Source organism: Streptomyces sp. NPDC088553 (assembly GCF_044752965.1).
Lineage (GTDB): Bacteria > Actinomycetota > Actinomycetes > Streptomycetales > Streptomycetaceae > Streptomyces.
In genome coordinates, this window is sequence record NZ_JBIVMG010000006.1 from 111,682 (window position 1) to 223,906 (window position 112,225).

A 112,225-nucleotide genomic window follows, 5' to 3' on the forward strand; every position below is an offset into this window, starting at 1 on the left:
GCCCGATCCCGCCGACCGGCGCTCCCGGATCCTGCACCTGACCCGGGTGGGCGAGGACATGCTCGCCGTCCTCGACCGACGGCTGACCGACATGCTCGCCCGCACCCTCGCGGAGTGGTCCGACGACGACGTCGAACTGCTCACCACCCTGCTCGCCCGCCTCCGCGATTCCTTCGGGGACTGCCGGGCCCACCACGCTTGAGAACGAAGGAACTTGATGGCTACGACCACCACACCAGAGACCGGTGTGAGCGGCGGGAGCGCCAAGCAGGGGGACATCGCCTCCGGCGGCGCCCCGATGACGCACAAGCAGATCATGGAGGCGCTGTCCGGGCTGCTGCTCGGCATGTTCGTCGCCATCCTGTCCTCGACGATCGTCTCCAACGCCCTCCCCCAGATCATCACCGACCTCGGCGGCGGCCAGTCCGCCTACACCTGGGTGGTCACCGCCGCACTCCTCTCGATGACCGCGACCACCCCGCTCTGGGGCAAGCTCGCGGACCTCTTCTCCAAGAAGCTGCTCGTCCAGATAGCCCTGATCATCTATGTGGCGGGCTCGGTCGTCGCCGGTCTCTCGCAGAGCACCGGCATGCTCATCGCCTGCCGTGTCGTGCAGGGCATCGGCGTCGGTGGTCTGACCGCCCTCTCCCAGATCATCCTGGCCGCGATGATCGCCCCGCGTGAGCGCGGCCGGTACAGCGGCTACCTCGGCGCGACCTTCGCCGTCGCCACCGTCGGCGGCCCGCTGCTCGGCGGTGTCATCACCGACACCGACTGGCTCGGCTGGCGCTGGTGCTTCTACGTGGGCGTGCCCTTCGCGATCATCGCGCTGATCGTCCTGCAGAAGACCCTCAAGCTCCCCGTCGTGAAGCGCAAGGTCAAGGTCGACTGGGCCGGCGCCTTCTTCATCAGCGCCGCGGTCTCCCTGCTCCTCATCTGGGTCACCTTCGCGGGCGACAAGTACGACTGGATGTCCTGGCAGACGGCCGTGATGGTGCTCGGCGCGATCGCGCTCGGCGGGATCTTCCTGCTCGTCGAGTCGAAGGCGAGCGAGCCGATCATCCCGCTCCGCCTCTTCCGCAACCGCACGATCACCCTCGCCTCGCTCGCCTCGCTCTTCGTGGGTGTCGCGATGTTCGCCGGCACGGTCTTCTTCAGCCAGTACTTCCAGCTGGCGCGGAACGAGTCGCCGACGATGTCCGGCGTCCTCACCATCCCGATGATCGCGGGTCTGTTCGTCTCCTCCACCGTCTCGGGTCTGATCATCACCAAGACCGGCAGGTGGAAGGCGTGGCTAGTCAGCGGCGGCGCTCTCGCCGCGGGCGGTCTCGGCCTGCTCGGCACGATCCGCTACGACACGACGTACTGGCACATCGCGCTGTTCATGGCGGTCCTCGGCCTCGGCCTCGGCATGATGATGCAGAACCTGGTGCTCTGCACCCAGAACCAGGTGGCCCCCGCCGACCTCGGCGCCGCCTCCTCCGTCGTCACCTTCTTCCGCTCCCTGGGCGGTGCGATCGGTGTCTCGGCGCTCGGCGCGGTCATGGCCCACCGGGTCACGGACTACGTCAAGGAGGGCCTGGCCGAGCTCGGCCCGAAGGCCGCGGCGGCCATGGGCCAGGGCGGCACGGGCGGCGGCATCCCCGACATGGACAAGCTGCCGGCCCCGATCCGCACGGTCATGGAGAGCGCCTACGGACACGGCGTCGGTGACGTCTTCCTCTACTCGGCGCCGTTCGCGCTGCTGGCCTTCGTGGTGACGCTCTTCATCAAGGAAGTCGCCCTGAAGAGCAGCTCGGTGAAGGGTGACGAGAAGCCGGTGGCCGCGGAGGCCGCCGCGGAGGCCTAGAAAGACTCCCGGCCGCGCTTCGAGCGGAGGCACGGCCGGGTCCAGTACGGAGCGGCGGGCAGGGGACGGCCCGCCGCTCCGTCATTTCCCGGTTTCCGGGACCTGCTTCCCACCGGCCTCGGGCCCACCGGCCCGCTTTCCACCGGCCTCGGTCCGACCGGCCTCGGTTTCACGGGAAACCATCGTCTCGATGCCGGCCACGAGGACGTCCAGCGCGTAGGCGAAGTCCCGGTCCCAGATCTGGGTGACGCTGCCGTGCGAGGCCCGCTCGTCGAGGATCTCCGCCATGGGTTCGAGGGCATCCACGAAGCTCGGGTCGCCACGGAAGGCCTTGATCGACTCCACGTAGAAGTCGTCCTGCGACATCCCGGCCTCCGCCGCGCGCCGCCCGAACTGGGACTCGATCGTCCCGTAGCCGTAGACGAACTGGAAGACCGCCGACGTCGCACTGGGCTGACGGTCCATCGGCAGACCCGTGTCGCCGATCGCCTCATGGATCTTGGCGCCGACAGCGATCGCGTGCGGGCCGATGTTCAGGTACTGCCCGGCGCTCGGCGACATCCACGGGTGGCGGACCAGCATCCGGCGGTACTCCAGGGCGAGCACCCTGATCCGGTCCCGCCAGCCGTCGGCGGCCTCCACGGCCGCGAGGTCGAACTCGCCGTACACGCTGTCCATCGCGAACTCGATGATGTCGTCCTTGGTGTCCACGTACCAGTACAGGGACATCGCGGTGACGTTCAGCTCGGCCGCCAGCTTGCGCATCGACAGCTTGGCCAGGCCCTCCTCGTCGAGCATCCGGATCGCGGCGGCGACGATCCGGTCCCGGTCGAGACCGGCCGGACCGCCGCCGCTCCGCGGGGTCCGGGTCTCCAGCCAGACGCTGGAACGCGCCGGGTTCTTGGCCCGGTCGGCTGCCTTGACCATCGCGTTCCTCCGTCTGTCAGTTCTCCGTGACCATGCTAGGCAGCGATCGGCTCGTCGGGCGTCAGGGCCTTCTCCGTCCGCTCGGCCCGCCGGAGCAGGGCCGCCGCCACCAGACCGCCGGCGAAGACGGCGATCGCGCCGACCAGCTGGCTGGTCTGGAGGCCGGAGGCGAAGGCGTCCGCGATCTCCCGTCGCTCGGCCTCGCCGCCGGCGGCCGCGAGGGCGGCCGGGAGGGAGGTCGCGGTGACGGCGACGAGCGCGGCGAAGCGCGCGTTGAGGACGGCGCCGAGGACGGCGACACCGAGGCCGTTGCCGAACTCGGCGAGGGTGCCGTTGATCCCGGCGCCCACGCCCGCCTTCTCCGGCGGGATCGAGCTCATGATCGCGTTGGCCATGGCCGGGGAGGAGACGGCGATGCCGCCGCCCATCAGGACCAGGCCGAGGAGCATGCCCGCGTAGCTGCCGTCGGTGCCGCCGCCGAGCAGCGAGATCGACGTCAGACCGCCGGCGACCAGGGTCATGCCGAGGACGACGGTGGGCGGGGTGCCCAGCTTCATGACGATCCTCGGGCCGATGCCGGTCAGGTTGAGACCGACGATCGTCAGCGCGAGCGGCGCCATCCGCAGACCGGCCTCAAGGGGTTCGTAGCCGAGCACGAACTGCAGGTGCTGGGTGAGCAGGAAGAGCGAGCCGCCCATGCCGAAGACGACCAGGATCGAGCCGCCGATGGCACCGATGAACTTCTGGTTCCGGAAGAAGTGCATGTCGAGCATCGGGTACGGGGTGTGCAGCTCCCACAGAGCGAACGCGCCGAGACCGAGCAGCCCGATCGCGGCCGGGACCAGCACCTGGGCGGAGACCCAGCCGTGCTCGGGGCCGCTGATGATCGCGTACACGACGGCGGTCATGCCGATGGTGGAGAGCAGCGCGCCGAGCAGGTCGGGGCGCTCACCCTGTGGGTTCTTGGACTCCGGTACGAGCTTGAGGACGGCGACCAGGGCCACGACCGCGACCGGGATGTTGATCAGGAAGATCATTCCCCACCAGAAGTGGTTCAGGATCACGCCGCCGATCAGCGGCCCGCCGGCGAAGCCGAGGGAGGCGACGGTGGACCAGAGCGCGATGGCCTTCACCCGCTCCGAGTCGTCGAAGATCTGCATGACGACGGCGAGGGTGGTGGTCATGAGGAGCGCGCCGCCGACGCCCATGCCCGCGCGGGCGGCGATCAGCTGCGTGGTGGAGTCGGCGAGTCCGGCGGCGAGCGAGCCGATGCCGAAGAGCGCGAGTCCGATCGCGAGCAGCTTCTTGCGTCCGTAGCGGTCGGCGGCGTTGCCCGCGCTGAGCAGCAGGCCGGACTGGACGAGCGAGTACGCGTTGATCATCCACTGGATGTCGGTGGTGGTCGCGTGGAGTTCGGAGGTCAGCGACGGGATGGCGACGCTGAGGACGGTGTTGTCGAGCAGCACGGTGAGCTGGGCGAGGCAGATGACGCCGAGGATCAGCCAGCGCTGAGGGTGACCGCCGGTGGCGGTCGGTTCGGTCGCGGCGGTCGTCGCCGTCATGGGCAGGGCTCCTTGTACGGTGTACGGGACTGGGTCTCGTACACCGTACAAGGACTCTCTTACGCTGTACAGCGCTTATTCATTTCCGGGCGGTCAGGTCGTAGAAGGTGGCATTGCCGACCGTGACCTTCTCGAAGGTCTCCGCCACCCAGGCGGAGATCTCCGAGTTGCCGCCGGGGGCACCGCCGACGCCCATGCGGCCCCCGCCGCCCTCGCCGGCGCCGCCGCTCTCGCCGCCGCCGATGAAGTAGTGGATCTTCCCGTCGGCGACGTACTGCTGGAACTGCGCCAGCGTCGGGGAGGGGTCGCTGCCGTTGAAGCCGCCGATCGCCATGACCGGCTTCTCGGTGGCGAGCTGGTAGCTGGCCGCGTTCTGGGCGCCGACCGTGGCCGCGACCCAGGTGTAGGCGTCGGCGTCCTTGAGGAGCGCGCTCTTCGCCTCCGTACCGACGCTGGCGCCGTTGAGCAGACCGCCCATGCCGCCGCCACCGCCGCCGAAGCCCTCGCCTCGGGTCATCCCCTGCGGCGGGGTGCCACCGGGCAGCCTGCCCTGGCCGTTCGGCAACTGACCGCCGGCCTGGCCGCCCTGACCACCCGGCAGCTGACCGCCCTGACCTCCGGGACCACCGGGAAGCTGACCGCCCTGACGGCCCTGACCACCCGGCAGCTGTCCGCCCAGTCCGCCGCCGGGGAACCCCCCGCCCTCGAACATCCGCATGCCGCCACCGCCGCCGGGTCCCCGGCCGCCCATCGCGCCGCCCACCGGGCCCGCCGTGACGATCGAGCCCTGGTGGCCGGCGTCCACCGTCGCCAGGGTGTACGCGAAGGGACCCGCGAGTCCCACGACCAGGCCGAGGCCCGCGACCCCGAGGCCGAGCCGCCGGTCCACCCGGCCCGCGAACAGCAGCCCGAGCGCGGCCACCGTGCCAGCGACCAGGACCGTCCAGCGCAGCCACGGCAGCCAGTCCGGCGTCCGCCCGAGCAGGGTCCAGCCCCACCAGGCGGTCACCGCCACCGTCACCGCGAGGGCCGCCGAGGCGAGCAGCCGGGTGCGCTCCTCCCAGAGGACGGCCGCGCCCATGCCGACGAGCGCCGCGAGGTACGGGGCCAGGGCCACCGTGTAGTACTCGTGGAAGATGCCTGCCATGAAGCTGAACACGGCCAGCGTGATCAGCAGCGAACCGCCCCACACCAGGAACGCCGAGCGCGCCGTGTCCGTCCTGGGCGCCCGCCAGGTGACGACGAGCCCCGCGACCAGCAGGACCAGCGCGGCCGGCAGCAGCCAGGAGATCTGGCCGCCGACGGAGTCGTTGAACATCCGGAGGACGCCGGTCTCACCCCATCGGCCGCCCCCCATGCCACCGCCTCCCCCGCCGCCGCCGACACTCCCGGTCTCGTCGCCGTTGATGCGGCCGAGGCCGTTGTAGCCGAAGGTCAGCTCCAGGAAGCTGTTGTTCTGGGAGCCTCCGACGTACGGGCGGGAGGACGCCGGCCACAGCTCGACCAGGGCCACCCACCAGCCCGCCGACGCCAGCATCGCGAGCCCGGCGAGGGCGAGACGGCCGATCCGGCGCCCGATCCCGCCCGGCGCGCACACCCCGTAGACGAGGGCGAGCGGCGGCAGGATCAGAAAGGCCTGGAGGGTCTTCGCGAGGAACGCGAACCCGAAGGCCACCCCGGCCCACACGAGCCACCTCGCCGCACCCCGGCCCTGTTCGAGGGCGCGCAGCACGCAGTACACGGCCACCGTCATGAGCAGGGCGAGCAGCGCGTCCGGGTTGTTGAAGCGGAACATCAGCGCCGCCACGGGCGTGAGCGCCAGGACGACCCCCGCGATCAGGCCCGCGCCCGCGCCGAACCGGCGCCGTACGGCCGCGTAGAGCACGGCGACGGTCGCCACGCCCATGAGGACCTCGGGCACGAGGATCTGCCAGGAGCCGAGGCCGAAGAGCCGGACGGAGAGGGCCATCGGCCAGAGGGCGGCCGGCGGCTTGTCGACGGTGATGGCGTTGGCCGCGTCGAGCGAACCGAAGAAGAAGGCCTTCCAGCTCTCGCTGCCCGCCTGGACGGCGGCGGAGTAGAAGGAGTTGGCGTAGCCGGAGGCGCTCAGGTTCCACAGGTAGAGCGCGGCGGTGACGGCGAGCAGGACGAGGAACGCGGGCCGGACCCAGCGGGCGTCCTCGGCGCGGCCGCGCCACAGCCGGGTGAGCGGGCCACCGCGGGACGGCGCGGCATGGGCCGCGCCGACGGGCGCGGCCAGAGAGGTCGAAGTCATCGGTCGTTCCTTGGGTCGTTCCTTGAGGCGGACCGCTCGGGGAAGACCCAGAGCCGGAAGAGGAGGAAGCGCAGGACGGTCGCGGCCAGGTTGGCGACGACCAGGACGGCGAGTTCGGTGGAGTGCGCCGGATCGCCGGTCGCCGCTCCGAGGGCGGCGAGCGAACCGCTGGTCAGGGCCAGGCCGATGGCGAAGACCACGAGCCCCTGCGCCTGGTGGCGGACCGCCCGGTCCCGTCCCCGCACCCCGAAGGTGAGCCGCCGGTTCGCCGCCGTGTTGGCGACGGCGGAGACGAGGAGCGCGCCGGCGTTGGCGATCTGCGGGCCGACACCGAGCCGGAAGAGCGAGTACAGAGCGAGGTAGAAGAGCGTCGACAGGACCCCGACCACGCAGAAGCCGACCAACTGCCGGGCCAGACCGCCCGGCACACCGGTGAGTTCACGGTCCCGGGGGTCGTCCCCGAAGGGCCTGGCCAGCCGGTCGAGCGGCAGCGAACCCGTCGCGAGGGCCCGGCCCACCCGCCAGACACCCTTCAGGTCGTCGGTGGCCGTGCTCACGATGTGCACGGTCGAGTCGGGGTCGTCGACCCAGTCGACGGGCACCTCGTGGATGCGCAGCCCGGCCCGCTCGGCGAGCACCAGCAGCTCGGTGTCGAAGAACCAGCCGGTGTCCTCCACCATCGGGAGCAGCCGCTCGGCGACATCGCGCCGGATCGCCTTGAACCCGCACTGCGCGTCGGAGAACCGGGCGGCGAGCGAGCCGCGCAGGATCAGGTTGTACGCGCGGGAGATGAACTCCCGCTTCGGGCCGCGCACCACGCGCGAGGAGCGGGCGAGCCGGGAGCCGATCGCCAGGTCGGAGTGGCCGGAGATGAGCGGCGCGACCAACGGGAGCAGGGCGTTCAGATCGGTGGACAGGTCCACGTCCATATAGGCGAGGACGGGCGCGTCCGAGCCCGACCACACCGTCCGCAGCGCCCGGCCGCGCCCCTTCTGCTCCAGCCGTACGGAGCGCACCTCGGGCAACTCGGCGGCGAGACCGGCGGCGACCTGGGGGGTGGTGTCGGTGGAGGCGTTGTCGGCGACGGTGATGCGGAAGCCGTACGGGAAGGTCCGGAGGAGGTGCTCGTGGACCCGGCGGACGCACGGCTCCAGGTCCTTCTCCTCGTTGTAGACGGGAATCACCACGTCCAGGACGGGCCGTCCCGCGATGTTCACCGGCAGGTGTTCCCGGGCGGGGAGGGTCCCGGACGGGGGCCCCGCGATCGTTGGGGTTCGCATGCCACCGACACTCGCCGGGGCCGCTGTCACGGCTGTGTGATGAGCCTGTGGCCTGCCTGTGAGTGGGCTTCCGCCGGGGACGCGGCGGGCAGCCGGACGGTGAAGACGGTCCGGCCCGGGACGCTCTCGACGCCCACCTCGCCCCCGTGCGCGCACACGACCGCCCGGACGATGGCGAGCCCGAGGCCGGTGGATCCGGCGTTGCGGGAGCGGGAGGCGTCGCCGCGCGCGAACCGCTCGAAGACGGCGGGCAGGAGCGCGGCCGGGATGCCGGGCCCGTCGTCCTCGATCCGTACGGTCACCGCGCCGGGTTCGGTACGGACCCGCGCCATGACCTCGGTCCCCGGCGGGGTGTGCGTACGGGCGTTGGCGAGGAGGTTGACGAGGACCTGCTGGAGCCGGGCGCCGTCCGCCCGTACGGGACTGCCGCCGTCCTCGGGCAGTTCGAGGGACCAGTGGTGGCCGGGACCGGCGGCGCGGGCGTCGCTCACGGCGTCCACGACCAGCGGGACGAGGTCGGTGGGCTCGTACGAGAGGGGGCGGCCGGCGTCGAGCCGGGCGAGCAGCAGCAGGTCCTCCACGAGGCCCGTCATCCGGGTCGCCTCGGACTCGATGCGGCCGAGCGCGTGCCGGGTGTCGGGCCCGCACTCCTCGCGGCCGCGCCGGGTCAGCTCCGCGTACCCCCGGATCGAGGCGAGCGGGGTGCGGAGTTCGTGGCTGGCGTCGGCGACGAACTGCCGGACGCGGGTCTCGCTCTGCTGGCGGGCGTCGAGGGCCGAGTGGACGTGGTCGAGCATCCGGTTGAGGGCGGCGCCGACCTGGCCGACCTCGGTCCGCGGATCGGCCTCGGTGTCCGGGACCCGCTGGTGGAGCGCCACCTCTCCGCTGTGCAGGGGCAGCTGGGCGACCTGACCGGCGGTCGCGGCGACCCGGCGCAGCGGCCGGAGGGCGACGCGGACGAGCACGGTGCCGGCGATCGAGGCGGCGAAGAGCCCGGCGCCGGTGACGCTCAGCTCGACGAGGATCAGGGTGGAGAGGGCCTTGTCGACGGAGGCCAGCGGGATGCCGGTGAGGAAGGTGCCGTTGATCCCGGAGGCGTACTCGATCCGGTACGAGCCGAGGCCGCCGGGCAGGTCGACGGTGTGCGGGTCCCCGTCACGCGGGACGGCCGCGAGGGCGGCCCGCTGGGCCTCGTCGAGCGTCTTGATCCGGAAGTCCCGCCCGTATCCCCCGCCGTCCTCGGCCTCCGCCGAGTACCCGGCCGCGGTCACCGCGCCGTCCCAGAGGACCGCGCCCAGGGTGCCGGTCGGGATGCTGGGCCCCACGACGAAGCCGAGCGGGTCCTTCCCGCCCCGGTCCGGCGCGGGCACGATCGCCATCCCGGGCGGCGGGCCGGCCGCCCGGTTCGAGACGGCCCGGACCTCCTCGTCCGCCCGGTCGTACAGGTACGAGCGGAACGCGATCGTCGTGACCGTGCCGATGACGGCCGCGACGACCGCGATCAGCGCGACCGCCGAGACGACGAGCCGGGTCCGCAGCGACCACGGCCCGCGGGTCCGCGGAGACCGTGGCCGGGAAGACCGTGGCCCGGGCCCTGCACCTCTCACCACGAGCCGCTACTCCCCCGGCTTGATGAGATAACCGGCCCCGCGACGGGTGTGGATCATCGGGGCGCGCCCCGCGTCGATCTTCCGCCGCAGGTAGGAGATGTAGAGCTCGACGACATTGGCCTGACCGCCGAAGTCGTACGACCAGACCCGGTCGAGGATCTGCGCCTTGCTGAGCACCCGCCGCGGGTTGCGCATCAGATAGCGCAGCAGCTCGAACTCGGTCGCCGTGAGATGGATCGAGACCCCGCCCCGGGTGACCTCGTGACTGTCCTCGTCGAGGGTGAGGTCCCCGACGACGAGCAGCGACTCGCTGCGCGCGAGAGCCGCCCCCGACCTGCGGATGAGCCCGCGCAGCCGGGCCACGACCTCCTCCAGGCTGAACGGCTTGGTGACGTAGTCGTCCCCGCCGGCCGTGAGCCCGGCGATCCGGTCCTCGACGGCGTCCTTCGCCGTCAGGAACAGCACCGGTACGTCGGGCAGTTCGCGCCGGATCCGGCCGAGCAGGCTCAGCCCGTCGACGTCGGGCAGCATGATGTCGAGGATGACGACATCGGGCCGGAACTCGCGCGCGGTACGCAGGGCGGCGGCCCCGTCCCCGGCGCTGCGCACCTGCCAGCCCTCATAGCGCAGGGCCATGGAGAGCAGCTCGGCGAGCGAGGCCTCGTCGTCGACGACGAGGACACGGACGGCGGTTCCGTCGGCACGGAGCATGTCGGCGCGGGTGCCGGTACGGCGTGTGGTGACGGTCATGGAACCCACGCTGTCGGCCGCCGCTGAGAGGCCTCTTTCCCTTTCCTGTGAATTGCCTGAGAAAGGGTGGCGAGGCCCTGGCCCTGGCCGTCAGGGTTTCACGTGAAACAACGCGGCGCCGTTCTCGTACAGGACCCCCCGGAGCCAGTCGTCCCCGAGCCCGAGGCCTTCGAGGGCGTGGAGCTGGTGCACGTACGAATAGGGGATGTTCGGGAAGTCGGAGCCGAGGAGGATCCGGTCGCCGACGTCCACGAGCCGCGTGAGCTCTCCCCGGGGGAAGGGCGCGAGCCGCTCGCTGAAGTCGGTGAAGGCCATGGTGGTGTCGAGGTGGACGCCCTCGTACCGCTGGACGAGGTCGAGGAAGTCGCCGTACTCGGGCATCCCCATGTGGGCGACGATCACGCGAAGCCGGGGGTGGCGGGCGAGCAGCCGCGCCATCGGCCCGGGTCCGGTGAACGCGCCCGGGGTGGGCCCGGAGCCGCAGTGCACCACGACGGGGGTCCCGGAGTCGGCGAGGGCTCCCCACACCGGGTCCAGCTGAGGGTCGTTCGGATCGAAGCCGCCGACCTGGAGGTGCACCTTGAAGACCCGGGCCCCCGCGTCGAGCGCCTCACGGACGTACCGCTCGACGCCCGGCTCGGGGAAGAAGGTCGCGGTGTGCAGACAGTCGGGGGTGTGGGAGGCGAAGTCGGCGGCCCAGGAGTTCAGCCAGGCGGCCATGCCGGCCTTGTGCGGATAGAGCATGGCGGTGAACGCGACCGCCCCGAAGCCCCGCAGGAGGGCGAGCCGGCGCTCCTCCTCCTCGCGGTAGGTGATGGGCCACTCCGTACCGGTCAGGGGACCGACGGCGTCGAAGTAGGCCCAGACCTTGTCGAGGACGTTCTGCGGCATGAAGTGCGTGTGCACGTCGACGAGCCCGGGGATCCCGAGCCGCTCGACGAGCGCCCGAATGTCGTCGCTCTCACGGGTCTCCCGGTTCTCGCCGCTCAGGTCGCTCGCGGCGCTCGCACCGCTCGCGCCGTTCCCGCTACTCGCGCTCAAAGCTGTAACTCCGCTCGACCTTGCCGATGTGGACGCTGTAGCTGTCGTACCAGTGCTCCCGCCCGTAGGCCTTGGCGGCCTGGTGCTGAGTGTCGAGACGCCATGCGTCGAGGGACTCCAGGTCCCGGAAGTAGGCGATGGAGATGCCGATGCCGCCGGGGGTCCGGGCGGTCTCGTAGCCGAGGAAGCCGGGGACCGTGCCGACGATCTCGCGCATCCGGACGGCGGTGTCGGCGTAGCTCTCGGGGGTGTCGAGGACGTCGGGCCGGATCGAAGTGAACACAGCGGTGTAGTAGGGCGGTTCGAGGTCCGCCACCAGCTTGGGGGTCATGTGATCACCCTCGCCGGGCCGGGGCGCGGATGTCCACGGGGCCCGGGGAAAGGGATCCAAGACTTTACGAAGGGACCGCGGGCCCTCAGAAGAGCTCCCCCTGGCTGCTCGGGTCGACGGCGGACACCGCCTCCGACACCGGCACGGAGAACGCGTCCCCCTCCCCGGCGCCCTGGAGCACCCACCCGCCCATCAGCCGGGTGTCGAGGGCGAGACAGCGTCCGCCGGGGTCGAGCAGGTGCAGATCGGGCCCGGCCGCGGCGAGCAGCCGCCCCCTGACGACACCTCCGTCGACCAGCTCGCCGACCGTGCCCGCGAACGGCGGCAGCCCGTCGAGACCGAAGGCCGCGGCGTGGTCGCGCGCGGCGAACTCCAGCGGCTCCAGGGTCTCCGTCCAGCCGCCGACCTCCCGCGCCCGCCCGTACAGCTCCCGCACCTCCAGGGCCCGGTCCGGGGCGGGCGGCAGCGCGTGCCGGGCGGCGCGCTTCCGCTCGTACGCCACCCGGTCGGGAACCCCGAGCGCCTGCCGCAGCACCTCCTCGGTCCGCCGGGCGGCCATCAGCGGCCCCCGCCCGAGCCAGCTGAACGTCACGGCGCCCTGTTCGAGCAGCCGGGCCTCGCCCCGGGCCTCCGCCGTGATCCCGACCTTGGTCATCCCGGGCCCGAACCAGGCCAGGTACACGCGGTACGGCTGGGGATCGTCCAGGAAGGTGTCGGCGGCGACGGAGTGGGCCCGGTCGAGCCGCGCGCACTCCGCGCACCGCCCTCCGGTCGCCCGGCCGGGCACGACGGCCTCCAGCGGGCAGGGATTCCCCCGGGCCCCCGGACACCGGCGCTCCCCCACGGCCCGGAAGGCGAGCCCCTGCCCGTACGCGAGGGCGCTGACCCTGCCGCCCCGCCACCGCAGCCCGGGCACGCCTCCGCCCCAGGTGATCCCCCGGCACCGCCACTCCACGCCCGCGCCTCCCTATGCTCCCCGGATGTCCAGTCTCCGCCACATCCGCTTCCAGTCCCCGCTCCCGGGCCCCCGCGGCAACCACCCCGGAGTCTTCGGCCTGACCAACCTGCTGGCCCGGGAGGGCAGGCTGTCCCCCGGGGAATGGGCGATCTGGCGCTCCTCGAACGACTGGTACGACGCCCACTTCCCCGACCCGACCACGGTCGACCCGACGGTCTACGACCCGGAGCTGAACCCGGGCGCGGCCGCCTGGTTCCGCCCGACGGCGACCGAGGCTCTGGCCCGGGTCGCGCCGTACCTGCGCATCCTGCGTGACCACGGGGTGCCCTGCGTCCGCCTGGAGTCGGCGGACCCGGGCCGGGTCGTGTACGCGGACGCGCACCAGATCGTCGTGGTGCCGGCTCAGGGCAGGACGTAGATCCGCGCCCCGTCGGCGTCGGGCCCGCCGACCTCCCGCATGCACCCGCGCTCGATGAGGAGCCGCACACAGTCCCGGACGCGCTCGCCGGAGAGACCGGTGCGCCTGGTGACGTCCTGGACCCGGTAGCGGACGCCGCCGCGGACCAGGGCGGGGGCGAGGCAGTCGGCGACCGTGCGCACGTCCCCGGTGAGGGCCCAGGACTCGACGAGCTGCTGCGGGGTGAGCGCGACGACGGCGCCGGCGCGCTGGCGGGGCACGGAGAGCCGTTCAAGGGAGTCGGCGACCCTTGAGAGGCTCCGCCGGGTCTCGCGGAGCAGTTCCGCGTACTCGGTGTGCTCGGCGTACGCGACGGCCCGCTCGTCGAACTGCCCGTCGAGCCGTACGAGCACGTCGACGAGCTCCGGCGGCAGCACGAACCCGCTGTGCGCGGGAGAGGGTTCGAGCCCGTACCCGCCGTACCGCTGGACCGCCGCCATGACCTCGGCCGTCCACGCCCGGAACGGCCCGGCCTCCGGCCTCCGGCAGGCCCCGACGAGCTGGACGAGCCCCTGCAGGCTCACCATCCGCGTCGACGCCCTGATCCCGCACCGGCCGGAGAAATCCTCACCCCCGGCGAGTTCCCGCGCGGACGCCAGGCAGGCCCCGGGCAGCGTCACCGTCCGCAGCGCCTCCCGGGTCCCCGCGTACCCCAGCCGCTTCGCCACGTCCACGACGGGGAACCAGTGGGTCCCGTCGTACGTGGTCAGCCTCCGCAGGGGCGCACCCGTGGCGGCGTACACCAAGTCATCGATGTCGATCGCGTCCATCGATCATCACCTCCGCCTCGCAAGCTAGGACGAAGGCATATTCAACTGACATGCAAATAAGACAGGTTCACCCAAAAGGGGAGAGAATCCCGGGTAAATCCCCGGAAATCCCTCCCCCACACCCCCAAGGGCGGCCCTAGCGGGCGACGAACTGCGTGAGGATCGCCTGCACCTCGTAGATGTCGACGCCCTTGGTGAAGGTCTTCTGGACCGGCAGCTGGCTGCCCGAGATCCAGATCTTCAGCTCGGCGTCCAGATCGAAGGTGCCGGCGGTCTCGACCGCGAAGTGCGTGATGCTCTTGTACGGGATCGAGTGGTACTCGACCTTCTTGCCGGTGATGCCCTGCTTGTCGACCAGCACGAGCCGCCGGTCGGTGAAGAAGATGGTGTCGCGGATCAGCAGGTACGCGGCGTGCACCTGCTCCCCCTGTCCGAGCAGCCGCGCGTAGTCCTGCTGCGCCTGCGCCGGATCGATCGCGTGCGCGTTCCCGAAGAGCGCCATGCCCCAACCCCCACATTCGAAGAGAAAAGAACGATCATCCGACCCTAACCCTCGAACCCCCCAACGCCGAAGGCCCCGGACACCCGTCCGGGACCCTCGGGCGTCGATCAGGCCGCGGGGCGGTGCCGGCGGGCGCGGAGCAGACGGACGCCCTTGACCGCGTAGACGGCGAACACGAGCGCGAAGCCAGCGAGGCCGACCCAGAGCCAGGACTCCGACATCACGAGACTCAGGATCAAGCCACCGAAGATCAGCAGATTGCCGATGGTGTCCAGCAGGTCGAGGCGTGCCGTGGAGCGCACCGCGGAGTCGGGTCCGCGCAACCGGCGGACGACCGGGACAAGAGCGAGGGCCTGGAAGACGGCCAGGCCCAGAAAGACCCATACGAGCCAGTCGGGTATGTCCATCACCGCACTGTAGAACCCGCCCGGAACCTCCGGGCAAAATCCCGAACAACCCTGGGGAAACAGCACCGTTGACGCCAGAGGCAGCCGGATCCCGGCTAGGCCGACGGGGCGGCGACGGTCAGCGTGTAGTCCACGCCGGTCGAGAAGTCGCCTGACCGTCCGCGGATCTTCAGGGAGTGCTTCCCGGGGGCGAGGGGCGGCAACTGCACCCACAGGCCGCACCCCGTCGCCGCGAAGCTCCCTTCCTCCCCGGTGAGCGGGTTGTCTCGCGCGCCTCGCACCGTGATCGGGTCGTGTTCGTAGGTCTCCGGCTCGACCACCTCGTCGTCGAGGAGCACGGTCCCCCGCGCGCCGCGCATGAAGGCCGAACAGTGCCAACGGTCTCCGAAGGTGTTGACGACGGGCACGGCGATCGGACGCCCGCCGGGAACCTCGCACGCGCGCTCGACCTGGCCGCCGAAGGTTCCGGCCAGGAACCACACGTCGCGCGGCTGGTTGCGTCCGCACGCGCGTCCGTCCACGTCGGCGACCGGATTGGTCGCTTCGGGCTCCGAGGCCGCCCATGACCACCATCGGCCTTGCAGCTCCGCGGAAGGGAGACGCACGGCCTCCCTCGCCGGAGCGACGCTCGGCGGAACGGTGCTCGCCGGACCCGTACTCGGCGGAACGGCGCTCGTCGGCGCGGTGCTCGCTGGAGCGGTGCGAGCCGGCGCCACTCGTTCCATGCCCTCAGAGCCCGTGGCTGCCTGGGCCCCGCACCCCGCCAAGCCCGCCATCACCACAGCGGTCAGGCCCGCCACCCCAACGTTGAACCTCATGCGGCCCCTCCCCGATCGGACGCGTCGCCTTGCCCCCACCCCGACGCGACATGAGCGGACACGCTACCCGCGGGGGAGGACCGGACCGCTTCTGGGCCCGTTGCTGTACGCCGCTGCTGTACGCCCCGAAAACGCAAGAGGCCCGGACTCTCGTCCGGGCCTCTCACCTGTGTGCACTCGGCAGGATTCGAACCTGCAACCTTCTGATCCGTAGTCAGATGCTCTATCCGTTAAGCTACGAGTGCTTGTTCTTTTGTCTTGCCTCCGCTCCCCGGTCTTTCGACCCGCTCGCGGCGACAGACAGAACATTACATGACTGCCGCCGCCATGTGAAATCCATTGGCCTCACCCCTTGTGACCTGCGAAAACGCCGCATGGGCCGTGAGCGCGGCCAGGTGGCGGAGTGGTCGGGGCGGGGCGCGGGCGGGCCGGAAACGGCCGAAGCCCCGGCCTGGGGGGCCGGGGCTTCGGTAGGGGCGGAGGCGGAGGGATTTGAACCCTCGATGGGCTTTAAGACCCAAACCGCATTAGCAGTGCGGCGCCATAGACCGGACTAGGCGACGCCTCCATGCACCTCGCGCATACGCGAGTGGTGCGTGCAGATGATGACACAGGCGAACCGGCTGTCACCAATCGATTCTCACCGTACTAGCCCTCCGGGGTCGAGGGCAAAGCCCAGCGACCCCGACGTGGCGCCCTCCGAAGCCGCCGAAGCCTCCGGAGCCGGCTGATCCACAGAAGCCGCCGAAGCCTCCCGACTCACCCGGCGGTCGTCTCCCCGCCGCCCCGCCGCCCACCCGGCGCACCCCGCTTGCGCAACGCCCCGGCGCCCGGAGCGTTAGAGGGGCGGGGGCACGTCGTGCGCCCGCCTCCGTCGTACACCGCCGCTCCGCTCCCCCACTCCTGGAGATCCGCATGCTGCGCCGCCTCGTCCTCGCCTCCCTCGCCACCGCCGCCGCCGGCACCGCCGGCCTCGGTCCGCTCCCGCCGCTGCCCCTGCTCTCGCCGCCCGAAGGGCTGACCGTGACCGTGTCCGAGAGCGGCCACCCGGACGCCGACGGCACCTTCGAGCTGAGGTGCGACGACCGGGCCGGTGGAAACCACCCGGCGCGCGAGAACGCCTGCGAGCGCCTCGGGCAGCTCGCCAAGGAGGGCGCGAACCCCTTCGAGCCCGTGCCCGCGGACCAGTTCTGCGCGCAGGTGTACGGCGGCCCCGCCCTCGCCCACATCACCGGCACCTGGCAGGGCCGCACGGTCGACGCCCGTTTCTCCCGCGCCAACGGCTGTGAGATCAACCGCTGGGAGAATCTGGAGCCGGTCCTTCCTCTTGTCCGGGGATGAGACGGGATGGGACGGGATGAGACCGGGGTCACCCCCCGGAGGCTCCCTTAGACTCCCTTCCGTGACAGGGTGCGGCCCGAGGGGCAAGATGGGGCCGGCCGGCCGATAGGGCATGCACGTTGCAGTGCGTCAGGGAGGAACGTCGTCGTGAGCAGCAGGCCATCCCGGGGCGCTGCTCGCCTCGCAGCCATACTCGACGCCCTTCCCGACGGCCTCGTGCTCGTCAACTGCAACGGCACGGTCGTCAACGCCAACACCATCGCCCTCGGCATGTTCGAGACCCCGGGCACCGCACTCGTCGGGCGCGGCCTGCTCGATCTCCTGCCCGGCTTCGACTCCCGCCTCATCCCCGGCTCCATGCGCCGCCCCGAGGGCACCGACGAGCGCGGCCGCACCAAGCCGACCCGGATGATCGCCCGCCGCACCGACGGCAGCGAGTTCGCCGTCGAGGTGACCAGCGCCAGCCTGGAGGACGGCCGCGAGGCCTACGACTCGTACGGCGGCTACACCGGCGACGAGCTGCTCATGCTGGTCGTCCGGGACCTCACCGGCACCCTGGACACCGAGGCCGAACTCGCCCGATCGCAGCGGCAGACCGAGATGATCCTGCGCGCCGCGGCCGAGGGAGTCGTCGGCACGGACACCGACGGCCGCGTCGTCCTCGTCAACCCGGCCGCCGCCCAGATCCTCGGCTACCGCGCCGGCGAACTCGGCGGCCAGGAGCTGCACCCGCTGATCCTCGCCAAGCGCCCCGACGGCGAGCCCTTCCCGTACGAGGAATCGCCGCTCGCGGACACCCTCAAGTCCGGCCGCAAGCACCGCGTCCGCGGACAGGTCCTCTGGGCGAAGAAGGGCGACCGCGTGCCGGTCGACCTGACGACCGCCCCGGTCCGCGACGGCGACCAGCTCGTCGGCGCCGTCATGACCTTCACCGACCGCAGGCCGTACGAGCAGCTGGTCGAGGAACACGCCGCCGAGATCAAGGAACTCACCGAGCGGAACGCCGCCGAACTCGCCGACCGCGCCGAGCGGAACGCCGCCGACCGGGAGGCGCAGCAGGAGCGGTACGCCTCCCTCGCCGCCCGGCACGAGCAGCTCACGGCCGTCCTCGCCGAGTCCCTGCGCGGCCCCCTCCAGGAGCTGCGCACCCAGCTGGGCGCCCTCGCCGCCGACGACGCCGGACAGCTCTGGCCCGAGGCCAACCAGGTCCTGCACCACCTCGCCGCCGGGTACGCCCGCATGACGGCGCTCGTCGACAACGTCCTGGGCTACCAGCGCCTGGACGCCGGCGCGGAGGCGCTGGACAAGCGCGTCGCGCTCCTCGACGGGGTCGTGACGGCGGGCATCGACGGGGCGGTCGACCTGATCGGCCCCGGTCGCGCCCAGTTCGCCGTGCACGCGCCGCCCATCGAGGCCGAGGTCGACGCGGCCCGGCTCGCGACCGCGCTCGCGCACCTCGTCGCGGACGTCGCCGGCGTCGACGCGACCGGCAAGAACCGCGCCACCGCCCAGGGCTCCGGGCCGGCCGACTCCACGATCGTCGTCGCGGCCGCACAGCGCGGTGACGTCGTACGGATCGAGGTCCGCGGCCCGTACGCGGGCGGCGACCCCGTCCACGGGCCGGTCGTACGCGGCATCGTGGCGGCGCACGGCGGTGTCGTGCAGACCCACGAGGTGCCGGGGACGAGCGGCGGCGCGTACGTCCTCGAAGTCCCGCTCGGTACGGGACGGGGCACGGTCCCCGCGACGGAGACGGCGTCCCGCCATGCGGGGGCGGCCGGCGGACCGGGCGGACCTGGCGACGTGCCCGGACTCGGACCTGGCGACGTGCCCGGACTCGGGCCGGCCGGTGGGACGGTCGGCGGGCAGGGCGGCGGGCAGATCGGCGGTGCGCCGGTCGGCGGGCAGATCGGCGGTGGCCGGGAGGCGCTCGCGCTGCCCTCGCAGGCGTCCGCACCCGTCTCGGCTCCGTCGAGCACCTCCGGTTCCTCCGATCACTCCGGTGCTCCTGGTTCCTCTGGTCCCTCCGCTCCTCTCGCGCTCTCCGCCGGCTCCTCGGAGACCTCCGGCGGGGGACGGCGACGCGCCAGGCGCGGCTCCACGGACGCCTTCCTGGAAAGCTCGGTCGCCCCTGAGGGCGGTGCCGAGCCCAGTGGGCGTCGCCGCGCCCGTACGGGAGACGCCGCCGGACCCGCCGAACTGATCCCGGCCCAGCAGAACTCGGGCGTGGAACAGGCCGTTCCCGCCACCGGTTCGGCTCCTGGCGCCCCCGTCGTCGAGCCGACCGGGCGCCGGCGCGGCCGGCCCGCCGAGGGGTCCGTCGTGACCGCCGCCGAGGGCGCGCAGGGACGGGCCGCGCTCGGCGCCGCCGTGCCGCCGCAGGGTGTCGCCGTCGAGCCCTCGGGGGCTCCGTCGGCTCCCGCGCTCGCTCGCGCCCTGCCGGCCGTGGCCTCCGCCGAGGTCGCGCCCGAGCCGCAGCCGAGCGGGCGCCGGCGGCGTGCGCTCGCCGCCGCGCAGGAGCGGGCGGCAGCGGCCGAGGCCGGGCCCCGGACGCCGTTCGCGCTCCCGCCCGCCGATGCCGACCGTCCCTCCGAGCCGGGTCCGGCGCCGTTCGCGGTACCGGGTGCCCCCGCTCCCGTCGCCGGGCCGCTGCCGGTCTCCGACGAGGGACAGCACGAGGCCGTTCGGGGTGTCCCTGGCGCCGATCACGCGCCTCCGCAGCCCCATCCGCACGCCCAGCCGCCGGCCGAGCCGACCGGGCGTCGCCGGGCCGTCACGCCCCCGCCGCCCGAGGCCGAGGTGCTGCCGTCGCTTCCGCAGGCCGAGCCCCGGAACGGCACCAGTTCCGGATCCGGGACCGGGGCGACCGGCACCGGGGTGTCCGGCACCGCATCGTCCGGCTCCGGCAACGGCACCGGTTCCGTACCGCTGCCGCCCGAGCTGCCCATGCCGAAGGACTCGACCCAGGGACGGGCGTTCAGCGTGCGCACCCTCGGGCAGGGCGTCCCCTTCGTCCCCCCGCCCGCCACCGCGACCCCGGCGCCCCCCGCCGTGCCTGCCGTCCCGGCGGCCCCCGCGGCCCCCGGTGCGCCCTCCAACGGCGCCGGTTCAGGCGGCTCCAACGGCTCCGGACGGCGGCGCAGGCTCGCCACCCCGCCGGAGGCCGACCCGCCGGTGCCGGCCGCGCTCCCCGTACCGGTCCACGGCGATGCCAGGCCGCACCCGCAGGCGGACACCGCGTCGCAGACGCCGTCCCGCGCGCCCGAGGGCCGCGCGTACGCCATAGGAGCGCCCGCCGAAGGCTCCGACGAGGGTCCTGAGCCCCTCGACGGCCCCGGTGGCGCCGTCGAGGTCGCCAACCGGCCCGCGCCGCGCCCCGTCGACGACGAACTCCCCCCGGAGCCCCTCGACAACCCGCGCCGGCTGCTCGTCTGGCCCGCCCCCGACGTCTCCACCCAGCAGGCGTTGAGCGACCGGGGCTACCGGCCGGTGATCGTGCACTCCCGCGAGGAGGTCGACGCCCAGATCGCCGCCTTCCCGGCCGCGCTCTTCGTCGACCCGCTGACCGGCCCCATCACCCGTACGGCGCTCCAGTCGCTGCGCCAGGCGGCCGTCGCCGCCGAGGTGCCCGTACTCCTCGCGGCCGGGCTCGGGCAGGCGACCCGGGAAGCCGCGTACGGCGCGGATCCTGCCGTGCTCCTCAAGGCGCTCGCCCCGCGCGACAGCGAGCAGCACCCGTCCCGCGTCCTCCTGATCGAGGAGAACGAGGACATCGCGGAGGCGCTCGCGGCCACCTTGGAGCGGCGCGGGATGCAGGTCGCGCGGGCGGCCACGGACACCGAGGCGGTCACGCTCGCCACCCAGACGCGGCCGAACCTGGTGGTGATGGACCTGATGCAGGTGCGCCGCCGCCGGGCCGGGATCATCGACTGGCTGCGGGCGAACGGGCAGCTCAACCGCACCCCGCTCGTCGTCTACACCTCGGCCGGCCTCGCCGAGGAGGAGCTGCCGACGCTGTCCTCCGGCGAGACGGTCCTCTTCCTCGCCGAGCGCGCGAACAGCGCCGAGGTCCAGGCCCGGATCGTCGACCTGCTCGCGAAGATCGGCACCAACTAGCCGGTCACGGACACGGATACGCGAAAGAGGTGTGGGGAGGGCTTCGTCGAAGCCCTCCCCACACCTGTGAATCCGTGCACCCGTGAATCCGTGGCTACAGCTCCGTCACGTCCAGCTCGCCCTCCGCGTACTGCCTGCGGATGACCTTCTTGTCGAACTTGCCGACGCTCGTCTTCGGCACCGCCGGCACGATCGCCCAGCGCTCCGGGAGCTGCCACTTGGCGATGCCGCCCTCGTCGGCGAGGAAGGCCTTCAGCGCCTCGTAGTCCGCCGTGGCACCGTCCTTGAGGACGACGGTCGCCAGCGGGCGCTCGCCCCACTTCTCGTCCGGCACGGCGACGACGGCGGCCTCGGCGACCTCCGGGTGCGCCATGATCGCGTTCTCCAGCTCGACGCTGGAGATCCACTCGCCGCCGGACTTGATGACGTCCTTGGCGCGGTCGGTGAGGGTGAGGAAGCCGTCGGGGCTGATCACGCCGACGTCACCGGTCTTGAGCCAGCCGTCCTCGCTGAACTTGTCGGCCGGTCGGATGCCCTCGGCGTCGATGCCGCCGAAGTACGAGCCCGCGATCCAGGTGCCGCGCACCTCCAGCTCGCCGGCGGACTCGCCGTCCCACGGCAGGTGTTCGCCGGCCGGGCCGACCAGACGGGCCTCGACGCCGGCCGGGAAGCGGCCCTGCGTGACGCGGTACGGCCACTCCTCCTCGGCGGTGAGACCGTGCGGCGGGTGGGCCATCGTGCCCAGCGGTGAGGTCTCGGTCATGCCCCAGGCGTGACAGAGACGGACGCCGAGCCGGTCGTACGCCTCCATGAGCGCGGGCGGGCAGGCCGCGCCGCCGATGGTGACCTGGGACATCGAGGACAGGTCACGGGGGTTGGCGGTGACCTCGGCGAGCAGGCCCTGCCAGATGGTGGGGACGGCGGCCGCGTGGGTCGGCTTCTCGCGCTCGATCATGTCGGCGAGCGGGGCCGGCTGGAGGAACCGGTCCGGCATGAGCATGTTGATGCCGGTCATGAAGGTGGCGTGCGGCAGGCCCCAGGCGTTGACGTGGAACTGCGGGACGACGACCAGGGTCGTGTCCTTGTCGGTGAGGCCCATCGACTCGGCCATGTTCACCTGCATCGAGTGCAGGTAGATCGAACGGTGCGAGTAGACGACGCCCTTGGGGTCGCCGGTGGTGCCGGAGGTGTAGCACATGGCGGCGGCCGAACGCTCGTCCAGCTCGGGCCAGTCGTACGTGGTCGGACGGCCCGCGATCAGCTCCTCGTAGTCGTGCACGCGGGGGGCCGCGCCGTCCAGGACGGAACGGTCCCCGGGGCCCGCGACCACGATGTGCTCGATCGTCGGCAGGTGCGGCAGCAGCGGGGCGAGGAGGGGGAGCAGGGAGCCGTTCACGAGGACGACCCGGTCGGCGGCGTGGTTGACGATCCACACCAGCTGCTCGGGGGGAAGACGGAGGTTGAGGGTGTGCAGGACCGCGCCCATGGAGGGAATGGCGAAGTACGCCTCGACGTGCTCCGAGTTGTTCCACATGAGGGTCGCGACCCGCTGATCGCCGGTGACCCCGAGTTCGTCGCGCAGGGCGTTGGCCAGCTGGTGCGCGCGTGCTCCGGCCTCCGCGAACGTGCGGCGCTGCGGCTCGGGCTCGCCCGTCCAGGTGGTGATGATCGACTTTCCGTGAATCGTCATTCCGTGCTTGAGAATGCGGCTCACGGTCAGCTGTACGTCCTGCATGGTGCTGTACACGGGGCGTCCTCCCGGTGGGCGCTACGTGGCAGAAAGGGTGGGGCGATTCTGCGCACGTACCGCGCGGTATGTCACTACCCGAGAGTACGGAAAATGCCAGTGGTCACTGGCACGAGTGGTGCACTGTGCCGATTTGGGCGCTTTTCTCTTGCTTCCTGCGTGCTTCCTACCGGACGGGGGTCAGTTCCGGGTCCTCGCGGAGCTTGCCGAGCGCCCTCGACACCGCGCTCTTCACGGTGCCGACGGACACTCCCAGGACCTCGGCGGTCTGGGCCTCGCTGAGGTCCTCGTAGTACCTGAGAACCACCATCTGGCGCTGCCGCTCGGGCAGCTTCAGCACCGCGCGCCACATCGCGTCGTGCAGCACCTGCCGCTCGGCCGGGTCCGGCTCCGGGACGCCGGAGGGCTCCGGCAGCTCGTCGCAGGCGAACTCGTCGACCTTGCGCTTGCGCCACTGCGACGTACGGGTGTTCAGCAGCGCGCGGCGGACGTAGCCGTCCAGGGCGCGGTGGTCCTCGATGCGCTCCCAGGCGACGAACGTCTTGGCCAGCGCGGTCTGCAGCAGGTCCTCGGCGTCGCAGGGGTTGGCGGTCAGGGAGCGCGCGGTGCGCAGGAGCACGGGCCCACGCGCCCGTACGTACGACGAGAAGGTCGAGTACGACGCGTACTGCGAGGCACCGGCGCAGACGGGGCCAGAGGGTGGCGGAGTCATGACTCCACGCTATGAGGAGAGGGGTACCCGGCGGATCGGCCCCAGGTCCCGACCCGCAGTCCGCCTCAGGTTGTAGGGGCGGGGACGGCCCGACCTCCTCTGGGTGGAGAGCCCCCGGGGCCGCCTCAGGGTCGGGGGACGGGGGGCGCCGCGTCGGGAAGCCGGGCCGGGCCGGGGATCCCGCCCCCACGAGTGTCCGCGGGGACGACCCGCGCGACGGGCGCGTCCATCGCGTTCCGGTCGAGGTCGAGACGGCGGCCGCCGTACGCCTCGCTGACATTGCCCGCGTACTGGTGGATCCGGGCGTGCGGTGTCCAGGCCTCCGGCTGCAGCACCGGCTCGGTGTACAGCGCGGACCGCCCCAGCCAGCGCGCGAACCACATCACGGCGGGCAGGTCCTGCGTACCCGCCCGCCGCGCGGCCTCGATGTCCTGCACGCCCGTGTCCGCACTGCTGTAGTACCCGGGCACGTAGCCGAGGCGACTCACCTCGCGGTTCCAGGCGCGGACGAAGGAGAGGGTGGTCGCGGCGCAGCCCGCGTCGTCCTGGTCGTACGCCTCGATGTCGAGGTAGAGCGGGCTGCTCACGTCCAGCCCCAGAGCCTGCGCGGCCCGTACCGCCTCACCCCCCTCTCGGGTGCCCTGGCTCACGGGGCTGCTGCCGATGGCGAACGGCCGCTTGGCGACGGAGTTCACACACGGCGCCTGCGACCCCACGAACAGCGGCAGCAGCCGCCAGCCCATGGCATCGACGGAGGCGACCCAGGCGGGGGTCAGCTCCCGCTGGGTGGGGCAGCCGCGCCCCCGTCCGCCGAAGTAGATCCCGACGGCCCCGTACGGCGAACTGCGCCAGGCCCTCATCACCGTGAGGGACGGCGCCTCACAGGTGTCGAAGGCCTGCCCGACGTAGTGCACGAGGGCGGGGGCGGAGGCGACTCCGCCGGGTGCGGAGGCCGGGACGACAGGGGCGGCGGGGTCGACGGGAGCGGTGGCGCGGGCGAGGGGACCGGCGGCGGGGGCGGGACCCGCCGGGGCGCGGTCGGGGGTGCCGGCCGGTGCGGGGGCGCCCGCCAGGGCCGCCCCGGCCAGCATCGTCACGAAGGCCCCGACCATGATCCGCAGCCGCACCCGGCGCCTGGTGCGGGCCCTGGCCCGCGCCCCGGGATGTGGCGCGGACGACGGGTGAGTCGCCGGCGGAGTCGGGGTCGGGACCGGCCCCGGGGTCGGGGTCGCCGGCGGAGTCCGGGGCGGGGTCGGGACCGGCCCCGGGGTCGCTGAGGCCGCCCCTCCGGGAGTGGGCGGGGGAGTGGCGGCGGACGCGCGCGCGGGAGCGGGCTCCGGTCGTGGTGCGTGTGTGCTCATGGCGCGAGTGAAGAACCGCCCGCCCCGCGCGGCCACCGCAGAGGCCGTCGCCTCAGCCGTCCGTGCCCAGGATCAACCCGGACGTGGGAACCCCCGTCCCCGCCGTGACCAAGGTCCGCTCCGCCCCGGGTATCTGGTTCACCGAGGTCCCGCGGAGCTGTCGTACCGCCTCCGCTATGCCGTTCATGCCGTGCAGATAGGCCTCGCCGAGCTGTCCCCCGTGCGTGTTCAGCGGGAGGGCGTCCGCCGCGACGAAGTCGGCCGCCTCCCCGGGACCGCAGAAGCCGAACTCCTCCAACTGCATGAGCACGAACGGCGTGAAGTGGTCGTAGAGGATGCCCACGTCGATCTCGCTCGGTGCGAGGCCGGAGGTCCGCCACAGCTGCCGGGCGACCACACCCATCTCCGGAAGCCCGGTCAGCTCGTCCCGGTAGAAGCTGGTCATCGCCTCCTGCTTCCGGCCGGCGCCCTGCGCCGCCGCCAGGATCACGGCCGGCGGGCGCCGCAGGTCACGGGCGCGCTCGACGGAGGTGACGACGATCGCCTGGCCGCCGTCGGTCTCCTGGCAGCAGTCGAGGAGCCGGAGCGGTTCGACGATCCAGCGCGAGGCGGCGTGGTCGGCGAGGGTGATCGGTTTCCCGTGGAAGTACGCGGCGGGGTTGCGGGCGGCGTGGCGCCGGTCGGTGACGGCGACATGGCCGAAGGCGTCCGGGGTCAACCCGTAGGTGTGCAGATACCGCTGGGCGATCATCGCGACCCAGGAGGCCGGGGTGAGCAGCCCGAAGGGCAGCTGCCAGCCGAGTGCGACGCCCTCGGCGGACGGCTCGCGCTGCTGGACCCCGGAGCCGAAGCGCCGCCCGGAACGCTCGTTGAACGCCCGGTAGCAGACGACGACCTCCGCGACCCCGGTGGCGACGGCGAGCGCGGCCTGCTGCACGGTGGCGCAGGCTGCCCCGCCGCCGTAGTGCACACGGGAGAAGAAGGACAGCTCGCCGATGCCGGCCGCCTGGGCGACGGTGATCTCGGGGTTGGTGTCCATGGTGAAGGTGACCATGCCGTCGACGTCGGCGGGGGCGAGCCCGGCGTCGTCGAGGGCCGCGCGCACCGCCTCGACGGCGAGCGACAGTTCGCTGCGGCCCGAGTCCTTGGAGAAATCGGTGGCCCCGATGCCCACCACGGCCGCGCGGCCGCCGAGGCCGTCCCGGGTACGGAGGCTCATCGCGGCACCTCCACGGTGACCGTGCCCGTGACGTGGTGCCCGAGCCCGTTCGCACCGACGACCCGGACGTGCGCGGTGTCCCCGTCGACCTCGGTGACCGTGCCGGTCAGCACCATGGTGTCGCCGGGACGGTTGGGGGCGCCGAGCCGGATGGCGACCCTGCGGAGGACGGCGCGGGGGCCGAAGTGGTCGGTGATGTACCGGCCGACGAGGCCGTTGGTCGTGAGGATGTTCATGAAGATGTCCGGGGAGCCCTTCTCCCGGGCCAGTTCGGCGTCGTGGTGCACGTCCTGGTAGTCGCGGGAGGCGATGGCACCGGCGACGATCAGGGTGCGGGTGATCGGGATCGTCAGCGGCGGCAGCTCGTCCCCGGGCTCGACGAAGGTCTCCGTGCCGGGCTTCATGACAGGTCTCCTTCAGCGAGCAGGTCTCCGAGTTCGGCGAGGAGTTCGGTACCGCAGCCGAGATGGGCGTCGAGCTGCCTGCCCCACAGGAAGTGCCGGTGCACGGGGTGGTCGAGGTCCGCGCCCAGGCCGCCGTGCAGATGCTGCCCGGCGTGCACGACCCGTTTCCCCGCCTCGGAGGCCCACCAGGCGGCGGTCAGGGCCGCCCCGCGGGCGTCCAGGTCCTCGTCGTGGCGCCAGGCGGCCTCGTAGGCGGTGACCCGGATGGCCTCGGTGTCCATATGGGCGTCGGCGGCCCGCAGTTGCACGGCCTGATGGGTGGAGAGCGGGCGGCCGAACTGCTCCCGTACGGAGGTGTATGCCACGGCCCTGGCGAGCGACCCGGCGCAGACCCCGGCCTGCAGCCCGGCGAAGCCGACCCGGGCGGCGGCGAGCACGTCCGCGTAGGCACCGGCGTCCCCGAGCCGCTCCCCCGCCGCCCCGTCGAGGACGAGCCGGCCCGCGGACCAGGGGGCGGTGAGCTCGACGGGATCGACGCGGGCCGCGTCCTCGGTGCGGACCAGCCAGAGGGCGCGGTCCTCGTCGGGGACGAGGACATGGGTGGCGTCCCTGAGCCACGGCACCCAGTCCACGGCCCCGCTGAGCCGTCCCTCGCGCGAGGTGACCGAGCCGGACGCCGGGAAGGCCCCCGTCACCACCGTCGTACCGTCGCGGAGGCCGGGCAGGAGCCGGGCGCGCTGCTCGTCCGTGCCGTGCCGGGCGACGGCGAGGATCCCGTACACACAGGTCGCGGCGAACGGCACCTGGGCCGTCACGCGTCCCTGCTCCTCCAGGAGCAGGACCAGGCCGAGCAGGCCGGTCTCCTCGACGGAGCCGGGCAGCCCGGCGGCGCAGAGGGCCTTCCAGAGCTCGGCGTCGCTGCCGGTGCCGGCCGCCCTGAGCCGCTCGTGGGTGGCGAGGTCGGTGAAGATCCGGGCGGCCAGCTCGCGGGCCGCCTCCTGCTCCTCGGTGGGGGTGAAGTCCATGTCAGTCCTCCCCTCCCGCGCGGAAGACGGGAAGCTCCAGCTCCTCGTCGACGCGCAGGAACTCCAGCCGCACCGGCATCCCGATCCGCACCTTGTCGTACGGCACCCCCACCACGTTGCTGATCATCCGTACGCCCTCGGCGAGTTCGACGAGACCGACCGCGTACGGCGGGTCGAAGGCCGGGAAGGACGGGTGGTGCATCACCACGTACGAGTAGACCGTCCCGGCGCCGCTCGCCTCGACCGTGTCCCACTCCGGCGAGCCGCAGTCGGCGCACCCCGGCAGCCAGGGGAGACGGAGGGCGGCGCAGCCGCCGCAGCGCTGGATGAGCAGCCGGTGCGCGGCCACGCCCTCCCAGAATCCGGCGTTGTCCCGGTTGACCACGGGCCGGGGCCGCCGGGCGCTCGGCTGCCGTCCCGCCGGCCGGCTTCCCTCCGAGCGGCCCTCCGGCTGCCTCGCCTCGGGCGCGGCGGGGGGCTCCGGCCTCCGCGGGCGCGCGGCGGGCGCGTACTTGAGGATGCGGAAGCGGTGGGTGCCGGCCGGCTGCCCGGCGGCCCGGACATCGGTCCGGGTGGTGACGAAGTGACCCGACCCCAGCTTGGTGGTCTTGAGCTCCGACACGGACTCGATGACGGTGTCGAAGGTGACCGCGTCGCCGGGCCGCAGCGGCCGCAGGTACTCCTGCTCGCAGTCGGTCGCGACCACCGAGGTGTATCCGGCCGCGTCGAGGAGGGCGAACAGTTCCTCGTGGGCGGGGGAGCGGTCCGTGTGCCCCGAGAGACCGCCCATCGTCCAGGCCTGGAGCATCGTGGGCGGCGCGACGGCGTCGGGCCCCCGGTAGGCGGGATGGTCGTCCCCCATGGCCTCGCACCAGTGCCGGATCATGGGCAGGTTGACCGGGTCCTTGCCGACGCCGGCCGTCGCGGCGGCCCGCCCCGCGAACCCCGCGAGCCGTTCGTACAGCCCGTCCCGCGACGGGTCCGGCCCTCCCGACGACGGGTCCGGCCTGTCCGACGACGACTCCGGCCTGTCCGACGACGGGTCCGGTCCGTCCGACGACGGGTCCGGTCCGTCCTGGCTCCGTGTGAGGGTCATCGCCGGCCCCTCGCCTTCATGCCGAGCCGCATCCTCGCGACGATCTCGCGCTGCACCTCGCTCACCCCTCCCCCGAAGGTGTTGATCTGCGCGGCCCGGTTCATGCGCTCCAGCTCACCGCCGTCGAACTCCCCCGGCGATCCCGCTCGCACCGTCCCCGGTCCACCCGCGATCTCCTGACATATTCGATACACCTCCACCGCCGATTCGGTTCCCGTGAACTTCACGCCGCTCGCGTCCCCCGGGGCCAGCCGGCCGGCTCCCACATCTCCCACCAAACGCCAGTTCAGCAGGCGTGTCGCGGCCAGCCGGGCATGCGCTTCGGCGGCTCGGATCCGCACCCACGGCTCGTCGATGCGGCGCCTGCCCCTCACTGGATCGGGGGTACGGGCCCGGTCGAGCACGGCGGCGAAGAAGTCCTCCGCCTGCATGCCGATCGCGGCGAGTGCGACCCGCTCGTGGTTGAGCTGGTTGGTGATGAGCCCCCAGCCCCCGTGCTCGGGCCCGACGAGGTTCCCGGCGGGGACCCGTATCCCGTCGTAGTAGGTGGCCGTGGTCGTCAGGCCGCCCACGGTCGCGATCGGGGTCCAGGAGAAGCCGGGGGCGTCGGTGGGGACGAGGACGATCGAGATGCCCTGGTGCGGGGGCGCGTCGGGAGCGGTGCGGCAGGCGAGCCAGACCCAGTCGGCGTTCTGGGCGTTGGAGGTGAAGATCTTCTGGCCGTCGATCAGCCAGGACCCGCCGTCGCGGACCGCGCGCGTCCGGAGGGAGGCGAGGTCCGTGCCGGCCTCTGGCTCGCTGTACCCGATGGCGAAGACGGTCTCGCCGCGCAGGATCCGGGGCAGGAAGAAGGCCTTCTGGTCCTCGGTTCCGTACGCCATGAGGGTGGGGCCGACGGTGTTGAGCGTGACCATCGAGACGGGGGCGCCCGCCCGGTACGCCTCGTCGAAGAAGACGAACTGCTCGTCGGGACCGCGGCCCTGACCGCCGTACTCCTCGGGCCAGCCGAGACCGAGGAGCCCGTCGGCGCCGATCCGGCGGAGCAGCCGGCGCTGGGCGCCGGTGTCGGTGGCGGGGGGCGGACCTTCGGGCATCAGGTCCCGGAAGTACGCGCGGAGTTCGGCGCGCAGCCGTAGCTGCCGCTCGGTCGGGGCGAGGTGCACGGCGACGGCCTCCCGTGGGACGACTGAGGTTTCTGACTGTCCGTCAGATTCAGGACCTCTGTCAAGGTCGACGACCGACCGCGCACACCCGGGGCACACGCGGGACGGCCCGCACGCCGGTACCGAAGTACCGGCGCACAGGCCGTCATTCACATCGCGGTCACGCCCCCCGCCGGGCCGGCTGCCGTGCTGTGCCGGTCACCACCACGGGTGGAAGTTGACCACCGCGTTGTTCTGGGCGATGTGGGTGAAGGCGGAGCCGTTCACGCTGGCCGTGTTGTTCTGGTTGGAGGCACCGGAACCGGTCGCCACCTGCTGCGTCGTGGTCGAGTTGCCGAAGTTGTCCCCACCCACGCCGCTGCCCACGATCGTGGCGACGCTCGTGTTCGATCCGTCGTCCGCGAACCCACCGTTGTCGGCCTGGGCCACCCCGGTGAAGAGCGCGGCGGCGAGGGGCAGGGCGGCGGCAGCGGCGAGGATGCGGGCGGTACGGATGCTTGCCATGTCTGTTCCTCCGGGAACTGAAATCTGATGCGGTGCACGGAACTGCTCTGAAGTTCTCTGAAGTACGGCCATTTCCAAGGCAGTTGGCCGACCGCCCCGGTCGTTGTGCTCGACGTCGCGAATCCAGAGTTGCCCACCGAATCCCCGGCGAACCACCCCGGAGCGCCTGATTCCCCCGCAAGCGTGAGGACAAGCAGATAAACCCGGCGGCATCGAGCAAAGGCCCAGCTCACCCGGGCGGACGGCATTCAGGACAGCGGCAGCCCGTACGCCCCAAGGGAGGAAGCGTTCCGGCAGATTTCCCGCCAATCTCCCCGCCGCAAGATCGCGACGGCGCGCCCCCGGTAGGCGAATATCGAACGAACGGACAGAAGGAGAACCGCGTTCGACTCGCCCTAAGGAACGTCCCGTTCCCCCACGGCCGCCTCGAAGGCCGCGTAGGCCGGGGCGTCGAAGAGGACGAAGCGGACTTCCTCCACGTCGGTGGGGGTGGCCCTTACCGTCCGCACGGCGATCCTGGCGCCGTCGTCGATCGGCCAGCCGTAGATCCCGGTGGAGATGGCGGGGAACGCGACCGTCCGGTCACCCAACTCGTCCGCAACCCGCAGGGATTCGCGGTAGCAGGAGGCCAGCAGCTCCGAACGGTCCTCGTCGCGCGACCAGACCGGTCCGACCGTGTGGATCACATGCCGGGCCGGCAGCCGCCCCGCCGTGGTCGCCACGGCCCGCCCGGTGGCCAGCCCCTTGCCGTAGTGCGAGCGGCGCAGGTCCTGGCAGGCGGCGAGGATCTCGGGGCCGCCCTTGCGGTGAATGGCGCCGTCGACCCCGCCACCGCCAAGGAGCGAGGAGTTCGCGGCATTCACGATCGCGTCGGCGGCCTCGGCGGTGATGTCCCCCTGCACGAGCACGATGCGCACCACGACACCACTCCTTCGTCCGGTCCCCACCTCTCCGGCGCCCCATGAAACCCGAAGGGCCACCCCCGCCGCATCCCGGAAAGGGCGCCCCGGACACGGATCCGGGGCGCCCTGACGGTCGCTTCGCGCCTCGCGCTACTGCTGGGGCGGGGGCTGGGGCGGAGAGTCGGGCCGCTGACCCGTGCCTCCCAGTTGCTCCTTGAGCTTCTCCTGGGCGGTGTCGACGTGACCGCTGTACTTGCTCTGCGTCTTCCCGTCGACGTAGTCGCCGGCCTTGTCGACGCCCTTGGAGGCCTGATCCTCGTGGCCCTTCAGCATTCCCTTGAGCTTGTCGAACACAGACATCCTGGCCCTCCTAGCCACTGTTCCAGCCCCTCCAGCATCACGGCACCACCCGCGTACCGCATCCGCAGAGGGGGACTGCCGTGGGCCGGGGGCCTTCCGGAGTAGCCCCCACACACGACGAAGGGGCGCCCCGGAATCCGGAGCACCCCTTCCGACCAGCGCGTTCGCCGATCCACTGCGGTGGGTGTGGGATTTGAACCCACGGTGACATCGCTGCCACGACGGTTTTCAAGACCGTTCCCTTAGGCCGCTCGGGCAACCCACCCCGCGCCGGCGGTGTGTCCGTGTGCGGCGCGGGGGACAGCCTAGCCGGTCAGCTGTCGCCGGTGCGTTCGCCGAGGGTGACCGTGGCCGTGGAGGTCTTGCCGTCGCGCTCGTAGGTGATCTTGACCTGGTCGCCAGGCTTGTGGGTCCAGATCTCACTGATCAGGGTGGGGCCGCTGTCGATCTGGTGGTCGCCGAAGCCCGTGATCACGTCACCGGCCTTCAGGCCCGCCTTCGCCGCCGGACCGTCGGGGGTCACCGAGGGGGTGCCGCCCGAGCCCTGGGAGGCGATCGTCGCGCCCTCGCCCTGCTCCTGCATGTTCACCGTCGCGCCGATCACCGGGTACACCGGCTTGCCCGTCCTGATCAGCTGCTGGGCGACGTTCTTCGCCTGGTTCACCGGGATCGCGAAGCCCAGGCCGATCGAGCCCGCCTGGGACTGGCCGAAGCCGCTGCCGGCGGACTGGATGGCCGAGTTGATGCCGATGACCGCGCCGCTCGCGTCGAGCAGCGGACCGCCCGAGTTGCCCGGGTTGATCGAGGCGTCCGTCTGCAGCGCGCTCATGTACGAGTTGCTGCCGCCGGAACCGTCGCCCGACGCGACCGGGCGGTTCTTGGCGCTGATGATGCCCGTCGTCACCGTGTTCGACAGACCGAAGGGCGCGCCGATCGCGATCGTCGAGTCGCCGACCGCCACCTTGTCGGAGTCGCCGAGCGCCAGCGGCTTCAGCCCCTTCGGCGCGTTCGTGAGCTTCAGTACGGCCACGTCGTAGCCCTCGGCCCGGCCGACGACCTGCGCGTCGTACGACTTGCCGTCCGGGAACGTCACGGAGAGCGTGCCGCCGTCCGCCGCCGACGCCACCACGTGGTTGTTGGTGACGATGTGGCCCTCCTGGTCGTACACGAAGCCCGTGCCCGTGCCGCCCTCGCCCTGCGAACCACCCGACTTCGCCTGGATGGTGACCACGCTCGGCAGCGCCTTCGCGGCGACCGCCGCGACCGTCCCGGGCTCGCGCTTGAACGACGCCGGGGCCTCGCCCGAGGAGACCGTCGTGGAGCTGACGGTCTCGTCGCCGCGCTCGGCCGCCCAGTAGCCGATGCCACCGCCGATGCCGCCGGCGACGAGCGCCGCGACCAGGACCGCCGCCACCAGGCCGCCGGTGCGCCGGCGCGGCGACGCGGGGGGCGCGGGCGGGAGAGGGGCGCCCCAGGCGGGCACGGTCGGCGGGGGCGGCGGCCAGCCGGCCCCGGCGGCTGCCGGAGTGGGCGTGGCCGCGGGGGGAGCGGTCGGGAGGGGCGTGGTCGCGGTCGGTTCCGGTGCGGAGGCGGGGGCCGGGGTCCGGGGCGGCGTCTGGGGCGGGGTCGCTTCCGGGACCGGGGTCTGCGGGGCGTCCGTCGGCTCGGGGGCCGGCGTCGACGCCGAGGGAGTGGTCGGAGGCGTCGCGGGGGTGGACGGAGTGGACGGGGCAGCCGGGTGGTCCGCCGGTACCGCCGTGCCCTCGTTCTCGGTGCTCACAGCTCGCTCTCCTCGTTGACTGCGCGGGGTCGGGTGGTGGTACCTACGGGTCACCTACGGGACCCAGGGTGTTGCACCAGCTTTTCCCACAGGACGTCAGGCCGCCGTAAGGCGGAGCTGTGCATTCACCCCCCTACCTTTATATACGGACAGAACGGACACCTTCCGGTGTGCCCGCTCCGCCCCGCCAATGGCACCATGACGCCGTGACTCACGCACGGCAGCACCCGAACAGCGCCCCCCTCCAGGTCGTCGCCCACCGTGGAGCCTCCGAGGACGCGCCGGAACACACTCTGGCCGCCTATGTGAAGGCCATCGAGGACGGCGCCGACGCCCTGGAGTGCGACGTCAGGCTCACCGCCGACGGCCATCTCGTCTGCGTCCACGACCGCCGCGTCGACCGCACCTCGAACGGCCGCGGCGCCGTCTCCGCCCTGGAACTCGCCGATCTCGCCGCCCTCGACTTCGGCACCTGGAAGGGCCGCGACGAATCCGGCGAGAGCCCCGACTGGGGCGACCCCGGGTACACCTCCGTCCTCACCCTGGAGCGGCTCCTGGAGCTGGTCTCCGACGCCGGGCGCCGGGTCGAGCTGGCCATCGAGACCAAGCACCCCACCCGCTGGGCGGGCCAGGTCGAGGAGCGGCTGCTCCAGCTCCTCAAGCGTTTCGGCCTGGACGCGCCCGCGTCCCCCGCCGAATCCCCCGTACGCGTCATGAGCTTCTCGGCCCGCTCCCTGCACCGGATCGCCGCCGCGTCGCCGACGCTCCCCACCGTCTCCCTCGCCCAGTTCGTCTCGCCGCGGCTGCGCGACGGACGGCTCCCCGCGGGCGCGCGCATCGCCGGCCCGTCGATCCGGATCGTCCGCCACCACCCGGCCGTGATCCTGCGGCTGCAGAAGGCCGGGCACCAGGTCCACGTCTGGACCGTGGACGAGGCCGAGGACGTCGAGCTCTGCGAGCGCCTCGGCGTGGACGCGATCATCACCAACCGCCCCAAGCAGGTGCTCTCCCAGCTGCGCCGCGACTGAGGGTTTCAGTGACTCCAGCCCCCTCTTTCCCTTGCGCCACAAGGCTTCACAAGGATTTCAGGGAGTGCACCGGCGCGTTCCGCGCGTACGCGATCGTCACGAGTGCCTCATCGCACACGGACTGGCCGGTTTCCGGTCCAGGCCATTGGGGCATCCACACGGTGGCGTGGGGCAAAGGAGGTCTCGGGGGTGGCGTTGGTGGTGGCACAGGAGGTGCCCACGTCGTCGAGCATGGCCGTACCCCATGGCCCTGCGGGCGTGGGTGAGGCGAGACACCGGATGCGGGACGAGCTGTACCGCAGCGGGGTGTCCGAATCGGTCGTCGACGACGCGGTGCTGATCCTTTCCGAGTTGCTCAGCAACGCCTGCCGGTACGGCAGGCCGCTGGGGCACGCGGATCGGGGCGACGGAGATGTACGGGCGGCCTGGCGGGTGGATCCGGCGGGCGGCCTCAGAGTCGAGGTGACGGACGGAGGCGGTCCGACCCGGCCCGTTCCGGCGACGCCGTCGGTCACCGCACGGGGCGGCCGCGGGCTGAACATCATCAGCGCGCTGGCCCAGGACTGGGGTGTGAGGGACAGCGCGACGGGCGAGGTCACGGTCTGGGTGGTGGTGACCGAGGGACACCGCCGCGAGGACTTCGCGTCCCGCGTCGGCGGCGGCTCCCGCTTCGACATCCTGGACGCGTACGACGACCTGGATTGACGTCGTACGAGGATCCCGCCGGCGCGTCGCGAGCACCGGACCCGCACCACGACCGGCGGCCCGCACAGGGAGCAGCGGCGCGCACCTCGACCGGCGGGCACGCGCCCCGGCCGGCGGGCGTCGCGCACGGCGGTGCCGGGCCCGCACGACGCCCCATGGCCGCTTCCCCTCCCAGGGGCAGCGGCCCGCCTGAAGGGCGTCGGTGCGCGGTGCGGCTAGGCTCGCGCCCGGAACAAGCACCGCACCGCCGCGATCGGGAGAAAGCCACACCATGGCCAAGAAGCGCCCCCAGACGAAGGCCGGCAAGACCGGTCAGGCACAGGTCACGAACGGGGAGATCCCGGTCGTCGGGGCGCGCGAGCCGTGCCCGTGCGGTTCGGGCCGCCGCTACAAGGCGTGTCACGGACGGGCCGCCGCGCACGCCGTGACCGAGCTCGTCCAGCGCCCCTTCGAGGGCCTGGCAGGCGAGTGCGACTGGGTCGCGCTGCGCGAGCTGGTGCCCGCCGCCACCGTGCCGCTCACCCTCAAGGGCGGGCTCCCGGAGGGCGTCCCCTCCGTGACGCTCGCGACCGTCCTGCCGATGGCGTGGCCGGCGCTCCGCCGCGACGACGGCTCCGTCCTGCTCGCCCTGCAGAACGACTCCACCTCCGGCGACCTCGCCCGCGACCTCGCCGACACCCTCCAGCGCGCCCTGGAGACCGAGCCTGGCAGCCCGGTCCCGCCGCGCCGCGTCCCGGCCGAGGGCCCGCGTCTGCAGGACCTGCTCGACGCGGACGCCACGTTCGCCCCGGAGGTCCACTCGGGCTTCGAGTTCTGGATCCCGCAGTCCGCGGACGGCGCCGACCCGGAGGTCGCCGCCTCCCTGGAGCGGGCCAACGCGGCCGCGATCCCGACCGTGAAGCTGGCGAGCGTCGACTCGGCGTACTGGTGCGAGACCCAGGACAAGAACCACCTGCGCTGGGTCATGCCGTACCCGGAGGAGAAGCTCCTCGACGCGCTCGCCCGCCTCCAGGCCGCCGGCGGTACCTCCATCGGCGCGGACACCCGCCTCGTCGGTTCGTTCCGCGCGCACGGACTGATGGTGCCGGTCTGGGACCTGCCGACCGCGATGACCGCCGAGGAGTGCGAGAAGCCGGCCGCCGAGTTCGCCGAGCGGCTGACCGAGGCGCTCGCATCGGACGCTCCGCTCACCGCGGAGGAGCGGCGCGCGCGTGGCGGCCTCACGAACCGTCAGGTAACTCTCAGCTGATACCCCGCGTGGTATCGGTGACTGACAGACCGACCAGTCGGTGACTTCCGCCACAACCCGGTCTGCGGACGGGTAAATCCCTGTCCGAATAACCGAGATCGAATTTGCGAACAGCAGATCTCTTGTTACCGTTCTGGAAGCCCGGTCGCTGGTGCATCCCCCGTCGCCAGCGATCGGGCCTTTCCATGTCCGCCTCCGGCAGGTCCGGGGCGTCGACGCTCAACTTCCTTCGCTGTCCGCCGTGTTGCTGCCCGCCCGCAGCAGCAGCGGGGTGTTGTCCCCCTCGCCGGTGCCCGCGAATTCCGCTACCGCCGTATAGGCCGTGGCCACCCCTCGGCCCCGCTCCCTGGGTGTTTCACAGCTTCCCGGTTCGTCCTGCGCGGCGACCGGACAGCGGACCTGTACGGTCCGCCCGCCGGGTGCCATGAGGGTCAGAAACGCGTCGAGATTCTGGCCGGTCGCGTTCCGGTAGTACGTACGCCCCCAGGTGTCGGGACCCTCCGCGAGGACACAGGTCTGCGCCTCGACGCCCTCGGGAGAGGCGAGTTCCGGCCCACAGTTCGTGACCCGCTCCGGAGACGCCGGAGCGGCGGGGGCGTCACGGGGAGTGACGGGAGAGGCGAGGGCACCAGGGGCGGCCGGGTCGGCGGCGGGCTCCGTACGGGAGCCGAGACCGAGCCCCTTCAGCAGGCCCCCCGGCTTCGCGTCGGCGGTATCGGCCGCACCCGCCGGCCGCGCGGACCCGCCCGCCACGGGCTCGCCCGTCGGCCCCGCCATCGCGACCAGCGGCAGCAGAACGGCGACCGTGACGGCGGCGCCGAGTCCGACCACGCGGAGGTTCACCGGACCCATGCGCCCCACCTGCTCCTGCTCGGCTGGAGATCTTGAACGGTGGGGTGAACATAGCGGCGGCCGACGGGCGCGCGGTCGGCCGCGCGCCCGTTTCCCGTACAAGTCGGACCAGGACACACCCGTTCGGGTGAAGGATCTCCCGCCGCAGCGGCTCCTCAGTACGCCAGCCGGCTCCCGCCGTCCGGTGCGCTCGTGCTCGCCTCCACCAGGGCGTCGACCACCGCTTCCACATCCGGCAGCCAGGGCCGGGCCGAGCCCGCGAGAGGGGCCCGCTCCCATCGGACCTGTCCGGTCCCGGCGACCGAGGGCGGCAGGAGCAGATAGCCGCCCTCTCCATGGAAACGCAGCGAGCTGGGGACGCTGTCCTTCGCGTACAGCAGCTCGCCGAGCCGTTCGAGGCCGTACGGGGCGACGAGGATCGACCATCGCGTCGAGGTCGCGACCACCGGGCCGAGCCGCATGCCCGTGGCGTCGAGCGCGGCGAGCGCCCGCGCTCCCGCGACCGCGGGCAGGCTGACCGCGCAGGGCGCGCCGCCGCCCGTGGCGAGCACCACCGGGGCATCCGGACGCCGGGTCCACCACCAGCGGATCATCCGCTCGTCGGTCGTGGCCGCGAGCAGTCCGGGGTCGTAGGGGTGCGCGCCGGGCACCGCGCACTCGGGGTCGGGGCAGGAGCACGCGGCTCCCGCGGACGTGCGTGTCGTCGCTCTCAGGCCCGCTCCCGGCAGGACCGGCCAGTCCCATTCGACGGCGAAGGTGACCGCCGCGTCGAGCCGGGCGGTCCTCGCCTTGCGTCGGAACCGGAGCCTGCGTCGCCTTCCGAGGATCTCGCGCATGAGCGCTCGTTCCTTTCCGTTGAACGCCGAATCCACATCACACCATGTGCAGGACATTTCACCGTGCGTATCAGCGCGTACCGGGTCGGCGGGATGGTGGCCCCTGCCGGAGCGGGGCCGGCCGTGCCGGAACCAGGTGGAACCACGTGGAAACCAGATGGAGCGGTTCAGTACCAGGTGGAGCCAGGTCAGAACGAGGTGGAGCCAGGTCAGCACCAGGGGCGGGTCAGAACACGTTCCCCGCCACTCGGTGACGGGCTGCGGCCTGCGGCATGTAAGACGCCGGGGTCCCGCGTCGCGTTCCGGGGCAGCTCCAACTGCCCCTGCCTGTCACCGATTACGTACCCAGCACGCTCGGAATGACGCGCTTTCAAACGACGCCAGTCGACCGCAAAAGGTGCACACCGGGGACAATTTTCGGCCAACTTCGCCGGGACTTCAACCCTCTCGCACGAGCTCACGGACACCACAAGTCCCGTGGGGACAATGCTGGACATCGTTCCTCTTGTGCGTGTACATGTGGATGCATCGAGCGGCTCAGAATGACATGGGGGTTTGCGATGCTATGGCGTCAAACGCACCGGTCGGAAAGCCGACTGACATGAGCGCCCCACACATGCCGAAAGTGGCCGGAATCGATTCCACGGTTCCCGGGCCCCCGCACACTACGGCGCCCCTCCCCGGGGTCCCCGCGGCGGCAGCACCCTCCGATCCGGTCTCCCCACCGGGAGCGCTGATCCAGGACCGGCTCGCCGCCTGGGTCTCCGACCTCACCACCCTCCACGAACTCACCGAGCGCCTCATCAGGACCTCCTTGCTCGACGAGGCCCTCCGCGAGGTCCTCGGCGCCGGCGCCGCCCTCGTCGGGGCCCGCCGCGGCATGGCCGTCCTCGAACCGGCCGACGGGCTCGGCCCCGCCTCCACCATCGGCCTCGGCCTCGCCCACGCGGACCTCGGCACGATCGAGACCGTCCCGCGCGGCACCAGCAGCTACGGCCGCCTCCTCGACGGCCTCCCCGACCCGGTCCACCCCGAGCGGGTCCCCGACCCGATCGCCATTCGCGACGTCCGCACCGAGGACGGCCTCGACCCGCGCCACCGCGAGGTCGCCGCCCGCCTCGGCTACGCCGCCAGCTACGCCCTCCCCCTCGCCACCGAGGAGGCCGGCCGGCTGGGCGCCGCCGTCTGGCTCTACGACGAGCCCGCCGAGCCCACCGACCGCCAGCGCCACCTCATCGGGCTCTACGGCCGCTTCGCCACCGAGCACCTCGCCCGCCTCCTCCAGGTCGAACGCGCCCGCGTGCAGGTCGCCACCGTCGCCGAGGAGCTGCTCCCCAGCCGACTGCCCCGCGTCCCCGGCGTCCAGCTGGCCGCCCGTCACCGCACCAACCCCCGGGGCGGCGGCGACTGGTACGACGCGCTGCCGCTGCCCGAGGGCGCCCTCGGGCTCGCCGTCGGCTCGGTCTCCGGCACCGGACCGAGCGCGCTCGCCGCCATGGGGCGGCTGCGCGCCTCCCTGCGCGCGTACGCGGTGATGGAGGGAGAGGACCCCGTCGCCGTCCTCTCCGACCTGGAACTGCTGCTCCGGCTCACCGAACCGGCCCGCTCGGCGACCGCGCTCTTCGCGTACGCCGAACCGGCGCGGCGCCGGATCGTCCTCGCCGGCGCCGGGCACGCGCCGCCGCTGATCATCGGGGAGCGGCGCACCGAGTTCGTCGAGACCTCGCTCTCGGCCCCGCTCGGGATGCTGTCCTGCTGGGAGGCGCCGAGCGTGGAGCTGTCCCCGGAGCCCGGAGAAACGGTGCTTCTCTACACCGACGGGCTGCTTCGCCGTACCGGCGACGCCATGGACCGGGCCTTCGCGCGGCTCCACGCGGCGGCGTCGAGCGTGCCGAAGGCGGACCGGGGCGACCCGGGCGCCGTCGCCGACCACGTCCTGCGGACCATGCTGCCCGAGGGTCTCGACACCGCCGCGGACGGGGAGGACGTGGTCCTGCTCGCCGCCCGCTTCGACTGAGCGGCACGGGGCGGGCGCCCGCGTGGGCACAGATAAGCGGAGCGTGACATTCCAGTAATGGGTCTTCCGGCCCTGGGCCCCCTTCCGTACGACCGTACGATGGTGGGGGTTCAGTGTCGTACCAAGAGGAGGCAGACCCGTGGCCGAGGAGCTCACGCCGGAGACCCCGGAAGAGACTGAGGAACAGGCGATCAAGCAGCGGAAGAACGGCCTGTACCCGGGCGTCTCCGACGAGCTGGCCGAGAACATGAAGTCCGGCTGGGCCGACACCGAGCTGCACGGCCTGGAGCCGATCGCCCAGGCCGACAAGACCGCCGAGCGCCGCGCGGCGCTCTCCGCCCGCTTCCCGGGCGAGCGCCTGGTGATCCCGGCCGGCAAGCTGAAGACCCGGTCGAACGACACCGAGTACGCCTTCCGCGCCTCCACCGAGTACGCGTACCTCACCGGCGACCAGACCCAGGACGGCGTCCTCGTCCTGGAGCCGACGAAGAGCGGCCACGAGGCGACGATCTACCTGCTGCCGCGCTCCGACCGTGAGAACGGCGAGTTCTGGCTCGACGGCCAGGGCGAGCTGTGGGTCGGCCGCCGCCACTCCCTCACCGAGGCCGAGCAGCTCCTCGGCGTCCCCGCGAAGGACGTCCGCGAGCTGGCCGAGGCACTGCGCGAGGCCACCGGCCCCGTCCGCAACGTCCGCGGCCACGACGCCGGCATCGAGGCCGCGCTGACCGACAAGGTCACCGCCGAGCGCGACGAGGAACTCCGCGTCTACCTCTCCGAGGCCCGCCTCATCAAGGACTCCTTCGAGATCGCCGAGCTGGAGAAGGCCTGCGCCTCCACCGCCCGCGGCTTCGAGGACGTCGTCAAGGTCCTCGACAAGGCCGAGGCCACCAGCGAGCGCTACATCGAAGGAACCTTCTTCCTCCGCGCCCGCGTCGAGGGCAACGACATCGGCTACGGCTCCATCTGCGCCGCCGGCCCGCACGCCACCACCCTGCACTGGGTGCGCAACGACGGCGACGTCCGCTCCGGCGACCTGCTGCTGCTCGACGCCGGCGTGGAGACCACCGAGCTCTACACCGCGGACATCACCCGCACCCTGCCGATCAACGGCCGGTACACCGAGCTCCAGCGCAAGATCTACGACGCCGTGTACGAGGCGCAGGAGGCCGGCATCGCCGCGGTGAAGCCCGGCGCCGCCTACCGCGACTTCCACGACGCCGCCCAGCGCGTCCTCGCCGAGAAGCTCGTCGAGTGGGGCCTCGTCGAGGGCCCGGTCGAGCGCGTCCTGGAGCTCGGTCTCCAGCGCCGCTGGACCCTGCACGGCACCGGCCACATGCTCGGCATGGACGTCCACGACTGCGCCGCCGCGCGCACCGAGGCCTACGTCGACACGACCCTCGCGCCGGGCATGTGCCTGACCGTGGAGCCGGGTCTGTACTTCCAGGCCGACGACCTGACCGTGCCGGAGGAGTACCGCGGCATCGGCGTCCGGATCGAGGACGACATCCTCGTCACCGAGGACGGCAACCGGAACCTCTCGGACGCGCTGCCGCGCCACGCCGACGAGGTCGAGGCGTGGATGGCCGCGCTGAAGGGCTGATCTCCGCGTAATTTGGAACCGAAGGGCCCTCGCCGACCGACCGGCGGGGGCCCTTCCCCGTGCTCACGCCATGAGCAGGGAAGGGCTGTCCTTCCACTTCAGGATCTTGTCGAAGCTGACCACCGCGCCGCCCCGGCCCGAGCGGTTGCCGAACTGCACATGGTCCGCGAGCTCCTCGATGAGGCGCAGCCCCCGGCCGTGCTCGGCGTCCGACGGCGCGGCGGGCAGCTCGGCGCCGGGGAAACCGGGGCCCGAGTCCGCCACCTCGATACGGCAGGTCTCGCCGTCCAGGTACGCCGTCACCCGATAGGCCCTGCCGGCCGCGCCCGGCCCGTCGGAGCCGTCGCCGCCGTGCTCGACCGCGTTCGCGCACGCCTCGGTCAACGCGACCGACAGCTCGTACGACACGTCGGGATCGACACCCGCCGTCTCCATCGTGCCCATCAGAAGCCTTCGGGCGAGGGGCACGCTCGCGGCTTCGCGCCGCAGATGGAGTGACCACCAGATGCTCATGCTCCAGCCTCCCGGCAGCGGCTCGACATACCGATACCTATTGCCGGACAGACCCCTTCGTAAGCGCACGGACGCGTCAAGAGCGCTCGATCGGCGGATGCACCGGGCCCCTGCGCCGGTGTATGTCACCCCGAAGGCCCTCAAGAGCCCCAAGAACGACCTTCTGGACCTGCCTCATACCGGTGGGACCCGTGGTGCGATGATGGGCCCGCCATGAATGCCCCCGCGCTCGCTCCACGGCTGCTGAGGGCCGCGGTGTTCACCGCGGTCTGCGTCGTGCTGTCCGCGCTCGGGCACGCCATCGCCGCCTGCGCGGGCATCCCCCTGTGGACGCTGCTCGCCGGATTCCTCGGCGTCTTCGGCATCACCGTCCTCTTCACCGGACGGGAACGCTCACTCGGCTTCGTCGTCGCCGCCCTCGCCGGCGGACAGCTCGGGCTGCACGCCCTCTTCGGCCTCGGCCAGCATCGGCTCGGCCTGAGCCCCCAGGCCGACGACGCGCTCGTACGGATGGCGGCGCGGCTCGTCTGCGGCGCGGGGACCTCGTCCCTCACCTCCGCCGACGCCACCAGGATCATCCGCGACGCCGGACTCGACCCGGCCACCGCTCAATCCGGTGCCCACCACCTCGGACACACGGCCGCCGCGGCGAGCACGCCCGCCGGTGAGCTGCTGCCCGGTCTGCCCATGATCCTCGGCCATCTGCTGGCCGCCGTGGCCACGGGCTGGCTGCTGCGCCGCGGCGACCGGGCCCTCCGCCGACTCGTCGAACTCTCCGAGCAGGGGGCGACGGAGCTCGCCGAGTGCGCCCTCGTCCGCTCCCTCAGGGCCGCGCTCCGTCTCGTACGGGCGCTGCTCAACGGTCTTGCGGCGGCGCCCGGAACCGGGCCGCGGGGGACGGCCCGTACGGCCTTCGACTCCTCGCCGCCGCCGGTGGCCGAGGCACTCCTGCACACGGTGATCAGGCGCGGCCCGCCGGCCGCCGACTGCGTTCTCGCAGCCTGACACGGACCGCTCACAGGGAGCGGGGCCGTGCTCGTCCGCACGCCGGTCCAGGGTCCGTCCCCCGGCGCGCCGGACTCCCTCGCCTTCCTCCGAGCTGGAGTGTCTTCTGCCATGACCGTTTCCCGTGTCTCCTCCCGTGTCTCCGCCACCCGGGTCGCCCTCGCCGGTGGCATCGCCCTCTCCTCCGTCGTGCTGCTGTCCGGCACGGCGTTCGCGCACGTGAGCGTGCAGCCGCAGGGCGAGGCCGCCAAGGGCGGCTACGCGACCGTCAACATCAAGGTCCCGAACGAGCGCGACAACGCCTCCACCGTGAAGCTCGAGGTCAACTTCCCGCTCGACCACCCGCTCGCCTCCGTCATGCCGCAGCCCATCCCCGGCTGGAAGGCCGTGGTGACCAAGAGCAAGCTCAGCAAGCCGCTGGAGCTGCACGGCAAGACGATCAACGAGGCCGTCTCCAAGGTGACGTGGACCGCCGACGGCTCGAAGATCGGCCCCGGAGAGTTCCAGCAGTTCCCGCTCTCCCTCGGACAGCTGCCCGAGGACGCCGATCAGCTGGTCCTCAAGGCGATCCAGACGTACGACAACAAGGAGGTCGTGCGCTGGATCGAGGAGCAGAAGGAGGGCGCGGAGGAGCCGCAGAACCCCGCCCCCGTCCTGAAGCTCTCGGCCGCCTCCGCCGACCACCACGGCGGCGCCGCCGCCCCGTCCGCCTCGGCCTCCACCGCGACGGACGAGAAGGCGGGGCACGACGAGAAGGCCGGCCACGACGACAAGGCCGACGCGAAGAAGGAGACGGCCGCCGCCGACTCCTCCGACACCACGGCCCGGATCCTCGGCGTCATCGGCATCCTCGTCGGCGTCGCCGGCGTCGCGTTCGGTGTCCTCGCCGGCCGCCGCCGCTCGGCCTGACGGCCGCACTCATCCAGAGCACCCGGAAACAAGCGGAAAGAACCAGCATGTCCGCAGAGAAGACCCCCTCTCCGAAGCCCGAGGACGGCCCCGCCCGTCCCGGGCGCCGCACCCCGCTGATCGTCGCCGCGGTCGCGATCGTCGCCGCGATCGGCGTCACCGCGGCCGTCGGCCTCGGCGGCAACGACGACCAGCCCTCGGCCGGCGGCTCCGGCCCGGTCGCCGTGGTCTCCGGCGGTGACGACACCACCAAGGCCGCGACCGTCCTCGACCGGCCGTTCACCAAGCCCGGACTCGTCCTCACCGACACCAAGGGCCAGAAGTACGACCTGCGGGAGCGGACCAAGGGCAAGCCGACGCTCATCTACTTCGGCTACACGCACTGCCCCGACGTCTGCCCCATGACGATGAGCAACATCGCCATCGCCAAGAAGCAGCTCCCCAAGGCCGACCAGGACAAGCTCCAGGTCGTCTTCGTCACCACCGACCCCGAGCGGGACACCCCGGCCGAGCTCGCCAAGTGGCTGCCCGCCGCGGGCGACCCCTCCTTCACCGGTCTCACCGGCTCGTTCTCCACCATCCAGGCGGGGGCGCGGCAGATCGGCATCGGCATCGACCCGCCGAAGAAGGAGAACGGCAAGGTCGTCTCCATGCACGGAGCACAGGTGATCGCCTTCTCGCCGACGACCGACCAGGGCTACGTCCTGTACGGCGAGGACACGAGCGTCGACGACTACGCCAAGGATCTGCCGAAGCTCATCAAGGGGGAGAACCCGTGAACCGCCGCACCACCACCCTGTCCGCCTCCGTGGCGCTCGCCGCCGCGCTCGCACTGACCGGGTGTTCGTCCTCGTCCGAAGCGTCCGAGGACGGGAAGCCCGACCTGAAGGTCAGCGGCGCGTTCATGCCGCAGCCGGTGATGGACATGGCCGGCGGCTTCCTCACCATCAAGAACGACAGCGGCACCGCGGACAAGCTCACCTCGGTCACCAGCGCCATCTCCGACGACGTCACGATCCACGAGACGAAGAACCAGAAGATGCAGGAGGTGAAGTCCTTCGACATCCCCGCGAACGGAGAGCTGAAGCTCGCCCGCGGTGGCAGCCACATCATGTTCATGGAGCTGAAGAAGAAGCCCAAGCAGGGCGAGAAGGTCAGCATCGAGCTCCACTTCGAGAAGTCCGACCCGATCAAGGTCGACCTTCCCGTGGAGGCCGCCAACCACAACCCGCAGCAGCACTGAGCGCGTTGACGGAGTTCTCACAGAACTGACGGAGTGAACCGGAAGATGACAACCACCGCCCCGCGCCTCGGTACCGCGCTGGCCCGGCTGCTGATCCTCGCGGCCGCGCTGCTCGGCACGCTGCTCGCCGGTGCCGCCCCCGCGTCCGCGCACGCGGCGCTGACCGGAAGCGATCCGAAGGACGGGGCGGTGGTCGCCACCGCTCCGAAGGAGGTCAACCTCACCTTCTCCGAACAGGTCGCCATGAGCGCCGACTCGATCCGGGTCCTCGACCCGGCGGGCCGGCGGGCCGACACCGGCGAGATACTCAACCTCTGCAGCGGCTCGATCGTCCGCTACGGGGTGGCGCTCCGGGCCGGGCTGCCCGACGGCACGTACACCGTGGCCTGGCAGACCGTCTCGGCCGACAGCCACCCCATCTCCGGCGCCTTCACCTTCTCCATCGGCGCCCCCTCCACGACGTCCGTCGCCCTGCCCGACCGGACGGCCGGCGGCGGTCTCGTCGGCACCCTCTACGGCATAGCGCGCTACGTCTCGTACGCCGGGTTCGCCGTCCTCGTCGGCGGCGGCGCCTTCGTCCTGGCCTGCTGGCCGCGCGGCGCGAGCGTCCGCCCGGTCCAGCAGACCGTGGTCCGGGGCTGGCTGACCCTCACCGGCGCCACCCTCGTCATGCTGCTCCTGCGCAACCCGTACACCGGCTCCGGTGAACTCTCCGACGCCTTCGACCTGGCGGGTCTGAAGGCCGTCCTGGAGACGAAGACCGGCGCCGCGCTCACCTCCCGGCTGCTGCTGCTCGGCGCGGCCGCGCTCTTCGTGGCCGTCCTCTTCGGCGCCTACGCCCGGCGGACCGACCCGAAGGAGAAGAAGGACCTCGCCTTCGGGCTCGGTCTCGGCGGCACCGTCGTCGCCGCGGGCATCGCCGGTACCTGGGCGCTGGCCGAGCACGCCTCGACCGGCATCCAGCCCGGGATCGCCATGCCCGTCGACATCCTGCACCTGCTGGCCGTCGCCGCCTGGCTCGGCGGCCTCACGGTGCTGCTCGTCTCCCTCTACAAGGCGCCGTCCGTCGAACGCTCGGCGATCGAGCGCTTCTCCAAGGTGGCCTTCGGCTCCGTGGCCGTCCTCGCGGCCACGGGGCTCTACCAGTCCTGGCGTCAGGTCGGCTCCTGGTCCGCGCTGACCGGGACCCGCTACGGGCAGCTGCTGCTCGTCAAGATCGGCTTGATGTGCGTCCTCATCGGCATCGCCTGGATCTCGCGCCGCTGGACCCAGCGCCTCGCCGACCCGACGCCGGCCGAGGAGACCGAGGAGAGCGCGGAGACTGAGGAATCCGAGCAGGCCGAGGAGAACGAGCAGGCCGAGGAGAGCGCCGAGGCCACCGAGACCACCGAGGCCGCCGATCCCGAGCGGGCCGCTCAGCTCGCTCGGCAGCGGGCCGCCGTCGCCACCGCGCGGCGCAAGCGGGAGCGGGACGCCGACCCCGAGCGGGCCGGTCTGCGCCGCTCGGTGCTGACCGAGGCCGCCGTCGCCGTCGTGCTCCTCGCCGTCACCACCGTCCTCACCTCGACCGAGCCCGGCCGCACCGAGGAGGAGGCGGCGCGGGGCGGCACCGCCGCCTCCGGCCCGGCCGCCGTGCCCGACCGGCCCGTCGACATCCGGCTGCCCTTCGACACCGGCGGCGCCGACGGCAAGGGAATCGTGCGGCTCAGCCTCGACCCCGGCCGCACCGGCGCCAACGCGCTGCACCTCTTCGTCGAACGGCCCAACGGCAAGCCGCTGGACGTGCCCGAGATCAAGGTCGCCCTCACGCTTGAGGCCAAGGACGTCGGCCCGCTGCCCGTCGCCCCGGACCGGATCCAGACCGGGCACTGGAGCGCGAGTGGCGTCCAGATCCCGATGCCCGGTGAGTGGCGGATCCAGGTCACCGTCAGGACGTCCGAGATCGACCAGACCACCATCGAGAAGAACGTGAAGATCGGCTGATCCTTGACCGAGAACAACACTCTTGAGATCTCCCGGCGTCGGCTGCTCGGCACCGTCGGCGCGGCGGGCGCCGCCGGACTCGTCATCGGCGCGGCAGGCGGCGTCGGCGTCACCACGGCCGGCTCCGACGGCGGCACCACCGACGGGGCCGGCACCGACGGCACCCCGCCGCTGACCACGGTCGGTTCGACCGAGGTGATGTTTCACGGGAAACATCAGGCGGGGATCACCACGCCCTCGCAGTCCCGCGGTCATCTGATCGCCTTCGACCTCGCCCCGGGCGCCGGTCGCAAGGAGTCGATGGCCCTGCTGCGCCGCTGGTCGGTGACGGCGGAGGCGCTGATGGCGGGCAAGGCCGCGGCCGGTGACACCGGCGTGGCGCTCGACGCGGGCCCCTCCTCCCTGACGGTCACCTTCGGCTTCGGACGTACGTTCTTCGACCGGACCGGACTCACCGCGCGCCGCCCCTCCGCGCTCGACCCGCTGCCCGCCTTCTCCGCCGACGCCCTGGACGCGCGGCGCTCGGAGGGCGATCTGTGGGTGCAGATCGGCGCCGACGACGCGCTCGTCGCCTTCCACGCGCTGCGCGCCCTCCAGAAGGACGCGGGCGACGCGGCCCGGGTGCGCTGGCAGATGAACGGCTTCAACCGCTCGGCCGGTGCCACCGCGAAGCCGATGACGGCCCGCAACCTGATGGGCCAGATCGACGGCACGGGCAATCCGAAGGTCACCGATCCCGACTTCGACCGGCGGATCTTCGTCCCGGCGGGCGGCGAGGCCGCGACGGAGTGGATGGCCGGCGGCTCGTACGCGGTGGTGCGCCGGATCCGGATGCTGCTCGACGACTGGGAGAAGCTGCCGCTCGACCGGCAGGAGAAGGTGATCGGGCGGCGGAAGTCCGACGGGGCCCCGCTCACCGGCGGCACGGAGACCACCGAGCTCGACCTGGACAAGCGCGGCCCGGACGGGACGACGGTCATCCCCGACAACGCCCACTCCCGTATCTCCGCCCCCGAACAGAACGGCGGGGCGGCGATGCTGCGCAGGCCGTTCTCCTTCCACGACGGGATCGCTGCGGACGGGACGCCGGACGCCGGTCTGCTTTTCGTCTGCTGGCAGGCCGACCCGCTGAGGGGCTTCGTGCCCGTGCAGCGCAAGCTCGACCGGGGCGACGCGCTGTCCGCGTTCATCCGGCACGAGGCGAGCGGTCTCTTCGCGGTCCCGGGCGGTCCCGCCGAGGGCGAGTACGTGGGGCAGCGGCTCCTGGAGTCCTGACCCGCCGGGTCGGCCGCCGGCGGGCCCGCGCGTCCCGCCGGGCGGGCGGCCCGCGGCTCCGGAGCCCATTAGGGTGACGGTATGTCCGCCACCCGGTACACGTATCTCGGCCCCGAGGGCACCTTCACGGAGGCCGCGCTGCGTACGCTGCCCGAGGCCGCGACGAGGGAACTCGTCCCCATGGTCTCGGTCCCGGCCGCGCTCGACGCCGTACGGAACGGGGAGGCCGCCGCCGCTCTCGTCCCGATCGAGAACTCGGTCGAGGGCGGGGTGACCGCGACCCTCGACGAGCTGGCCTCCGGCGAGCCGCTGATGATCTACCGCGAGGTGCTCCTGCCGATCGCCTTCGCGCTGCTCGTGCGGCCGGGGACCAAGCTGTCGGACATCAAGACCGTGACGGGCCACCCGGTGGCCCAGCCGCAGGTCCGGAACTGGCTGCGGGCGCACCTTCCCGAGGCGCTGTGGGAGTCCGCCGCGTCGAACGCGGACGGGGCCCGGCTGGTGCAGGAGGGCCGCTTCGACGCCGCTTTCGCGGGGGAGTTCGCGGCGGTGACGTACGGCCTGGAGGCGCTGGTCACCGAGATCCACGACGCGGAGAACGCCGAGACCCGGTTCGTCCTGGTGGGCAGGCCGGCCCGGCCCGCGGCACCGACCGGCGCGGACAAGACCTCGGTGGTGCTGTGGCTGGGTGACGATCATCCGGGTGCCCTCCTCGAACTGCTCCAGGAATTCGCGGTGCGCGGGGTGAACCTGATGCTGATCCAGTCCCGGCCCACAGGAGCGGGGATCGGGAACTACTGCTTCGCCGTGGACGCCGAGGGCCATATCTCGGACCGGCGGGTGGGCGAGGCGCTGATGGGGCTCAAGCGGATCTGCCCCAAGGTGCGCTTCCTCGGCTCGTACCCGAGGGCGGGCGTCGCGGTCGAGGACGTGGCGGCGCTGCGGCGCGGCACCTCGGACGGGGAGTTCATGGCGGCCTCCGACTGGCTGGCGAGGGCCCAGGACGGTCGGGCCTGACCCGATACTGACCGAACGCTCCCGACGACGGGAGCGTTCGTCCACAGGTGCGAACCACTAGTCCTACCTGCATATTTTTCAGTTACCCACAGAGGTTATCCACAGCCTCCGGGCTCGACCTGGGGACAAGTCGACAGCTCGCCCCGACAAGGTCGACAAATCGCCCTAGCTACTCCCTGACCCCGCCCGGCTGTCCACAGTGCGGGGAAGAAGCCCTCGTCAGCACGGTTCGCTCGACCAACTCTTTGGAGCGAGCAATTCCCACCCAAATGAGTGCCTCAATGGCGTTTGATCACGGAATTCCCAGGGCCGGGGCGGGAAATACACGTGATCTTCCCCGTCGTCCACAGATCTTCCGCACAGCCTGTGGATAACTAAATACAGAGCCCCGCTCCCGGCATTCTCACGGGTGTCAATTCGGGCATAACGTCACGCGTGACAACACGCGTGACGTTATCCGGTGGGGGCGGGCGAACGCGCACCGGTAGCCTGGTGGGGTGATTGACCTTCGCCTGCTCCGTGAGGACCCCGACCGTGTTCGCGCCTCCCAGCGCGCCCGTGGAGAGGACGTCGCGCTCGTCGACGCCCTGCTCTCCGCCGATGAGCGGCGCAGGTCGTCCGGCGTCCGCTTCGACGAGCTCCGATCCGAGCAGAAGGCGCTCGGCAAGCTGATCCCCAGGGCCACCCCGGAGGAGCGCGCCGAGCTCCTCCAGAAGGCCGAACAGCTCAAGACCGACGTCAAGGCCGCCGAGGCCGAGCAGAACGAGGCCGACGAGACGGCCAAGCAGCTGCTGCTCCAGCTCGGGAACATCGTCCACACCGACGTCCCGGTCGGCGGCGAGGAGGACTTCGTCGTCCTCGAGACGCACGGCACCATCCGCGACTTCGCGGCCGAGGGCTTCGAGCCCAAGGACCACCTGGAGCTCGGCGAGGCGCTCGGCGCCATCGACGTCGAGCGCGGTGCCAAGGTCTCCGGCTCGCGCTTCTACTACCTGACCGGCGTGGGCGCCCTCCTGGAGCTCGCCCTGGTCAACGCGGCGATCGCGCAGGCCACCGAGGCCGGCTTCATCCCCATGCTGACCCCGGCGCTCGTCCGTCCGCGCGCCATGGAGGGCACCGGCTTCCTCGGCCAGGCCGCGGAGAACGTGTACCACCTGGAGAAGGACGACTACTACCTCGTCGGCACGTCCGAGGTGCCCCTCGCGGCGTACCACATGGACGAGATCATCGACGCGGACAAGCTGCCCCTGCGGTACGCGGGCTTCTCGCCCTGCTTCCGCCGCGAGGCCGGCACGTACGGCAAGGACACCCGCGGCATCTTCCGCGTCCACCAGTTCGACAAGGTCGAGATGTTCTCGTACGTCGCGCCGGAGGACGCCGAGGCCGAGCACAAGCGGCTCCTGGAGTGGGAGAAGCAGTGGCTGACCGGTCTGGAGCTGCCGTTCCAGGTCATCGACGTCGCCACCGGTGACCTCGGTGCCTCCGCCTCCCGCAAGTTCGACTGCGAGGCGTGGATCCCGACCCAGGGCAAGTACCGCGAGCTGACCTCGGCCTCGAACTGCGACAGCTTCCAGGCCCGCCGGCTCTCCGTCCGCATGCGCGACGAGCAGGGCGGCAAGAAGACCGTCCAGCCGCTCGCCACCCTGAACGGCACGCTGTGCGCCGTACCGCGCACGATCGTGGCGATCCTGGAGAACCACCAGCTGCCCGACGGTTCCGTGCGCGTCCCGGAGATGCTGCGGCCCTACCTCGGTGGCCGTGAGGTCCTGGAGCCGATCGCCAAGTGAGCCCCTTCCCCTACCGCCTGGTCGCGACGGATCTCGACGGCACGCTGCTGCGCGCCGACGAGTCCGTCTCGGCCCGCACGCGGGACGCGCTCGCCGCCGTCACGGAGGCGGGCGCCGCGCACATCGTGGTCACCGGCCGGGCGGTGCCCTGGACCCGGCACATCCTGGACGACCTCGGCTACGAGGGGATCGCGGTGTGCGGGCAGGGCGCGCAGGTCTACCACGCGGGTGAGCACCGACTGCTGACCTCACTGACCCTGGACCGGCAGCTCGCGGGGCTCGCGCTCTCGAAGATAGAGGCGGAGGTCGGCCCGCTGGCGCTGGCCGCGAGCCGTGACGGCCTGGAGGGCGAGGTCCTGATGGGCCCCGGCTACCGGGCGCACCCGGGGCCGCTGCCGTACGTGCCGTACGAGGACCCGGCGGAGCTGTGGGCGGCGCCGCTGACCAAGCTCTACCTCCAGCACCCGACGCTGTCGGACGACGAGCTGACCCGCGCCGCCCGTGCGACGGTCGGCGGTCTCGTGGACGTCGTCATGGCGGGGCCCGGTGTGGTGGAGATCCTGCCGCTCGGCCTGAGCAAGGCGACCGGTCTCTCGCTGGCGGCGCGCCGGCTGGGGGTGAAGGCTGCGGAGACGATCGCCTTCGGCGACATGCCCAACGACATCCCGATGTTCGGCTGGGCGGCCCACGGCGTGGCCATGGGCAACGCCCACGAGGAACTGCGCGCGGTGGCGGACGAGGTCACCACCTCGAACGAGGAGGACGGCATCGCCGTCGTCCTGGAGCGCCTGCTGTCGGTCTGACCGGCCACGACGTGCCGGCGGTCCGACCGGCCGCGACGTGCCGGCGGTCCGACCGGCCGCGGGAAAAGAAAAGGGGCGGCCCCGCGTGGACCAGGTCCACGCGCTCGAAGCGGCCGCCCCTTCTTTACGGGGGATCCCCCGTGCCCCCCGTACAACTAGTGTGCGCCGGGCCCCTGTTCGGGGGCGACTGGTTTTTCGCGGGTGAGCGGGTAGCAGGCGAGTCCGACGGCCAGGGAGATCGCGTGCCCGAGATCGGTGTACGTGCGGTCGGCGAGCAACGGTACGACGAAGAAGGCCACCACTGCCGCGAGGTAGAGCCAGCGCCAGGGGCGGGCGAGCCGGTACGTGAGGATGCCCGCCGAGGCGGCGAGACCGTAGCTGACCCCGATGTCGACGACGTGCGCCATGCTGCGCGGCACGTCGTGGAGGCGGATGGCCACGAGGACGACCTGCTGGCTGACCAGAGTGGCCGCGATATGGGCCGTGGCGACGACGAAGAGCCATTTCACCGTGCCGATCCACCGTTCCACGGGCGCGTGGATCAGCTCGAACAGCGCCGCGTACAGCAGCAGGTCGGCCGGGTCCTCGATCCAGAACGCGCTGCCGAGCAGGGCCCGCAGCGGATGGTGGGACAGCTGGTGGAGATTGCTGCTGTTGCGGTGCAGCAGATAGGTGTCGAGGCCTTGGGGGGACAGCGCGATGACGAGGCTGGTGATCGCGATGACCGCGAGCCAGAGATGCGTACCGGGTGACGAACGCACCCACGACCTGATGGGTCGGGACGGTTCGCCACCCGGGAGGGTCTCGGGAGGCACATGTCCGTGCCTATCACCCCGAACCGGCAGAAACCTCTGGAAACCTCTGGAAGCCTCAGAAATTGATCATGTGTCCGGCAATGCCGTGGATCGCTTCCTTCACGGCCTCGCCCAGCGTCGGGTGCGCGTGGACGTTCCGCGCGACCTCGTGGACGGTGAGGTCCCACTGCTGCGCCAGGGTCAGCTCGGGGAGCAGCTCGGTGACGTCCGGGCCGATCAGGTGGGCGCCGATGATCTCGCCGTGCGTCCCGTCCGCGATGATCTTGACGAACCCGGTGGCGTCGCCGAGACCGTGCGCCTTGCCGTTCGCCACGAAGGGGAACTTGGCGACCTTGACGTCGAAGCCCTTCTCGCGGGCCTGCGCCTCGGTCCAGCCGAAGCTGGCGATCTGCGGCTGGCAGTAGGTCGCGCGCGGGATCATCGGGTAGTCGAGCTCCATGGTCTCCGCGTCCCCGATGGTCTCGGCGGCGATGACACCCATGGCCTCGGCGGTGTGCGCGAGCATCAGCTTCGCGGTGACATCACCGATGGCGTAGATGTGCGGCACGGAGGTGCGGCAGCGGCCGTCGACGTCGATCGCACCACGCTCGGTGAGGGCGACGCCGGTGGCCTCCAGGCCGTAGCCGGTGACGTTCGGGGCGAAGCCGATGGCCTGGAGGACCTTGTCGGCCTCCAGGACCTTCTGGACGCCGTCCTTGCCGGTGACGGTGACGCGGACCTGCGGGCCGGACTCGTCGATGGCCTCGACACGGGTCGAGGTCAGGACGTCGATGCCGAGCTTGCGGTACTGCTTCGCCAGCTCCTTGGAGACCTCTTCGTCCTCCAGCGGCGCGATCCGGTCGAGGAACTCGACGATCGTGACCTTGGTGCCGTAGTTGTTGAGGACGTACGCGAACTCGATGCCGATCGCGCCGGCGCCGGCGATGATGATCGACTGCGGGGCGTCCTCGGCGAGGATCTGCTCCTCGTAGGACACGACGCGCTCGCTGCGGGCGGTGCCCGGGAGCAGGCGCGGGGTGGCGCCGGTGGCGATGATGCAGTTGTCGAACTGGATCGTCTCCGAGGTGCCGTCGGACTTGGCTACCTGGAGGGTGTTCGCGTCGAGGAAGGTTCCCCGGCCGTCGAACTCGGTGATCCCGTTCTTCTTCATGAGGAAGTGGACGCCCTTGACGCGGCCGTCCGCGACCGAGCGGCTGCGGCGGAACGCCTCGGTGTAGTCGAAGGAGACGGTGCCGTCCACCTTGATGCCGAAGGTCTTGGCCTCGTGGTTGAAGATGTGGGCCAGTTCCGCGTTGCGCAGCAGTGCCTTGGTGGGGATGCAGCCGACGTTCAGGCAGACACCACCCCAGTACTTCTCCTCGACGACCGCGACCCGCTTGCCCAGCTGGGCGGCGCGGATGGCGGCGACGTAGCCGCCGGGGCCAGCTCCGAGTACGACGACGTCGAAGCGGTCTGACATGACTGACTCCCGAGGGTGGTGAGGGTGTTCGGTCCGCGTACGGGCCCACAGTAGTCCGGTGTCCCGCCCACGGTCAGTTGTAGGATGACCGGGCAACCGGGCAAATGGAGAGGTCGGAACGGCATGGCACTCAGAGCGACGGGGCGGACCTCGCTGGTGGACTCCGTGGTGGACCAGCTGCGGACGCAGCTCACGGACGGCGAGTGGGCGGTCGGCGACCGCATCCCGACCGAGCACGAGCTCGCCCAGCAGCTCGGTGTGGGCCGCAACACCATCCGCGAGGCGGTCAGGGTCCTGGTCCACGCGGGCCTGCTCGAATCCCGGCAGGGCAACGGCACCTTCGTCAGGTCGACCGCCGATCCGGCGGCCGTGCTGCGAGGGGTACGGCACGCGGGCGCGGCCGACGTCCTCGAACTCCGGGTCGCCCTGGAGGCCGAGGCGGCCCGGCTCGCGGCGGCCCGGCGGGACACCCACGACCTGCTGCGGCTCCGGGCGGCCCTCACCACGCTGCGCGAGGAGGGCGACCGGAACGCGGACGCCGACCTCGCCTTCCACCTGGCGGTCGTCGGCGCCACCCACAACGCGGCCTTCGTCGAGGTGTACCGCTTCTTCTCCGCCCAGGTCCACGAGGTGCTCGTGGAAGCCCTCGGCGACCGGGAGATGCCGCCGGTCGACATCGACGCCCACGAGGCCCTGGTCGCGGCGGTCGAGGCGGGCGACCCGGAGGCGGCGGAGCGCCAGGCCCGCGAACTGCTGCGGCTCCCGATGGAGACGGTCGCGGCGCTGACCGAGACGGTCGCGGCGCTGACGGAGAACTCCTGATGAGCGCGGAGACCCGTACGGCGGGTTCCGCCGCGCCCTCGTCCGTACCGCCGCCTGTATCTCCGCCCGTACCGCCGTCGGTTTCCCCGCCCGTACTCGTCGACGCGGAGGCCGGGGTCGCGGCGTCGGCCGCCGGGGCGGCGGCGCGGCGGGCGCTCCTGGCGCATCCGGCGCTGCTCCTGGCCGGGATCGTGCTGGCCTCGCTGAACATGCGGGCCGCGCTCGCGAGCGTGGCGCCGCTGGTCGGCGAGATATCCGGGGCCTTCGGGCTCTCCTCCACGGCGAGTTCGCTCGTGACCTCGGTGCCGGTGCTGTTCCTCGGCGTGGGCGCGCTGGTCGCGCCCTGGCTGGGGCGCCGCTTCGGCGCCGAACGCGTGCTGCTCGCGGCCCTGCTGCTGCTCGCCGTCGGCATCCTCGCGCGCGTGCTGCCTTCCGTGTACGCGCTGTACGGCGGCGGCATCCTCGTCGGCACCGCGATCGCCCTGCTCAACGTGCTGATGCCGGGCCTGATCAAGCGTGACTTCCCGGACCGGGCCGCGGCGATGACCTCGGTCTACACGGGCGCGATGATCGCCGGTGCGACGGTCGCGGCGGCGGCCGCGGTGCCGTTGGAGAAGGCGCTCGGCGGTGGCTGGGAGGGCTCGCTCGGCTTCTGGTCCCTGCTCGCCGTGGTCGCCGCTGTCGCCTGGCTGCCCCAGGTCCTGATCGCCCGGGGCCGCACCGGCCACGAGGTACGGGCCGTCCCGGCCGCCGGCGCCCGCCCGGTGAGCGTCTGGCGCTCGGCGCTCGCCTGGCAGGTCACGCTCTTCATGGGCCTGCAGTCACTGTGGTCGTACGTGCTGATCGCCTGGATGCCGACGATCTTCACCGACCACGGGATGAGCCGCTCCACGGCCGGTGTCGTCTTCGCCTTCAACAACCTGATCCAGGTCGCGGGCGCCTTCGTGGTGCCGCTGCTGGCCGGCCGGATGCGGAGCCAGCGTCCGCTGATCGTGCTGGTCACCACGCTGGTCGCGGCCGGTTACGCCGGTCTGATGGTGGCGCCGGTGGAGGGTGCCTGGCTCTGGTCGGCGGTGCTCGGGGTCGGCCAGGGCGGGGCGGTGGGTCTCGCGCTGACCCTGATCGTGCTGCGCTCCGGGGACGCGGTGACCGCGGCCCGGCTGTCCGGGATGGCCCAGACGGTCGGCTATCTGCTCGCCGCCGCGGGGCCGCTCGCGGCCGGCGCCCTGCACCAGGCCACCGGCTCGTGGACGCTGCCGATCGGTGTGGTCCTGGGCGTCTGCGCGGCGGCCCTCACCGTGGGGCTCTTCGCCGCACGGGATCGGACGGTGTGAGCCGCCGGGGTCGGACATGGTGAGCCGCCCGGGATCGGACGGTGTGAGGGAGGGGGCTGCGGTGCGGCTCCGGGGTGGGGCTCCCGGGGTGGGGCGCCCGGCCTCGGAGCCGTACCGCTTCCTTGTCCGCTTCTCCTCCGCTTCTACTCCTCGCCCGCCAGCTTCAGCGTGCGGAGCTTGAAGCCGGCGAACCAGGTCGCCACGATCGTGACCGCGGAGAGGAGCACGACCGCCGTGGTGAGGCTGACCTCCGAGGTGACCAGGCCGTCGCCGGTGACCTTCTCGGCGAGGGCGAGCGCCCACTGCTGGACGCTCAGGGTGCGCGCGCCCTCGATCAGGGAGCCGAACAGGGCCTCCCACACCAGGGCGTAGACCAGGCCGATGACCACCGCGTGGCGGCTGACCGTGCCCAGCAGCAGGAACAGCGCGCTGTACGCGATGGAGGCCACGAGCGCCGCCACCGTGTACGCCACGGCCACCTGCTGGCCGTTGCCGTTGAGGATGAAGCCGGCGATGAACGTCGGTACCGCCGAGAAGACCATCGTGACCGCGATCGCGACGATCAGCTTCGTGAAGATGATCGAGGGCCGCTTCACCGGCTTGGACAGCAGATAGACGATCGAGCCGTCGTCGATCTCGGGTCCGATCGCGCCCGTACCGGCGATGACACCGATCAGCGGGACCATCGTGGCCAGCGCGAAGCCGCCGAGGACATCGGCCGCGACCTGGTCGTCCGCGCCGTTGAAGGCGCGCACCGCCGCGGCGATGAGCAGCAGCATGCCGGGCAGCAGGAAGAGGATCAGGGCCCGGCGGCGGCCGAGGAGGGCCCGGTAGGTGAGCCGGGCGACTGTGGGGTTGTACATCGGTCAGGCTCCTTTCAGGCCGCGACGAGGTATGAGAAGACCGATTCGAGGGACTCGTCCGAGGGCGAGACCGTCAGCAGACGGATCCCCCGCTCGCGCGCGACCTTCGGCAGCAGCTCGGTGAACCGCCCGAAGTCCACCGCCTGGATGCGCAGTCCGCCCTCCACCTGGTCGACCTCGATGCCGGCCGTGGACGGATCGGCGATCAGCGCCGCGGCGAGTTCCCGGTCGTCGCTGGAGCGGACCAGGTAGCGGTGCGGCCGGTCCGTCATCAGCCGGCGGATCTTGCGGAAGTCGCCGGAGGCCGCGTGGCGCCCGGCCACGATCACCTCGATGTGGGAGGCGAGTTGCTCGACCTCCTCCAGGATGTGCGAGGAGAACAGCACCGTGCGGCCGTCCGCGCCCATCTGCCGCAGCAGGTCCATCAGCTGCATGCGCTGGCGCGGGTCCATGCCGTTGAACGGCTCGTCGAGCAGCAGCACCGACGGGTCGTGCACGAGGGCCGAGGCCATCTTCACGCGCTGCCGCATGCCCTTGCTGTACGTGGAGATCTTGCGGTCCTGCGCGTACTCCATCTCGACCGTGGCCAGGGCCCGCTGGGCCTCCTTGGCGCCGAGGCCCTGCAGTTCGGCGTTCGCCACGACGAATTCGCGGCCGGTGAGGAAGTCGTACATCGCCTCCCGCTCGGGCACGACGCCGATCTCGCGGTAGACCGACTCGTTCCCCCAGATCGTCTGCCCGTCGAGGGTGACGCTGCCGGTGGAGGGGTCGAGGAAGCCGCCCATCATGTTGATCAGGGTGGACTTGCCCGCGCCGTTCGGCCCGAGGAGGCCGGTGACGCCCGGACCCACGGTCATCGTGACGTCGTTCACGGCCACGACGTTTCCGAACCAGCGGGAGACGTGGTCGATGGAGAGGATGCTCATGGGCGCAGCCCATTCCTTAGAGGGGTGGTGGCGGGCGACGGGAGGGCTGTCACAGCCCGACCTTTCGGTAGCGGCGCATCAGGATGCCGTACGAGCCGGCGACGAGCGCGAGGACGACCAGCAGATACACCGCGCCGACACCGGCGCCCGGTCCCTCGCCTCCGGGGAAGGAGGAGGGCGCGCCGAGGAAGGCGGTCTGCACGCCGTCGATGAGCGTGATCGGCGAGAACAGGCCGAGCCAGGAGATGGCGCCGAGGTTGTCCGTGCCGTACGCGATGCCCTGGAGCGTGGAGACCGCTCCGTACGAGATCGTCAGCGCGCCGATCACGGCGGCGACACCGAAGCCGCGGCGCGGGGTGAGCGCCGCCATGACCAGTCCGACGCCGCCGAACAGCAGCGAGAGCAGGGCCACGGAGACCAGTCCCTGGCCGAACATCTGCGTCTGCGTACCGAAGTCCATCTTGGCGAGGAGGGAGCCGATCCAGAGGATCAGGAGGGGGACCGCGGTCAGCAGGAAGAGCGCCGAGGCCATCGCGCCGAACTTGGCGAGCACGTAGTCCGCGCGCTCGATCGGCCGGGAGAAGTACAGCGGCACGGTCCGGAACCGGAGGTCGCGGGAGACCGACTGCGGCGCCTGGGAGGCCAGGTAGATACCGATGACGACCTGGAGGAAGATCGCGTACTGCGTGTACTCGATCGACAGCTTGGACTGCTTCGTGACGACCGCGACCGCGACGATGATCAGCGCGGGCACGCACATCACACCGAAGAGCAGCATCGGCAGCACCTTGGACTTGGCGCTGCGGCCCAGGCCGTAAGCGCCGCGCAGGGACTGCGAGAACAGCGACCTGCGCGCGTACGCCCGGCCGAGACGCGGGCCGTCGTAGGAGCGGTAGCCGATGTTGTGGATGCGGGTCGTGTCCGGAGCGGCCTGGGAGGGCTGCGGGGTCTGGGTGCTCATCGGGCCGACACCTCCTCGTGCTGGGACGCCTCGGGCCGGAAGACCTCGGCGATGTGGTGGCGGCGCTGCTCCATGCGGACGAGACCGAGGCCGAGGTCGGCGACGGTGTCCCGCACGAGGTCGTACGTCTCCTCGCCCGCGGCCTCCAGGAGGAGGATGTGGCCGGCGCCGGGCAGGCCCTCCTCCACGCCCGCGTGGAGCGTGACGCCCACGGCGGTGAGGGCGGCGCGGAGGGCCGCCGTGCCGTCGGTGTGGACGTCGGAGTCGGTGACCTCGACGGCGAGCGTCGTCGTCGTCCGGGTGAAGTCGCTGGTGGAGCTGGAGCGGAGGAGCCGGCCGCCGTCGATGACGACGACGTGGTCGCAGGTGCGCTCCAGCTCGCCGAGGAGGTGCGAGGTGACGAGGACGGAGATGCCGAAGTCGGTCCAGACCCGGCGGATCAGTCCCAGCATCTCGTCCCGGCCGACCGGGTCCAGACCGTTCGTCGGCTCGTCCAGGAGGACCAGCTTCGGGTCGTGGACCAGGGCCTGGGCGAGCTTCACGCGCTGCTTCATGCCGGTCGAGTAGCCGCCCATCGGGCGGTACCGCTCCTCGTACAGACCGACGTGCCGCAGGGTGTCCGCGGTCCGCTCGCGGGCGGCGGTCGCGGGCAGCCCGGACATCCGCGCCATGTGGACGACGAACTCGGTGGCCGAGACGTCCGGCGGGAGGCAGTCGTGCTCGGGCATGTATCCCACGCGCTCACGGATCTCGGCGCCGTGCGTCCGCACGTCCATGCCGAGGACCTGGGCGGTGCCCTCCGTGGCGGGGGAGAGTCCGAGCAGGATTTTGATCATGGTGGACTTGCCGGCTCCGTTGGCACCCACGAGTCCGGTCACACCGGGTCCGATGTCCAGGGAGAGCCGGTCAAGAGCGGTCACCCGGGGGAACCGCTTGCTGAGGCTTTCGGTCGCGATCACAGTCACGCCTCCGACGGTAGTGGCCTGCGCCACAGCGGTCGTCAGCCCAACGGCTCGATCCTTGTCCGACCAGAGGAGTACAAGCCAGTAGGGGAGCTCGCGACGAAAGTCTTTTTCCACAGGCTCGCGGCTGCTCGCGGTGCGCCGGGGGCGGCCGGTTTTCCACAGGGCGTCGTCGGACCCCTTGACGCAGCCGCCGAGCATTGTCACATTCATCGGTGTCAAGTTACGGACGCGTAGCGCAGTCGGGCGCTCACACGGGACGGCGGGTGGCATGGCCTCAGCGATGACAGGCGAACTCTCCGCGGAGCTGCGGGGGTTCAGAGACGTACAGCGGCTCTCCTACGCGTGCGCGGAGGCCGTCGCGGCTCAGCTCAAGCCGGGGGTGACCGAGCGCGAGGCCGCGCGGATGCAGCGCGAGTGGCTGTACGAGCGGGGGGTGCGGGACTGGTTCCACCGGCCGTTCGCCTGGTTCGGGGACCGCACCGCCTTCGTCGACTTCAAGATCCCGCTGCAGTTCTTCCCGACGAACCGGCGCCTGGAGGCGGGGATGCCGTTCATCCTCGACATGGCCCCGGTGTTCAAGGGGTACACGGCCGACATCGGCTACAGCGGCTGCCTGGGGCTCAACCCCCTGCACGACAAGCTGCTCGCCGATCTCCAGGACCACCGCGAGCTGATCCTGCGCGAGGTGCGCGAGCGCCGCACGCTCCGCGAGATCTACCAGGACGTGGACCGGCTCATGGTCCGCCAGGGGTACGCGAACCGGCACCGGGCCTATCCCTTCGGCGTCATCGCCCACAAGATCGACCGGGTGAAGGAGCGCCGCTGGTCGCCGACCGTCTTCGGCTTCGGCACCCAGGCGCTCAAGGGCCTCGCGAGCGACGCCCTGCACGGGCACCGGGACGGCTGGTCGCCGCTCTGGTCGCCGTACACGTTCTCCGACCACCCGCCGCGGCCCGGCCTGTGGGCGGTCGAGCCGCACCTCGGATTCCGGGGGACGGGCGCGAAGTTCGAGGAGATCCTGGTCGTCACCGACTCCCGGGACCCCGAGCAGAGCGCGTTCTGGCTGGACGACGATCTGCCGCACGTGCGGCGCTGGAACGAGGGGGCGGTCTGATGTCGGGGCTCAACGGAGCACGGGAGCGCTGGGTCCGTACGGGCGGGATCGAGCTGTGTGTCGCCGAACTCGGCGAGGAGGGCCGGCCCACCGTGCTGCTCGTGCACGGCTACCCGGACTCCAAGGAGGTGTGGACGGAGGTCGCCACCCGGCTCTCCGAGGACTTCCACGTCGTCCTCTACGACATCCGCGGCCACGGCCGCTCGACCGCGCCGGCACCGCTGCGCGGCGGCTTCACCCTGGAGAAGCTGACGGACGACTTCCTCGCGGTCGCCGACGCCGTCAGCCCCGGCCGGCCGGTCCACCTCGTCGGCCACGACTGGGGTTCGGTGCAGTCCTGGGAGTTCGTGACCGTTCCCCGCACCGAGGGCCGGATCGCCTCCTTCACCTCGATGTCGGGACCCTCCCTCGACCACTTCGGGCACTGGATCAAGCGGCGGATGACCCGGCCCACCCCGCGCCGGGTCGGCCAGCTCCTCGGCCAGGGCGCCAAGTCCTGGTACGTGTACCTGCTGCACACGCCCGTGCTGCCGGAGCTCGCCTGGCGCGGCCCGCTCGGCAAGCGCTGGCCGAAGATCCTGGAGCGCGTCGAGAAGGTCCCCGCCGGTGACTACCCGACGCCCTCGCTGCCGAGCGACGCGGCGCACGGCGCCTGGCTCTACCGGGACAACGTCCGGGCCCGCCTCGGCAGGCCGCGCCCCGACGCGTACGCGCACGCGCCCGTGCAGCTGATCACGCCGACCGGCGACGCCTTCCTCTCCGAGCGGCTCTACGACGACCTGGGCGACTGGGTGCCGGACCTGACCCGGCGCACGCTGCCGGCGAAGCACTGGGTGCCGCGCACCCGGCCGGACCAACTGTCTGCCTGGATCGGCGAGTTCGTCCGGACCCACGAGGAACCGGCGACCAGGGCGCCCGAGCGGGTCGCGGCGACGGTGGCGAAGAGCGGGGTGAAGCCGGCCTACGCGGAGCGGTTCGGCGGCCAGCTGGTCCTGGTGACCGGGGCGGCGAGCGGTATCGGGCGGGCCACCGCCTTCGCCTTCGCGGAGGCCGGCGCCCGGGTCGTCGCTGTCGACCGGGACGCCGAAGGAGCGGTCCGCACAGCCGAGATGGCGCGGCTGATCGGCGCCCCGGAGGCCTGGGGCGAGACGGTCGACGTCGCCGACGAACAGGCGATGGAGAAGCTCGCCGCCAAAGTGGCGAGCGAGTACGGAATCGTCGACGTCCTCGTCAACAACGCGGGCATCGGGCTCACCGGCTCCTTCTTCGACACGACCAGCGAGGAGTGGAAGCGAGTCCTCGACGTCAATCTGTGGGGCGTGATCCATGGCTCCCGGGTCTTCGGCGCGCAGATGACGGCGCGCGGCCAGGGCGGCCACATCGTCAACACCGCGTCCGCCGCCGCGTTCCAGCCCTCCCGCGCCCTGCCCGCGTACAGCACGTCGAAGGCGGCGGTGCTGATGCTCAGCGAGTGCCTGCGCGCCGAGCTGGCCGACCAGGGCATCGGGGTGTCCGCGATATGCCCCGGCATCGTCAACACCAACATCACGGCGACCGCGCGGTTCGCGGGGGTCACCGACGAGGCCGAGGAGAAGAGGCGCCAGCGGAAGGCCTCCCGGCTGTACGGCCTGCGGAACTTCCCGCCGGAGAAGGTGGCGGACGCGATCCTGGGAGCGGTCCTGCACAACCGCGCGGTCGTCCCGGTGACGCCCGAGGCGCGGGGCGCGCACGTCCTGTCCCGGCTCAGCCCGAGGACTCTGCGGGCCTTCGCGCGGTGGCAGCCGCCGGCCTAGGCCGGGCCGGAGCGGTGGCGGCCGCCGGCTCGGGGCCTGTCCGGCGGATCAAGGTCGGAGCGGCGGTCGTACGATCGGTCCCCTGCAAGAGGGCCCCGCGGCGGCGGGGTGGAGCGAGCGGTCGGTGGGAGCGGGTTTGTCCGAGCAGTCAGCACAGCCGGAGTACCGGATCGAGGATCTCGCCCATCACAGCGGGGCCACGGTCCGGACGATCCGCGCCTACCAGGACCGCGGGCTGCTGCCCCGCCCGGAGCGGCGGGGCAGGTCGAACGTGTACGGGGACGCGCACCTCGCGCGGCTCCGGCAGATCGCCGACCTCCTCGACCGGGGCTACACCCTGGCCTCGATCAAGGAGCTTCTCGAGGCCTGGGACACCGGCCGGGGGCTCGGCGGGGTGCTCGGTCTGGTCGCGGAGGTGCACGGCCCGTGGACGGACGAGGAGGCGGCCCGGATCTCCCGTGCGGAGCTCGACGCCCGCTTCGGCGGCACGCCGGACGAGGCGGCCATTCTGGAGGCCGTCGAGCTCGGCGTACTGGAGCCGCTTCCGGACCGGGAGACGGAGGAGTACCTCGTACCGAGCCCCCAGGAGCTGGCTGTGGCAGCCGAGTTGTACGCGGCGGGGGTACCGCTCGCGGCAATCACCGGACACCTGAGGGAACTTCGGGACCAGGTGGAGCACATAGCTTCCCGTTTCCTGGAGTTCACGACCGAACACGTCTTCGCGCGCTATCTGGAGCACCGGCCGCCGACGGACGCGGACGCGAACGAGGCGGCGACGATGGTCCGGCGTCTGCGGCCACTGGCCCAGCAGACGGTGGACGCCGAACTGGCCCGGGCGATGCGTCTGTTGGCCACCCGGCACCTGCAGCTCCATCTGTCGCCGCACGCGCCTCCGTTGCGGGACGACGAGCCGCGTCCGGTGGCGCTACCGGCCGGGACGGTGCGGGCCGTTCAGGGTTTGGTGGGTCCGGAAGGGGTCGCGGCCTTCGTGGCGGCCGCCGCCGAACGAGAGGTCCACAAAAGGACATTGGATACTCTCGCCTCAAGTCACCACATTGGTGATGAATTTACTCAATACACCTGAAAATCAAGGCTCGTTGTCCACAGAATCGCCAACTGGCCTGTGGATAACTCACTTTGGCTGTGGATCAAACCTGTGTACCAAAATCAATGGCCCGGCGATCCCGGCTCCGCCATCCTGACGGAATGACCCGACAACTGCCCCGCCCCCAACCACCGGACGAGCGCCGTACGGTGAGGATCTCGAAGTACCTCTCCAAGCATCTGCGCCACCAGCCCGAGCGCATCGGCCTCGTCCTCGATCCCCAGGGCTGGACGGAGATCGACGCGCTGCTCGCGGCGCTCGCCCGGAACAACTTCCCGATCACCCGCGCGGAACTCGACCACGTCGTCGCGACCAACGACAAGAAGCGCTTCGCCGTCGAGGGCACCCGCATCCGCGCCAGCCAGGGCCACACCGTCGAGGTGGACCTCGACCTGCCGCCCGCGGAACCGCCCGCGTACCTCTACCACGGTACGGTCGCCGCGGTGCTTCCCGCGATCCGGGCGGAGGGGCTGCGCCCCATGGCCCGCCACCACGTCCACCTCTCCCCCGACCGGGAGACCGCGACCCGGGTCGGCGCACGGCGCGGCCGGCCCGTGGTGATCGCCGTCGACGCCGGCGCCATGCACCGGGCCGGACACGTCTTCCGCGTCAGCGCGAACGGGGTCTGGCTCGCGGACACCGTCCCCCCGGAGTACCTCCGCTTCCCCGGCTGAGACCTCCGGCTCCGTTCCGGCTGAGGCATGATCGTCCCCATGGCTCACCCGCATCTGCCCAGTACCGAAGCAGCCGTCCTCGCGATCCGCGAGCTCGCCCGGGAGTTCAACCTGGAGATGACGGTGACCGATGACATCGGCGCGGACCAGACGTCCCGGCGTACGTCCTCCGGCGCGTTCGCCGTCCTCGACGAGGACGGCTCGCTGCCGCACGAGGCCTACGTCGAACTGGGCGGTTCGCCCTCCGTCACCGTCCAGATCTTCCCCGAGGACGACGTCAGGATCATCGTCGACGGCATCGAGTTTCCGGACGTCCCCCGCGACTCCGTACCTGCCTTCGTCCGCGCGGTCCACGGCGGCATCGCCCACGTGAAGGGACGTTTCTTCCCGCCCGGCTGGTGGCTGGTCGTCCCGCTGCCCGGCGACGAGACGTACAAGGAGCTCGTCCCCGGCGCCTCGCTCACCCCCTGGATGAACCGCAACGTCCGCTGATCCTCCGCGCGTATCGTGGCAGTCATGCGCTTGAGTACGGTGATCCTTCCCATCCACCGATGGAGCGAGGGGCAGAAGACCTGGCAGCGAGCCGAAGAACTCGGCTTCCACGCCGCTTACACCTACGACCATCTGTCCTGGCGGACCTTCCGGGACGGCCCGTGGTTCGGGGCTCTGCCCACGCTCACGGCGGCGGCCACGGCCACCGAGCGGATCCGCCTCGGCACGCTCGTGACCTCGCCGAACTTCCGCCACCCGGTGACCCTCGCCAAGGAGCTGATGGCCCTCGACGACATCTCCGGCGGACGGATCACGCTCGGCGTCGGCGCCGGCGGCAACGGCTTCGACGCCACCGCGCTGGGGCAGGAGCCGTGGACGCCGAAGGAGCGCGCCGACCGTTTCGCCGAGTTCGTGCCGCTGCTCGACCGGCTCCTCACCGAGGACGCGGTGACGCAGCGGGGGACCTTCTACTCGGCGGACGAGGCCCGGAACATCCCCGGCTGCGTCCAGCGCCCCCGCCTGCCGTTCGCGGTCGCGGCCACCGGTCCGCGCGGACTGAAGCTGGCGGCCCGGTACGGGCAGGCGTGGGTGACGACCGGCGACCCGAAGATCTTCGAGGAAGGCACCCCGGAGCAGTCGGTGGCGGCGCTGCGCGGCCAGATCGAGAAGCTCGGCAAGGCGTGCGCCGACACCGGACGCGAGGTGGCCGAGCTCGACAAGATCCTGCTGACGGGCTTCACCCCGGACCGCGGCCGCCCGCTGGAGTCCGTGGACGCGTTCGTCGACTTCGCGGGACGCCACCGAGAGCTCGGCTTCACCGAGATCGTGATCCACTGGCCGATCCCGGACTCGGACTTCGCCGCCGACCAGCAGGTCTTCGAGCGGATCGCCACGGAAGCGCGCGCCCAGCTGGGCTGACGGCACGACGCCGACGGGCGGGCCGTCTTCCCCTGCGCTCGGGCCGCCGAGGCTTTCGGCGGCCGGCGCCGGCGGGCGCTCGCCGCGTGGGTGTGCGCCCGGTGGATCAGGCGATTCGCCGGGCGTGGCTCCGCCACAGGGCCAGCAGGACGAGGGACCCGACCGGTTCCGGACTCGCCGCGCAGACGTCGAAGTGACTGACCCGGCACGTGTCGGACGGCACGGCGGAACCCAGGTTGACCGCGGTTCCGTCCCCCGCGATCCGCCACCTCCTGCCTGCCGGGACGGCGGCGGTGGCCGCCTCCCCGGGCTCGATCATGATCCAGCGGCCCCGCACCGTCCGGTACCAGGCGCCCCGACCCCCGCACCGCCGGCAGACGGAGCCGGCCGGCCCCGCCGCTCTCGGTGCGGAGGGGGCGGATCCCCCGGAACGGGGCTCCGGTACGCCGACGGCCGCGCGCCGCACGTCCCGTATCGCCTCCCCGAAGGGGGCGTCCCGTACGACGCCGCCGCGCACCGCGAACGACGCGGTGTCGACCAGACCCGCCAGGACGTCCCCCACCAGCACCGGGTCCCGGACGGGATGTGCCGCGCCCGCTCCCTCGCACTGCGGGCAGAGGACCATGCCGAGACTCGGGACCCACGTCCCGTACGGCGCACCGCAGGAGTCGCACTCGTCGTTTCTCCGGCCCGAGCCCATGCCCCGCCCCCTTGAGACGTCATCAGCTCTCAGGGATCTTCCCCGTCAGCCCGAAAACGAACGGACGTTTACGGCCACGTCGGGGCGTAAGCACCCGGCCGCCCGGGAAGGGTCCGCCCGAAAACCGCCACTCATATGTGCAGCTCCCCGCACGCCCGTGCGCTCGGTACGGAAGAATGGTGCGGTGACCACTCCCCGTTCCCCGCGCACGCCCGCCCCGACGGTCCGACTGATCGCCACGGACCTCGACGGCACGCTCCTGCGCGACGACAAGTCCCTGTCCGAGCGCACGGTCGCCGCCCTCGCCGCCGCCGAGCAGGCCGGGATCGAGGTCTTCTTCGTCACCGGCCGCCCGGCCCGCTGGATGGATGTCGTCAGCGACCACGTCCACGGCCACGGCCTCGCGATCTGCGCCAACGGCGCCGCCGTCGTCGACCTCCACTCCGGAGGCACCTTCGTCGAGGTCCGCCCGCTGGAGCGCCCGGCCGCCATGGACGTCGTCGTGGCCCTGCGCGCCGCCGCGCCCGGGACCTCCTTCGCGGTCGAGCTCACCACCGGCATCCACTACGAGCCCCACTACCCGCCGTTCCACCTCGACCCCGGCGCGACCGTCGCCACCGCCGAGAAGCTCCTCTTCGAGGAGGCGCCCGGCGCCGCGGCCCCTGTCCTGAAGCTGCTCGCCAAACACCCGGAGCTCGACCCCGACGCGTTCCTCGCGCTGGCCAGGGAGGCCGCCGGAGACCGGGCCTCGTTCACCCGCTCGGGACCCTCCGCCCTCATCGAGATCAGCGGCCTCGGCGTCTCCAAGGCGTCCACCCTGGCCCGGTGCTGCGCCGAGCGCGGGATCACGGCCGAGGAGGTCGCGGCCTTCGGTGACATGCCCAACGACATCGAGATGCTGAGCTGGGCGGGCCGTTCGTACGCGATGGGCGAGGCGCACCCCGATGTGGTCGCCGCCGCCTCCGGCCGTACGGTCGGCAACAACGAGGACGGGGTGGCCGTCGTCGTCGAACAGCTGGTGGCCGAGGCACTGCGCGCGGCCCGAGCCGCGGCACCACAGGGCTGAGTCCAGGCCAGAGTCACGGGTCCCCGGCCAGGCCACCGGTCTCGGGCCACGCCACGGGTCCCAGGCCAGAGCCACCGGTCTCGGGCCACCGGCCCGAGACCTCAGGCCTACAGCGGCGCCTCCCACACCACCGTCGTCCCGCCGCCGTCCTCCCCGATGCCCGGCCCGCACCAGCTCGCGCCGCCCAGCGACTCGGCCCGGCGTGCCAGGTTGCGCAGACCGCTGCGCCGCCCGCCCGCCGGGATGCCGATGCCGTCGTCGGCGACCTCGAGCCGTACCCCGGCGGAGCCGTCGGGCAGGGTGACGCCGGCGTCGACGACCACCTCGATCCGGCTCGCCTCCGCGTGCCGGAAGGCGTTGGACAGGGCCTCGCGCAGGGCGGCGATGAGGTTCTTGCCGGTGAGTTCGCCGACCGTCGCGTCGATCGCGCCGAGGAAGCGGTGCGCGGGCTTGAAGCCCAGCGGCACGGCCGCCATGTTGATCTCCCGCAGGACGCGCGTGCGCAGCCCCGACGGGGCCTCGGCGGGGCCCTGCTGGAGCGCGAAGATCGCCGTACGGATCTCCTGGATGGTCACGTCCAGCTCGTCCACGGCCTTGCCGACGCCCTCGCGCACGGCCGGCACGATCGAGCGGCGCTGGGCGCTCTCCAGCATCATGCCGGTGGCGAAGAGCCGCTGGATGACGAGATCGTGCAGGTCACGGGCGATCCGGTCGCGGTCCTCGTACACGGCGAGGCGTTCCCGGTCCCGCTGCGCGTCGGCCATCATCAGGGCCAGCGCCGCCTGCGAGGCGAACTGGGTGGCGAGCGTCCGCTCCGTCTCGGTGAACTGGCGCCCACCGCGCACCCGGGGGGTGGCGAGCGCGCCGAGCACCCGCCCGCCGCTCTGCAGCGGCAGCATCATGCTGGGGCCGTACGGGGAGGTCAGCCGGCTGATCATGCGCGGGTCCGTCGAGGCGTCCGCCACGAAGACCGCCTCGCCCTCCAGGAGCCGCCGCACCACGGCGCTCTCGGGCGGGATCACCACGCCCAGCGATTTCGTGGGCCGGGGCGAGGAGACGGCGACGATCTCCAGGCCGCCGTCCTCGGCGGGCAGCATCACGATCCCGGCGTCGGCGTCGGCGAGGCGGCGGGCCTGCTCGGCGACGACCGTGAGGGCGTCGTCCGCGTCCCCGCCGGCGAGCAGCGCGGTGGTGACGGCGACGGAGCCGTCGATCCAGCGTTCGCGCTGGCGGGCGGCCTCGTACAGGCGGGCGTTGCCGATGGCGATGCCGGCCTCGGTGGCGAGCACCCGGACCATGTGGACGTCGTAGTCGTTGAAGTCGCCGCCGCCGTTCTTCTCCGCGAGGTACAGATTGCCGAAGATCTCGCCCTGGACCCGGATGGGAACACCGAGGAAGGTCCGCATCGGCGGGTGTCCGGGAGGGAAGCCCGCGGAGCGCGGATCGGTGGAGAGGTCGGTGAGACGGATCGTCCGGGGGTCGCGGATGAGCGCGCCGAGCAGTCCCGCGTGGCCGTCGGGGCGGTGTCCGATCCGGTGGGCCACCTCCTCGTCGACGCCGAAGGTGACGAAGTCGGACAGGCCCTTGCCCTCCTCGTCGACGACGCCGATGGCGGCGTAGCGGGCGTCGGCGAGTTCGGCGGCGGTCTCGCAGATGCGGTCGAGGGTGGAGTGGAGTTCGAGCCCGGTGCCCACCGAGCGCATGGCTTCCAGGAGCTGTGGCACGCGGGCGGTGAGCTCCGTGGACAGCCCCTGGAGGCTGCGGGTGGCCTGGGTGGCGGCTTCCAGGGGGTCCGAGGCGTCGGACGCTGCGGCGGTCATGGGCTTGAGCCTAGTAAGTCCTATTTGGCGAGAAAAGTCAGCCGGTGCCTACGGTCACGGCCCCAGGGTCTCCCGGTCGGTTCCGGGGGTCGTGGCCGCGCCCGCGCCGACGGCCAGCAGGTCGGTCTCCCGCTCCTGTTCCAGCATCCGGCGCAGCGGTCCGTCCACCTCGGCGAGTTCCGCGTACGGGCCGCGCTGCACGGTCCTGCCCTCGTCCAGGACGAGCACCTCGTCGACCGCGTCGAGTCCGTGCAGCCGGTGAGTGATGAGGACGGTCGTACGGCCTTCGGTGGCCCGGAGCAGATCGTCGGTGAGGGCGTCGGCGGTGGCCAGGTCCAGGTGCTCGGCCGGCTCGTCGAGGACGAGGACGGGGAAGTCGGCGAGCAGTGCGCGGGCGAGTGCCAGGCGCTGCCGCTGACCGCCGGACAGCCGAGAGCCGTGCTCGCCCACGAGCGTGTCGAGCCCCTCCGGGAGTGCGTCGACCCAGTCGAGCAGCCGGGCCCGGCGCAGCGCCTCGCGCAGTTCTGCGTCGCTCGCGCCGGTACGGGCGAGCCGCAGGTTCTCGCGGACGGAGCTGTCGAAGAGGTGGGCGTCCTGGGCGCAGAGGCCGACGAGCCGCCGCACGGCGTCGCCGTCGAGTTCCCAGGCGGGCTCCCCGCCCAGCCGGTACGTGCCGGCCTCCACGTCCAGGAAGCGCAGCAGCACCTGGGCGAGCGTGGTCTTGCCGGAGCCCGAGGCGCCGACGACGGCGACCCGGCGTCCGGCCTCCAGGGTGAGCCGGAATCCGGCGAGCGCCTCACGGTCCTGCCCGGCGTGCCGGGCGGAGAGCCCGGACATTTCCAGCGGGAACGGGCTCGCCGGGGGAGTCGCGGGCCGGGCCGGCTCGTGTACGGGGACGGGCGCGTCGAGCACCTCGAACACCCGCTCGGCACTGTGCTTGACGCGCTGCCGGTACTGGACGGCGAGCGGCAGCCCGGTGACGGCCTCGAAGGCGGCGAGCGGCGTGAGGACGACCACGGCGAGGGCCACTCCGTCGAGCCGCCCGTCCGCCACCGCCCGGACGCCGACGACCGCGGCTGCCGCGACCGTCAGGCCGCAGACCAGGGCGGAGAGTCCTGCGCCGAGCGCGGCGGCTGCGGCCTGCCGGGAGGCGATGCCGGTGAGGGTGTGGTCGGCGGCCCGCGTCCGTTCGATCCGGTCCCGCAGGGCGCCGGCCACGGTCAGCTCGGCGCAGCCGCGCAGCAGATCGGCCACGGCGGTCGCCAGGGCGCCGCGCGCGGGGGCGAGCCGCCGTTCGGCACGGCGGGCGAGCGCACCGCTGACCGCCGGCACGAGGACACCGGCGACGAGCAGGCCGACGGCGAGGACGGCACCGGCCTCGGGCAGCAGCCAGGCGGTGAACCCGGCGGAGGCGACGCCCACGATGAGCGCCGCGCCCGCGGGGAGCAGCCAGCGGAGCCAGTAGTCCTGGAGCGCGTCGACGTCCTGGACGAGCCGGGAGAGCAGGTCCCCGCGGCGCGTGCGGCGCAGCCCGGCGGGCGCGATCCGCTCCAGGCGCCGGTAGACGGAGACCCGGAGTTCGGCGAGCATCCGAAGGACGGCGTCGTGCGAGACGAGCCGCTCGGCGTACCGGAAGACGGCCCGCCCGATGCCGAACGCGCGCGTGGCGGTGACGGCCACCATCAGGTAGAGCACGGGCGGCTGTTCGGAGGCGCGCGAGATGAGCCATCCCGACACGGCCATGAGCCCCACGGCGGACCCGAGCGCCAGACTGCCGAGCAGCAGGGCGAGCCCCATCCGCCCCTTGAGCTCGCCGGCCATGTCCCGCACCCGTGTGAGAACGGCCGTCGGACCCTTGGTGGGCGCGTGTTCCGCCTCGGACGGCACCGGTGGGCACGACCCCGCGGCGGCGCTGCCATCGGACTCCTCAGCCGCACCACCGACGCCCGCGCCTTCCGCACCCGCCCCACCCGCGACCTCGCCCGACGGTGCCTCGCCGACCCGCACCACCCGGTCCGCGACCGCGAGCAACGCCGGCCGATGCGCCACCAGCAGCACCGTCCGCCCCGCCGCCAGCCGTCGCACCGCGTCGACGACGCCCGCCTCCGTCTCCCCGTCCAGCGCCGCCGTCGGCTCGTCGAGCAGCAGCACGGGCCGGTCGGCGAGGAATCCCCGCGCCAGCGCGAGCCGCTGCCGCTGACCCGCCGAGAGTCCGGCCCCGTCCTCGCCGAGCGCGGTGTCGAGCCCCCGAGGCAGCTCCGAGACGAACCCGTCCGCCCCGGCGTCCCGCAGGGCCTCTCGTACGGCCTCGTCCGAGGCGTCCGGGCGCGCGAGCCGTACATTCTCGGCGACCGTCCCCGCGAAGAGGTACGGCCGCTGCGGCACCCAGGCGATCCGCGACCGCCAGGCCTCCAGGTCCAGCGCGGCGAAGGGCTCGCCCCCGATCCGTACGGAACCGCCCTCCTCCGGCACGGCGAACCCGAGGACGACATCGAGCAGCGTCGACTTCCCGGCCCCGCTCGGCCCGACCAGGGCCACCGTCTCCCCGGGCTCGACCGTCAGGGACATGGCGTCCAGCGAGGGTTCGGTGCGCCCGGCATGGCGTACCGTCACGCCCTCCAGCTCCAGCCGTACGGACTCCGGGGACGCGCTCCCGCTCCCGTCCCGTACCGGCTCCTCCAGGACGTCGAAGATCTCCTCCGCCGCCGCGAGCCCCTCCGCCGCCGCGTGGAACTGCGCGCCGACCTGCCGCAGCGGCAGATAGGCCTCGGGCGCCAGAATCAGGATGACGAGCCCTGTGTACAGGTCGAGCTCACCGTGGACGAGCCGCATGCCGATGGTCACGGCGACGAGCGCGACCGACAGGGTCGCGAGGAGTTCCAGGGCGAAGGAGGAGAGGAAGGCGATCCGCAGCGTGCGCATCGTCGCCCGGCGGTACTCCGAGGTGATCGCGCGGATGGACTCGGCCTGGGCCTTCGCCCGGCCGAAGATCTTGAGGGTGGGGAGTCCGGCCACCACGTCCAGGAAGTGCCCGGAGAGCCGGGACAGCAGCTTCCACTGCCGGTCCATCCGGGCCTGGGTGTACCAGCCGATGAGGATCATGAAGACCGGGATGAGCGGCAGGGTGACGACGATGATCGCCGCCGAGACCCAGTCCTCGGTGACGATCCGCGCCAGAACCGCGATCGGCACCACGACCGCCAGCCCGAGCTGGGGCAGATAGCGGGCGAAGTAGTCGTCGAGGGCGTCCACGCCCCGCGTCGCGAGGGCGATCAGCGAGCCGGCCTTCTGGCCGCTCAGCCAGCCCGGCCCGAGCGCGGCCGCACGGTCCAGAAGCCGGCCGCGAAGTTCGGACTTGACCGCCGCGCTCGCCCGGTGCGCGGCGAGCTCGGTCAGCCAGGAGACCAGCCCCCGTGCCGCCGCGATGCCCGCGAGCAGCAGCAGGGGGGTGGTCAGGGCGGAAACCGACTGGCCCTTCTGGAAGGACCCCACCACGATCTCGGCGATGAGCATCGCTTGGGCGATGACCAACGCCGCCCCGACGAGGCCGAGCGCGACCACCGCGATCAGGAAGACACGGGTGGCCCTGGCGTACCGGAGCAGACGCGGATCGATCGGTTTCACGTGAAACATGCTCCCTGGAGAGGGCCGGCTAGTGGGTTCCGGCGATGTGCTGCGTACCGATCCGCTTGCGGAACACCCAGTAGGTCCAGCTCTGGTAGAGCAGCACCAGCGGGGTCGCGATCGCCGCGCACCAGGTCATGATCTTGAGCGTGTAGGGGCTCGACGACGCGTTCGTCACGGTAAGGCTCCACTCCGGGTTGAGCGAAGACGGCATGACGTCCGGGAAGAGCGCGAGGAAGAGCATCGCCACGGCCGCCGTGATGGTGACGCCCGAGAGCGCGAACGACCAGCCCTCGCGCCCCACCTTGATCGCGGCGATCGCCCCGACCAGGGCCACCACGGCGATCAGCATCGCCGCGAGGCTCCAGCTGTCCCCGGTGTCGATCTGGGTCCAGGTCAGGAAGCCGAGCGCGGCCACCGCCGTCACCAGGCCCAGCTTGAGCGCGAGCGCCCTTGCCCGGATCCGGATGTCGCCGACCGTCTTGAGCGAGACGAAGACCGCGCCGTGGAAGGTGAAGAGCGTCAGGGTGACCAGGCCGCCGAGGAGCGCGTACGGGTTGAGCAGGTCCCAGAAGCTCCCGACGAACTCCATGTTCTCGTCGATCTTCACGCCCCGGACGATGTTGCCGAAGGCCACGCCCCAGAGGAACGCGGGGATCAGCGAGGTCCAGAAGATGGCCTGCTCCCAGTTGCGCTGCCAGTGCTCCTCGGTGCGCTTCGCCCGGTACTCGAAGGCGACACCCCGGATGATCAGGCAGACCAGGATGATCAGCAGGGGCAGGTAGAAGCCGGAGAACAGCGTCGCGTACCACTCGGGGAACGCGGCGAAGGTCGCGCCGCCGGCGGTGAGCAGCCACACCTCGTTGCCGTCCCAGACGGGTCCGATGGTGTTGATGAGGACGCGCTTCTCGGGCCGGTCGCGGGCGAGCAGCTTGGTGAGGATCCCGACCCCGAAGTCGAAGCCTTCGAGGAAGAAGTAGCCGATCCAGAGGACGGCGATGAGTACGAACCAGACGTCGTGGAGTTCCATGCCTCGATCTCCTGAGCCTCAGTACGAGAAGGCCATGGGGCGGTCGGGGTCACGAGAGTCCCCGCCGATCTTGGTGGGCGGGTTGAGGTCGTCCTCGGTGAGCTCCGGAGGGCCGGCCTTGATGTACTTCACGAGGAGCTTGACCTCGATCACGGCGAGCACGGCGTAGAGCGCGGTGAAGACGATCATCGAGGTGAGCACCTCGCCCGTGGTGGTACCGGGGGAGACCGCGTCGCGGGTGCGCAGCACGCCGTAGACGACCCAGGGCTGACGGCCCATCTCGGTGAAGATCCAGCCCCAGGAGTTGGCGATCAGCGGGAACGCCATGGTCCAGAGGGCGACGATCCAGTACCACTTGCCCAGGCGGGGGCTGAGCGCCTTCCGCTTGAACAGGACCAGGTTCGGCACTTCGTCCTCACCGGTCCGCAGCCCCGGTGCCAGCATGAACTTCTTGCGGGTCAGCCAGAGGCCGAGCATGCCGATCGCCAGCGAGGCCATGCCGAAGCCGATCATCCAGCGGAAGCCCCAGTACGCGACGGGGATGTTGGGCCGGTAGTCGCCCGGACCGAACTTCTCCTGCTCGGCCTTGTTGATGTCGTTGATGCCCGGGACGTACGAGGTGAAGTCGTCGTTCGCCAGGAACGACAGCAGGCCCGGGATCTCTATGGCCACCTTGTTGTGACCCTTGTCGACATCGCCGTAGGCGAAGATCGAGAACGGCGCGGGCGCCTCACCGTCCCAGAGCGCCTCGGCGGCCGCCATCTTCATGGGCTGCTGCTTGAACATGACCTTGCCGAGCAGGTCACCGCTGATGGCGGTGCCGAGGCCGGCGATGATCAGGGTGATCAGACCGAGTCGCAGCGAGGTCCGCATCACCGGGATGTGCTTCTTGCGCGCCAGGTGGAAGGCGGAGATGCCGACCATGAACGCGCCGCCGACCAGGAAGGCCGCCGTCATGGTGTGGAAGAACTGGGTGAGGGCGGTGTTCTGGGTGAGCACGTGCCAGAAGTCGGTGAGCTCGGCCCGGCCGCGCTCCTCGTTGATCCGGTAGCCCACCGGGTGCTGCATCCAGGAGTTCGCCGCGAGGATGAAGTACGCGGAGAGGATGGTGCCGATCGACACCATCCAGATGCAGGCGAGGTGGATCCGCTTGGGGAGCTTGTCCCAGCCGAAGATCCACAGACCGATGAAGGTCGACTCGAAGAAGAAGGCGATGAGCGCCTCGAAGGCGAGCGGCGCACCGAAGATGTCACCGACGAAGCGCGAGTAGTCGGACCAGTTCATGCCGAACTGGAACTCCTGCACGATGCCGGTGACGACACCCATGGCGATGTTGATCAGGAAGAGCTTGCCCCAGAACTTCGTCGCCCTGAGGTACTTCTCGTTCTCCGTGCGGACCCATGCGGTCTGGAGGCCTGCGGTGAGGGCCGCGAGGGAGATCGTCAGGGGGACGAAGAGGAAGTGGTAGACGGTGGTGATGCCGAACTGCCAGCGCGCCAGGGTCTCTGGCGCCAGAGCGAGGTCCACGTCGTTTTCTCCTTACATCGCCGTGGTCACATCGGCAGTTTGCCCGGATAATCCCACCAAACAAGGGATGAACCAGGACACGCTTGTGAACGCGTTCACATTCACAAGCATTATTACTCATACGAAATCCGTACCTTCAGTCGGGGGCCCCTCTACCGAAGGTCACCTCTTCCCAGGATCTTCAACATATTGTTGAATCCGGGGCATGACCCTTCGGATACGCATCGTCTGGCCGGCCGGACACACCACGGCCACCCTTGAGGAAACCCCCACGAGCACGGCGCTCGTGGGGGCTCTCCCGATCTCCTCCACCGCCCGGACCTGGGGCGAGGAGGTCTACTTCGACACTCCGGTCGCCGCCTCCGTCGAGGCCGGGGCGCGGCAGGTCGTCGACGCGGGCACGGTCGCCTTCTGGACGGAGGGCGACGCCCTCGCCCTCCCCTTCGGACCCACGCCGATCTCGCGGGGCGAGGAGTGCCGGCTCGCGAGCCCCTGCAACGTCCTGGGCGCGCTCGACGGCGACCCCCGGATCCTGGCCACCGTGCGGGACGGCGACCCGATCCGGGTGGAGCTCATCAGGGCCTGACCGGCACCGGGCGACGGCCCCGGCCGGTTCGACGTCACCTGCCGGTCGGGCGGCCGGCGCGTGCGCAGGCCGGTTCGACGCCACCTGCCGGTCGGACGCCGGCGCGTGCGCGGGCCGGTTCGACGCCACCTGCCGGTCGGACGCCGGCGCGTCCTCAGACCTCCTTGCGGAAGCCCTCCGCCGCCTTCAGGAACAGGTCGTTCGCCTCGGTCTCGCCGATCGTGACGCGCACGCCCTCGCCGGCGAACGGCCGCACCATCACCCCGTGCCGCTCGCACTCCGCCGCGAAGTCCAGGGTCCGCTCGCCGAGCCGCAGCCAGACGAAGTTCGCCTGGGTGTCCGCCACGGTCCAGCCCTGCCCCACGAGACCCGCGTGGACCCGCTCGCGCTCGGCCACCAAGGAGCCGACCCGCCCGAGCAGTTCGTCCTCGGCCCGCAGCGAGGCCACCGCCGCGTCCTGCGCCAGCTGGCTCACGCCGAACGGCACGGCCGTCTTGCGCAGCGCCGCCGCCACCGGCTCATGGGCGACCGCGAAGCCGACCCGCAGCCCCGCCAGGCCGTACGCCTTGGAGAAGGTCCGCAGCACGGCGACGTTCGGCCGGTCGCGGTAGAGCTCGATGCCGTCCGGGATGTCGGTGTCGCGGACGAACTCGCGGTACGCCTCGTCGATCACGACCAGGACGTCGGAGGGCACCCGGTCGAGGAAGCGCTCCAGCTCGGCCCGGCGCACCGCGGTGCCCGTGGGGTTGTTGGGGTTGCAGACGAAGATCAGCCGGGTCCTGTCGGTGATCGCCGCAGCCATCGCGTCGAGGTCGTGCACCTCGCCCTCGGTCAGCGGCACCTGCACCGAGGTGGCCCCGCTGATCTGCGTGATGATCGGGTACGCCTCGAAGGAGCGCCAGGCGTAGATGACCTCGTCGCCGGGGCCGGAGGTGGCCTGCAGGAGCGACTGGGCGACACCGACCGAGCCGGTGCCGGTGGCCAGGTGCGAGACGGGCACGCCGAAACGGTCCGCCAGCTCCTCCGTCAGACCCGTGCAGGCCATGTCCGGGTAGCGGTTGAAGTTCGCGGCGGCGGCCAGCGTGGACTCCATGACCCCCGGCAGCGGCGGATACGGGTTCTCGTTGGAGGACAGCTTGAAGGCCACGGGCCCACCCGAGGCCGCCGGCCTGCCCGGCTTGTAGGTGGGGACGCCGTCCAGCTCGGCGCGCAGCTTCGGGCCCGTGCTCGTCCCGCTGGTCCCGCTGGTCTCGCTCACTCTGTGGCCTCCTCGACCGTCCGTACCGCCAATACTCCTCACCTTAAGAGGATTCCCCTCCGCTGCGAATGGGCTGTGGACAACAGGAGGGACACGCTGTGGACACGACCACCGTGAGCGGCGCCCGCGCTACCCCGAAGAGCACCCCGGGGCGGCGCCCTCGCGGCCCGGCGGAGACCGCCGACGCGCCACCCGGGCGACCCGGCGGAGACCCCGGCGCGCCACCGAGCGACCCGGCCGGCCGCCCCCGGCACGCCACCCTGAGCGGGCTCCCGGAGCCGCCTCGGGGGCCGCCCCGGAGCCGCCCCGGAGCCGCCTCGGGGACCGCCCCGCGAGCCGCCCCCGGAGCCGCTCCCGCCGCGGTCGCGAACCGGGGGAGCGCGCGTCCGGGTGGCGCGCGCCGGTGGCGGGCGCCGTGGCGCGCATCCCCCGTAGAGGTGAGTTGAGACCTCTTCGAGACCTCGCCCCCACGCCAGGCCTACGCCGTTCGGCAACCACTGGTCCCATGGCGAAGGCCCTAACTACCTTGGATTCCTTGCCTCTTGACGCCTTTCGGCCATGCAGAAACGTGCCTGTCAACGCCTGCATATGCGACCGGCCCAACCGCCCCTCATCGCCCTACTATCGGCTCGCCATGACAGCAGCAGGGAAGCACCAGGTGAGCCGGGCACAGACCCGGGGAAGCCGGCAGGGCCGGGCAGGCATCCGGGACGTGGCCGCCGCCGCCGGGGTCTCCATCACGACTGTCTCCGACGCGCTCAACGGCAAGGGCCGACTCCCCGACGCCACCCGCCGTCACGTGCGCGAGGTCGCCGACCGGCTGGGCTACCGCCCGTCCGCGGCGGCCCGCACGCTCCGCACCGGGAAGTCGGGACTCATCGGCCTGACCGTGACCACGTACGGGGATGAACCTTTCACCTTCACCGAATTCGCGTACTTCGCGGAGATGGCCAGAGCAGCCACATCGGCGGCGCTCGCGCGGGGCTACGCCCTGGTCATCCTCCCCGCCACATCCCGCCATGACGTCTGGTCGAACGTCGCCCTCGACGGCACCGTCGTCATCGACCCCTCCGACCACGACCCGGTCGTCACCGAACTGGTCCGGCAGGGCCTGCCCGTCGTCTCCGACGGACGCCCCGCCGGCACCCTTCCGGTCACGGCCTGGGTCGACAACGACCACGAAGCCGCCGTCCTCGATCTGCTCGACCATCTCGCCGACGCCGGCGCCCGCCGCATCGGTCTCCTCACCGGAACCACCACCGACACCTACACCCGCCTGTCCACCACCGCGTACCTCAACTGGTGCGAGCGGGTGGGCCAGGACCCCGTCTACGAGGCCTACCCGGCGCACGACCCGTGCGCGGGCGCCGTCGCGGCCGACCGGCTGCTCGCCCGACCGGACCGGCCCGACGCCGTGTACGGCCTCTTCGACCCCAACGGAACCGACCTCCTCGCGGCCGCGCGCCGCTACGGGCTGCGCGTCCCGGACGACCTGCTGCTGGTCTGCTGCAGCGAGTCGACCGTCTACGCCACCACCGAACCACCCATCACGACGCTCTCGCTCAAGCCGCGCCGGATCGGCACGGCCGTCGTCCAGCTCCTCATCGACGCCATCGAAGGGATCGACACCGACGGCCCGGTCGAGCAGGTGATACCGACGGAACTCATCGTCCGCACCTCCTCGCAGCGCCGTTCACCACGCACCACCGTCAGCCCGCCGCGCTCACCCGCGAAGGACTGACACCCCGCCAACCGGCGCCACCGAATCCGCCGTCCCCGCCCCTGCCCGTGGGCCGGGACGGCGAAACCGGCCACCGAACCGGCCTCAACCCTGGACTCGACCTTCTCAATTCGGGCGAAACAACCGGTGAACCCGGAGTGGACCCGGATTCACCACCCCTGGTGCGTCACACAGGAGGACCCTCATTCCTATGATGGGCGCACGACACCGCGGACCACCCCGACCAGGTCGGTCCGCGATGTGCAGGGCATCGCGACGGTGGTGGAGGGGTCCATGACTCAGGGGGCCGGGCAGGAGCCCGTGGTGCGCACGGCGACATTGCGTGACTTCCGCGTACCGCCGTACGCCCGCGTGCCCGTACAGGGCCATGCCACCGATCCGACGACCACGGAGCCTCTGCCGGTGCCACCACCGGCCGAACCCGCTCCCCCGGAGCACGCGCCCGTGGCCGCGCCCGCGGCCCCCGTGGCCGCCGTAGGCGCGGCCGCGCCGGCGCCCTCCGTGCCCGTGACTGCTCCCGCCGTCCCCACACACGCCCCCGCCGTCCCCACCCACGCGCCCGCCGCGGCCGCGCCGGTGGCCGGTCCGCCCGCGCCCGCCGAGCCGACCCTGCACCTGGGACGCCGTACCGCTCCCGCGTACGCCCCGGCCTCGGCCCCCGCCCCGCTCCCGACCCCCGCCTCGTCGACCACGACGGGCTCCTCCATCGTCTCCGTCGCCACCGGCCACCCCGGGAACGCCTTCCCCGAGGGCGGGATGCCCGAGGGCTACACCCCGACCGAGCGCGACCTCCCGGTCATCAACCGCGGGGACACCGTCCAGGTCCCGGTCGCCGCCGAGCCCGCCCCCACCGCCGAGCCCGCCCCCACGAGCGGCGAAGGCCCCGGCCCCCTCTTCGTCGTCGGCGACGTCCACGGCTATCTCGACGAGCTGGTCGAGGCTCTCCGCGCCCAGGGACTCATCGACGAGAACGGCAGCTGGGCCGCCGGCAACGCCCGCCTCTGGTTCCTCGGCGACTTCACCGACCGCGGCCCCGACGGCATCGGCGTCATCGACCTCGTCATGCGGCTCTCCGCCGAGGCCGCCGCCGCCGGCGGCTACTGCAAGGCCCTCATGGGCAACCACGAGCTGCTGCTCATCGGCGCCAAGCGCTTCGGCGACACCCCGGTGAACTCCGGCGCGGGCACCGCCACCTTCCAGGCCGCCTGGCTGCTCAACGGCGGCCAGAAGCACGACATGGACCGGCTCCAGGACGTCCATCTGCAGTGGATGTCCCGGCTCGACGCCGTGGTGCGGGAGGACGACCACCTCCTCCTGCACTCCGACACCACCGCCTACCTCGACTACGGCCAGACCATCGAGGACGTCAACGACACGGTCCACGAGATCCTCAACCGGAACGACGCCGACGAGGTCTGGGACGTCTTCCGCAAGTTCACCAAGCGCTTCGCGTTTCGCGACGAGGGCGGCCCGCAGGCCGTCCAGGAGCTGCTCTCCACCTACGGCGGCTCCCGGATCGTGCACGGCCACAGCCCCATCCCGTACCTCCTCGGCCAGGTCGGCACGGAGGACGGCGAGGGCAATTCGGGCCCGCTCGTCGACGGACCGCACGTGTACGCGGACGGTCTGGCGATCGCGATGGACGGCGGGGTGACCATGGCCGGAAAGCTACTGGTCGTCCAACTCCCCCTGAATGGCTGACGCATAACCCTCCGCATCCGGGGAAGTCGAATTCCGGAAACCCCCTGTCAGCGTGTGGCGCCACCGCAATACCATCGGGTCCATCCGTAGCAGGCTCTCCTCCGTTTCCGCCCAACCGACCGTTTCCCACGGCTGATCCGGGCCTACGGAGCATCGGGGGATGCACATGAACGTGGCTCCGCACCTGCTGACCGAGGATCGCGCCGAGTACGAGCGGGTCCTCGACGACGCACTGAGCACCGCCCACGCACGTCCGGAGCTCGCCGGAGCGGGAACCCGGCTCACGCTCGCGCAACTGCGCTCCCTGACCCTGAACGCGACAACTCTGGTCACCAGCGCCGCGGCGAGCGAGTACGACCACTTCGTGAAGGTCCGCGAGCAGCACCGCGCGGCCCTCGGGACCAGGACGCCGGCGTCCCCGGACCGCCCGGGCCCGGACCCGGGCCCCGGCCCCGGTGTCGTCGCGATCCTCACCGTCATGGTGCCCGTCCTCGCGGGCGCGGCCGCCGTCATCTTCCTGCTGGTCGGCGCGGTCATGCACGCCGTCGCCCCCAGCGTGGCGTTCGGGGCGACCCTGCTCACGGCCGGCCTGGTCTTCGGCGCGGTGGCGGCCGCCGGCCTGCTCGGCGCGGCCGCCGGGCTCCTCGTGACGGCCCTCCGCAACAGCCCGGCCGAGGTGAGCAGGTCCGGTGCGGCCGCGGCCGCACCGGACGACGAACTCTCCCGCGCCCGCGAGGCCTGGCGCCGCGCCCTCCTCGAGCGGGGCATCCTGCCCTTCCTCCGCGACGTCCTCGCCGCCACCACCTCGCCGGACGCCGGTCCTTGACGACACGGAGCCGGAGGGCTCGCCGGGAGCGGAGAGTCAGCCGGACGACGTCATGTGCGACAGGAGCCAGTCGACCAGGGCTCGAACGGCGTTGCGCCTCGCCCGCCAGACGGACGGGCGGGTGGCCGAACTCGGGCGGGCCCTGCGTTCCCTCGACTGGGACGGACCGCTCCCCGAGGACGGCCCCGTCGACGTCTGGGCCATGGCGGGGCTGGTGGAACAGGCCTCGGACAGCTCCGACGCCGTCTTTCTGAGGGACGTCTCCGATGCCCTGCGCCGTGTGCACGGTGCCATCGACGAATGCGTCCGGCTCATTCACAGCGCTCGCCCGACACCGAACGGCGTCGGCACGGACGCGCCTCCGGCGACGTCGGCGCCGTTCGGATCCCGGCAGCTGCGGCCTCCTCCGCCCGATGTGGACGGACGGCATGTGTGGCGGTCGGCCGAATGGCGGGACCACTTCCCCGAGGTCGTCCGCACCCTTGAGGACCTGTGCCTCCACGGCAGTGCTGCCCAGGTGGAGGCCCTCCTCCGGGACGTGAGCGGACTGCCCGCGAAGGGGCTCGCCGAGGGACTGGTCGCCCTGGCCGACGCCGGACAGGGCACCATGCTGAGGCGCGTGCTCAAGCTCGCCGCCGAGCGTGCCGGGGACGAGGTGTTCGAGATCGTCCTGGCCCTGCGCGAGCGCCGCCGCTGGGACGACGCGGAACGGTTGATGTGGGACTACGGGCTTCGTCGGCGCGGCCCCCTGGCAAACCCGGGCGTCGACATCGCTCCCCACCAGGACACGGCCCGCAGGTGGTTCACCCTGCACTACGGCCCCGTCCCCCGATTCAGGCCGGACCGCTGGGAGTTCCGGATCTTCGGAGCCACCGCGCTACCCGGCAAGCAGTCCTTCAGCCTCGACGCCCTGCGCGCCCTGCCGAACTCGCGGCTCGCCGGTGACCTGCACTGCGTGACGAAGATGACCTGGCCGGACAACGACTGGGGCGGGGTCCTGATGTCCACGCTGCTCGACATGGCGCCACCGGCCGCCGACGTCACCCACCTGATGGTCTGGGCCGAGTACGGGTACTCCGCCAACCTGCGGCTGGAGGACGTCCTCGACGGGCGGGCCATCCTCGCCACCCACAACCACGGCAAGCGGCTCGAACCCGGGCACGGCTTTCCCCTACGGCTCGTGGTGCCGCACCTGTACGGGTACAAGGGCCCCAAGTGGGTGCGGGGAATCGAGTACATGACGTCCGACCGCCGCGGCTTCTGGGAGGAGCGCGGGTTCCACAACCTCGGCGAGGTACGCCTCGAACAGCGCTACTCGTACCAGGAGGAACCCGGAGAGGGACCGCTGCCCTGACCACTGGCCCGCGCGGCGGCACGGGCCGGCACGGCCTCCGGGCGGGTGGCGACACGGCCTCCGGGCGGGTGGCGGTCCGCCTGCGGGCGGGTGGCGGTCCGCCTGCGGGCGGGTGGCGGTCCGCCTGCGGCGGGGCCCGTTCAGAGGATGCCGGCCTGGCGGGCGGCGGTCATCCAGCTCGGGAACTCGGAGAGAAGCCGGTCGTAGAGCTCCTGGTCGGGGACCGTGCTGATGTCGTCGACGGCGAAGAAGCCGACGTTGTCGACGCGACGCCCGGGCAGAGAGTCGAACCGTTCCAGCACGCCGTAGTCGGACCGCCCCAGACCGACGAACTGCCAGAAGATCGGTTCCTCCACCGCCGCGCGCAGTTCCCGCTCGATCTCGGCGTTGCGATAGACACCACCGTCGGAGAAGAACAGCACCAGGGTGGGGGCGGGTGCGGGATTCCCGGCGACGTAGGAACGCACCTCGGCGATGACCCGCTGCTCCTCGTTCTGGATGCCCACGGTCCGCATGTCGACCTGCCCGGCTTCCAGCCCCTTCGGCCTCCTGTTGCGACGGAAGAGGCCCACCTGCCCGACGCGTACGTGCAGACGCAGCCACTCCGGGAGGTCATCGAGCCGGAGATCGGGCAGACGGGCCGGCTGGGAGGCGAATGTCCATGCCTGCATCTCACCGTCGTCGTCGAGCTGCGCGGCGACCGCAGCCATCCGCTCCACCACGTCGGCCACGACGCCCCGCGTGTACAGAAAGCTCATGGAACCGGAGGCGTCCAGCACGAGGACGACCCGCGCGACGGCCCCCTCCGCCCCGTGCTTGCGCAGGCTGACCGCGACCTGTTCCTTGCGCAGCGACAGCCGCTTGCGCATGTCCACGGGAAGCCGCTCCTCGCCCTTGCTGAGGCGCGGGCCCCCGGACGACACGCTCGGGACGGGAGCCGAAGCCGAGCCCGGGGCCGAGCCCGGGGCCGGAGCCGAAGCCGAGCCCGGGGCCGAGCCCGGAGCCGGAGCCGGAGCCGAGCCCGGAGCCGAAGTCGGCACGGCGGGTGCCGGCGGAGCCGAAACGGCCGGCGGAGCCGGTACGGCGCCCGCCGGCGCCGCGGCGCCCGAGTCCGGCTCGTCGACCGTGATGCCGAACTCCGTGGCCAGACCGGCGAGCCCCTCGGCGTACCCCTGGCCCACCGCCCGGAACTTCCACTTCCCCTGCCGCAGGTACAGCTCGCCGCAGATGAACGCCGTTTCGGTGCCGGCCGTCATGTCGAAGCGTGCCAGCTCGTCCCCGGAAGCCGCGTCGAGCAGTCTCAGCACCATTCCGGGCACCTGGCCGAAGGTCCCGCCGTCGGTCGAGGCGCACAACGCGACGCGCTCGACGTCGGGATCCAGCGAGCGGAGGTCCACGGCCACGATGTCGCTCGTGACACCGGCGGCGCTCTGCTTCCCCAGGTGAGCCACGGCTTCGGACGCATGCCGTGGCTGGTTGTAGAAGACGAGGTCGCCGTCGTCGCGGACCCGGCCGGCCGAGGTCAGCAACAGTGCCGAAGCATCGACGTCGGGCACGCCCGGCCCCTGGGCCCAGACAAGCTCGACGCGCAGTGCCGCAGAGTCCACTGGCACGTTGGCGCCCTTGCTGAGGGATCTCGCTGTCATGGCACCAGTCTGCCCAGTCCACGGACGGAATGGCTGGTTCTTGCCTGTCTTGCCGTCCCGGAGGTGGGCGAGGCGCTGGGGACGGCAGGGCCTCGCCTCGCCCTCGGGGGGTCAGTCCGCCAGCGGCAGGTACACGCGGTTGCCGGTCGCCGCGAACTCGGCCGACTTCGCGGCCATGCCCGCCTCGATCTCGTCCGCCTTCAGGTCGCCGCCGTGCTCACGCCGGATGTCCTGCGAGATCTTCATCGAGCAGAACTTCGGACCGCACATCGAGCAGAAGTGCGCGGTCTTCGCGGGCTCCGCCGGCAGCGTCTCGTCGTGGAACTCGCGCGCGGTGTCCGGGTCGAGCGCCAGGTTGAACTGGTCCTCCCAGCGGAACTCGAACCGCGCGTCCGAGAGCGCGTCATCCCATTCCTGCGCGCCCGGGTGCCCCTTGGCGAGGTCCGCCGCGTGGGCCGCGATCTTGTACGTGATGACCCCGGTCTTCACGTCGTCGCGGTTGGGCAGGCCCAGGTGCTCCTTGGGCGTGACGTAGCAGAGCATCGCCGTGCCCCACCAGGCGATCATCGCGGCGCCGATGCCGGAGGTGATGTGGTCGTACGCGGGAGCGACGTCCGTGGTCAGCGGGCCGAGCGTGTAGAACGGCGCCTCCTCGCAGATCTCCTGCTGGAGGTCGATGTTCTCCTTGATCTTGTGCATCGGGACGTGCCCGGGGCCCTCGATCATCGTCTGCACGTTGTGCCGCTTGGCGATCGTGTTCAGCTCGCCGAGCGTGCGCAGCTCAGCGAACTGCGCCTCGTCGTTGGCGTCCGCGATCGAGCCGGGGCGCAGCCCGTCGCCGAGCGAGTACGTGACGTCGTACGTCGCGAGGATGTCGCAGAGCTCCTCGAAGTGCGTGTAGAGGAAGTTCTCCTTGTGGTGCGCGAGACACCACGCCGCCATGATCGAGCCGCCGCGCGAGACGATGCCGGTCTTGCGGCGCGCGGTGAGGGGCACGTACGGCAGGAGTACGCCGGCGTGCACCGTCATGTAGTCCACGCCCTGCTCGGCCTGCTCGATGACCGTGTCCTTGTAGATCTCCCAGGTCAGGTCCTCGGCGCGGCCGTCGACCTTCTCCAGCGCCTGGTAGAGCGGCACGGTGCCGATGGGCACGGGGGAGTTGCGCAGGACCCACTCGCGGGTGGTGTGGATGTTGCGGCCGGTGGACAGGTCCATGACCGTGTCGGCGCCCCACTTGGTCGCCCAGGTCATCTTCTCCACCTCCTCCTCGATGGAGGAGGTGACGGCGGAGTTGCCGATGTTGGCGTTGACCTTCACCAGGAACCGCTTGCCGATGATCATCGGCTCGATCTCCGGGTGGTTGACGTTCGCCGGGAGCACCGCGCGGCCCGCCGCGATCTCCTCCCGTACGACCTCGGGGGAGACGTTCTCCCGGATCGCCACGTACTCCATCTCCGGGGTGATCTCCCCCCGGCGGGCGTACGCGAGCTGGGTCACGGCCTGGCCGTCGCGGCCGCGGCGCGGCACACGCGGCCCGCCGGGGAAGACCGCATCGAGGTTCTTCAGTCCCCCGCCGCGCGGCGAGGTGTGCTTGATGCCGTCGTCCTCGGGGCGGGCCGGGCGGCCCGCGTACTCCTCGGTGTCGCCGCGCGCGATGATCCAGTTCTCGCGCAGCGGCGGAAGGCCCCGCCGTACGTCGGTGTCGACGGTGGGGTCGGTGTACGGGCCGGACGTGTCGTACAGCGTGACGTCCTTGCCGTTGGTGAGGTGCACCTGACGGACCGGCACCCTGAGGTCGGGGCGCGAGCCCTGGACGTACCCCTTGTGCCAGCCCGGCGTGCGGGCGCCGTCGGCAGAGGTGTCGTCCTGCTCGGAGGCAGGCGTGCGTGCATCCTGAATGGTCATGAGACCGATCTCCCTACGCCGGCATTACCCGGTAACAGGTTCGGCGGTCGGCGCAGCCTCCTCCCGTACGTACATCAGTACGCGCGTACGGTGATCAGCGCCCTCTCAGCCCGGTGCTCCGAGCTCCCGCGTGTGCAAAGGTGCCACCACGCTAGCGTCATCCCTGGCGTGCTGAACAGTGGGCCCCCGCCGTTCTTGCGATGATCGGTCGGTGACTTCCCCCCGACAGACTCCCGAGCCGCACGGCCACGACCACGATCACAGCCCTCACCAACATGCTCAGCCACACGGCTCTCACGGGCACGGTCCGGCACAAGGATCGCAGGCATCGCACGGATCGCAGGGATCGCACGGGCACGGTCCGGCACACGGATCCCACGGGCACAGCCACAGCCATGGGCCCGCCACCCCGGTCTCCCGGCATCTGCGCAGGGTCATCGCCGCGATCCTGATCCCCTTCGCCACGGCGGTCGTGGTCGGGCTCGTGGTTCTGTGGCCGGGTGGCACCCCGCCGCACGAGCGCACCGGCGTCGGCTTCGACCGGCAGACCGAGCAGGGCAAGGTCGTCGCCGTCCAGCAGGTGGACTGTGCCTCCGTGAACGCCGGGCAGGTCCCGCCGACCGGTGACACCTCGACCCCGCAGGGCCGCGAAGCCGTCAACGCGCAGCAGGGGGAGTGCGAGAAGGCGACGATCGAGGTCACCAGCGGTCCGGAGAAGGGGCGGACGTTCACCGAGATCGTGCAGCCGGACGCACCGCGCCAACTGCACGAGGGTCAGGGCGTGGTCGTGGCGTACGCCCCCGACGCCCCGCGCGATCTGCAGTACTCGGTCACCGATGTGAACCGGAAGGTCCCGCTGGCGGTGCTCGCCGCGATCTTCGCGGTCGCGGTCGTGGTCGTCGGCCGGATGAAGGGCGTGATGGCCCTGATCGCGCTGATCGTGAGCTTCCTGATCCTGACGTTCTTCATCCTGCCGGCGATCCTGGACGGGTCGAATCCGCTGGTCGTGGCGGTGGTCGGATCGAGCGCCATCATGCTGATCGCGCTCTACATGTGCCACGGGCTCTCGGCCCGCACCTCGGTCGCGGTGCTCGGGACGCTGATCTCCCTGCTGCTGACCGGTCTGCTCGGCTCGGTGTTCATCGGCTGGGCCTCGCTGAGTGGCAACACCGACGACAACACCGGTCTGATCCACGGCCTGTACCCGGACATCGACATGTCCGGTCTGCTCCTGGCCGGGGTGATCATCGGCTCGCTCGGTGTGCTCGACGACGTCACGGTGACCCAGACGTCGGCGGTCTGGGAGCTGAACCAGGCCGACCCGGGCATGGGGCCGCGCGCGCTCTACCGGGCCGGTATCCGGATCGGCCGCGACCACATCGCCTCGGTCGTGAACACTCTGATGCTCGCCTACGCGGGTGCCGCCCTCCCGCTGCTGCTGCTCTTCTCCATCGCGCAGAGCAGCATGGGGACGGTGGCCAACAGCGAGCTGGTCGCCGAGGAGATCGTCCGGACGCTCGTCGGATCGATCGGTCTGGTCGCCGCCGTGCCGCTGACCACGGCGCTCGCGGCGCTGGTGGTCTCCGCCGACCGCACGGACGCCGGGGGACGGCCGGGCACGGACGTCCCAAAGCCCGCGGCGGTACGGGGCGGACGGCGCCGCCGCGCGAAGTGAGGTGCACCGGTCGACGCGCGCCGAGACGGTACGTGAGGACCGACCGGGCCCGGTACAGGGGGACGGGCCGCCGACTCAGGCGGCCGGACCCGCGTTCTCCTCGGCCAGAATCCGGCCCAGGGCGGCCTCCAGATTGTCCTCGAAGTCACCGAGTGTCCGTTCCTGGCCGAGTGGCACCAGTTTGTCGGTACGGTCGAGGAACGCGACCAACGGCGGTGCGCTCGCCCGGAACAGGGCTCGATCGCCGCCGACCTGGAGCCGGATGGAGACGTCCGAGAGGCCCTCGGGCTCCGTCGGGGCAATGTGCACATCGCCGTCCCCGCTCGGCCGGTTGATCCCGTCGAGCAGCAGCTCCCTGCCGAACGCCCAGGTCACAGGTGCGTCCCCGGGGAGGTGGAAGGTCATCCGCACCGCATAGGGATCGCGGGTCTCGTATCGGAGTTCAACCGGGATCTTGAAGGAGAGCTCCTCGGAGACGAGGAAGCTCATCAGGACCTCGGCCTGAACCGACTCTCGCATCATGTACCCCGCAGTAGATGAAGCAGTTGTGTAAACACAGCTGCTGAAAGCTGTGACCGAAACGGCCAGGAATGATCCCCCGTGGCCCTCTTGACGCAATCGTGCTGTAAGCACTAGCAGATCACAAGGAGTGATTTTTCAGATACTGATAGAGAACGCGAGTGAACTGAAGAGCCTCCCGATCTCTGTACGTAGCTGCTCGACTGCTGGGAGCAACCGTTCTTCCTGGTGGAGGGGGAGGGAAATGGCCATTGCGGCCGCCGTGGAACCCGCGGTGATGGGGATTGCGGCACAGACCGTGCCGAGCGCATATTCCTGACGCTCTACCAGGGGCTCCATTCGCCCCAAACCGCCCAAACGCTCCAAAAGCGCACGACGGTTACGCAGCGTGTACGGAGTGATGGCTTCCACCGGATGGCGGTCAAGGTGGTCTTGACGAGATTTCAGATCGAGTTGACTCAACAGGCACTGCCCGATCGCATGGGCGTGACCGGTCTCGCGGAAATCGGCCCATTCCTCCACCGCGGGAGCGGAAGGGGTGTCGGCCACAGCGATGAGTTCGATCTCCCCCTCGCGATAGAGGGCGAAGTAGACCGGCACTCCGATCGCGTCCCGCCAGCGGGCAAGGGAGTCTTCGATCTTGATGCGACGATTCTGCACATCTCCGCCGCCGGCCAGTCGGACCGCGGCGTCGCCAAGGACGAACACACCCTTCTCGCGGACCAGATAGCCCTCGTGCGTCAGGGTGCGGAGCAGGTGGTACGTGGTGGGGAGCGGAAGGCCCGTCTCACGGGCGAGTTGCTTGGCCGGGGCGCCTTCCGCATGGGAGGACACGGCCTCCAGAAGTCTCAGCGCGCGCTGCACCGAGCCGATCAGGGTAGGCGCAGCCGTCTGCGTAGCCGTGGCCAAAGGTCACCCCCAGGCGTGACGACGGATGCAGTGCACCCGCCCGCGGGGGCCGCCCCCGCGCGCCCGCCGGGCCTGGGAAACCGCTGGTCAGTACGGAGGTCTACGCCTGTAGTCCCCAACGCGGCGGAGGGATTCCACTCTAGTGGCAGCTCCTGGGCCCGCGCCCTGATTCGACCAGCGCGTTCCCCCGGCCGGGCTAATACCCTCCGTCGGCTTCATACCGATCGGTAGCTTGTGCTACCACTCCTCGCGCGACCGGTCCGAGGAGCTGAACTTCCGTACGACGTAGATCAGTCCGGCGACGAGGGCCACGAAGAGCAGCACCTTGAAGAGCAGTCCGACCACGAAGGCCAGGACGCTGGTGATCAGTCCGCCGAAGACGAGCAGTGCGAGCACGGGTATGGCGACCCACTTGACCCACCACGGCATCCCCGCGAGAACCTCCTGTACGGCCATCGTCCTCTCCCTCGCTCTCGAAGTCCTGTTCCGCACACTCCGCGCCGAACACCCTCAAGGCTAGGTTCCGGAAGACGCGCACGGGGGCTCCGCGGCCCCCGCTCTCCCCTGATCCGCCCCCTAGGGGCTCCGCCGGTCCGACCCTCAGGCCTCCGGCGGGCCGGCTCTCGGAGGATCAGGCCTCCGGCGCGTCAGCTCTCCGGCGGGGAGAAGACCACCATCACCCGCAGGTCCTCGCTGATGTGGTGGAACTTGTGCTCCACCCCGGCCGGCACATAGACCACGCTGCCACGCGCCACCTGGGTCGTCTCCGTCCCCACCGTGATCGCCGCCCGGCCGCTCACCACGAAGTACACCTCGTCCTGGCGGTGCGGCTGCTGCGGGTCGAGCTCCCCGGCGTCCAGCGCGTACAGGCCCACCGACATGTTCCGCTCCCGCAGGAACTGGAGGTACGCGCCCTTGTTCGCGGCACGCTCCGCCTCCAGTTCATCCAGTCGGAATGCCTTCATCGCCTGTCAGCCCCTGCCGTCGGCCCGATCGTGTCTGCCACGATCAGACACATGATGAATTTCGTAGTCAAGACGCTCGCCAACGCGGGCGCCCTGGGAGTGGCCATCTGGCTGGTCCAGGACATCACGCTGACCGGTGACAGCACCGGAAACAAGGCCCTCACCCTCATTCTCGTCGCCCTGGTCTTCGGGCTCGTGAACTTCTTGGTCAAGCCGATCGTCCAACTGCTGACGCTCCCGCTCTTCATTCTGACGCTCGGCCTGATCACCCTCGTGGTCAACGCCCTGATGCTGCTCCTCACGTCCTGGCTGGCCGAGCAGTTCGACCTCAGTTTCCACGTGGAGGGCTTCTGGACCGCCGTCCTCGGCGGCCTGATCATCTCCGTCGTCTCGTGGGCGCTGAACGTCGTGCTCCCCGACGGCGACTGAGGACAGACCGTGACCTACCGCGTCTGCTTCGTCTGCACCGGCAACATCTGCCGCTCGCCGATGGCCGAGCACGTCTTCCGCAGACACGTGGAGGACGCCGGCCTCGCCGGACTGGTGGAGGTCGACAGCGCCGGAACCGGAGGCTGGCACGAGGGCGACGGCGCCGACCCGCGCACGGTCGCCGTCCTCGAGGAGAACGGCTACACCTCGGCGCACACCGCCCGCCAGTTCCGGCCCTCCTGGTTTTCCGCCCTCGATTTGGTGATCGCGCTGGACGAAGGACATCTGCGAGAGCTCCGCGAGCTCGCCCGGACGCCTGAAGAGGCGGCGCGGATACGACTGCTGCGCTCCTACGACCCGGCCGCCGGGGACGGCCTCGACGTCCCCGACCCGTACTACGGGGGCCGCGAGGGCTTCGAGGAGTGCCTGGAGATGGTGGAGGCCGCGAGCGGAGAACTGCTCGCGGCCGTACGCCGTGAACTGGAGGAACGGACACCGTGACCGACAAGCACTACGGCGACGGCACACGCGCGGTCCGGGCAGGGCTGCCCGAACCCGTGAAGTACGAGCCGACCCTGCCGGGGCCGGTCTTCGCCGCCCACTTCCATCTGCCGGGCGAGCCGACCGGCGGATACGCGTACGGCCGCGACGAGAACCCGACGTGGACGCATCTGGAGCGGGCGATCGGCGAGCTGGAGGCACCGGGGGAGCAGGGCGTCGAGACGCTGGTCTTCGCCTCGGGCATGGCCGCGATCTCCGCCGTCCTCCTCTCGCAGCTGAGGACGGGCGACACCGTGGTGGTGCCCGGCGACGGCTACCAGGCGCTGCCCCTGCTGCACGAGCAGCTGAGGGCGTACGGCATCGAGGTCCGCACCGCGCCCACCGGCGGCGACGGCCAGCTCGCCGTCCTCGAAGGGGCCCGGCTGCTGTGGATCGAGACCCCGTCCAACCCGGGGCTCGACGTCTGCGACATCCGGCGGCTGGTGCGCGAGGCGCATGCCGTGGGGGCGCTCGTGGCCGTCGACAACACGCTCGCCACCCCGCTCGGCCAGCGCCCGCTCGAACTGGGCGCGGACTTCTCCGTCGCCAGCGACACCAAGGGCCTGACCGGGCACGGCGACATCCTGCTCGGTCATGTCAGCTGTCGTGATCCCGAGCGGGCGGCGGAGGTACGACGCTGGCGCAAGGTCGTCGGCGCCATCCCCGGCCCCATGGAGGCCTGGCTCGCCCATCGTTCGCTCGCCACGCTGCAGCTGCGGATCGACCGCCAGTGCTCCACCGCGCTCGCGCTCGCGCAGACCCTCGCGGGGCGCGCGGACGTGACCGGGCTGCGCTACCCGGGGCTGCCCGACGACCCCTCGCACACGGTGGCCGCCCGGCAGATGCGGCGCTTCGGGTCCGTGGTCTCCTTCGAACTGGCGGACCGGAAGCGGGCCGATCGGTTCCTCGACGCGCTGCGGATCGTGGACGACGCGACCAGCTTCGGCGGCGTGCGCTCCACGGCGGAGCGGCGCGGGCGCTGGGGCGGGGACGCGGTCGCGGAGGGCTTCATCCGGTTCTCGGTCGGCGCCGAGGATCCGGAGGACCTGATCGCCGATGTGCTGCGGGCGCTCGACGAGGCCGGGGTGTAGACCGGTCCGGCTCCCGCACCCGACGGGGTGCCGACCCGTCCGGCAGCCGGCCGTTACCGGTGCTGAGCACGGCCCGCGCCGGCGCTGAGCACGACCCGTGCCCGTCCCGGGCACGGTCCGCGCCGGTCCCGGGCGCACAGAACGAGGCGCTCCGAGCCTCCCCCCTCGTGGCTCGGAACGCCTCGGTTCCACGCGCGGAGACCGCCTGACCAAGGCTAGTTGACTGTGCGTCAGTGTCCAATCACGGTAGCGACAGAGACCTATCGACTTATTTATAGTTGGACGGTCCTGAGGCGCAGTCAGCCGACCGCCTGAGTCGAACGGCCGCACGGCCGGGAGGGGGCGGACATGGATCTGGCCCTGCTGCGCACGTTCGTCACGGTGCACCGGGCCGGCTCCTTCACCCGCGCCGCCGCGCTCCTCGGGCTCTCCCAGCCGGCCGTCACCAGCCAGATCCGGACGCTCGAACGACAGCTCGGGCGCCCCCTCTTCCTCAGACAGGCCCGCGGCGTCACGCCGACCACCATCGGCGACGAGCTCGCCCACCGCGCCGCCCCTCATCTGGACGCCCTCGTCGAGATCGCCGGGACCGGCCTCGACGAGGAGAGCGGTGTCCGCACCCTCCATGTCGCCGGTCCCCCGGAGTTCACCGCGCTCCGTGTCCTGCCGGCCCTCACCCCGCTGGTCGGCCAGGGCCTCGCCGTACGGGCGTCGTTCCTCGGAAACACCGAGGAGATCCTGGACGGGCTCGCCGCGGGCCACCACGATCTGGCCGTCGCCACCGCCCGGCCCCGGGGCGGCCTGCTCGTCTCCACCCCGCTCTGCGACGAGGAGTACGTGCTGGTCGCGGCCCCGCGCTGGGCGGCCCGGCTCTCCCCCGACGTCCTGCTCCGCAAGGGCGCGGTGGTCCTGGAGCAGCTGCCGGTGGTCGAGGTGCACGAGTCGCTGCCGTTCGTGGCCCGCTATTGGGCGAGCGTCTTCGAGACCAAGCCGGCGGTCGCCGCCACCGTGATCGCCCCCGATCTGCGCGCCGTCCGGGAGTCCGCGGCCTCCGGCGCCGGACTCGCCGTCCTGCCCCGCTATCTCTGCGAGGAGGCCCTGGAGCAGGGCCGGCTCGTGGCGCTGCTCGATCCTCCCGTCCCTCCGCTGCGGACCTACTTCCTGGTCGTGCGGACGGGGACGCTCGCGCTGTCGCCCATCGCCCGCGCGCACGAGGAACTGCTGCGGGCCGCGGGGGACTGGTGAGTCTCCGCGGGGCGACCGCGACCTTCCGCGGGGACTGGTGAGTTTCCGCCGGGGACGGCGAGTTTCAGGACACCCCGGACGGGCCATTTTCTTCCCATGAACGAACGGCCCGTGATCAAGCGCACCGCACGCGCCATCCTGCTCGACGGGGACGACCTCGTCCTCATCAAGCGCACCAAGCCGGGGATGGACCCCTACTGGCTCACGCCCGGTGGCGGCGTGGAAGCCACCGACGCCACCGTCGTCGAGGCCCTGCACCGCGAGGTCCACGAGGAGCTCGGCGCCAAGATCGTCGATGTGGTGCCCTGCTTCGTCGACACCGTCGAGCACATCGTCGACGGCGGGGTCTCCGGGGTGAAGGTCCAGCACTTCTTCGTGTGCCGCCTGGAGTCCATGGACACCTCCCTGCGGCACGGCCCGGAGATGGACGAACCCGTCGGCGAGTACGAGATCGTCCGGGTGCCCTTCAGCCGGGTCGGCATCGCCGCCGTGCACCTCGTCCCGCTCTCGCTGCGCCACTACCTCGACGGCAACATCGAGGGCGTCCGCGCCATGCACGCCCCCGACCTGGGCTGATCGTCGGCCGTCGGGGCCAGTTCGGCGAGGAAGTCGTGCCGGATGCGCTCCGCGGGGACCCCCGCTCCCCGCAGCGCGTCCACCCCACGACGGACCATGCCGAGCGGCCCCGAGAGATACGCGTCGCGTTCGCTCCAGGAGCCGTAACGGCAGACGGCCTCCGGGAGCCGTCCCTGCTCCTCGGTGACCGGATGGACGGAGAGCCAGGGGAAGGTCTTCTGCAGGCGCAGCATCGTGTCGATGTCGTAGAGGTCGTGGCCGTTGCGGGCCCCGTAGAACACATCGACCGGACGTCTGTCCCCGTGCTCGGCGACGTCCTCGACCAGGGCCTTGATGGGCGCTATCCCGGTGCCGCCTCCCACACAGAGCAGGCCCGTGTCCGTGTCGTGGTCGACGGTCATGGAACCCGCCGGCGGGCCGAGGCGCAGGACGTCCCCGGGGCGCGCCCGGTGGACCAGCGCGTTGGACACCCAGCCGGCCGGAACCGCCTTCACGTGCAGGGAGAGCAGTCCGTCGGGCCGGGGCGCCGAGGCGAACGAGTAGTGACGCCATATGCGCGGCCACCACGGGGTCTCCAGCGTCGTGTACTGCCCCGCGAGGAAGGAGTACGGCTGGTCGGGCCGGAGCGTGACGACGGCGATGTCCGGGGTCCGTAGATCGTGGGAGACCACCTCGGCCTGCCACCAGGCGGGCGCCGAGCGCTCGTCCTCCGCCGCCGCGTCGATCATGATCTGGGAGATCGTCGTGTACGTACGGACCCAGGCCGCCTGCGTCTCCTCGTCCCAGGTCGTCGTCGCGTACCGCGTGAGCGCGCCGATGAGGGCCTCGCCGACGGCCGGGTAGTGGGCGGAGTGGGTGCCGTACTTGCGGTGGCCCCTGCCGAGGTTCTGCAGATACGCGGTGAGCACCGGGGCGTTGTCCATATGCTCCGCCGCGGTGAGCAGGGCCTTCAGGAGCCGGTCCCGCTGGGTGTCCATGGCCGCGGGGAACATCTCGCGCAGCCCCGGGTTCCCGATGAAGAGCAGGGCGTAGAAGTAGGAGGTCACCCGGTCGGCGACCGGCGCGATCTCCGCGAGGGTGCGGCGGACGAGTACAGCGTCGGCGGAGGCTTCCGCAGGTATTCGGGGTTCGTTCCCGTCGTCCGCCGGGCGGCGGGGCCCGGTGCCGCCCCCCGCCGGGCGCTCCGGCCCGTCCCCGTCCTCCGCTGCCCTCGTGGTGGTCGGAGCATCCATCATGTGCCTCGCCCTCGCGCTGGCCGGCTTCCGTGGACGCAGCATGACCCCTCCGAACGCCGCTCCGGAGGGAAAGCGGCGTTCTCGGGCCAAACAGCAGGGTTTCTGACTAAGCTGCGCTGTTTCGGACCAGGGCGTAGGCCTCGCGCAGATCCCCTCCGGCGTAGCTGTGCCGGGCGAGCCCGGCGAGATGGTGGTCCGCGTTCACCGCCACGGTGTCCGGCACGATCGCGAAGAGCTCCGCGTCGGACATCGAGTCGCCATAGGCGACACAGTGGGAGGGGTCCACCCCGTACTCCGCGCAGAGTTCCCGTGCGATCCGCACCTTCGCCCGCGCGTCGAGGATGCCGGGCCGGTGGATCGGCTCGGTGAAGGGGACGGCCGGCCAGAGCGACCCGTGCGCCGCGTCGACACCCCAGTCGAGAAGGCGCTCGACGAAGAAGTCGGGAGAGAGCGAGATGACCGCACAGCGGTCGCCCCGGTCCCGGATGTCGGCCCAGACCTCGCGAATGCCCAGCAGCCAGGGCGCCCCTTCGAAGGCCGCCGCGACGTGTTCCACGGTGAGCGCGGACCACAGCTCGCGGGCCCGGACGGCGAACTCGTCCGGTGTGAGCCCTCGCAGGAGAAAGCTCTTCTCCAGGGCGGCGATCTCCTCGTCGACACCCAGTTGCCGGGAGATCTCCACCGCCGCGGCCGACCCGCGGATCAGGGTGCCGTCGAGGTCGAAGAGGTGCAGTCGCTGCTGTCGCGGTTTCACGTGAAACATCGTCTCCGTCCCACGACATGGAATCAACGCCCTCCTCCGGCCGACTCCCATCGTCCGCCGGTCCCCCGCCGCTTCCCCTCCTGCACCATGCCGCGCACATGTATCGGCCAGATCAGCTAAAGCGGTGGACGGAAGATCACCGCGTCGGCGAGCCTGACACCATGCCGATTTCCCCCTCCTCGCTCGCACAGCTCCCCATCCGGCGCCTCACCGTGGACGACCTCCTCGCCTGCGCCGACCTGTCCGAGAACCGGGGCTGGCCGCGTGAGGAACACAAGTGGGGCCTCCTCCTCGCCGCGGGCACCGGCTACGGCATCGACGACCCTTCCGGAGCCGGGCTGATCACCTGCTCCGTGGTCACGTCGTACGGCCCGGGGCTCGCCGCGATCGGCATGGTGCTCGTCGCCGAGCGGTACGCGCGCCAAGGGGTGGGACGCCGGCTCATGGAGCACGTCCTGGCGGAAGCCGGGGACACTCCGCTCACCCTGCACGCCACGCCGTACGGGCAGCCCCTCTACGAGCAGCTGGGCTTCACGGAGACGGGCCGCGCGGAGATGGTGAGCGGGCGCTTCACGTTCACCGCGCCCGCCCCGGCCGTTCCGGTCCGCCCGGCGACGGCGGAGGACCTCCAGGCGATCCTGCGGCTGGACCACGAGATCTTCGGCCTGGACCGCACCCATGTGATCACCCGGCTACCCGCGTTCGCCGACCACCTCCGGGTCGCGGAGGAGGACGGCGAGATCACCGGCTTCGCGGCGGCCTGGCCCAACATGGACACCCATGTCGTCGGACCCCTGATCGCCCGGGACCCCGCCACGGCCCAGGCCCTGATCGCCTCGCTCGCGGCCGCCACCGACCGCCCGCTGCGCACGGACATCGACGTGCGGCACTCGGCCCTTTTGAGCTGGGTGAAGGAGAACGGTCTCGACGCGATCGCCTCCAACGCGGTGATGGTCCGCTCCCTCCCCGACCTCCCCGGCGACTGGCGCCGCCGCTTCGCTCCCCTGACCGTCGCCGCCGGTTAGGGCGGCGTTCGGTCCGCCCGCCCTGCCTGGCCAGGCTTCAGGGCGGATCAGGTCCACCCGCCCAGATTTACTTGCACACGCGCATTATTGCGTCGCATCGTCTACCCTGGGTCGAGAACCACTCCGCACCGAGGAGAGACCGAGGAGAGACCATGACCGCGACGGACCCCGCACTCACCGCGCTCTCCCAGCGCTGGTGCGCCCTCTCCCTGCTGCACGGCAGGATCGAGTCGCACATCGAGCGCGCCCTGGAGTCGCGGCACGGCCTGAGCGTGCGGGAGTACTCCCTGCTCGACGTCCTCAGCCGCCAGCACAGCGGACCGGGCGGGCACCTCCAGATGAAGCAGGTCGCCGACGCGGTCGTCCTCAGCCAGAGCGCCACCACCCGGCTGGTCACCCGGCTGGAGGACCGGGGTCTGCTCACCCGGTACCTCTGCGCCACCGACCGGCGCGGTATCTACACCGATGTCACCGAATCCGGCCAGAAGCTCCTGGCGGAGGCCCGCCCCACCAACGACAGCGCTCTGCGCGAGGCGCTCGACGAGGCCGCCAAGAACCCTGAGCTGGCCCCGCTGGTCCAGGTCGTGGAAGGCGCGAGCGTTCCCGCCTAGGCACCGGCGGTCCGACCCGCACGGCACGCCCTCGGTGATGCGGCGACATCCCCCGGCGTACCCTGCGGGGCATGAGCGATCTTGAGATACGTCCCGCCACCCCGGAGGACCTCGAAGCCATCGTCGCGATGCTCGCCGACGACCCGCTGGGCGCGCAGCGCGAATCCCCGGACGACCTCGCCCCGTACCTCGTGGCCTTCGAACGCCTGGCGGACGACCCCCAGCAGCACCTCGTCGTGGCCGTCCGCGAGGCCAAGGTCGTCGGCACGCTCCAGCTGACGATCATCCCCGGCCTCTCCCGCCGGGGCGCCACCCGCTCGATCATCGAGGGCGTCCGCATCCACGCCGAGGAGCGCGGCAGCGGCCTGGGCACCCTGCTCATCGAGTGGGCCGTCGAGGAGTCCGGCCGCCAGGGCTGCCGACTCGTCCAGCTGACCTCCGACGTCACCCGCACCGATGCCCACCGCTTCTACGAGCGGCTCGGCTTCGAGGCCTCTCACCTGGGCTTCAAGAAGAACCTCTGAGGCAGCGGAGCACTCGGCCGGCGTGCCGGGACACCACCCCGGCACGCGCTGATCGGGCTTGTTTCACGTGAAACACCGCAGAACGGCTCAGAGACCGCGCCAGCCCGCCTCGTCCACGCCACCCGGCACCACGTCCGCCGGCGCGTACGGCTCCCGCGTGAAGACGAAGGAGCCGAGGTCGAGATGGCTCACGGTGCCGTCGGCGCGCCGCACCGCCCGGAGCGTCTCCCCCTCGTAGTAGCCGTTCAGTCCGAGCCAGCCGCCCTCGGGCAGCGCCCGGAAGCGGGCCCGCCGCCCGGCTCCCCGCAGGGGTTCGAGCACCACACTCCGCTCGGGGCCGATCCGGAGACCGTAGGCGTACGTGCCCCAGTACCAGGGCCCCGTCAGGGCGAGCAGCTCCTCGTCGGCCTCGGCCTCCGGAAGCGGGCGCCAGGGCTCCGGGAACCGCGGTTCCGCCTCCGCCACGATCCGTACGAGATCGGCGGCCACGGCCCCCGTCAGCGGCCCCGAGGTGGCGTTGGCGAGGGCGATCGCCGCCAGCCCGTCCTCCACGCTCACCCAGAGGGCGGCGACGAAGCCGGGCAGCGATCCGGTGTGACCGACCAGGGTCCGGCCGTCCTTGCGGATCAGCTGGAGACCGAGCCCGTAGCCTCCCTCCCAGTCCCCCTCCCCGACCGCGGCGGCCGGGGCCCGCATCTCCGCCACGGAGGCCGCGATGAGCACGCGCTCGTCACCTGCCGCGAGGAAGGCGGCGAAGCGGGCGAGATCCGCCGCCGTCGACCAGAGCTGCCCGGCCGACGCCATCAGCCCGAGGTCCTCGGACGGCTCCGGCAGCATCACATCGGCCCAGGGGTGCACCGCCCAGCCGCCCGCGTGCGGAGCGACCGGATCGAGCGTCGTACGGCTCATCCCGAGCGGCTCCAGGATCTCGCGCCGCAGCGCCTCCTCCCACGGCACTCCCCGCACGGCCTCGATCAGTGAACCGAGCAGCGTGTAACCAGGGTTGGAGTAGTGGTGACGGCGCCCCGGCGCCTGGAGGAAGGGCCGCTCCCCCAGGACGTCGGAGAGCTCCGGCCGCAGTGCGGCGGACGAGCGCTCCCACCACTGACCGGGCGTCTCGGCCGCGAGACCACCACTGTGGCCGAGGAGCTGTGCGATCGTCACCTCCCCGGCACTCGTGCCCTTGAGGTGCCGCTCCAGCGGATCGTCGAGGCCGAGAAGCCCCTCGTCCCGCAGCCGCATCACCAGCACGGCGGTGAACACCTTGGTGATCGACCCGATCCTGAACTGCGTGTCGGCGTCCGGCGCGTGCCCGTCCACACAACTGCGCGAACCGCTCCACACCAGCGCGCCGTCGCGCACCACGGCCCCCACGAAGGAGGGCGCCCGACCCTCGGACTGGGCCACCGCGACGCGATGCAGCAGAGCCCGCTCGGTACCGGGCAGCAGGGCTTCGAAAGTTGTCGTCATGAGCCCCATCCAACGTGATCCTCCGAACGATGGCCTCCGGATTACCGGTGCGCCCTCCGCGTGCCAGGCTGCAGGAACCTTCGTCACAGGTGACGAGACGACGGGAAGGCGGCACCCCATGCGAGGCACCGAACACCTCATCCGGACCAACGGCGTCGAACTGTGCGCCGAGACCTTCGGCGACCCCGCCGGCACGCCCCTCCTCCTCATCCACGGCGCCGGCCACTCGATGCTCGCGTGGGACGAGGAGTTCGTCCGGCGCCTCGTCGCCGGCGGCAGGTGCGTGATCCGCTACGACAGCCGGGACGCGGGCCGCTCCACCGTGTTCCCCGCGGGCGAGCCGCCGTACGACCTAAGCGACCTGGTCACCGATGCCGCCGGGCTGCTCGACGCGCTCCAGCGGCCGTCCGCGGAGATCGTCGGCATGTCCCAGGGCGCGGCCGTCGCCCAGTTGCTCGCCCTCGACCACCCGGACCGGGTCGCCGCGCTCGCCCTCGCGTCCTCGACCCCCGGAGGACCGGGCCACGACCAGCCCGATCTGCCGCCGATCACCGAGGCCCTGCTTGCGGTCTTCGCCGAGGACGCCCCGGTGCCCGACTGGAACGACCGGGCCGCCGTCGTCGACTGGCTCGTCGAGGGCGAGCGTCCCTTCGCCGCCTCCTCACGCCCCTTCGACACCGACGCCACGCGCGCCTGGGCGAGGCGGGTCGTCGACCACGCGCGCGACATCGCCGCGCAGGTCACCAACCCCTTCTTGATCGACGCCGGAGCGCCCTGGAGGGACCGCCTCGGTGCGATCACGGCTCCGACGCTCGTCCTGCACGGCACCGAGGACCCGCTGTTCCCTCTGGAACACGGACGCGCCCTCGCCGCCGAGATCCCCGGCGCCCGATTCCTCGCCCTGGAGCGGACCGGCCACGAGGTGTTCCCCCGCGAGGTCTGGAACGAGGTCGTTCCCGCGCTCCTCGGGCTGTAGGTTCTCCGGTTCGCTGTCATAGGGCGATGCTGTGACCTGCTGTTCTCCCACCTGTCTCAGGCAGTGACGGATGAGTTGAGTCTCAGGTTCGTGGCACTTCGTTCGACCGCCTCCGACGGAGTTCACCAGGTCATGCACGATTCAGATCGAGGCTCCGAGGGCCTTCCGCAGGAGCTCGCCGAACTCTGCGGGGTGCGTGGTCAGTCCGATGTGCCCGCCGGGGAAGGGCTGGAGCTCCGTGCCGAGACGCTCGGCCAGGAAAGCTGCCGAGCGGTGGGGCAGCTCACCGCGTGAGTCCTGGCCACCGGCGATCACGAGACGGTCCGACACCCCCTCCAGCCGACGGATGTCCGGCGCGTAGGACATGAAGCTGGGCACGATCCGACCGACGAAGTACGGCAGGTTGGCCATCGTCCGCTCGGCCCGCGCCGCTGTCCGGGTCGGAAGCTTGATCTCGGCCTCCGGCTCGGTGGTGTCGCCGTCCTTCTTCAGGCCCGCAGCAAACACGGCCATCGCCGGCATGAGCCCCTGGGTACGGAACGTGTCCCGCACCTGTGCGATGAGTGCGCGGTGTTCAGCCGCGTCCGGCAGGACCTCCACCACTGGCGGCTCGTGCACCACAACGCGTGCAATGCGTTCGGGGTGGGCGGTGAGCAGGTGCAGGGCGGCGATCGCGCCCGAACTGGCGCCGAACACTCGGGCGGCCTCGCCGGGCGACAGCAGTTCCAGCATCCGGAACGCGTCATCGGCGTGCTCGGCCACCTGCTGCTCGGCGTCGGGGTCGTCCAGCGTGCTGCGGGACATGCCGCGCGGGTCGTAGGTCGCGACGGTGTATTCGGCGGCCAGGTCTTCGGCGATGCCGTCGAAGGATGCCGCGCCGCCCGTCCCTCCGGGGATCAACAGCAGGAGCGGGCCCTGGCCTCGCACTTCGTAGTGCAGGGTCGCGCCGTTCACACGCAGGCTGCCGATGGTCGGGGCGGTCATGAGGAGTCTCCTTCTCGGAACGGGGGCCAGTGCTCCAGGAGGGTGTGCAGGGCGTCGAGCGCGCGGATCCAGGACTGCTGCGGCGAACGCTCGTGCGCGAAGCCGCCCGCCGCTTCCAGGGCGACGAACCCGTGGAACGTGCTGCGCAGCAACCGGACGGCGTCGGTCAGGTCCGGCTCGGCCAGTCCGTAGCCGCGCAGCATGCTGTAGGTCAGCTCGACCGCCCGTCGTGGTCCGGGCGCCTCTGCGGCCAGCTCGGGGTCGATCTGGATCGGGGTCTGCGTTGCCATGTAGCGGCCCGGATGCTGGTGGGCGTACTCCCGCCAGGCATTCGCGAAGGCGACGAGCGCGTCTTTGCCTGCTCGCCCGGCGGTCGCCTCCGCGATGCGGATGGTCTTCTCGTCCGCCGCCAGCAGGGCGATCCGACCGCGCAGATCCTCCAGGCCGCGGACGTGCGTGTAGAGGCTCGCGTCCTTCACGCCCAGTCGCCGCGCCACCTGCGACATGGTCACGTGGTCGAGCCCGACGTCGTCCGCCAGCTCCGCGCCCGCGACCGTCACCCGCTCCGCTGTCAGCCCGGCCCGCACCATGCACCCTCCCAAGATCCTTGAGATCCTAGTTTTAACCTAGGGGCCCTAGGAAAACAATCGGGGGGGTGCCCGCGACCAGGGCGTCCGCGGGATCACGGACTGCCTTACAAAGGGTGTAGGGTCTCGCGATCGGTGTCATAGCGCATCGCCCTGACCTGCGGCTCTTCAAGCTGTCTCACGTCATGTCATGGCGAGTCTGTCTCAGGGCACGTGTCGTTTCCTCGGTTGCAGGCCGAGGTCTCCGGCCTGCAACCAGAGCGAATTCTTGCGATTCGAAACCTTCGCCAGATCTGCGGTCAGTCGAGTTCCCTGGGCCCGTAGTGGGCGACTTCCGCTCCTGTTTGCAAGGCCCAGTAGCGGTCTCCGTATGACCAGTGCCACCACTCTGTGGGGTAGTTGACCAGGCCTGCAGCGGTGAGCGCAGTGCCCAGGATGTCCCGATGAGAGCGAGCCTCGTCGCTGATGCTCCCGGCCTGCGTGTAACAAGCCCCCGCGCTCTCCTCCGGAGTCGCGTTCATCCGAGTGCCCATCTCAAGCTCGCGCCCGTCGTCACCAGCGAGCGTCAGGTCGACAGCTGCCCCGGCGCTGTGCGGTGCAATCTCGGGCGGAGACACGTAGCGGCTGGCTGCCGAGCGGACCTGTTCAACAGTCCATTCCGGGTGTTCCGCGCGCAGTTGGGCTGCGTATTCGTCGAAGTAGCGACGTTGAAGGGAGGGCGGACGGTATCCCTCGACGAACAGCAGCCGCATTCCTTGAGGCAGCTGCGACTGTGCTTCGAGGAGCCGGTCGAGCACTCCTTCCCGCAGGTGGGCGAAGGCACCGGCGGAGTCTTGCCACTTCCGCTCGTCGACCAGCAAGGAGCGTTCTCGTCGCACGTCTACGAGCCGTTCACCGCACTCGTGGACAGGCACGGCTGCGACCTTCGGGTCGGACATCAGAACTATCTCAGTCATGAATCGATCATCTCGTGGCCTTGCGCCCACCTTCAGTCGGGATCTTCTGGGCGGCCGCGATGACGCTTTTCCCGAATCGGGTGCGGAAATAGCGCTCAACCGGCCCTTTGTCCCGGCCCGTTCGCAGCCGGGCAGGCTGGATCGAGATGCCCATCCGGCGGCAGCCTGAGTGTGAACGGATCGAACGCGAACACATCCAGCCGAGTGCGGAGCGTGAGACTGTGACGCGAAATCTGAGACCCTACACAGGGCGGGATCAGGTCTGAGCCATGTCCACGAAGCGGGAGTAGTGGCCCTGGAAGGCCACGGTGATCGTGGCCGTCGGGCCGTTACGGTGCTTGCCGACGATGATGTCGGCCTCGCCCGCTCGCGGTGACTCCTTCTCGTACGCGTCCTCGCGGTGCAGCAGGATGACCATGTCCGCGTCCTGCTCGATCGAGCCGGACTCACGCAGGTCGGAGACCATCGGCTTCTTGTCGGTGCGCTGCTCGGGGCCACGGTTCAGCTGGGAGAGCGCGATCACCGGCAGCTCCAGCTCCTTGGCGAGGAGCTTCAGGTTTCGCGACATGTCGGAGACCTCTTGCTGACGGCTCTCCTGCCGCTTCGAACCACCGGACTGCATCAGCTGCAGATAGTCGATGATGACGAGCTTGAGCCCGTTGCGCTGCTTGAGCCGGCGGCACTTCGCCCGGATCTCCATCATCGACAGGTTCGGGGAGTCGTCGATGTAGAGCGGGGCCTGGGAGACGTCCGGCATCCGGCGGGCGAGCCGGGTCCAGTCCTCGTCGGTCATCGTGCCGGAGCGCATGTGATGCAGCGCGACCCGGGCCTCCGCCGAGAGCAGACGCATCGCGATCTCGTTGCGGCCCATTTCGAGGGAGAAGATGACGCTGGGCAGGTTGTGCTTGATGGACGCCGCACGCGCGAAGTCCAGGGCGAGGGTCGACTTACCCATGGCGGGACGCGCCGCGATGATGATCATCTGACCGGGGTGCAGACCGTTGGTGAGCGAGTCCAGGTCGGTGAAGCCGGTGGGCACACCGGTCATCTCACCGCTGCGGGAGCCGATCGCCTCGATCTCGTCGAGCGCCCCCTCCATGATGTCGCCGAGCGGCAGATAGTCCTCGGTGGTCCGCTGCTCGGTGACCGCGTAGATCTCGGCCTGGGCCGAGTTCACGATCTCGTCGACGTCTCCGTCGGCCGCGTAGCCCATCTGCGTGATCTTGGTACCGGCCTCGACGAGGCGGCGCAGGACGGCCCGCTCGTGGACGATCTCCGCGTAGTACGAGGCATTGGCCGCCGTCGGTACCGACTGGACCAGGGTGTGCAGGTAGGAGGCACCGCCGACGCGGGTGATCTCGCCGCGCTTCGTGAGCTCGGCACCGACCGTGATCGGGTCGGCCGGCTCACCCTTGGCGTAGAGGTCGAGGATCGCGGCGTAGACGGTCTCGTGGGCGGGCTTGTAGAAGTCGTTGCCCTTGATGATCTCCACGACGTCCGCGATGGCGTCCTTGGAGAGCAGCATGCCGCCGAGGACGGACTGCTCGGCGTCGAGGTCCTGCGGGGGAACCCGCTCGAAGCCGGAGAGCCCTCCGTCCCAGGGACCGCCTTCACCGCCCCGCTCGTGCTGGTCGTCCCGTCCGCGGCCGCGACCGCGCCCCTCGCCTCGGGTACGGGTGGGCAGTCGGTCGCTCGGTCCGCTGTCGGCCCAAGGGTCGTCCAGGGGCTCGGGAATGCTCACCAAGCACCTCCTCCCGTCCGCTCCGCGGACCTCGCCATGCCACTCTTTCTTACGCCACGGGCTTGATCAACGAGTGGCTTTGCGACCGCTTCTGGCGCGTCGGGCGCCGGACCACGGTAGGCCCGTGAGAGGCGTCAGCCAATCTGGTTATCCACAGGCCCTGTGGGTGAAGGGCCTCAGCCTGTGGAGAACTCGCCGGAACCTGTGCACGGACCGGGGGACAGCCATGTGGACAAACTCATAGACCCCCTAGCCCCACGGTTCTGACCTGCACTTTCCCCATCCACGGGCTGTGGGGGAGAAAAACTTTTCTCCCTGGACCAAGATCAGAACAAACGACCCACACCCGAAGCGCCTTGCCCCCGACAAGTAAGGATCACAGATGCATTGCATCTCTTACCTGTGGAAGATTAGATTGACCCCATGACCCAGGCCCCCGCGACGCCCAAGGCCGTCCGCCGACAGCACGACCGCGAGATCGTCTCCCTCGCCCTGCCGGCCTTCGGCGCTCTTGTCGCCGAGCCGCTCTTCCTCATGGTCGACAGCGCCATCGTCGGCCATCTCGGCACCCCCCAACTCGCGGGTCTCGCGATCGCCGCCGCGCTGCTGTCCACCGCCGTCAGCGTCTTCGTCTTCCTCGCCTACGCCACCACGGCCGCGGTCTCCCGCCGCGTCGGCGCCGGGGACCTCCAGGCCGCGATCCGGCAGGGCATGGACGGCATCTGGCTCGCCCTCCTCCTCGGGGCCGCCGTCGTCGCGCTGACCCTGCCTGCGGCGCCCTGGCTCATCAGCCTCTTCGGCGCCTCCGACACCGCCGCACCCTACGCCGTCACGTACCTCAGGATCTCCAGCCTCGGCATCCCCGCCATGCTGGTGGTCCTGGCCGCCACCGGCGTCCTGCGCGGCCTTCAGGACACCCGTACACCGCTCTACGTGGCCATCGGAGGCTTCGCGGCCAACGGTGCGCTCAACGTCGGCCTTGTCTACGGCGCCGGTCTGGGGATCGCCGGCTCTGCCTGGGGCACCGTGAATGCCCAGTGCGGCATGGCCGTCGCCTACCTCGTCGTGGTCGTACGGGGCGCCCGCCGCCACGGAGCCTCCCTCCGCCCCGACGCGGCCGGCATACGCGCCTCCGCCCAGGCCGGAGTACCGCTCCTCGTCCGTACGCTCTCACTCCGCGCGGTCCTCATGATCGCCACGGCCGTCGCGGCTCGGATGGGGGACGCGGAGGTCGCGGCCCACCAGATCATCCTGTCCCTGTGGAGCCTGATGGCCTTCGCCCTCGACGCCATCGCGATCGCGGGCCAGGCCATCATCGGCCGCTATCTCGGCGCGAACGACGCCGAGGGCGCCCGACAGGTCTGCCGCCGCATGGTCCAGTGGGGCGTGGTCTCCGGAGTGGTGCTCGGCACGCTGCTCATCGTCGCCCGCCCCCTGTTCATTCCGCTCTTCACCGGTGACACAGCCGTCCAGGACACCCTGCTCCCGGCCCTGCTCGTGGTCGCGCTCTCGCAGCCGATCTCCGGGGTCGTCTTCGTCCTCGACGGCGTCCTGATGGGCGCGGGGGACGGTCCCTACCTGGCCTGGGCCATGCTGCTGACGCTCGCCGTCTTCGCCCCGGTGGCCCTGCTGGTCCCGGTCCTCGGCGGCGGCCTGACGGCGCTCTGGTGGGCGATGACGCTGATGATGTCCGTCCGGATGGCCACGCTCTGGTTCCGCTCCCGCTCGGGCCGCTGGATCGTCACCGGCGCCACTCGCTGAATGTTTCACGTGGAACAGGGCGTTTCACGTGAAACACAGCGGAAGGGCCGCACCCCGAGGGGTGCGGCCCTTCCTCACTGCTCAGCGCAGAGCGCCGGCGGCAGCGTTACGCGGCGACGATCTCGACGCCGAGCTTCGCGGCAACGTCGGCGTGCAGACGCACGGACACCTGGTGCGAGCCCAGGGTCTTGATCGGCGAACCGAGCTCGACGCGACGCTTGTCGACGTCGGGGCCACCCGCGGCCTTGATCGCCGAGGCGATGTCGGCCGGGGTCACGGAGCCGAAGAGACGGCCGGCGTCGCCGGAGCGAACGGCCAGGCGCACCTTCGTGCCCTCGAGCTTGGCCTTGATCTCGTTGGCCTGCTCGATGGTCGCGATCTCGTGGATCTTGCGGGCGCGGCGGATCTGCGCCACGTCCTGCTCGCCACCCTTGGTCCAGCGGATGGCGAAGCCACGCGGGACCAGGTAGTTGCGGGCGTAGCCGTCCTTGACGTCGACGACGTCGCCGGCGGTGCCGAGGCCGGAGACCTCGTGGGTCAGGATGATCTTCATTATTCGGTCACCCTTTCCTTATCGCGCGGTGGACGTGTAGGGCAGCAGCGCCATCTCACGGCTGTTCTTGACGGCCGTGGCGACGTCACGCTGGTGCTGCGTGCAGTTGCCGGTCACGCGGCGGGCACGGATCTTGCCGCGGTCGGAAATGAACTTCCGCAGCATGTTCGTGTCCTTGTAGTCCACGTACTGGGTCTTGTCCTTGCAGAACGCGCAGACCTTCTTCTTAGGCTTGCGCACAGGCGGCTTCGCCATGGTGTTTCTCCTGTGTGATCAAGAATGGGGGTACGAGCTGCTTCGAGGGCGTGCCCTAGAAGGGGGGCTCGTCCGAGTAGCCGCCGCCGCTGGAGTTTCCGCCCCAGCCGCCTCCGCCGCCCTGCTGCTGGCCGCCGCCGGAGGAGGAGGGACCGCCGGTCGCCCACGGGTCGTCGGCGGGAGCACCGCCACCACCCTGCTGGCCACCGCCGGAGTTTCCACCCCAGCTGCCACCGCCGCCGGCCTGCTGGCCGCCGCCGCCCCCGCCGTAACCACCCTGGCCGCCTCGACCGGTGGTCTTGGTGACCTTGGCCGTGGCGTTCTTGAGGCTGGGGCCGACTTCCTCGACATCCAGCTCGTAGACCGTGCGCTTGACGCCCTCACGGTCCTCGTAGGACCGCTGCTTCAGTCGGCCCTGCACGACGACGCGCATGCCTCGCTGAAGCGACTCGGCGACGTTCTCCGCCGCCTGACGCCAGACCGAGCAGGTGAGGAAGAGGCTTTCGCCGTCCTTCCACTCATTGGTCTGACGGTCGAAGGTGCGGGGGGTGGACGCGATACGGAACTTCGCGACCGCCGCACCGGACGGGGTGAAGCGCAGCTCGGGGTCGTCGACAAGATTGCCGACGACCGTGATGACGGTCTCGCCTGCCATGGGGGAACCTCTCGGCGGGATTGCTTCTGGCTGCTTTGCTGCTACTCGGATCCGAAGACCACTGAGCTAGTCGCTCAGTGGGTCTCGGGACGGAGGACCTTGGTCCGGAGGACCGACTCGTTCAGGTTGAGCTGTCGGTCGAGCTCCTTGACGACCGCAGGCTCGGCCTGCAGGTCGATGACCGAGTAGATGCCCTCGGGCTTCTTCTTGATCTCGTAGGCGAGACGACGACGGCCCCAGGTGTCGACCTTCTCGACCTTTCCGTTGCCCTCACGGACGACGGAAAGGAAGTTCTCGATCAGCGGGGAGACAGCGCGCTCCTCGAGATCGGGGTCGAGGATGACCATCACTTCGTAGTGACGCATGTGGAACCCACCTCCTTTGGACTCAGCGGCCACGGTCGTTCCGTGGCAGGAGGGTCGTGATGCGTAAGCAACGGTATCCGCCACCACTGACAGTCCCCCTCGGCGAACGAGGAGCACTGCCGGGATCCAGACGGACCAGGGCAGACACCGGTGCAGACCGTACAGAGTACCCGCTCATCCCCCTGCGGTTGAAATTCACTGGTGGGGGGACGCAATCTGTACACAACGGATGTCGGCGGCGCTACGATGCGCCGCCTTCCGGCAGCTACGCCAGGAGGTGCCCCATGGCACAGGCAATGCGACCCGACCCCGGCCACTCCCTCTTCGCCACCGACGGCAAACCGCACCCCATCCAGGACGCCCTGGTCGGAGTGACGCTGGTCCTCGGCGTCATCGCCTTCATCACCGCGCAGTTCCACAGCCTGCACCTGCTGAGCTCCTGGACGGGGCTCATCGGCATCCTGACCGGCGGCTACGGACAGTTCATCTCCGTGACGACACGCGAGCGCTTCCTGCTGATCCTCGGACTCGGCGCGTCGGCGTTCGGCTTCTACCTCGGCATGGCCCACGGCGGGCTCTTCGGCGGGGTCGTCAGCTGAGTCCAGGGCCACGTCAGGACGCACACACCCACTTCGGGGCGCTCCTCGGTCACAGTAGGCTTCGGCGCGAGAGCCGGAGCCCCTGACCGATGGGGACACACCTGCCGAGGAGCGCCCCGCATGAGCCTGACCCTGAGGACCATCAGCCGTGAGCAGCATCTGGCGTACATCCAGAGCCAGCCCGCGGCGAGCCACTGCCAGGTCCCGGCGTGGGCTGATGTGAAGACCGAGTGGCGCTCGGAGAACCTCGGCTGGTTCGACAAGAGCGGCGAGCTCGTCGGCGTCGGCCTGGTGCTCTACCGCCAGCTCCCGAAGATCAAGCGCTACCTGGCCTATCTGCCCGAGGGCCCGGTCATCAACTGGCACGCGCCCAACCTCGACGACTGGCTGACGCCGATGCTGGCGCACCTCAAGCAGCAGGGCGCCTTCTCGGTGAAGATGGGCCCGCCGGTCGTCATCCGGCGCTGGGACTCGGCCGCCATCAAGTCCGGCATCCAGGACCCGGACGTCAAGCGCCTCAAGGACGTCGAGGCCACCCACATCGAGCCGCGTGCCTTCGAAGTCGCGGACCGGCTGCGGAAGATGGGCTGGCAGCAGGCCGAGGACGGCGGCGCCGGCTTCGGCGACGTGCAGCCCCGCTACGTCTTCCAGGTCCCCCTCGCGAACCGCTCGCTCGACGACGTCCTCAAGGGCTTCAACCAGCTGTGGCGCCGCAACATCAAGAAGGCCGAGAAGGCCGGTGTCGAGGTCGTCCAGGGCGGCTACGAGGACCTGGCCGAGTGGCAGCGGCTCTACGAGATCACGGCCGTCCGTGACCACTTCCGGCCGCGCCCGCTCTCGTACTTCCAGCGCATGTGGACCGTCCTCAACAGCGAGGACCCCAACCGCATGCGGCTCTACTTCGCCCGCCACAACGGTGTGAACCTCTCCGCGGCGACGATGCTCGTCGTCGGCGGCCACGTCTGGTACTCCTACGGCGCCTCCGACAACATCGGCCGCGAGGTCCGGCCCTCGAACGCGATGCAGTGGCGCATGCTGCGCGACGCCTACGCGATGGGCGCGACCGTCTACGACCTGCGGGGCATCTCCGACTCGCTCGACGAGACCGACCACCTCTTCGGGCTCATCCAGTTCAAGGTGGGCACGGGCGGCGAGGCCGTCGAGTACGTCGGCGAGTGGGACTTCCCGCTGAACAAGCTGCTGCACAAGGCGCTCGACATCTACATGTCGCGCCGCTGACCCGTGTCGTGCCGCTGACGTTTCCGTAGTCTCGTACATACCTTTGACACACCGCTGCCATCAGAAAGGTTCCGGGCCGGCCATGGCGCTCTCCCTCTACGTCGACACCGCTCGCTGGCGCGCGCACCAGAAGACCGTCATCGACCAGTTCCCCGGTGTCATCCCGGTCTGCAAGGGCAACGGCTACGGCTTCGGCCACGAACGCCTCGCGGACGAGGCGGCCCGGTTCGGCGCCGACATGCTCGCCGTGGGCACCACGTACGAGGCCGCGCGGATCAAGGACTGGTTCAGCGGCGACCTGCTGGTCCTCACCCCCTTCCGCCGGGGTGAGGAACCGGTTCCGCTGCCCGACCGGGTCATCCGTTCCGTGTCGTCCGTGGACGGCGTCCACGCCCTGGTGGGGGCCCGGGTCGTCATCGAGTGCATGAGCTCGATGAAGCGGCACGGCGTCCGCGAGGAGGAGCTCCAGCAGCTCCACTCCGCCATCGAGGACGTACGCCTGGAGGGCTTCGCGCTCCACCTCCCGCTGGACCGCCCGGACGGCACCGACGCCGTCGAGGAGGTCATCGGCTGGATGGACCGGCTGCGGGCCGCCCGGCTGCCGCTGCACACCATGTTCGTCAGCCATCTGCGGGCCCAGGAACAGGCGCGGCTCCAGCAGCAGTTCCCGCAGACCCGCTTCCGCGCCCGCATCGGCACCCGGCTGTGGCTGGGCGACCACGAGGCCACGGAGTACCGGGGCGCGGTCCTCGACGTGACCCGGGTCTCCAAGGGCGACCGGTTCGGCTACCGCCAGCAGAAGGCCGCGTCGGACGGCTGGCTGGTCGTCGTCGCCGGCGGCACCTCGCACGGTGTGGGCCTGG

Annotated in this window: 104 protein-coding genes, 3 tRNA genes and 1 riboswitch (2 of these 108 running past the window's edge); of the genes, 47 read left to right on the forward strand and 60 right to left on the reverse strand. The window is 71.4% G+C overall.

Annotated elements, in window-relative coordinates:
• Both ACIP8Z_RS21090 and ACIP8Z_RS21095 read left to right on the forward strand, forming a co-directional pair.
• On the forward strand, positions 1-202 hold the end of the coding sequence (locus ACIP8Z_RS21090) for a MarR family winged helix-turn-helix transcriptional regulator (RefSeq protein ID WP_402085527.1). It extends 266 nt beyond the left edge of the window; only the last 202 of its 468 coding nucleotides appear in the window; the start codon falls outside the window, past its left edge; it ends in the stop codon at positions 200-202.
• 15 nt (positions 203-217) lie between these two features.
• A complete protein-coding gene (locus tag ACIP8Z_RS21095) occupies positions 218-1,849 on the forward strand; it encodes an MDR family MFS transporter (protein WP_402085529.1) in 1,632 nt (543 codons plus the stop codon).
• Positions 1,850-1,930: 81 nt separating this feature from the next.
• On the opposite strand, the gene ACIP8Z_RS21100 is transcribed toward ACIP8Z_RS21095, so the two are convergent.
• The 9 genes from ACIP8Z_RS21100 to ACIP8Z_RS21140 all read right to left on the reverse strand — a co-directional run bounded on the left by ACIP8Z_RS21100 (position 1,931) and on the right by ACIP8Z_RS21140 (position 12,580).
• Entirely contained in the window at positions 1,931-2,776 is an 846-nt protein-coding gene (locus tag ACIP8Z_RS21100; protein WP_402085532.1) for a TetR/AcrR family transcriptional regulator, read from the reverse strand.
• A gap of 35 nt (positions 2,777-2,811) precedes the next feature.
• Entirely contained in the window at positions 2,812-4,338 is a 1,527-nt protein-coding gene (locus ACIP8Z_RS21105) for an MFS transporter (protein WP_402085534.1), read from the reverse strand.
• A 79-nt stretch (positions 4,339-4,417) separates the two neighbouring features.
• Positions 4,418-6,613, reverse strand: coding sequence for an ArnT family glycosyltransferase (locus ACIP8Z_RS21110; protein ID WP_402085536.1), 2,196 nt, complete (start codon positions 6,611-6,613; stop codon positions 4,418-4,420).
• Entirely contained in the window at positions 6,610-7,893 is a 1,284-nt protein-coding gene (locus ACIP8Z_RS21115) for a glycosyltransferase (protein ID WP_402085538.1), read from the reverse strand. The genes ACIP8Z_RS21110 and ACIP8Z_RS21115 overlap by 4 nt, the downstream gene beginning before the upstream one ends.
• 26 nt (positions 7,894-7,919) lie before the next feature.
• Entirely contained in the window at positions 7,920-9,500 is a 1,581-nt protein-coding gene (locus ACIP8Z_RS21120; protein WP_402086505.1) for a sensor histidine kinase, read from the reverse strand.
• A gap of 9 nt (positions 9,501-9,509) precedes the next feature.
• Positions 9,510-10,253 carry a response regulator transcription factor gene (locus tag ACIP8Z_RS21125; RefSeq protein WP_402085541.1) on the reverse strand — a complete coding sequence of 248 codons (744 nt, stop codon included), beginning with the start codon at positions 10,251-10,253 and terminating at the stop codon, positions 9,510-9,512.
• Between the two features lie 90 nt (positions 10,254-10,343).
• A complete protein-coding gene (locus ACIP8Z_RS21130) occupies positions 10,344-11,243 on the reverse strand; it encodes an amidohydrolase family protein (RefSeq protein ID WP_402086507.1) in 900 nt (299 codons plus the stop codon).
• 37 nt (positions 11,244-11,280) lie between these two features.
• A complete protein-coding gene (locus ACIP8Z_RS21135; RefSeq protein WP_402085543.1) occupies positions 11,281-11,625 on the reverse strand; it encodes an antibiotic biosynthesis monooxygenase family protein in 345 nt (114 codons plus the stop codon).
• A gap of 85 nt (positions 11,626-11,710) precedes the next feature.
• The gene (locus ACIP8Z_RS21140) at positions 11,711-12,580 is read right to left on the reverse strand and encodes a DUF2797 domain-containing protein (RefSeq protein ID WP_402085546.1); all 870 of its coding nucleotides are present in this window, start codon (positions 12,578-12,580) and stop codon (positions 11,711-11,713) included.
• 25 nt (positions 12,581-12,605) lie between these two features.
• On the opposite strand from ACIP8Z_RS21140, the gene ACIP8Z_RS21145 reads away from it, so the two are divergent.
• On the forward strand, positions 12,606-13,001 hold the full coding sequence (locus ACIP8Z_RS21145; protein ID WP_402085547.1) for a hypothetical protein: 396 nt from the start codon (positions 12,606-12,608) through the stop codon (positions 12,999-13,001).
• Here ACIP8Z_RS21145 and ACIP8Z_RS21150 read toward each other — a convergent pair.
• The 6 genes from ACIP8Z_RS21150 to ACIP8Z_RS21175 all read right to left on the reverse strand — a co-directional run bounded on the left by ACIP8Z_RS21150 (position 12,986) and on the right by ACIP8Z_RS21175 (position 16,105).
• Entirely contained in the window at positions 12,986-13,810 is an 825-nt protein-coding gene (locus tag ACIP8Z_RS21150; protein WP_402085550.1) for a BRO family protein, read from the reverse strand. The genes ACIP8Z_RS21145 and ACIP8Z_RS21150 overlap by 16 nt on opposite strands.
• Positions 13,811-13,946: 136 nt before the next feature.
• Positions 13,947-14,312 (reverse strand): PH domain-containing protein, encoded by a 366-nt coding sequence (locus ACIP8Z_RS21155; protein ID WP_030318096.1) that lies wholly within the window; start codon positions 14,310-14,312, stop codon positions 13,947-13,949.
• Positions 14,313-14,419: 107 nt separating this feature from the next.
• Positions 14,420-14,719 carry a hypothetical protein gene (locus ACIP8Z_RS21160; protein ID WP_402085552.1) on the reverse strand — a complete coding sequence of 100 codons (300 nt, stop codon included), beginning with the start codon at positions 14,717-14,719 and terminating at the stop codon, positions 14,420-14,422.
• A 95-nt stretch (positions 14,720-14,814) separates the two neighbouring features.
• Entirely contained in the window at positions 14,815-15,240 is a 426-nt protein-coding gene (locus ACIP8Z_RS21165; protein ID WP_402085554.1) for a signal protein, read from the reverse strand.
• Positions 15,241-15,709: 469 nt separating this feature from the next.
• A tRNA-Arg gene (locus ACIP8Z_RS21170) sits at positions 15,710-15,782 on the reverse strand.
• A 232-nt stretch (positions 15,783-16,014) separates the two neighbouring features.
• Positions 16,015-16,105, reverse strand: a tRNA-Ser gene (locus ACIP8Z_RS21175).
• A gap of 347 nt (positions 16,106-16,452) precedes the next feature.
• Here ACIP8Z_RS21175 and ACIP8Z_RS21180 point away from each other — a divergent pair.
• Both ACIP8Z_RS21180 and ACIP8Z_RS21185 read left to right on the forward strand, forming a co-directional pair.
• Positions 16,453-16,878 carry an SSI family serine proteinase inhibitor gene (locus ACIP8Z_RS21180; protein WP_402085556.1) on the forward strand — a complete coding sequence of 142 codons (426 nt, stop codon included), beginning with the start codon at positions 16,453-16,455 and terminating at the stop codon, positions 16,876-16,878.
• Between the two features lie 147 nt (positions 16,879-17,025).
• The gene (locus tag ACIP8Z_RS21185) at positions 17,026-20,994 is read left to right on the forward strand and encodes a PAS domain-containing protein (protein ID WP_402085559.1); all 3,969 of its coding nucleotides are present in this window, start codon (positions 17,026-17,028) and stop codon (positions 20,992-20,994) included.
• A 94-nt stretch (positions 20,995-21,088) separates the two neighbouring features.
• On the opposite strand, the gene ACIP8Z_RS21190 is transcribed toward ACIP8Z_RS21185, so the two are convergent.
• The 13 genes from ACIP8Z_RS21190 to ACIP8Z_RS21250 all read right to left on the reverse strand — a co-directional run bounded on the left by ACIP8Z_RS21190 (position 21,089) and on the right by ACIP8Z_RS21250 (position 33,267).
• Positions 21,089-22,741, reverse strand: a complete 1,653-nt coding sequence (locus tag ACIP8Z_RS21190) for a long-chain fatty acid--CoA ligase (RefSeq protein WP_402085562.1) — start codon at positions 22,739-22,741, stop codon at positions 21,089-21,091.
• Between the two features lie 166 nt (positions 22,742-22,907).
• The gene (locus ACIP8Z_RS21195; protein WP_073908966.1) at positions 22,908-23,453 is read right to left on the reverse strand and encodes a SigE family RNA polymerase sigma factor; all 546 of its coding nucleotides are present in this window, start codon (positions 23,451-23,453) and stop codon (positions 22,908-22,910) included.
• Between the two features lie 125 nt (positions 23,454-23,578).
• Positions 23,579-24,580 carry a DUF1906 domain-containing protein gene (locus ACIP8Z_RS21200; protein ID WP_402085564.1) on the reverse strand — a complete coding sequence of 334 codons (1,002 nt, stop codon included), beginning with the start codon at positions 24,578-24,580 and terminating at the stop codon, positions 23,579-23,581.
• Between the two features lie 286 nt (positions 24,581-24,866).
• Complete coding sequence (locus ACIP8Z_RS21205) at positions 24,867-26,033, reverse strand: lipid-transfer protein (protein ID WP_402085566.1); 1,167 nt, start codon at positions 26,031-26,033, stop codon at positions 24,867-24,869.
• Positions 26,030-26,437, reverse strand: a complete 408-nt coding sequence (locus ACIP8Z_RS21210) for a MaoC family dehydratase (protein ID WP_402085568.1) — start codon at positions 26,435-26,437, stop codon at positions 26,030-26,032. The genes ACIP8Z_RS21205 and ACIP8Z_RS21210 overlap by 4 nt, the downstream gene beginning before the upstream one ends.
• Positions 26,434-27,462 (reverse strand): acyl-CoA dehydrogenase family protein, encoded by a 1,029-nt coding sequence (locus ACIP8Z_RS21215; RefSeq protein ID WP_402085570.1) that lies wholly within the window; start codon positions 27,460-27,462, stop codon positions 26,434-26,436. Before ACIP8Z_RS21215 ends, ACIP8Z_RS21210 begins: the two co-directional genes overlap by 4 nt.
• A 1-nt stretch (position 27,463) precedes the next feature.
• Positions 27,464-28,558, reverse strand: coding sequence for a bifunctional MaoC family dehydratase N-terminal/OB-fold nucleic acid binding domain-containing protein (locus ACIP8Z_RS21220; protein ID WP_402085573.1), 1,095 nt, complete (start codon positions 28,556-28,558; stop codon positions 27,464-27,466).
• Positions 28,555-29,721 carry an acyl-CoA dehydrogenase family protein gene (locus ACIP8Z_RS21225; protein ID WP_402085576.1) on the reverse strand — a complete coding sequence of 389 codons (1,167 nt, stop codon included), beginning with the start codon at positions 29,719-29,721 and terminating at the stop codon, positions 28,555-28,557. Before ACIP8Z_RS21225 ends, ACIP8Z_RS21220 begins: the two co-directional genes overlap by 4 nt.
• 198 nt (positions 29,722-29,919) lie before the next feature.
• Positions 29,920-30,225, reverse strand: a complete 306-nt coding sequence (locus ACIP8Z_RS21230) for a hypothetical protein (protein WP_209495930.1) — start codon at positions 30,223-30,225, stop codon at positions 29,920-29,922.
• Positions 30,226-30,620: 395 nt separating this feature from the next.
• Positions 30,621-31,145, reverse strand: a complete 525-nt coding sequence (locus ACIP8Z_RS21235) for an O-acetyl-ADP-ribose deacetylase (protein ID WP_402085580.1) — start codon at positions 31,143-31,145, stop codon at positions 30,621-30,623.
• 132 nt (positions 31,146-31,277) lie between these two features.
• Entirely contained in the window at positions 31,278-31,487 is a 210-nt protein-coding gene (locus ACIP8Z_RS21240; protein ID WP_402085582.1) for an antitoxin, read from the reverse strand.
• A 178-nt stretch (positions 31,488-31,665) separates the two neighbouring features.
• Positions 31,666-31,752 (reverse strand) — tRNA-Ser (locus ACIP8Z_RS21245).
• Positions 31,753-31,800: 48 nt separating this feature from the next.
• Complete coding sequence (locus ACIP8Z_RS21250; protein WP_402085585.1) at positions 31,801-33,267, reverse strand: S1C family serine protease; 1,467 nt, start codon at positions 33,265-33,267, stop codon at positions 31,801-31,803.
• Positions 33,268-33,473: 206 nt separating this feature from the next.
• Between ACIP8Z_RS21250 and ACIP8Z_RS21255 the strand changes: the two genes are divergently transcribed.
• The 3 genes from ACIP8Z_RS21255 (at position 33,474) to ACIP8Z_RS21265 (ending at position 36,249) form a co-directional block, all read left to right on the forward strand.
• Positions 33,474-34,295, forward strand: a complete 822-nt coding sequence (locus ACIP8Z_RS21255) for a glycerophosphodiester phosphodiesterase (protein ID WP_402085588.1) — start codon at positions 33,474-33,476, stop codon at positions 34,293-34,295.
• Positions 34,296-34,397: 102 nt separating this feature from the next.
• Positions 34,398-35,000 carry an ATP-binding protein gene (locus tag ACIP8Z_RS21260; RefSeq protein WP_319315129.1) on the forward strand — a complete coding sequence of 201 codons (603 nt, stop codon included), beginning with the start codon at positions 34,398-34,400 and terminating at the stop codon, positions 34,998-35,000.
• Positions 35,001-35,271: 271 nt separating this feature from the next.
• Positions 35,272-36,249, forward strand: a complete 978-nt coding sequence (locus ACIP8Z_RS21265; protein WP_402085591.1) for a DUF5926 family protein — start codon at positions 35,272-35,274, stop codon at positions 36,247-36,249.
• Between the two features lie 219 nt (positions 36,250-36,468).
• On the opposite strand, the gene ACIP8Z_RS21270 is transcribed toward ACIP8Z_RS21265, so the two are convergent.
• Together ACIP8Z_RS21270 and ACIP8Z_RS21275 are read right to left on the reverse strand one after the other, a co-directional pair.
• Positions 36,469-37,101, reverse strand: coding sequence for a hypothetical protein (locus ACIP8Z_RS21270; protein ID WP_402085592.1), 633 nt, complete (start codon positions 37,099-37,101; stop codon positions 36,469-36,471).
• 155 nt (positions 37,102-37,256) lie between these two features.
• Positions 37,257-37,937 (reverse strand): bifunctional DNA primase/polymerase, encoded by a 681-nt coding sequence (locus ACIP8Z_RS21275; protein WP_402085594.1) that lies wholly within the window; start codon positions 37,935-37,937, stop codon positions 37,257-37,259.
• 565 nt (positions 37,938-38,502) lie between these two features.
• Here ACIP8Z_RS21275 and ACIP8Z_RS21280 point away from each other — a divergent pair.
• Together ACIP8Z_RS21280 and ACIP8Z_RS21285 are read left to right on the forward strand one after the other, a co-directional pair.
• On the forward strand, positions 38,503-39,954 hold the full coding sequence (locus tag ACIP8Z_RS21280) for a PP2C family protein-serine/threonine phosphatase (RefSeq protein WP_402085596.1): 1,452 nt from the start codon (positions 38,503-38,505) through the stop codon (positions 39,952-39,954).
• 139 nt (positions 39,955-40,093) lie between these two features.
• Complete coding sequence (locus ACIP8Z_RS21285; protein ID WP_319315144.1) at positions 40,094-41,554, forward strand: aminopeptidase P family protein; 1,461 nt, start codon at positions 40,094-40,096, stop codon at positions 41,552-41,554.
• Between the two features lie 63 nt (positions 41,555-41,617).
• Here the strand turns inward: ACIP8Z_RS21285 and ACIP8Z_RS21290 are convergent, their stop codons facing one another.
• Entirely contained in the window at positions 41,618-42,067 is a 450-nt protein-coding gene (locus ACIP8Z_RS21290; protein ID WP_402085599.1) for an ATP-binding protein, read from the reverse strand.
• 213 nt (positions 42,068-42,280) lie between these two features.
• Here ACIP8Z_RS21290 and ACIP8Z_RS21295 point away from each other — a divergent pair, with 213 nt between their 5' ends.
• The 9 genes from ACIP8Z_RS21295 (at position 42,281) to ACIP8Z_RS21335 (ending at position 52,089) form a co-directional block, all read left to right on the forward strand.
• On the forward strand, positions 42,281-43,072 hold the full coding sequence (locus tag ACIP8Z_RS21295) for a hypothetical protein (protein WP_402085602.1): 792 nt from the start codon (positions 42,281-42,283) through the stop codon (positions 43,070-43,072).
• A gap of 111 nt (positions 43,073-43,183) precedes the next feature.
• Positions 43,184-43,981 carry a YcnI family protein gene (locus ACIP8Z_RS21300; protein ID WP_402085605.1) on the forward strand — a complete coding sequence of 266 codons (798 nt, stop codon included), beginning with the start codon at positions 43,184-43,186 and terminating at the stop codon, positions 43,979-43,981.
• A 47-nt stretch (positions 43,982-44,028) separates the two neighbouring features.
• Positions 44,029-44,760, forward strand: a complete 732-nt coding sequence (locus ACIP8Z_RS21305) for an SCO family protein (protein WP_402085608.1) — start codon at positions 44,029-44,031, stop codon at positions 44,758-44,760.
• Positions 44,757-45,224, forward strand: coding sequence for a copper chaperone PCu(A)C (locus tag ACIP8Z_RS21310; protein WP_402085610.1), 468 nt, complete (start codon positions 44,757-44,759; stop codon positions 45,222-45,224). The genes ACIP8Z_RS21305 and ACIP8Z_RS21310 overlap by 4 nt, the downstream gene beginning before the upstream one ends.
• Before the next feature lie 45 nt (positions 45,225-45,269).
• Positions 45,270-47,207, forward strand: a complete 1,938-nt coding sequence (locus ACIP8Z_RS21315) for a copper resistance protein CopC (protein WP_402085613.1) — start codon at positions 45,270-45,272, stop codon at positions 47,205-47,207.
• A 3-nt stretch (positions 47,208-47,210) separates the two neighbouring features.
• Positions 47,211-48,482, forward strand: coding sequence for an iron uptake transporter deferrochelatase/peroxidase subunit (gene efeB, locus ACIP8Z_RS21320; RefSeq protein WP_402085615.1), 1,272 nt, complete (start codon positions 47,211-47,213; stop codon positions 48,480-48,482).
• Positions 48,483-48,563: 81 nt separating this feature from the next.
• The gene (gene pheA, locus ACIP8Z_RS21325) at positions 48,564-49,499 is read left to right on the forward strand and encodes a prephenate dehydratase (protein WP_055602630.1); all 936 of its coding nucleotides are present in this window, start codon (positions 48,564-48,566) and stop codon (positions 49,497-49,499) included.
• Between the two features lie 497 nt (positions 49,500-49,996).
• Complete coding sequence (gene serS, locus ACIP8Z_RS21330; RefSeq protein WP_319315168.1) at positions 49,997-51,286, forward strand: serine--tRNA ligase; 1,290 nt, start codon at positions 49,997-49,999, stop codon at positions 51,284-51,286.
• Positions 51,283-52,089, forward strand: a complete 807-nt coding sequence (locus ACIP8Z_RS21335) for an HAD family hydrolase (RefSeq protein ID WP_402085618.1) — start codon at positions 51,283-51,285, stop codon at positions 52,087-52,089. The genes serS and ACIP8Z_RS21335 overlap by 4 nt, the downstream gene beginning before the upstream one ends.
• 155 nt (positions 52,090-52,244) lie before the next feature.
• Here ACIP8Z_RS21335 and ACIP8Z_RS21340 read toward each other — a convergent pair whose 3' ends face one another.
• Together ACIP8Z_RS21340 and lpdA are read right to left on the reverse strand one after the other, a co-directional pair.
• Positions 52,245-52,904, reverse strand: a complete 660-nt coding sequence (locus ACIP8Z_RS21340; protein ID WP_402085620.1) for a rhomboid-like protein — start codon at positions 52,902-52,904, stop codon at positions 52,245-52,247.
• A gap of 55 nt (positions 52,905-52,959) precedes the next feature.
• Positions 52,960-54,363: a dihydrolipoyl dehydrogenase gene (gene lpdA, locus ACIP8Z_RS21345; RefSeq protein ID WP_402085623.1), complete on the reverse strand. Its 1,404-nt coding sequence runs from the start codon at positions 54,361-54,363 to the stop codon at positions 52,960-52,962.
• A gap of 123 nt (positions 54,364-54,486) precedes the next feature.
• On the opposite strand from lpdA, the gene ACIP8Z_RS21350 reads away from it, so the two are divergent.
• The gene (locus tag ACIP8Z_RS21350) at positions 54,487-55,185 is read left to right on the forward strand and encodes a FadR/GntR family transcriptional regulator (RefSeq protein WP_402085626.1); all 699 of its coding nucleotides are present in this window, start codon (positions 54,487-54,489) and stop codon (positions 55,183-55,185) included.
• The gene (locus tag ACIP8Z_RS21355) at positions 55,185-56,519 is read left to right on the forward strand and encodes a CynX/NimT family MFS transporter (RefSeq protein WP_402085627.1); all 1,335 of its coding nucleotides are present in this window, start codon (positions 55,185-55,187) and stop codon (positions 56,517-56,519) included. Before ACIP8Z_RS21350 ends, ACIP8Z_RS21355 begins: the two co-directional genes overlap by 1 nt.
• A 143-nt stretch (positions 56,520-56,662) precedes the next feature.
• Here the strand turns inward: ACIP8Z_RS21355 and ACIP8Z_RS21360 are convergent, their stop codons facing one another.
• Genes ACIP8Z_RS21360 through ACIP8Z_RS21375 form a run of 4 tightly spaced genes read right to left on the reverse strand, consistent with a single transcriptional unit; the run spans position 56,663 to position 60,228 of the window.
• Positions 56,663-57,382, reverse strand: coding sequence for an ABC transporter permease subunit (locus ACIP8Z_RS21360; RefSeq protein ID WP_319315183.1), 720 nt, complete (start codon positions 57,380-57,382; stop codon positions 56,663-56,665).
• 14 nt (positions 57,383-57,396) lie between these two features.
• Positions 57,397-58,308: an ABC transporter ATP-binding protein gene (locus ACIP8Z_RS21365; RefSeq protein WP_319315186.1), complete on the reverse strand. Its 912-nt coding sequence runs from the start codon at positions 58,306-58,308 to the stop codon at positions 57,397-57,399.
• A 49-nt stretch (positions 58,309-58,357) separates the two neighbouring features.
• The gene (locus tag ACIP8Z_RS21370; protein ID WP_266967166.1) at positions 58,358-59,269 is read right to left on the reverse strand and encodes an ABC transporter permease; all 912 of its coding nucleotides are present in this window, start codon (positions 59,267-59,269) and stop codon (positions 58,358-58,360) included.
• Positions 59,266-60,228, reverse strand: coding sequence for an ABC transporter ATP-binding protein (locus ACIP8Z_RS21375; RefSeq protein ID WP_402086509.1), 963 nt, complete (start codon positions 60,226-60,228; stop codon positions 59,266-59,268). The genes ACIP8Z_RS21370 and ACIP8Z_RS21375 overlap by 4 nt, the downstream gene beginning before the upstream one ends.
• Positions 60,229-60,514: 286 nt before the next feature.
• On the opposite strand from ACIP8Z_RS21375, the gene ACIP8Z_RS21380 reads away from it, so the two are divergent.
• The 6 genes from ACIP8Z_RS21380 (at position 60,515) to ACIP8Z_RS21405 (ending at position 66,330) form a co-directional block, all read left to right on the forward strand.
• A complete protein-coding gene (locus tag ACIP8Z_RS21380) occupies positions 60,515-61,348 on the forward strand; it encodes a M24 family metallopeptidase (RefSeq protein ID WP_402085630.1) in 834 nt (277 codons plus the stop codon).
• Complete coding sequence (locus ACIP8Z_RS21385) at positions 61,348-63,141, forward strand: SDR family oxidoreductase (protein WP_402085633.1); 1,794 nt, start codon at positions 61,348-61,350, stop codon at positions 63,139-63,141. The genes ACIP8Z_RS21380 and ACIP8Z_RS21385 overlap by 1 nt, the downstream gene beginning before the upstream one ends.
• 136 nt (positions 63,142-63,277) lie before the next feature.
• Positions 63,278-64,225, forward strand: coding sequence for a MerR family transcriptional regulator (locus ACIP8Z_RS21390; RefSeq protein WP_402085635.1), 948 nt, complete (start codon positions 63,278-63,280; stop codon positions 64,223-64,225).
• A gap of 122 nt (positions 64,226-64,347) precedes the next feature.
• The gene (locus ACIP8Z_RS21395) at positions 64,348-64,920 is read left to right on the forward strand and encodes an RNA 2'-phosphotransferase (protein ID WP_402085638.1); all 573 of its coding nucleotides are present in this window, start codon (positions 64,348-64,350) and stop codon (positions 64,918-64,920) included.
• A 39-nt stretch (positions 64,921-64,959) separates the two neighbouring features.
• The gene (locus ACIP8Z_RS21400) at positions 64,960-65,412 is read left to right on the forward strand and encodes a hypothetical protein (protein ID WP_402085641.1); all 453 of its coding nucleotides are present in this window, start codon (positions 64,960-64,962) and stop codon (positions 65,410-65,412) included.
• A gap of 24 nt (positions 65,413-65,436) precedes the next feature.
• Positions 65,437-66,330: an LLM class flavin-dependent oxidoreductase gene (locus tag ACIP8Z_RS21405; RefSeq protein WP_402085644.1), complete on the forward strand. Its 894-nt coding sequence runs from the start codon at positions 65,437-65,439 to the stop codon at positions 66,328-66,330.
• A 106-nt stretch (positions 66,331-66,436) separates the two neighbouring features.
• Here ACIP8Z_RS21405 and ACIP8Z_RS21410 read toward each other — a convergent pair whose 3' ends face one another.
• Complete coding sequence (locus ACIP8Z_RS21410; RefSeq protein ID WP_402085646.1) at positions 66,437-67,030, reverse strand: DUF6083 domain-containing protein; 594 nt, start codon at positions 67,028-67,030, stop codon at positions 66,437-66,439.
• Between the two features lie 184 nt (positions 67,031-67,214).
• Here ACIP8Z_RS21410 and ACIP8Z_RS21415 point away from each other — a divergent pair, with 184 nt between their 5' ends.
• Positions 67,215-68,096 (forward strand): HAD hydrolase family protein, encoded by an 882-nt coding sequence (locus ACIP8Z_RS21415; protein ID WP_402085648.1) that lies wholly within the window; start codon positions 67,215-67,217, stop codon positions 68,094-68,096.
• Between the two features lie 107 nt (positions 68,097-68,203).
• Here the strand turns inward: ACIP8Z_RS21415 and ACIP8Z_RS21420 are convergent, their stop codons facing one another.
• Genes ACIP8Z_RS21420 through ACIP8Z_RS21435 form a run of 4 tightly spaced genes read right to left on the reverse strand, consistent with a single transcriptional unit; the run spans position 68,204 to position 76,097 of the window.
• On the reverse strand, positions 68,204-69,916 hold the full coding sequence (locus ACIP8Z_RS21420) for a GAF domain-containing sensor histidine kinase (RefSeq protein WP_402085651.1): 1,713 nt from the start codon (positions 69,914-69,916) through the stop codon (positions 68,204-68,206).
• A gap of 54 nt (positions 69,917-69,970) precedes the next feature.
• On the reverse strand, positions 69,971-73,549 hold the full coding sequence (cydD, locus tag ACIP8Z_RS21425; RefSeq protein ID WP_402085652.1) for a thiol reductant ABC exporter subunit CydD: 3,579 nt from the start codon (positions 73,547-73,549) through the stop codon (positions 69,971-69,973).
• Between the two features lie 19 nt (positions 73,550-73,568).
• Positions 73,569-74,570, reverse strand: coding sequence for a cytochrome d ubiquinol oxidase subunit II (cydB, locus tag ACIP8Z_RS21430; protein ID WP_402085654.1), 1,002 nt, complete (start codon positions 74,568-74,570; stop codon positions 73,569-73,571).
• Between the two features lie 18 nt (positions 74,571-74,588).
• A complete protein-coding gene (locus ACIP8Z_RS21435; RefSeq protein WP_319315224.1) occupies positions 74,589-76,097 on the reverse strand; it encodes a cytochrome ubiquinol oxidase subunit I in 1,509 nt (502 codons plus the stop codon).
• A gap of 205 nt (positions 76,098-76,302) precedes the next feature.
• Here ACIP8Z_RS21435 and ACIP8Z_RS21440 point away from each other — a divergent pair, with 205 nt between their 5' ends.
• Positions 76,303-76,683 (forward strand): cyclophilin-like fold protein, encoded by a 381-nt coding sequence (locus ACIP8Z_RS21440; protein WP_402085656.1) that lies wholly within the window; start codon positions 76,303-76,305, stop codon positions 76,681-76,683.
• 154 nt (positions 76,684-76,837) lie between these two features.
• Here ACIP8Z_RS21440 and hisC read toward each other — a convergent pair whose 3' ends face one another.
• Positions 76,838-77,941: a histidinol-phosphate transaminase gene (gene hisC / locus ACIP8Z_RS21445; protein WP_402085658.1), complete on the reverse strand. Its 1,104-nt coding sequence runs from the start codon at positions 77,939-77,941 to the stop codon at positions 76,838-76,840.
• A gap of 634 nt (positions 77,942-78,575) precedes the next feature.
• Between hisC and ACIP8Z_RS21450 the strand changes: the two genes are divergently transcribed.
• The 4 genes from ACIP8Z_RS21450 (at position 78,576) to ACIP8Z_RS21465 (ending at position 83,563) form a co-directional block, all read left to right on the forward strand.
• The gene (locus tag ACIP8Z_RS21450) at positions 78,576-79,682 is read left to right on the forward strand and encodes a LacI family DNA-binding transcriptional regulator (protein ID WP_041130217.1); all 1,107 of its coding nucleotides are present in this window, start codon (positions 78,576-78,578) and stop codon (positions 79,680-79,682) included.
• A gap of 273 nt (positions 79,683-79,955) precedes the next feature.
• Complete coding sequence (locus ACIP8Z_RS21455; RefSeq protein WP_402085659.1) at positions 79,956-81,383, forward strand: metallophosphoesterase; 1,428 nt, start codon at positions 79,956-79,958, stop codon at positions 81,381-81,383.
• 160 nt (positions 81,384-81,543) lie between these two features.
• A complete protein-coding gene (locus ACIP8Z_RS21460; RefSeq protein ID WP_402085661.1) occupies positions 81,544-82,209 on the forward strand; it encodes a hypothetical protein in 666 nt (221 codons plus the stop codon).
• Positions 82,210-82,924: 715 nt separating this feature from the next.
• On the forward strand, positions 82,925-83,563 hold the full coding sequence (locus ACIP8Z_RS21465; protein ID WP_402086512.1) for a molybdopterin-dependent oxidoreductase: 639 nt from the start codon (positions 82,925-82,927) through the stop codon (positions 83,561-83,563).
• Positions 83,564-83,703: 140 nt separating this feature from the next.
• On the opposite strand, the gene ACIP8Z_RS21470 is transcribed toward ACIP8Z_RS21465, so the two are convergent.
• Both ACIP8Z_RS21470 and thiC read right to left on the reverse strand, forming a co-directional pair.
• Entirely contained in the window at positions 83,704-85,209 is a 1,506-nt protein-coding gene (locus ACIP8Z_RS21470; RefSeq protein ID WP_402085663.1) for a VWA domain-containing protein, read from the reverse strand.
• Between the two features lie 111 nt (positions 85,210-85,320).
• Positions 85,321-87,114 (reverse strand): phosphomethylpyrimidine synthase ThiC, encoded by a 1,794-nt coding sequence (gene thiC / locus ACIP8Z_RS21475; protein WP_402085665.1) that lies wholly within the window; start codon positions 87,112-87,114, stop codon positions 85,321-85,323.
• Positions 87,108-87,254, reverse strand: a riboswitch (TPP riboswitch). Its footprint overlaps the gene before it by 7 nt.
• A 71-nt stretch (positions 87,255-87,325) precedes the next feature.
• Between thiC and ACIP8Z_RS21480 the strand changes: the two genes are divergently transcribed.
• Positions 87,326-88,789 carry a YibE/F family protein gene (locus ACIP8Z_RS21480; protein WP_402085667.1) on the forward strand — a complete coding sequence of 488 codons (1,464 nt, stop codon included), beginning with the start codon at positions 87,326-87,328 and terminating at the stop codon, positions 88,787-88,789.
• Between the two features lie 75 nt (positions 88,790-88,864).
• Here the strand turns inward: ACIP8Z_RS21480 and ACIP8Z_RS21485 are convergent, their stop codons facing one another.
• From ACIP8Z_RS21485 to ACIP8Z_RS21500, 4 genes are all read right to left on the reverse strand, one after another.
• Positions 88,865-89,308 carry an SsgA family sporulation/cell division regulator gene (locus ACIP8Z_RS21485; RefSeq protein WP_055599121.1) on the reverse strand — a complete coding sequence of 148 codons (444 nt, stop codon included), beginning with the start codon at positions 89,306-89,308 and terminating at the stop codon, positions 88,865-88,867.
• Positions 89,309-89,446: 138 nt separating this feature from the next.
• A complete protein-coding gene (locus tag ACIP8Z_RS21490; protein ID WP_402086514.1) occupies positions 89,447-90,184 on the reverse strand; it encodes an IclR family transcriptional regulator in 738 nt (245 codons plus the stop codon).
• 270 nt (positions 90,185-90,454) lie between these two features.
• The gene (locus ACIP8Z_RS21495) at positions 90,455-90,673 is read right to left on the reverse strand and encodes a DUF5326 family protein (protein WP_187621992.1); all 219 of its coding nucleotides are present in this window, start codon (positions 90,671-90,673) and stop codon (positions 90,455-90,457) included.
• A 191-nt stretch (positions 90,674-90,864) separates the two neighbouring features.
• Positions 90,865-91,182 carry a cupin domain-containing protein gene (locus ACIP8Z_RS21500; protein WP_030204915.1) on the reverse strand — a complete coding sequence of 106 codons (318 nt, stop codon included), beginning with the start codon at positions 91,180-91,182 and terminating at the stop codon, positions 90,865-90,867.
• A gap of 51 nt (positions 91,183-91,233) precedes the next feature.
• Between ACIP8Z_RS21500 and ACIP8Z_RS21505 the strand changes: the two genes are divergently transcribed.
• The 5 genes from ACIP8Z_RS21505 (at position 91,234) to ACIP8Z_RS21525 (ending at position 95,063) form a co-directional block, all read left to right on the forward strand.
• On the forward strand, positions 91,234-91,611 hold the full coding sequence (locus ACIP8Z_RS21505) for a phage holin family protein (protein WP_402085671.1): 378 nt from the start codon (positions 91,234-91,236) through the stop codon (positions 91,609-91,611).
• A 9-nt stretch (positions 91,612-91,620) separates the two neighbouring features.
• Positions 91,621-92,112, forward strand: a complete 492-nt coding sequence (locus ACIP8Z_RS21510) for a low molecular weight protein-tyrosine-phosphatase (protein WP_402085673.1) — start codon at positions 91,621-91,623, stop codon at positions 92,110-92,112.
• Positions 92,109-93,242 (forward strand): cystathionine gamma-lyase, encoded by a 1,134-nt coding sequence (locus ACIP8Z_RS21515; protein WP_402085676.1) that lies wholly within the window; start codon positions 92,109-92,111, stop codon positions 93,240-93,242. The genes ACIP8Z_RS21510 and ACIP8Z_RS21515 overlap by 4 nt, the downstream gene beginning before the upstream one ends.
• A 348-nt stretch (positions 93,243-93,590) precedes the next feature.
• Positions 93,591-94,487 (forward strand): LysR family transcriptional regulator, encoded by an 897-nt coding sequence (locus ACIP8Z_RS21520; protein ID WP_402085678.1) that lies wholly within the window; start codon positions 93,591-93,593, stop codon positions 94,485-94,487.
• A gap of 96 nt (positions 94,488-94,583) precedes the next feature.
• The gene (locus ACIP8Z_RS21525; protein ID WP_319316456.1) at positions 94,584-95,063 is read left to right on the forward strand and encodes an NUDIX hydrolase; all 480 of its coding nucleotides are present in this window, start codon (positions 94,584-94,586) and stop codon (positions 95,061-95,063) included.
• Here the strand turns inward: ACIP8Z_RS21525 and ACIP8Z_RS21530 are convergent.
• Together ACIP8Z_RS21530 and ACIP8Z_RS21535 are read right to left on the reverse strand one after the other, a co-directional pair.
• Positions 95,006-96,295: a globin domain-containing protein gene (locus ACIP8Z_RS21530; RefSeq protein ID WP_402086517.1), complete on the reverse strand. Its 1,290-nt coding sequence runs from the start codon at positions 96,293-96,295 to the stop codon at positions 95,006-95,008. The genes ACIP8Z_RS21525 and ACIP8Z_RS21530 overlap by 58 nt on opposite strands.
• Positions 96,296-96,404: 109 nt before the next feature.
• Positions 96,405-97,061, reverse strand: coding sequence for an HAD family hydrolase (locus tag ACIP8Z_RS21535; protein ID WP_402085680.1), 657 nt, complete (start codon positions 97,059-97,061; stop codon positions 96,405-96,407).
• A 161-nt stretch (positions 97,062-97,222) separates the two neighbouring features.
• Here ACIP8Z_RS21535 and ACIP8Z_RS21540 point away from each other — a divergent pair, with 161 nt between their 5' ends.
• From ACIP8Z_RS21540 to ACIP8Z_RS21550, 3 genes are all read left to right on the forward strand, one after another.
• A complete protein-coding gene (locus ACIP8Z_RS21540) occupies positions 97,223-98,086 on the forward strand; it encodes a GNAT family N-acetyltransferase (RefSeq protein WP_402085683.1) in 864 nt (287 codons plus the stop codon).
• 152 nt (positions 98,087-98,238) lie between these two features.
• Entirely contained in the window at positions 98,239-98,697 is a 459-nt protein-coding gene (locus ACIP8Z_RS21545; protein WP_402085686.1) for a MarR family winged helix-turn-helix transcriptional regulator, read from the forward strand.
• A gap of 71 nt (positions 98,698-98,768) precedes the next feature.
• Positions 98,769-99,221, forward strand: coding sequence for a GNAT family N-acetyltransferase (locus ACIP8Z_RS21550; protein ID WP_402085688.1), 453 nt, complete (start codon positions 98,769-98,771; stop codon positions 99,219-99,221).
• A gap of 87 nt (positions 99,222-99,308) precedes the next feature.
• On the opposite strand, the gene ACIP8Z_RS21555 is transcribed toward ACIP8Z_RS21550, so the two are convergent.
• Complete coding sequence (locus ACIP8Z_RS21555; RefSeq protein WP_402085691.1) at positions 99,309-100,691, reverse strand: serine hydrolase domain-containing protein; 1,383 nt, start codon at positions 100,689-100,691, stop codon at positions 99,309-99,311.
• 118 nt (positions 100,692-100,809) lie between these two features.
• Here ACIP8Z_RS21555 and ACIP8Z_RS21560 point away from each other — a divergent pair, with 118 nt between their 5' ends.
• Positions 100,810-101,667, forward strand: a complete 858-nt coding sequence (locus ACIP8Z_RS21560) for an alpha/beta fold hydrolase (RefSeq protein ID WP_402085694.1) — start codon at positions 100,810-100,812, stop codon at positions 101,665-101,667.
• Between the two features lie 141 nt (positions 101,668-101,808).
• On the opposite strand, the gene ACIP8Z_RS21565 is transcribed toward ACIP8Z_RS21560, so the two are convergent.
• From ACIP8Z_RS21565 to dnaB, 4 genes are all read right to left on the reverse strand, one after another.
• Positions 101,809-102,651, reverse strand: coding sequence for an alpha/beta fold hydrolase (locus tag ACIP8Z_RS21565; protein ID WP_402085697.1), 843 nt, complete (start codon positions 102,649-102,651; stop codon positions 101,809-101,811).
• Positions 102,648-103,241 carry a TetR/AcrR family transcriptional regulator gene (locus tag ACIP8Z_RS21570; RefSeq protein ID WP_055599088.1) on the reverse strand — a complete coding sequence of 198 codons (594 nt, stop codon included), beginning with the start codon at positions 103,239-103,241 and terminating at the stop codon, positions 102,648-102,650. The genes ACIP8Z_RS21565 and ACIP8Z_RS21570 overlap by 4 nt, the downstream gene beginning before the upstream one ends.
• 296 nt (positions 103,242-103,537) lie before the next feature.
• Positions 103,538-104,194 (reverse strand): M15 family metallopeptidase, encoded by a 657-nt coding sequence (locus tag ACIP8Z_RS21575; protein WP_402085700.1) that lies wholly within the window; start codon positions 104,192-104,194, stop codon positions 103,538-103,540.
• A 256-nt stretch (positions 104,195-104,450) separates the two neighbouring features.
• Positions 104,451-105,935, reverse strand: coding sequence for a replicative DNA helicase (gene dnaB, locus ACIP8Z_RS21580; RefSeq protein WP_078944679.1), 1,485 nt, complete (start codon positions 105,933-105,935; stop codon positions 104,451-104,453).
• A 423-nt stretch (positions 105,936-106,358) separates the two neighbouring features.
• On the opposite strand from dnaB, the gene ACIP8Z_RS21585 reads away from it, so the two are divergent.
• Entirely contained in the window at positions 106,359-107,696 is a 1,338-nt protein-coding gene (locus tag ACIP8Z_RS21585) for an MATE family efflux transporter (protein WP_402085703.1), read from the forward strand.
• Between the two features lie 106 nt (positions 107,697-107,802).
• Here the strand turns inward: ACIP8Z_RS21585 and rplI are convergent, their stop codons facing one another.
• The 4 genes from rplI to rpsF form a co-directional block, all read right to left on the reverse strand.
• Positions 107,803-108,249 (reverse strand): 50S ribosomal protein L9, encoded by a 447-nt coding sequence (rplI, locus tag ACIP8Z_RS21590; protein ID WP_030317964.1) that lies wholly within the window; start codon positions 108,247-108,249, stop codon positions 107,803-107,805.
• 18 nt (positions 108,250-108,267) lie between these two features.
• Positions 108,268-108,504: a 30S ribosomal protein S18 gene (gene rpsR, locus ACIP8Z_RS21595; RefSeq protein ID WP_003967857.1), complete on the reverse strand. Its 237-nt coding sequence runs from the start codon at positions 108,502-108,504 to the stop codon at positions 108,268-108,270.
• 55 nt (positions 108,505-108,559) lie between these two features.
• The gene (locus ACIP8Z_RS21600) at positions 108,560-109,159 is read right to left on the reverse strand and encodes a single-stranded DNA-binding protein (protein WP_209495876.1); all 600 of its coding nucleotides are present in this window, start codon (positions 109,157-109,159) and stop codon (positions 108,560-108,562) included.
• Positions 109,160-109,233: 74 nt separating this feature from the next.
• Positions 109,234-109,524 carry a 30S ribosomal protein S6 gene (gene rpsF / locus ACIP8Z_RS21605; protein ID WP_015034882.1) on the reverse strand — a complete coding sequence of 97 codons (291 nt, stop codon included), beginning with the start codon at positions 109,522-109,524 and terminating at the stop codon, positions 109,234-109,236.
• 284 nt (positions 109,525-109,808) lie between these two features.
• Here rpsF and ACIP8Z_RS21610 point away from each other — a divergent pair, with 284 nt between their 5' ends.
• The 3 genes from ACIP8Z_RS21610 to ACIP8Z_RS21620 all read left to right on the forward strand — a co-directional run.
• On the forward strand, positions 109,809-110,123 hold the full coding sequence (locus ACIP8Z_RS21610; protein WP_055599083.1) for a hypothetical protein: 315 nt from the start codon (positions 109,809-109,811) through the stop codon (positions 110,121-110,123).
• 120 nt (positions 110,124-110,243) lie between these two features.
• A complete protein-coding gene (locus tag ACIP8Z_RS21615; protein WP_209495874.1) occupies positions 110,244-111,362 on the forward strand; it encodes a peptidoglycan bridge formation glycyltransferase FemA/FemB family protein in 1,119 nt (372 codons plus the stop codon).
• Positions 111,363-111,444: 82 nt separating this feature from the next.
• A protein-coding gene (locus ACIP8Z_RS21620; RefSeq protein WP_055599081.1) for an alanine racemase crosses the window boundary here: on the forward strand, positions 111,445-112,225 show its 5' portion. Its footprint extends 251 nt past the window's final position; 781 of the gene's 1,032 nt are visible here — the first part of the coding sequence; the start codon lies at positions 111,445-111,447; its stop codon lies off the right edge, out of view.

Excerpts from the sequence above, each read along its gene's own strand:
- ACIP8Z_RS21095 (WP_402085529.1), top strand. The coding sequence starts at position 218 with ATGGCTACGACCACCACACCAGAGACCGGTGTGAGCGGCGGGAGCGCC.
- ACIP8Z_RS21100 (WP_402085532.1), bottom strand. The coding sequence starts at position 2,776 with ATGGTCAAGGCAGCCGACCGGGCCAAGAACCCGGCGCGTTCCAGCGTC.
- ACIP8Z_RS21105 (WP_402085534.1), bottom strand. The coding sequence starts at position 4,338 with ATGACGGCGACGACCGCCGCGACCGAACCGACCGCCACCGGCGGTCAC.
- ACIP8Z_RS21110 (WP_402085536.1), bottom strand. The coding sequence starts at position 6,613 with ATGACTTCGACCTCTCTGGCCGCGCCCGTCGGCGCGGCCCATGCCGCG.
- ACIP8Z_RS21115 (WP_402085538.1), bottom strand. The coding sequence starts at position 7,893 with ATGCGAACCCCAACGATCGCGGGGCCCCCGTCCGGGACCCTCCCCGCC.
- ACIP8Z_RS21125 (WP_402085541.1), bottom strand. The coding sequence starts at position 10,253 with ATGACCGTCACCACACGCCGTACCGGCACCCGCGCCGACATGCTCCGT.
- ACIP8Z_RS21135 (WP_402085543.1), bottom strand. The coding sequence starts at position 11,625 with ATGACCCCCAAGCTGGTGGCGGACCTCGAACCGCCCTACTACACCGCT.
- ACIP8Z_RS21145 (WP_402085547.1), top strand. The coding sequence starts at position 12,606 with ATGTCCAGTCTCCGCCACATCCGCTTCCAGTCCCCGCTCCCGGGCCCC.
- ACIP8Z_RS21150 (WP_402085550.1), bottom strand. The coding sequence starts at position 13,810 with ATGGACGCGATCGACATCGATGACTTGGTGTACGCCGCCACGGGTGCG.
- ACIP8Z_RS21155 (WP_030318096.1), bottom strand. The coding sequence starts at position 14,312 with ATGGCGCTCTTCGGGAACGCGCACGCGATCGATCCGGCGCAGGCGCAG.
- ACIP8Z_RS21160 (WP_402085552.1), bottom strand. The coding sequence starts at position 14,719 with ATGGACATACCCGACTGGCTCGTATGGGTCTTTCTGGGCCTGGCCGTC.
- ACIP8Z_RS21180 (WP_402085556.1), top strand. The coding sequence starts at position 16,453 with ATGCTGCGCCGCCTCGTCCTCGCCTCCCTCGCCACCGCCGCCGCCGGC.
- ACIP8Z_RS21195 (WP_073908966.1), bottom strand. The coding sequence starts at position 23,453 with ATGACTCCGCCACCCTCTGGCCCCGTCTGCGCCGGTGCCTCGCAGTAC.
- ACIP8Z_RS21205 (WP_402085566.1), bottom strand. The coding sequence starts at position 26,033 with ATGAGCCTCCGTACCCGGGACGGCCTCGGCGGCCGCGCGGCCGTGGTG.
- ACIP8Z_RS21210 (WP_402085568.1), bottom strand. The coding sequence starts at position 26,437 with ATGAAGCCCGGCACGGAGACCTTCGTCGAGCCCGGGGACGAGCTGCCG.
- ACIP8Z_RS21215 (WP_402085570.1), bottom strand. The coding sequence starts at position 27,462 with ATGGACTTCACCCCCACCGAGGAGCAGGAGGCGGCCCGCGAGCTGGCC.
- ACIP8Z_RS21220 (WP_402085573.1), bottom strand. The coding sequence starts at position 28,558 with ATGACCCTCACACGGAGCCAGGACGGACCGGACCCGTCGTCGGACGGA.
- ACIP8Z_RS21230 (WP_209495930.1), bottom strand. The coding sequence starts at position 30,225 with ATGGCAAGCATCCGTACCGCCCGCATCCTCGCCGCTGCCGCCGCCCTG.
- ACIP8Z_RS21240 (WP_402085582.1), bottom strand. The coding sequence starts at position 31,487 with ATGTCTGTGTTCGACAAGCTCAAGGGAATGCTGAAGGGCCACGAGGAT.
- ACIP8Z_RS21265 (WP_402085591.1), top strand. The coding sequence starts at position 35,272 with ATGGCCAAGAAGCGCCCCCAGACGAAGGCCGGCAAGACCGGTCAGGCA.
- ACIP8Z_RS21270 (WP_402085592.1), bottom strand. The coding sequence starts at position 37,101 with ATGGGTCCGGTGAACCTCCGCGTGGTCGGACTCGGCGCCGCCGTCACG.
- ACIP8Z_RS21275 (WP_402085594.1), bottom strand. The coding sequence starts at position 37,937 with ATGCGCGAGATCCTCGGAAGGCGACGCAGGCTCCGGTTCCGACGCAAG.
- ACIP8Z_RS21280 (WP_402085596.1), top strand. The coding sequence starts at position 38,503 with ATGGCGTCAAACGCACCGGTCGGAAAGCCGACTGACATGAGCGCCCCA.
- ACIP8Z_RS21290 (WP_402085599.1), bottom strand. The coding sequence starts at position 42,067 with ATGAGCATCTGGTGGTCACTCCATCTGCGGCGCGAAGCCGCGAGCGTG.
- ACIP8Z_RS21295 (WP_402085602.1), top strand. The coding sequence starts at position 42,281 with ATGAATGCCCCCGCGCTCGCTCCACGGCTGCTGAGGGCCGCGGTGTTC.
- ACIP8Z_RS21300 (WP_402085605.1), top strand. The coding sequence starts at position 43,184 with ATGACCGTTTCCCGTGTCTCCTCCCGTGTCTCCGCCACCCGGGTCGCC.
- ACIP8Z_RS21305 (WP_402085608.1), top strand. The coding sequence starts at position 44,029 with ATGTCCGCAGAGAAGACCCCCTCTCCGAAGCCCGAGGACGGCCCCGCC.
- ACIP8Z_RS21315 (WP_402085613.1), top strand. The coding sequence starts at position 45,270 with ATGACAACCACCGCCCCGCGCCTCGGTACCGCGCTGGCCCGGCTGCTG.
- pheA (WP_055602630.1), top strand. The coding sequence starts at position 48,564 with ATGTCCGCCACCCGGTACACGTATCTCGGCCCCGAGGGCACCTTCACG.
- lpdA (WP_402085623.1), bottom strand. The coding sequence starts at position 54,363 with ATGTCAGACCGCTTCGACGTCGTCGTACTCGGAGCTGGCCCCGGCGGC.
- ACIP8Z_RS21350 (WP_402085626.1), top strand. The coding sequence starts at position 54,487 with ATGGCACTCAGAGCGACGGGGCGGACCTCGCTGGTGGACTCCGTGGTG.
- ACIP8Z_RS21355 (WP_402085627.1), top strand. The coding sequence starts at position 55,185 with ATGAGCGCGGAGACCCGTACGGCGGGTTCCGCCGCGCCCTCGTCCGTA.
- ACIP8Z_RS21360 (WP_319315183.1), bottom strand. The coding sequence starts at position 57,382 with ATGTACAACCCCACAGTCGCCCGGCTCACCTACCGGGCCCTCCTCGGC.
- ACIP8Z_RS21365 (WP_319315186.1), bottom strand. The coding sequence starts at position 58,308 with ATGAGCATCCTCTCCATCGACCACGTCTCCCGCTGGTTCGGAAACGTC.
- ACIP8Z_RS21370 (WP_266967166.1), bottom strand. The coding sequence starts at position 59,269 with ATGAGCACCCAGACCCCGCAGCCCTCCCAGGCCGCTCCGGACACGACC.
- ACIP8Z_RS21380 (WP_402085630.1), top strand. The coding sequence starts at position 60,515 with ATGACAGGCGAACTCTCCGCGGAGCTGCGGGGGTTCAGAGACGTACAG.
- ACIP8Z_RS21385 (WP_402085633.1), top strand. The coding sequence starts at position 61,348 with ATGTCGGGGCTCAACGGAGCACGGGAGCGCTGGGTCCGTACGGGCGGG.
- ACIP8Z_RS21395 (WP_402085638.1), top strand. The coding sequence starts at position 64,348 with ATGACCCGACAACTGCCCCGCCCCCAACCACCGGACGAGCGCCGTACG.
- ACIP8Z_RS21400 (WP_402085641.1), top strand. The coding sequence starts at position 64,960 with ATGGCTCACCCGCATCTGCCCAGTACCGAAGCAGCCGTCCTCGCGATC.
- ACIP8Z_RS21405 (WP_402085644.1), top strand. The coding sequence starts at position 65,437 with ATGCGCTTGAGTACGGTGATCCTTCCCATCCACCGATGGAGCGAGGGG.
- ACIP8Z_RS21410 (WP_402085646.1), bottom strand. The coding sequence starts at position 67,030 with ATGGGCTCGGGCCGGAGAAACGACGAGTGCGACTCCTGCGGTGCGCCG.
- ACIP8Z_RS21420 (WP_402085651.1), bottom strand. The coding sequence starts at position 69,916 with ATGACCGCCGCAGCGTCCGACGCCTCGGACCCCCTGGAAGCCGCCACC.
- cydD (WP_402085652.1), bottom strand. The coding sequence starts at position 73,549 with ATGTTTCACGTGAAACCGATCGATCCGCGTCTGCTCCGGTACGCCAGG.
- cydB (WP_402085654.1), bottom strand. The coding sequence starts at position 74,570 with ATGGAACTCCACGACGTCTGGTTCGTACTCATCGCCGTCCTCTGGATC.
- ACIP8Z_RS21440 (WP_402085656.1), top strand. The coding sequence starts at position 76,303 with ATGACCCTTCGGATACGCATCGTCTGGCCGGCCGGACACACCACGGCC.
- ACIP8Z_RS21450 (WP_041130217.1), top strand. The coding sequence starts at position 78,576 with ATGACAGCAGCAGGGAAGCACCAGGTGAGCCGGGCACAGACCCGGGGA.
- ACIP8Z_RS21455 (WP_402085659.1), top strand. The coding sequence starts at position 79,956 with ATGACTCAGGGGGCCGGGCAGGAGCCCGTGGTGCGCACGGCGACATTG.
- ACIP8Z_RS21460 (WP_402085661.1), top strand. The coding sequence starts at position 81,544 with ATGCACATGAACGTGGCTCCGCACCTGCTGACCGAGGATCGCGCCGAG.
- ACIP8Z_RS21465 (WP_402086512.1), top strand. The coding sequence starts at position 82,925 with ATGTGGGACTACGGGCTTCGTCGGCGCGGCCCCCTGGCAAACCCGGGC.
- ACIP8Z_RS21470 (WP_402085663.1), bottom strand. The coding sequence starts at position 85,209 with ATGACAGCGAGATCCCTCAGCAAGGGCGCCAACGTGCCAGTGGACTCT.
- thiC (WP_402085665.1), bottom strand. The coding sequence starts at position 87,114 with ATGACCATTCAGGATGCACGCACGCCTGCCTCCGAGCAGGACGACACC.
- ACIP8Z_RS21485 (WP_055599121.1), bottom strand. The coding sequence starts at position 89,308 with ATGCGAGAGTCGGTTCAGGCCGAGGTCCTGATGAGCTTCCTCGTCTCC.
- ACIP8Z_RS21495 (WP_187621992.1), bottom strand. The coding sequence starts at position 90,673 with ATGGCCGTACAGGAGGTTCTCGCGGGGATGCCGTGGTGGGTCAAGTGG.
- ACIP8Z_RS21500 (WP_030204915.1), bottom strand. The coding sequence starts at position 91,182 with ATGAAGGCATTCCGACTGGATGAACTGGAGGCGGAGCGTGCCGCGAAC.
- ACIP8Z_RS21505 (WP_402085671.1), top strand. The coding sequence starts at position 91,234 with ATGATGAATTTCGTAGTCAAGACGCTCGCCAACGCGGGCGCCCTGGGA.
- ACIP8Z_RS21520 (WP_402085678.1), top strand. The coding sequence starts at position 93,591 with ATGGATCTGGCCCTGCTGCGCACGTTCGTCACGGTGCACCGGGCCGGC.
- ACIP8Z_RS21525 (WP_319316456.1), top strand. The coding sequence starts at position 94,584 with ATGAACGAACGGCCCGTGATCAAGCGCACCGCACGCGCCATCCTGCTC.
- ACIP8Z_RS21530 (WP_402086517.1), bottom strand. The coding sequence starts at position 96,295 with ATGGATGCTCCGACCACCACGAGGGCAGCGGAGGACGGGGACGGGCCG.
- ACIP8Z_RS21535 (WP_402085680.1), bottom strand. The coding sequence starts at position 97,061 with ATGTTTCACGTGAAACCGCGACAGCAGCGACTGCACCTCTTCGACCTC.
- ACIP8Z_RS21540 (WP_402085683.1), top strand. The coding sequence starts at position 97,223 with ATGCCGATTTCCCCCTCCTCGCTCGCACAGCTCCCCATCCGGCGCCTC.
- ACIP8Z_RS21545 (WP_402085686.1), top strand. The coding sequence starts at position 98,239 with ATGACCGCGACGGACCCCGCACTCACCGCGCTCTCCCAGCGCTGGTGC.
- ACIP8Z_RS21550 (WP_402085688.1), top strand. The coding sequence starts at position 98,769 with ATGAGCGATCTTGAGATACGTCCCGCCACCCCGGAGGACCTCGAAGCC.
- ACIP8Z_RS21555 (WP_402085691.1), bottom strand. The coding sequence starts at position 100,691 with ATGACGACAACTTTCGAAGCCCTGCTGCCCGGTACCGAGCGGGCTCTG.
- ACIP8Z_RS21560 (WP_402085694.1), top strand. The coding sequence starts at position 100,810 with ATGCGAGGCACCGAACACCTCATCCGGACCAACGGCGTCGAACTGTGC.
- ACIP8Z_RS21565 (WP_402085697.1), bottom strand. The coding sequence starts at position 102,651 with ATGACCGCCCCGACCATCGGCAGCCTGCGTGTGAACGGCGCGACCCTG.
- ACIP8Z_RS21570 (WP_055599088.1), bottom strand. The coding sequence starts at position 103,241 with ATGGTGCGGGCCGGGCTGACAGCGGAGCGGGTGACGGTCGCGGGCGCG.
- ACIP8Z_RS21575 (WP_402085700.1), bottom strand. The coding sequence starts at position 104,194 with ATGACTGAGATAGTTCTGATGTCCGACCCGAAGGTCGCAGCCGTGCCT.
- ACIP8Z_RS21585 (WP_402085703.1), top strand. The coding sequence starts at position 106,359 with ATGACCCAGGCCCCCGCGACGCCCAAGGCCGTCCGCCGACAGCACGAC.
- rplI (WP_030317964.1), bottom strand. The coding sequence starts at position 108,249 with ATGAAGATCATCCTGACCCACGAGGTCTCCGGCCTCGGCACCGCCGGC.
- rpsR (WP_003967857.1), bottom strand. The coding sequence starts at position 108,504 with ATGGCGAAGCCGCCTGTGCGCAAGCCTAAGAAGAAGGTCTGCGCGTTC.
- ACIP8Z_RS21600 (WP_209495876.1), bottom strand. The coding sequence starts at position 109,159 with ATGGCAGGCGAGACCGTCATCACGGTCGTCGGCAATCTTGTCGACGAC.
- rpsF (WP_015034882.1), bottom strand. The coding sequence starts at position 109,524 with ATGCGTCACTACGAAGTGATGGTCATCCTCGACCCCGATCTCGAGGAG.
- ACIP8Z_RS21610 (WP_055599083.1), top strand. The coding sequence starts at position 109,809 with ATGGCACAGGCAATGCGACCCGACCCCGGCCACTCCCTCTTCGCCACC.
- ACIP8Z_RS21615 (WP_209495874.1), top strand. The coding sequence starts at position 110,244 with ATGAGCCTGACCCTGAGGACCATCAGCCGTGAGCAGCATCTGGCGTAC.